Origin of the sequence: Thermohalobaculum sediminis (assembly GCF_023487995.1) — a bacterium.
In the GTDB taxonomy this organism is placed as follows: domain Bacteria; phylum Pseudomonadota; class Alphaproteobacteria; order Rhodobacterales; family Rhodobacteraceae; genus Thermohalobaculum; species Thermohalobaculum sediminis.
Map to the genome: position 1 here is coordinate 339,161 of NZ_JAMFKN010000003.1, position 109,145 is coordinate 448,305.

Sequence of the window (109,145 nt, forward strand, 5' to 3'; positions counted from 1 at the left end):
TCGGCGGCGTGATCCCCGGCCTGCTGGCGGGCTTCATGCTGATGGTGGGCATCTATGTCGTCGCCCGCATCCGGAACCTGCCCGCGCAGCCCTGGGCTGGCTTGGGCGAGGTCCTCGACTCGGCGCGCGACGCGGGCTGGGGGCTGTTCCTGATCGTCATCATCCTGGGCGGCATCTATGGCGGAATCTTCACGCCGACCGAAGCGGCGGCGGTCGCGGCGGTCTATGCCTTCCTGATCGCGAACTTCGTCTATCGCGACATGGGGCCGCTGACGGACGGCGCGGGCGGGCGCCCCACCTCGCTCATGCGTCGGCCCTACGCGCTGGTCACGGTCTGGTTCCACCGCGATACGCGGGCCACGCTGGTCGAGGCGGGCAAGCTGACGATCATGCTGATGTTCATCATCGCCAACGCGCTGATACTCAAGCACGTGCTTACCGACGAGCAGATCCCCCAGCAGATCGCCGAGGCGATGCTGTCGGCCGGCTTCGGGCCGATCATGTTCCTGGTGATGGTCAACGTCATCCTGCTGATCGGCGGGCAGTTCATGGAGCCCTCGGGACTGCTCGTGATCGTGGCGCCGCTGGTCTTCCCGATCGCCATGCAGCTGGGAATCGACCCGATCCATCTGGGCATCATCATGGTCGTGAACATGGAGATCGGCATGATCACACCGCCGGTCGGCCTGAACCTGTTCGTCACCTCGGGCGTCGCCGGCATGCCGGTGTTCGACGTGGTCAAGGCAGCGCTGCCCTGGGTCAGCATCCTGTTCGTGTTCCTGATCATCGTGACCTATGTGCCGGCGATCTCGACATTCCTTCCGACCCTGCTGATGGGGCCCGAGATCCTGATCCGCTGACCCTTCGCACGGGTCGATCGACGCGGCGCGGCAGGACATCTGCCGCGCCGTCTTTCGTGACATTTGCATCATCGGCAGGCTCTGGCACCGCCACGGGGCTGCGCTAATCTCGGCTGTCGAACCTTGGCGCAGCGGCCTGCGGCCCGCGCCGCACTGCACGGGAGCCAAAATGCGCCGTCTGAGCTTCGCCGTCGCCATCGCCGCCGCGCTCTGCGCCCGGCCCTCGTCGCCCGCAGCCGGAGCCGGGGCCCCCTCCTGCGGCGAGCCCGAGGGCATGTGCATGGTCGAAGGCGGCTTCTATCGCCTCGCCCTGCCCCCGGACGCTGCCGGCCCGGTGCCGGCGGTGGCCTACCTGCACGGCTGGGGCGGCAATTCGCTCGCGGTGATGCAGGGCGCGAACGGGCTGCGCGAGGCGCTGGCCCTGCGCGGCTATGCGCTGATCGTGCCCGAGGGGGTGCCGAAACCCGGCCGCGAGCAGCGCGACTGGGCGGTGCGCGACATGATGCGCAACCACCCTCGCGACGACATGGCCTATCTCGCGGCCGTGCTCGAAGATGCGGCGGAGCGCGGGGTCGACCGCGGGCGCATCCTGCTCGCGGGGTTCTCGCGCGGGGGCTCGATGGTCTGGGACGCGGCCTGCCAGGCGCCGGGCCTCGCGCGCGCCTATGCGCCGGTCGCCGGCGCCTTCTGGGAGCCCTTGCCGGCCGACTGCGGCGGACCCGTCGACCTCTTCCACACCCACGGCTGGACCGACCGGGTCGTGCCGCTGGAGGGGCGGGCGGTCGCGCAGGGACGGCTGATCCAGGGCGACGCCTTCGCAAGCCTCGCCATCATGCGCGAGGTGACGGGCTGCAGCGCGCGCATGCCCGACACCGCACCGATGGAAGCGGATGGCGACATCTGGTGGCGGCACTGGACCAGTTGCCCCGGCGGCCGGCTCGACCTGATGCTGCATCCCGGCGGGCACGCCCTGCCGCAGGGCTGGGTCGCGCGTGCGATCGAATGGTTCGAGACGTTAGAACGCGAATAGGCCCCGTCAGAGCCAGCGCCGCACCCGCGCGAGATAGGCGCGATAGGGCGCGCCGAGATGGGTGTCGAGCATAGCCTCCTCGGGCCGGATGAAGCGGCGCTCGAGTACCCGCGCGAAGGGCCACAGCAAGACGAGGCCCAGGGGCTGCCCGGTCGTCAGCACCCAACCGGCGAGAATCAGGAGATCCGCGACGTAGATGGGGTTCCGGCTGAGCCGGTAGGGCCCGCTGTCGACCAGCGCCGATGGCGTCTCGCGCGGCACGATGGTGGTGCGGGCACGGCGGAACTCGATCGCCGCCCAGGCCGCAAGTGCCACGCCTGCCGCGATCACAAGCCGCCCCGGCCAGAGCAGAACACCCAGAGGCGCCCAGACCGCGCCCAGCGCCCAGCCGGCCGCCATGAACCCGGCCAGCCATACCGGCGGCCAGTCGAGCCAGCGCGGCACCCTCATCCTCCGGTCCCGATGGGCACGTTGTCGATGAGCCGCGCGCGCCCCAGCCTCGCCGCCGCAAAGATGCGCGCAGGCCGGCCGGGATCGAACCGGTCGATCGGCCGGAGCGTCGCGGCATCCCGCGCCTCGATGTAATCGACAGAGGCGAAGCCTGCGTCGAGGACCGCCGCCCGCGCAGCCAGCGTCGCGTCCGCCGGATCTGCCCCTGCCGCGATACTCGCGGCCGCGGTCGCGATGGCGCGATGGAGCGCCGGCGCCACCGCCCGCTCGTCCGGCGTCAGGTAGCGGTTGCGCGAGGACATGGCGAGCCCGTCCGGCTCGCGCAGGATCGGCGCGCCGAGAATGCGGGTCGGGATGTCGAGATCGGCGGCCAGACGGCGGATCACCGCAAGCTGCTGCCAGTCCTTCTCGCCGAAGATCGCCACATCGGCCTGCGCCTGGTTGAGCAACTTGGTGACGACCTGCGCCACGCCGTCGAAATGCCCGGGCCTGACGGCGCCGCACAGCACGTCCGTGAGCCCATCGACGATCACCCGCGTCACGAAGCCCGGCGGATACATCTCCGCCACGGGCGGCGCGAACAGGAGATCGCAGCCCGCCCCCTCTAGCATCGCCGCATCGCCCGCCTCGTCGCGCGGATAGGCGGCGAGATCCTCGTTCGCCCCGAACTGGGTGGGATTGACGAAGATCGTCGCGACCACCCGCCGGGCATTGGCCTGACCGAGCCGCACGAGGCTGAGATGCCCCTCGTGTAGCGCGCCCATGGTGGGGGTCAGCGCCACCCGCTCGCCCTGCCTGCGCCAGGAGGCGACACGGGCGCGTAGCTCTGCCACGGTGCGGACTGTTTCCATGTGCGGCCTTCCCCAGCGCTCAAGCCTGCAATCGCTAACCGCATTTCACGCCGAACGGAAGAACCCGGGCGATGCGATCAGGCGGCCCGGTCGTCGTCCAGTCGGAAGTCGCGATCGACGCCCGGCACATGCTTCTGACCCCAGGCGCAGAGCGCGCCGACCGTGGGGATCAGGTCGCGCCCCGCGGGCGTCAGCGAATACTCGACCCGCGGCGGCACCTCGGGGAACACCTCGCGATGCACGATCCCGTCGGCTTCCAGCTCACGAAGCTGATTGGTCAGCATCCGCTGGGTGCATCCGGGCAGGCTGCGCTGCAATTCGTTGAAGCGCCAGGTTCGCTCGATCAGGCGGAACACGATCAGGCCCTTCCACTTGCCGCCGATGCGGTCGAGCGCCGCCTCGACCGGGCAGAGGATGGCGCGGCTGTGGCGCGGCTTGCGCATCGCGGCCTCCATACAGTCTTTTTTGATACTACCCGCGAAAATAATGCGTACTTGCTGATTTGCAATCAACATTCAAATTCTCCGTCACCTCACCACCCCGATGCGGAGACCCCGGATGCTGACCCGACCCCTGATGCCGCCCGCCCTGATCGCGGGCCTCGCCTTTCCCGCCGTCGCGGGCGAGGCGCCGATCCTCGGCCACGAGATCCACGGCGCGGGGCCCGCGCGGGTCATCGTGCTGCACGACTGGATGGGCGATCAGTCGACCTACGACGCGATGAAGCCCTGGCTCGACGGCGACGCCTTCACCTATGCCTTTGCCGATGTGCGCGGCTACGGACTGTCGAAGGGCCTCGAGGGCAGGTTCGACAGCGCCGAGATCGCGGCCGATGTGAGCCGCCTCGGCGATCATCTGGGCTGGCCGCAATACCATCTCGTGGGCCACTCGATGACCGGCATGGCGGGGTTCCGCGCGATCCTCGACGACTGGACTGGACCGCGCCGCATCCTCGGCTATACCGCGATCACGCCGGTGACGCCTGACGGCTATCCGGCGAGCGCGGACGAGCGCGGCTTCCTCTCCGCCGCGATGCGCGATGATGGGGTGGCCGCCGCCGCCTTCGGCGCCCTGACGGGAGGCAAGCTTACGGCGCGCTGGACCGAGGCCAAGACCCGCCACAACCGCACCGGCGCCCGTCCCGCGGCGATGGCGGACTATTACGAGATGTGGCTGAACGAGGATTTCTCGGCCGCCTTCGCCGCCGCCGCAATCGGCATCCCGGTGCTGGTGATCGGCGGGCGCAACGACCTGCCGGGGTTCCAGGAGGCGCACTTCGCCGCCACCCTCGGGCAATGGCTGCCGCAGGCGCGCTTTGTCTATCTCGAGAACGCCGGGCATTACCCGATGCAGGAGGTCCCGATCCTGACCGCGACGCTGATCGAGGGCAACCTGAGCGGCGCGAACTGAAGTCGCCGCGATCCCGGGCCAGTCCTGCAGGACTGGCCCTGCACCGCGCCGTGTGGTGTTACAGCCAGCCCTGCGCCTCGCGCCGGACGATGCCCTCGATCATGTCGATATGGGCCTCGTCGTCGTTGAGGCAGGGGATGTAGTCGAACCGCTCGCCGCCCGCTTCCTCGAAGCTCTCGCGGATTTCCTCGTTGATCTCCTCGAGGGTCTCGACGCAGTCCGACGAGAAGCCCGGCGCCATGATGGCGATGTGCCTGTGTCCCTCGCGCGCGAGCTTGGCGACATATTCGACGGTGTAGGGGGTCAGCCACTCCTCAGGACCGAAGCGGGACTGGAAGGTGGTGTGGACCTCGCCTTTCTGCCAGCCGAGCCGCTCGGCCATCAGGCGAGAGGTCTTCTGGCAGAAGCAGTGATAGGGATCGCCCTTCATGAAATAGCTGCGCGGCAGACCATGGTAGGACGCCACCAGCGCGCTCGGCCGCGTGTCGAGCCCGGCATAGGCGCGCTCGACCGAGCGGGCCAGTGCCTCGATGTAGAGCGGGTCGTCGTGATAGCTTGGCACCGTGCGGAAGGCAGGCTGCCAGCGCAGCTTCATCAGGGTGCGGAAGGCGTGGTCGTTCGCCGTACCGGTCGTCGCGGCCGAGTAATGCGGGTAGAGCGGGAAGAACAGGATCCGCTCGCAGCCCTGCGCGGCCATGCGCTTGATGACGCTGTCGGTCGAGGGGTTGCCGTAACGCATGCAGAAATCCACCACCACGGAATCGCCGAAGGCGTCCTCCATCCGGCGGCGCAGCTTGTCGGTCTGGCTGCGGGTGATGGTCAGCAGCGGGCTTTCATCGAGCTCGCGGTTCCAGATGCCGCGATAGGCCTCGCCCGACGAGAAGGGGCGCTTCGTCAGCACGATCGCCTGCAGGATCGGCTGCCATATGAAGGGCGACCACTCGATCACCCGGCGATCCGACAGGAACTCGTTGAGATAGCGACGCATCGACCAGTAGTCGGTGCCGTCGGGCGTGCCGAGGTTGGCCAGCAGGAGGCCGACCCGCGCGGGGGGCACGGGCGGATGGTCGAGGGCCGCATGCGCCAGCCGGCCCGTTCCCGCCATCACCTGCGTCGCCGTCGTCCTGTCGAGCATTGCCCTCTCCGTCCGCCATCGCGGCCGGGCCGCGCGCCATCCCGCTGCAAGGTAAGCCATGGGTCGCGCGGATCAAACCCGCGCGCTGCGGCGAATTCGCCTGCGCCGCTCAGCCGGGCCCCGCCTTCTCGCCCGCCTTGCGCTCGGTGGTGCCAAGGGCATCCGCCAGCCGCGCGGTGGCCGAGCCCGGGCGCTTCGCCACCGGCTGCCCCGGCCCCGGGGCCCAGCCGGTCAGAAAGACGACCTCGAACGTCGCCCGCACGCGGCCCTGCCCCGCGGGGAAATGTTCGGCGTAAAGCGCGCAGGCCCGGGCCAGCACGTCGCGCCGCAGCGGCCGGCGCCCGGCCAGGATCCCGCTCTCGCCCATCGCCCGCAGCTCGCGCATCAGGTGCAGCGGCGTCTCGTAGGTCACTGTGAGCCGCTCGGCATCGGCCACCGGCATCGCGAAGCCTGCCCGCTGCAACAACGCGCCGAGGTCGCGGATCTCGCCCATCGGCGCCACGCGCGCGGCCAGCGTTCCGGTCAGTTCCGCCTCGGCCTGCGCCAGCGCGGCCCGCAGTTCAGCCAGCGTCTGTCCGCCGAACAGTGCCGCGATCATCAGGCCATCGGGCCGCAGCGCATGGCGCAACTGCACGAGGTGGCCCACCGGGTCGTTCAGCGCGTGCATCAGGAGCGCCGACACCGCGAGATCGTGCGCCGCGGGCTCGAAGGGCAGGACGCCCTGCCCCCAGGGAATGAGATCCGCCCCCCCCTGGGCCGGGTCGCCCGGCACCGGATCGGTGGCGACCATGCGCTCCACCCCCGCCCGCGCGAGCGCCCGCGGCACCAGCCCCGCGCCGGTGCCCGCAACTGCCGCGCGCCCGAACGGGCGGCGCACATCGGCAATGCGCTCGCCGATCAGGTCCGCGACCTCGCGCATCAGGAAATCGGCGCCATCCGCGTAGCCGAGCCGCATGGCGCGCATGCGGCGGGTCACAAGGCCTGCCTCGTCGAAGATGTCGGGACGCTCTTGATTATTGGCCATCACGCGACGCCATATAGGCGGAACGGGCAAGCGGGGCGAGGGGTTTTCGGGACATGCTGGCTTCGGCACTCGGCCGGATCGCGGGCGCGGTGGGCGGCGCGCTGTTCCCGCCGCTCTGCCCCGCCTGCCGCGCCGAGACGGCCGAGGCGCACACGCTCTGCCCCGCCTGCTGGCGCGACACGCAGTTCGTCGCGGGTGCGGTCTGCGACTGCTGCGGCCGCCCGGCGCCGGGCCTGCCCACGACCGAGCCCGGCTTCCGCTGCGACGAGTGCCTGCGACATCCTCCCGGCTGGGATCGCGCGCGCGGCGTGCTGGTCTATGGCGGAACGGGGCGGCGGTTGGTGCTGGGGCTCAAGCATGGCGACCGGCTCGACATGGTGCCGATGCTGGGGCGCTGGGCCGCGCGGGCGGGCGCCGAGCTGATCGCGAGTGCCGATCTCGCCGTGCCCGTACCGCTCCACTGGACGCGGCGGCTTGGGCGGCGGTTCAACCAGTCGGCCGAGATCGCCCGCGCGGCCCTTGCCGCGGCGGGGCGGCCCGAGATCCATGCCCCCGACCTGCTGAGGCGTGCGCGCCGCACCGCGAGCCAGGACGGCCGCGACCGCGACGGGCGGGCCGGGAACGTGGCTGGCGCCATCACCATGGCGCCAGACATGGCGGGGCGGGTCGCGGGGCGGCGGGTTTTGCTGGTCGATGACGTGATGACCACGGGGGCCACGCTCTCGGCCGCGGCCGCGGTGCTGCGCGGCGCCGGCGCGAGCGGCGTTGACGCGATCGTGATCGCACTGGTGCCCGCGCCGCGCGATGACTATCTGCGCGCCGGACTGCGCAGCGAACACACCCCGAGGGAGAGCGAGGCATGAAGCCTGTCGAGATCTACACCACCCCGATCTGCCCCTACTGCTCGATGGCCAAGCGCCTGCTGCAGAAGAAGGGCGTCCCGTTCACCGAGATCAACGTGATGGGCAGCAACGAAAAGCGCGCCGAGATGGTGAAGCGCGCGAACGGCCGCAACACCGTCCCGCAGATCTTCATCGGCGACCGGCATGTCGGCGGCTGCGACGACCTTTATGCGCTGGACGAGCGGGGCGGGCTCGACCCGATCCTGACCCCCTGAGCGCGATGGAACTCCGCGCCGCCCTCGTGCAGCTCAACGCCTCGGACGACCCCACCGCCAATCTGGGCGTGACCGAGCGTCTGGTGCGCGAGGCCGCCGAGGGCGGCGCGCAGATGGTCCTGACGCCCGAGGTCACCAACATCGTGTCGGCAAGCCGCGCGCGTCAGCGGGCGATGCTGAGGGCCGAGGGCGAGGACCCCACGCTCGCCGGCCTTCGCGAGGTGGCGCGCGCGAGCGGCATCTGGCTGGTGATCGGCTCGCTCGCGCTGAGGTGCGAGGCGGACGAGCGCTTCGTCAACCGCAGTTTCGTGATCCGCCCGGACGGCTCGATCGCCGCGCGCTACGACAAGATCCACATGTTCGACGTCGACCTCGAGGGAGCCGAGAGCTACCGCGAGAGCGCGGGCTACCGGCCGGGCGAGCAGGCGGTGACGGTGGACACGCCTTGGGGCAGGATCGGGCTCGGCATCTGCTACGACATGCGCTTCCCCGCGCTCTACCGGGCGCTGGCCGAGGCGGGGGCGGTGATCCTGACCGCGCCATCCGCTTTCACCGTCCCGACCGGGCGCGCGCACTGGGAGATCCTGCTGCGCGCCCGCGCCATCGAGACCGGCTGCTTCATGCTGGCCCCTGCGCAGTGGGGGACCCATGACGCAAGCGAGGGGCGCGTGCGCGAAACCTGGGGGCATTCCATCGCCATCGACCCCTGGGGCCGGGTGCTGGCCGATGCGGGCGAGGGGGTGGGGGTCACGCAGGTGACGCTCGACCTTGCCGAGGTCGCGCGGGTGCGGGCGAGTATACCGTCGCTGGCCAATGCGCGGGTGTTCCGGCTGCCGCGACCCGATACCGGCACACCGTGATCTGAACCTCCCGCCGAGAGCTGCGCTTTCCCGGCTCCCAAGCCGGGACCCGATCCGCACAGTGTCGGGAGGGCTGCAGACGGGCCTCCGCCGATGCATGCAAAGCTCAGTCCGGGATCACGGCGCCCGGGTTGAGGATTCCGTTCGGATCGAGCGCCGCCTTGATCGCGCGCATCGCCGCGAGCTTGGCGGGGTCGCCGAATTTCGCGAGGTCGGCGCGCTTCAGCCGGCCGATGCCGTGCTCGGCCGAGATCGAGCCGCCGAGCCGGTGGGCGGTCTCGTGGATCGCGGTCTTGACGGCGGGGCGGACGGGGTCGTGGTCGGCGCGGCTGCGGCCCGGCGCGGGGAACACGTTGAAGTGCAGGTTGCCGTCGCCGACATGGCCGAAGCAGTTGACGGTCAGCGCGGGGTCGATGGCGGCCACCGCGCGGCCGGCTTCCTCGATGAACGCAGGGATCGAGCTGAGCGGCACCGAGATGTCATGCGACGATACCGCGCCCACCTTGCGGTTGGCCTCGGGGATGGTCTCGCGCAGCCACCACATCGCGTCGCGCTGCTGGCCGGACGAGGCGAGGATGCCGTCCTCCGCCAGCCCCTCCTCGAACAGCCCCGCCAGCACCGTCTCGGCGCGCTCGGCCAGCCCCGCGTCGGCGGGCCCGGTGATTTCGACCAGCACGCGCCAGTCGGGCTTGCCCGCCAGCGGGTCGTGCCAGTCTGGATGGAAGCGCTGGATGAAGGCCGGCCCCTGCCCGCCGATCAGCTCGAAGGCGGTGACGCCATCGCCGAGCCGGTCGCGCAGGGCATGCAGAAGGGCCACGGCGGCGGCGGGAGACGGAACGGCCAGCATTCCGGTCACCACCTCGCCGGGCGCAGGAAACAGTTTCAGGACGGCCGCGGTGATGATGCCGAGCGTGCCCTCCGAGCCGATCAGCAGGTGGCGCAGGTCGTAGCCGGTGTTGTCCTTCCTCAGCGCCTTCAGCCCGTGATGCACGCTGCCGTCCGCCATCACCGCCTCGACCCCGAGGCAGAGGTCGCGCGCGTTGCCATAGCGCAGCACCTGCACGCCCCCCGCATTGGTGGCAAGGTTCCCGCCGACGCGGCACGCCCCCTCCGAGGCCATCGAAAGGGGGTAGAGCCGCCCCGCGGCCGCGGCCGCGGCCTGCACCTCCGAGAGGGTCACGCCCGCCTCGGCAATCAGGGCGCCGTCCTCGGGCAGCACGGCGCGGATGCGGGTCATCCGCTCGAGCGACAGGATCACCGGGGTCGCGCCCTTGTCGATGATCTGGCCCGCCACGAGGCCGGTGCCGCCCGAGACCGGCACGATGCCGATGCGCCGGGCGTTGCACGCGGCGACAAGCCCTGCGACCTCCCCGGTGGTGCGCGGGCGCAGGACGCAGGCGGCGCGGCCCCGCCAGCGGTCGCGCGGCTCGTGCAGGTAGCGCTCGAAGCCGTCGTCGCCGGGCATCAGCGCACCGCCCGGCCCGAGGGGACCGGCAAGTGCCGGTATGTCGTCGGGGCCGGGCTCGATCAGGGGGCGGGCGGTCATGTCCATGCGCCAACAGCTAGCGGATCGGCGCCGCGTCTTCCAGCCCCATCGGGGCGCGCGGGGGGCGGGTCCGCGGCCTGCAAGGACGGCGCTCTCGTCGGGCGCCCAGGCCGCGGATTGGTGCGCGGCGCGTGATCCCCTCAGGGCCGGGGCGCCGCCGCGCGGCGCAGGCGGTCGTTAATCGCGCGGCCGAGGCCCCGCTCGGGGATCGCGGCCACGGCGACCGTTCCCTGTCCGCCCATCGCCGCGTCGATGGCGCGCAGATGGGCGAAGAGGTTCGCCGCGGCCTCGACCATGTCGCCCGAGGGGGAGAGGTTGAGGCATGGCCCGCAGCAGCCCTCGGGATCGGGGCCGAAGCCGAGCCAGCCCTCTCCCGCTGCGGGCGCCGTGGCGCCGAGACGCAGGCGCACGCCCGGCGCGTAGTGGCTGGCAAGCTGGCCCGGCGCGGTGATGGCGACCCCTGCCCGGCCCAGCGGGCGGCCAAGGCAGTCCTCGATCGCCTCGGCCGGCAGGCCGCCGGGGCGCAGCAGGACCGGGACGCCGCCTTCGATGCCGACGATGCTCGATTCGAGCCCGACCGCGCAGGGGCCGGCGTCGAGCACCGCGGCGATGCGCCCGCCAAGCCCCTCCAGCACGTGATCCGCTGTCGTAGGGCTGACCTTGCCCGAGGGGTTGGCCGAAGGCCCCGCCAGCGACCCGCCAAAGACCGCGAGCAGCCGCTGCGCCACCGGATGGGCGGGCACGCGGATTGCGACGGTCGCGAGCCCCGCGGTCACGAGGTCGCTGAGCCCCGCGCCGGGCCGCAGCGGGGCCACCAGCGTGAGCGGGCCGGGCCAGAAGGTGGCGGCAAGACGTTCGAGATCGCCCGCGATTTCCGCGATGTCCTGCGCTGCGGAAAGGTCCGGCAGGTGGACGATCAGCGGGTTGAAGCGCGGCCGGCCCTTGGCCTCGAAGACCCGCGCGACCGCTTGGCCGTTGCGCGCATCGGCGCCGAGGCCGTAGACCGTCTCGGTCGGGAAGGCGACGAGTTCGCCCGCCGCCAGCAGCGCCGCCGCGCGGGCGATGCCGTCTGGGTCGGCTGAAAGGCGCTCGGTCTCGGGCATCGTGACGCGGGGTCCGGGCTTGACGGGGCGGCGGGGGCGAAGTGTCTTGGCTGACGGCTGCCCCCCGCCTTACCCCGTGGTCGTGGCGGCACGCAAGGAGCGGCCCGACGGGCAGGAGAGCCAGAATGACCTATACCGCGCCGGTGGACGAGATGATCTTCTGCGCCGAGCAGGTGGTGGGCCAGTCGCGCCTGGCCGCGACGGATCGCTTTGCCGAGGCCACCGCAGAGATGCGCGCGGCGATCCTCGCCGAGGCGGCGAAGCTGTGCGAGGGGGTGCTGGCACCGCTGAACCGGGCGGGCGACCTGCACCCGGCGAGGCTGGAAAACGGTGTGGTGCGCTGCACGCCGGGCTTTGCGGACGCCTATCGCCAGATCGCCGAGGGCGGATGGGTCGGCATGGCGGCCTCGCCCGAGTTCGGCGGCATGGGGCTGCCGCAGTCGCTTGCGGTGATGGTCAACGAAATGATGGCCTCCGCCTGCCTGTCGCTGTCGCTGAACCCGCTGATGACGCAGGGCCAGATCGAGGCGCTGGAGCACCACGCGGCCGACTGGATCAGGGCGCTCTACATCCCCCGGCTGGTGTCGGGCGAGTGGACCGGGACGATGAACCTGACCGAGCCGCAGGCGGGCTCGGACGTGGGCGCACTGGCGACGAAGGCCGCACCCAGGGGCGACGGCTCCTATGCGATCACCGGGCAAAAGATCTACATCTCGTGGGGCGATCACGACGTGGCGGAAAACATCTGCCACCTGGTGCTGGCGCGGCTGCCGGGGGCGCCGGCAGGGACCAAGGGGATCTCGCTTTTCCTGGTGCCCAAGCTCATCCCCGACGGGGCCGGCAATCCGGGGGTGGCGAACGCGGTCAGGCCGATCGGGCTCGAGCACAAGATGGGGCTGCACGGCTCGCCCACCTGCGTGATGGCCTTCGAGGGCGCGACCGGCTGGCTGATCGGGCCCGAGGGCGGCGGGATGGCGGCTATGTTCACGATGATGAACAACGCCCGCCTCGGCGTCGGCGTCGAGGGGCTGGCGGTGGCCGAGGCCGCATCGCAGAAGGCCGCCGCATGGGCGCTGGAGCGCCGGCAGGGCCGCACGCCGGATGGCAGCGCCACCATCGCGGGCCATGCCGACGTGCGGCGGATGCTCATGCGCATGCGGGCCCAGACCGCGATGGCGCGCGGCGTTGCCTATGACTGCGCATTCTCGCTCGACATGGCGCGGGCGGCCGAGGATGGGGCCGAGCGCGACCGGCACGCAGCGCGCGGGGCGTTCCTCACGCCGATCGCCAAGGCCTTCGGGACCGACACGGGGATCGAGGTCGCAAGCCTCGGCGTGCAGGTGCATGGCGGCATGGGCTATATCGAGGAGACCGGCGCCGCCCAGTTCAGCCGCGACGTGCGCGTGACGGCGATCTACGAGGGCACGAACGGCATCCAGGCGATGGACCTCGTGGGTCGCAAGCTCGCGATGGACGGCGGCGAGGCGGCGCGGAGCCTATTGGCTGAGGTGGCGACGACGGTCGATTCGGCACGCGACGGCGGGCTGGGTGAGGTGGCCGCGGCGCTGGGCGAGGCGCAGGCGGCAGCCGGGCGCGCGACCGACTGGATGCTGGCGCAGACCGACATGACCGAGCGGCATGCGGGCGCGGCGGATTACCTGCGGATGTGGGCGCTCATGCTGGGCGGGCATTACCTCGCGCGCGGGGCGCTCGCATCGGGCGAAACGGAGCGGGCGGCGCTCGCGCGCTTCGCGGCGGGGCGGATGCTGCCCGAGGCCGTGGCGCTTTCGGCAGCGGCGATGGCGGGGGCGGCGGACCTCTACGCCATCCCGGCCGGGCGGCTCGGCGGGTGAGCGCGGTCCCGGCCACGGCGCGCGAGACGGCCATCCGGCACCCCTGGCCCGAGCCCCCCGGTCCCGGCGCGGCGGTCGAGGTGGCCGAGGGCATCCTGTGGGCGCGGCTGCCGCTGCCGATGGCACTCGACCACATGAACCTCTACGCGCTGGACGAGGGGGATGGCTGGACGCTGATCGACACCGGGCTCGACTGGGCCCGCGGACGCGAGGCGCTGGCGGCGCTCAGGGCGGGGCCGCTGGGCGGGCGGCCCATCCGGCGCGTGGTGCTGACGCATCACCATCCGGACCATATCGGCCTCGCCGGCCCGCTCGCGGACGAGGGCGCCGAGGTCGTGGCCACCCGGGTGGCGTGGCTGACGGGCCGGATGCTGACCCTGGACCGGCAGGAGCGCCCGACGCCCCAGCAGGTCGAGTTCCGCAGGCGTGCGGGTGTCACCGGCGCGGCGCTGACGGCCTACATGGCCGAGCGGCCGTTCAACTTCGCCGACTGCGTCTCGCCGCTGCCTCTCGGCTTCCGCGCGATCGGCGAGGGCAGCGCGCTGCGCGCCGGCGGGCGCGACTGGCAGGTGCGGCTGGGCGAGGGGCACGCGCCCGCGCATGCGACGCTGTGGTCCCGGGACGGGCTGCTGCTGGCGGGCGACCAGGTCCTGCCGGGGATCTCGCCCAATATCGGAGTCTACCCGACCGAGCCCGAGGCCGACCCGCTGGCCGGCTGGCTCGAGACCTGCCGGCGCTTCCTGCCACTGGCCGAGGCAGCCGACCCGCTGGTGCTGCCCGGCCATGGACTCCCCTTCCGGGGCGCGCCATTCAGGCTTGGGCAACTGATCGAGAACCACGAGGGGGCGCTGAGGCGCATCCTCGGCGCGCTCCGTGAAGGGCCGCTGACCGCGGTCGAGCTGTTCCCCGCCCTCTACAAGCGCGAGATCGGGGCGCGCGAGTTCGGCCTCGCGCTGGTCGAGGCGGTCGCCCATCTGAACCACCTCCACCATGCCGGGGACGTCGTGCGCGAGCGCGATTCCCTTGGCGCATGGCGCTATCGCGCGGCATGAGCGGGCTGCGGCATTTGTGACGCGCTCGCGGCAATTGCGCTCGCGTCGGCGGTGGGTATAGTGCGGCGGCAGTACAGCCATCAGCGAGGAATGCGACCCATGGCCAGCCACGAGCACGGGACGATGGACATCAGCGCCCATGAAAGGACCTTCGCGGGTTTCCTGAAGGTCTGCGTCGGCGTGGCGACGGTGAGCGCGGCCATCCTGATCTTCCTCGCCTTCGTCGGCACCTGAGGCGTCGCGCTGCCCGCTTTCGCCATGCGCCCGCAGGGCGCGAAGGCGGCGGCCTTGGCGCGCGCCTGACCGAGACGGGCCGGATGCGGCGCCCCCCGTCGCGCGGGGTGGATCGGGGCCGGATGCGGCGCCCGCTGTCACGCCGCGATGGGCTCGCAGCGGTTCAGACCGGCAGATCCAGCGGTGTGACCCCGTCGGGGCCGAGCAGGGCCGCCTTACCGCCTTCCAGCACGAGACAGCTCAACGGCCCTCCGAACACGGCGCCGGTGTCGATGCCGATCCGGTTGGGCCGGACCACCACCTCGCCGGAGGGCGTGTGGCCGTGGACGACCACGGCGCCGTGGTCGTCCGGCGACGACAGGAAGGGCTCGCGAATCCACAGGAGGTCGCGCGGCGCCTGCGCGTCGAGCCCAACGCCCGGGCGCACCCCGGCGTGGGCGAAGAAGTAGTCGCCAAGGCGCAGGCTATGGCCCAGCCCGTCGAGGAAGGCGCGATGGGCGGCGGGCATCGCCGCCACCAGACGTTCGTGCAGGGCGCGGCGCCGGCTGGGGCCGACGAGCACCGCCTCGCCCGCCTCGGCGCCATAATCGCGCAGCGTCGTCTCGCCTCCGTTGAACAGCCACGCATCGAACGAGCCGCAATCGGGATCGTCGAGGAAGTCGAGCAGATACTGGTCGTGATTGCCGCGCAGGCAGACCACGCGGTCGTCGGCATCGAGAGCGGCGAGCGCCTCGACGGCGCCGCGGCTGTCCGGCCCACGATCGACATAGTCGCCGACATGGACGATCCGCCAGTCCGCCACGGGATGGGCCGCGAGGTGCGCACGCACCCGGTCATGCAGGGCCAGCATCTCGCCGACGCAGCCATGCACGTCACCGATGGCGTAGATGCGCATCCCCTTGGGCGCGCGGGCTTGAGGCAGCATCACCATGCCTTTCCTTTCCGGGGGTCCCCGGGACGCGAAACCCCCGCCGGTTTCCCGGACGGGGGCTCAATGACTAGGCTGTGTTCCGGTCCGTTGACCAGCGAGCCCGTCGCGCCTCAGACGAGACCTTCGCGCTGAGCCTTCTTCCGCGCGAGCTTGCGCGCGCGGCGGATGGCTTCGGCTTTCTCGCGAGCGCGCTTCTCCGACGGCTTTTCGTAATGCTGCCGGAGCTTCATCTCGCGGAAAACGCCTTCACGCTGCATCTTCTTCTTCAGAGCACGGAGCGCCTGATCGACGTTGTTATCGCGAACCAGTACCTGCACCTAGGTCACCACCTTTCCAGTTCGATTTGCGTCGAGGTGGCCTATATACTCATCGATGGGGGGCCTGTCCACAGCCAGCGCACGCGGCACGAGGGAGTAAGTCATGGAAATCGCGCCGAAATCGGAAGGCGACCACATTGCCGCGGCACGCGCGGCGCTGATTTCGGCCGCGCTGCCGCATGTCGCCTTCGACGGATGGTCGCGCCGGACGCTGGACGCCGCCATCGCCGATTCGGGGGTGGACCGCGGTCTCGCCGCGCTCGCATTCCCGCGCGGGGGCGTCGACATGGCGCTGGGCTTCCACCGCATGATGGACGTGCGGCTGGCCGACGAGCTGTCGCGCGTCGAGCTCTCGCGCATGAAGGTGCGCGAGCGTGTGACGTTCGCGGTGCGGCGGCGCATAGAACTGGTCGAGGGCCAGCGAGACGCCGTGCGCCGGGGCGCCACGCTGCTGGCCCTGCCGATCCATGCGCGCGACAGCGCCGCGGCGATCTGGGGAACGGCGGACCTGATCTGGAAGCTCTGCGGCGACACGTCGACCGACTACAACTGGTATTCCAAGCGCGCGATCCTCGCCTCGGTCTACTCGGCCACCGTGCTCTACTGGCTGGGCGACGAGAGCGCGGGGTCGCAGAACACCTGGGGCTTCCTCGACCGGCGGATCGACAACGTCATGAGCTTCGAGAAGCTCAAGGCGCAGGCGCAGGCGAACCCGCTGGCGCGCGCGGCCTTCTGGCTGCCGGGGCAGGTGCTGGGCCGCATCCGTGCCCCACGCGGGGCCGGCGGTAGCGGCGGCGCATGAGGCAGGCGCGCGGCGCTCAGCGCCGCGGACCGATGCGGGTCACGTGGCCCATCTTGCGGCCGGGACGGGTCTCGGCCTTGCCGTAGATGTGCAGGCCCCCGCCCTCAGCGGCGAGGCGCGGCCAGTCGTCGATCTCGTCGCCGATGAGGTTGGTCATCACCGCGTCGGAATGGCGGCTGCCATCGCCCAGCGGCCAGCCCGCCACGGCGCGGATGTGCTGCTCGAACTGGTCGACGACGCAGGCCTCGATCGTCCAGTGCCCGGAATTGTGCACCCGCGGCGCGATCTCGTTCACCATCACCGGCTTGCCTGGGACGTGGAACATCTCGACCCCCATCACGCCCACATAATCAAGCGCGTTCAGGATCTTGCCGGCCACCAGGACGGCATCCTGCAGAACCCCCCTCGGCAGGCCCGAGGGCACCGTCGTCTGGTGCAGGATGCCGTCGCGGTGGACGTTGCGGCCGGGCTCGTAGCAGACGACCTCGCCCGTCGTCCCGCGCGCGGCGATCACCGAAAGCTCGGCCGAGAAGGGCACGAAGCCCTCCATGATCGCGGGCTGGGCGCCGATGCGGTGCCACGCCGCCTCGGCATCGGCCGGGCCCGAGAGCCGAGCCTGCCCCTTGCCGTCATAGCCGAGCCGGCGGGTCTTGAGGATCGCCGGCGCGCCCGTGCGCGCGAGCGCGCCGAGCAGGTCCGCCGCGCGATCGACCTCGGCCCAGGGCGCGGTGGCGATGCCGAGGTTGTGCAGGAAGCGCTTCTCGTCGACCCGGTCCTGCGCGATCTCGAGTGCCCGCGGGTTGGGCCGCATCACGGTCGAGACGGCGAGGGTCTCGGCGGTCTGGGCCGGGACGTTCTCGAACTCGCAGGTCACCACGTCGCAGTCCGACGCGAACGCCCTCAGCGCCGCCACGTCGTCATAGCCCGCGCGCGTCACCGCGGCGGCAACGGCGCCCGCGGGCGGCAGCGGGCCCGGCTCGTAGATGTGCACGCGAAAGCCGAGGCGCGCCGCGGCGATCGCCAGCATCCGGCCGAGCTGGCCGCCGCCGAGAATGCCGATGGTCGCGCCCGGCCCGAGCGGCCCAGGGACGCGCGGCCTGATGGGCCGGCGCGGCTCGCCGGCGGCGGAGGTGGTGTCAGTCACGGTCGGGCTCCTCGGCCACGGCGGCGGTCTGGGCATCGCGCCATGCGTCGAGCCGCGCGGCCAGCGCCGCATCGGCAATCGCGAGCTGGGCGCAGGCGAACAGCGCGGCATTGGCCGCACCCGCTGCGCCGATGGCGAAGGTCGCGACCGGAATGCCCTTCGGCATCTGCACGATCGACAACAGGCTGTCGAGCCCCGAGAGCGCCTTCGACTGCACGGGGACACCCAGCACCGGCACGCGCGTCTTGGCGGCGAGCATGCCAGGCAGATGCGCGGCCCCCCCCGCCCCGGCGATGATCGCCGCAAGCCCGCGCGGCGCCGCCGCCTCGGCATAGGCGAACAGCCGGTCGGGCGTGCGGTGGGCCGACACGATCCTGACCTCGTGCGGCACCCCGAGCGCAGCCAGCACCTCGGACGCCGCCTGCATGGTGGGCCAGTCGGACTGGCTGCCCATCACGATGCCGACCCGTGGCGCGGCGGATGACGACGGGGCGGGACTCTCGCTCACGGGGACGATTCCTCTTCTTCTCGGGGAGCGGGACGGCGCCGCGCCCTGCAAGCCGGATGCGCGCCTGTCTTAGCTCAGGCGATGATGTCGGGATAGAGCGCATCCTCGATGCGGGTGATCTGGTCCTTGAGGCTCAGCTTGCGCTTCTTGAGGCGTCGCAGCGCGAGCTGGTCCGGCCTCGGCGTCCCGGACAGCGCCGTGATGGCATCGTCGAGTGCGCGATGCTCCTGCCGCAGCTCGTCGAGCCGGGCGCGGAGGGTGAGTTCCTGGTCCACGAGATCCATGCGGTCTCTGAGCCCGTCGGCCTGATGAGGAGCCTCCTTATACACAATGCCCGCGCCGCTCGGAAAGCCTTTCGCGCGGGCGCGGCGGGTGCCGCCCTTGCCCCTGTGCCGGCGGGCGTCTAAGTCAGTCGGCAGGATGCGCCACGAGGCATGCCGGACCAAGCGAGGCCAGAGTGCTGACCAAGATCCTTCTGACCGCGGCCGTAATCGTCGGCGCCATCGTCGTGGTGCCCTGGATCCTGCGCGCGCGCAAGGCGCGCCCCGGACCGACGCCGCCCGCCCGCGTCGAGGACCTGATCCGCTGCCCGCGCTGCGGCGTCTATCGCGGGCTGCACGATCCCTGCGAGTGTGGCCTGCGCTCAACAACACGGCAGTGACTGACGCGGCCCCTTTCGCGGGGGCCGGGCCGTGCTATATCGCGGGCACCGGGCGACGGCCCCGATGCGTGGCGGGACGAGGGAACTTTACGCGGCATGGACTTCCTGTTCATCATCGCCGGCCTGGTGCTTCTTCTGGCCGCCGGCGACGCCCTGGTGCGGGGAGCCGTGGCGGTGAGCCTCAGGCTCGGCGTGCCCGCGGTCATCGTGGGGGCCACGATCGTCGCCTTCGGAACCTCGGCGCCGGAGCTGCTCATCTCGGTGCAGGCGGCGCTCGAGGGCTCGCCGGGGATCGCGCTCGGCAACGTCGTCGGATCGAACATCGCCAATGTCTGGCTGGTTCTGGGGCTGCCCGCGCTGATCTCGCCCATCGCGGGCTGCGGGAAGGACGCGCACCGGAACCTGTGGTTCATGATGCTCTCCACCGCGATCTTCACGGCCCTGATCCTGCCCGGCACCATCTGGTGGTGGGGCGGACTGATCCTGATCGGCGTCACGGCGCTGATGGTGGCGGATTCGGTCCGGCACTCCATGACCCTGCGTGCCGCCAATGGCGAGGCGGCGGAGGAGCTGGCCGAGCTCGAAGACGTCGATCCCCACATGGCGCCCTGGAAGATCGGCGGGCTGATCGTCGCCTCGCTGATCGGCCTGCCGGTCGGCGCGCAGCTCCTGATCGACGGGGCGCGCGGGGTGGCGATGGCGTTCGGCGTCTCGGAGACGGTGATCGGCCTGACGATCGTGGCCGTAGGCACCTCGCTGCCCGAGCTTGCCACGACGCTGATGGCCGCGGTGCGCGCGCAGGCCGACGTCGCGATCGGCAATGTCGTCGGCTCGAACATCTTCAACGTCACCTTCATCATCGGCGCCGCCGCGCTGGTCGGCCCGATGGAGGTGCCTGGCGAGATCCTCATGCGCGACAACTGGGTGATGATCGCGGCCGCGCTGACGCTCGCGCCCTTCGTGCTGATGTGCCGCCGGATCTGCCGCTGGACCGGCATGGTCTACCTGCTGCTCTATGTCGGTTTCGCGACGGCCGTGGTGCTGGGCTGAGGGGGAGGACGCCATGACCGAGCGGCGCCGTGCGCTGGTGACCGGGGGCGCGCATCGCCTCGGCCGCGCCATGGCGCTGGACCTGGCCGCGCGCGGCTGGGACGTGGCAATCCACTATTCGAGCTCGGAGGCGGGCGCGCGCGCCGTCGTGGCCGAAGCGCAGGCGATGGGCGCCAATGCCGCGGCCGTCCGCGCCGACCTCCTGCGCGAGGAGGAGACCGCGACCATCGTTGCCGGCGCGGCCGAGGCGCTGGGCGGCCCGCTGGGCCTGCTGATCAACAACGCCTCGATCTTCGAGAACGACCTCGTCGAGACGATGACGCGCGAGAGCTGGGACCGCTCGGTCGAGACCAACCTGCGCGCCGCCGTCAAGCTGACGCAGGACTTCGCCCTGCAGGCGCCCCGCGTGGTGGTCGATGACGCGGGCGAGCCGGTGGCGCGGGCCTGCATCGTCAACATGATCGACCAGCGGGTCTGGAAACCGACGCCGTTCTTCCTCAGCTACTCGGTGGCGAAGGCCGGACTGATGGCCTTCACGCGGACCTCGGCACAGGCGCTGGCGCCCCATGTCCGCGTCAACGGCATCGGACCGGGGCCGACGCTGAGGGGCGTGCGGCAGTCCGACGAGCATTTCGCCCGCCAGCGCGCGGCCTGCATCCTGGGCCGGGGCGCGGATGCCGCCGACATCGTGCAGGCGCTGCGCTTCATCCTCGAGTGCAAGGCCCTGACCGGCCAGATGCTGGCGATCGACGGCGGGCAGCACCTGGCATGGCAGACGCCCGACATCCTGATGGCAGACGAATGATTCGTACCCGCAACGTTGCGCGGGAGCCATTTGTCCACCACATTCCGGAGACCGTCGCCATCGCGTTAAAATTCTTTAACAATCCCATATGGATGCCGCAGGAATTTATTTTCTTGAACAAAATCAACGCATTGAACTTCTGCTCAAATTTTGGGCAAGGTGATGAAGGCCCCTCAGACTCCACGGAAAAACGCCCCTCGCCACAACTTACCGACAGAGATATCCACAGATTCCGGGGACTCATTCGCGCTTGAAACCGGGTTCCGTTCCAGCTAGCCGCCGACCGAATCTCATGACGCCAAGACCGACGACATCCGGCAACCCGGTACAGCCCGTCATCGAGACGGGGCCCGAGGTGATCCGCCGGCATCTCGCGACGCTCGACGATCGTCCGGGCGTCTACCGGATGCTGTCGGCGCGGGCCGAGGTGCTCTATGTCGGCAAGGCTCGGGCGCTGCGCCGGCGGGTCGCGTCCTATGCCAAGATGGGTGGCCACACCAACCGCATCGCGCGGATGATCTCGGAAACCGCGTCGATGGAGTTCATCACCACGGCGACCGAGACCGAGGCGCTGCTGCTCGAGGCCAACCTCATCAAGCAGCTCAAGCCGCGCTACAACGTGCTGCTGCGCGACGACAAGAGCTTCCCCTACATCCTGATCGAGGATGGCGAGTTCCCGCTGCTGACCAAGCACCGCGGCGCGCAGCGCGCCAGGGGTCGGTATTTCGGGCCCTTCGCCTCGGCCGGCGCGGTCAACCGGGCGCTCAACCAGATGGAGCGGGCCTTCCTGCTGAGGACCTGCTCGGACACCATGTTCCGCTCGCGCACGCGGCCCTGCCTGCTGTTCCAGATCAAGCGCTGCTCGGGCCCCTGCACGGGCGAGATCTCGCGCGAGGACTATGCCGCGCTGGTCGAGGACGCGACCGCCTTCCTGCGAGGCCGCACGACGCGCGTGCAGGCGGATCTGGCCGAGCGGATGCGCGCCGCCGCCGCCGGCATGGATTTCGAGCGCGCGGCGCTGTTCCGCGACCGGATCCGGGCGATGTCGCATGTGCAGGGGCACCAGGGCATCAACCCGCGGCTGACGGCCGAGGCCGACGTCTTTGCCCTGCACCGCGACGGCGGGCAGGCCTGCGTGCAGGTGTTCTTCTTCCGCAACCACCAGAACTGGGGCAACCACGCCTTCTTCCCCAAGGTCGCGCCCGAGACCGAGGACGCCGAGGTGATGGAGAGCTTCGTCAGCCAGTTCTACAGCCTCTCGCGCGTGCCGCCGCGCATGGTGCTCCTGAGCCATCCGGTCGAGAACGGCGACATGCTGTCCGGCGCGCTGCGCACCCTTGCCGGACACCGCGTCGCCGTCGCAGTCCCGCGCCGGGGCGAGAAGCGCGAGCTGGTGGACCATGCGCTGACCAATGCCCGCGAGGCGCTGGGCCGCCGGCTGGCCGAGACGATGAGCCACGGCCGCAACCTCGAGGGGCTGGCCGAGGCCTTCGCCCTGCCCGAGCCGCCGCGCAGGATCGAGGTCTACGACAACAGCCACCTGATGGGCACGAACGCGGTCGGCGCCATGATCGTCGCGGGGCCCGACGGCTTCGAGCGCGCGCAATACCGCAAGTTCACGATTCGAGGCACCGAGCTGACCCCCGGCGACGACTTCGGCATGATGCGCGAGGTGCTGACGCGCCGCTTCGGCAAGCTGATGCGCGACGACCCCGGCCGCGAGACCCTAGCCTGGCCCGACCTCGTGCTGATCGACGGCGGGCAGGGCCAGGTCTCGGCCGCGGCTTCGGTGCTCGACGGGCTGGGGGTGACGGGCGTCGCCCTGTTCGGCGTCGCCAAGGGCGTCGATCGCGACGCCGGCAAGGAGGTCTTCCACAGCCCCGGCCGGCGCCCCTTCGCCCTGCCACATCGCAGCCCCACCCTCTATTTCCTGCAACGCCTGCGCGACGAGGCGCACCGCTTCGCGATCGGCGCCCACCGTGCGAAGCGCGCGCTGGCGACGACGCAGACGCCGCTCGACGAGGTGCCGGGCGTCGGGCCCGCGCGGAAGCGCGCGCTGCTTGCGCATTTCGGCTCGGCCAAGGCGGTGACGCGGGCGGGGCTTGCCGATCTCAAGGCGGTCGAGGGCATCTCGGACGCCATGGCCGAGACGATCTACGCCTTCTTCCATGGCGAGCGCTGACCCCGGCCCCTTGCCAACCGGCGTAGCGCCCGATACCTCGGGCGTCATGCGCTGGACCGTGCCCAATGTCCTGACCGTCTCCCGCGTCCTGGCGGCGCCGGGCGTGCTGTTCGCGTTCCTGCTGCTCGATTCTCCCTATGCGGACTGGATCGCGCTGATCCTGTTCACCGGCGCCGCGATCACCGATTATTTCGACGGCTGGCTGGCGCGCCTGTGGCGGCAGGAGAGCGCCTTCGGGCGCATGCTCGACCCGATCGCCGACAAGCTGATGGTGGCCATCGGGCTGCTGGTGCTGGCCACCTTCTCGGTCGGCGCGACGCCGCTCTACCTGATCCCGGCCAGTGTTATCCTGACGCGCGAGATCCTGATCTCGGGCCTGCGGGAGTTCCTGGGCGAGGTCAAGCTGCATGTCACCCGGATCGCCAAGTGGAAGACCACGGCACAGCTGGTGGCGATCGGCGTCCTCCTGTCGGCGGTGCCGCTCGCGCATCTGACGGGGGCCGAGCCGCGGCCGGTGCGGCCCGGCGCGCTGGCGCAACCGATCGGCGCCGCGGTCGCCTGGGGCGGGCCCGAGGCGCTGCCGGTCTGGAACTGGGTGGTGGCGTCCGGGCTTGCGCTGTTGTGGATCGCCGCGATCCTTACCGTGGTGTCGGGCTGGGATTACTTCCGCAAGGCCTTGCCCTATATTCACGGGCGGGAGAGGTGACGATGCAGGTTCTCTACTTCGCCTGGATGCGTGAGCGCGTGGGCGCCGCCGCCGAGGAGGTCGATCCCGAGGGCGCGGCCACCGCGCGCGAACTGGTCGAGCGCCTGAGGGCCCGCGAGGAGCGGTATGCGCTGGCTTTTGCCGACCTCGCCGCGGTGCGGGTGGCGGTGGATCAGGAGATGACCGACCTCGACGCCCCCATCTCGGGGGCACGCGAGATCGCCTTCTTCCCGCCGGTGACGGGGGGCTGAGGATGGCCGATGGCGCCGGTGCCCGCCCGCAGGTCTCGGTGCAGCGCGAGGATTTCGACATCGCCGCCGAGATCGAGGCCCTGACCGCCGGCAACCGCGACATCGGCGCGGTGGTGAGCTTCACCGGGCTCGTGCGCGAGATGACGGGAGAGGGCGCGATCGCCGCGATGGAGCTGGAGCACTGGCCGGGCGGCACCGAGAACGCGCTCGGCAAGATCGTGGCCGAGGCGGAGGCGCGCTGGCCGCTGGATGGCGTGCGGGTGATCCACCGCTACGGCCCGATGGCGCCGGGCGAGCGGATCGTGCTGGTGCTGGCCGCGAGCCGCCACCGCGCCGCGGCCTTCGAGGCGGCAGCCTTCCTGATGGACTATCTCAAGACGCGCGCGCCCTTCTGGAAGAAGGAGCATGGACCGGGCGGCGGTCGCTGGGTCGATGCGCGCGAGTGCGACGACGCGGCGGCCGAACGCTGGCGGGACGGGCGCCGCGGCTGACCGGCGACAGCCGTGCCGGCGACCGCTGCGGACTAGGTTCCATCCCCATCACCATCCTCCGCCGCACCCGCAGACTTGCGCTTGCGCCCGCCCGACCCGGCGGGCGTCCGTGCCTTGGCCGGGGCCTTCCGCCTCGGGCGCTTGGCCGCTGGGGCGGCCGCCGGCGCCGGCTGGTTGCGCGGCTCTTCGGCCTCTCCAGCGGGCGGCGCTTCCAGAGCCGGCGCCGCAGCGGCTACCGGGTGGGGCTCGATCCCGCTGGTCGTGGCCGGCTCCGCCAACACCTGCGCGGCGCGGTCGGTGGGGCGCACAGCCTCGAGTTCGAGGATGCGCGCGCGCGCATGGCGCAGGCCCTCCATCGAGGCGTCGCGATCGGCGGTGACCTCGCGCAAGGCACGCTCGAGTTCGGCCTCGTGCCGGGCAGCGGCGGCGGTGAGGCGGGCCTCCTGCTCGGCCAATGCCCGCTGATGCTCAGCCGTGCGGGCGTCGAGCGCGGCCTCGGCCTCGAGGCGCGCCTCGATCGCGGCATCGCGCGCCTCCTCGGCCTCGTGCAGGTGGCGCGCCATCACCGCGATGCGCCCCGCATGCGAGGTCGGCACCGGCGACAACCTGCGCCACAGCGCGTTCAGGAGCCACCCGAGCAGGATGGCCGCCGCGAGCGTGACGCCGATGGCGATCTCGAGCTCGGCGCGGTCGAACATGGGCTACTCCCTCAGCTGGAAGGCGATGCGGCGGTTGCGCGCCCGACCCTCGGGCGTGTCGTTCGACGCAACGGGCTGGTGCTCGCCATAGCCCCGGGCCTCGAGGCGGCCCAGCGCGATCCCCTGGGCAACGAGGGCATCCAGCACCGCCTCGGCCCGGTTCTGGCTCAGGCGCTCGTTCAGCTCCTCGCGGCCCTGGTTGTCAGTGTGGCCGCCGATCTCGACCGCCGTGTCGGGGCAGCGGCGCAGGATGGCGGCGAGCTCCGAGATGGCCTCGCGGCTGCGATCGTCCATCCGGGCGCTGCCGGGGTCGAACAGGATGCCACGCGCGGTGGCGACCTGGTCGAGCTCGGCCACGCACCGTTCGGGGCCGAGCGGCAGCGCCGCGACGAGGGCCGGCATGTCCACGACGAAGCGTGTCTCGAGCCGCACCTCGCCCGGCAGCTTCGCCGCGACGCGATCATGCAGGCGCCGCGCCTCCCGGGCGCTCGGCACGCGCGCGCTCACGCTGAGGCCGCGCGCGGTCAGCTCGGCGCTGCCCGGCGCTTCGGCGAGCAGGTCGACCGCGGCGAGCGCGGCCTCCTGCCAGCCGGGCGGCGGAAGCACGCCGGCGAGCTCGAGGTCGGACGCGACCCTCTCGCGCCCCAGCCGGGCCGCGGCGACCGCCGAAAGGGCAGCCCCCGCCGCCGCATCCTCGACACGGCCTGCGAGCGCGAGGCGGTCGCCCAGCCGGACGATCTGCATCCAGTAGCTCTCCTTCTCGCGGGCGGCGCGCTCGGCCTCGCGCCCGGCCGCGACGGCGCCCGCGAGGTCGAACCCGGGGGGAATGTCATTCGACAGTCTCGCAAGCGCCGCCTCGAAGGTCTCGACCCGCGTGGGCGGCGCGGCGTCCAGCGTGAGCGAGCCATAGGTCACCTCGAGCCGGCCGGCCGGCAGCGCCGCCAGCGCCTTCAGCCCCGCGCGGATCGCGCCCTCCCAGTCGCCATGCGGCCCGCCAAGGCCGACGGAGCAGCGCAGGGGTCCCCCTTCGATCGCCATCTCGCGCCGGATGCGGTCGATCCCGACGCCCTCGGCCTCGGTCCGTGCGGCGCAAGCGACGAGCGCGAGCGCGCCGTCGCGGGTCTTTTCGGCGATGAACGAGAACGGTGCGATGATCCGGCCGGGAACTCGGATCGCGGTGACGAGCGTGACATTCGGGCCCGCGAGGCGGATCAGCTCGGCCTCCATTTCGTCACGCGCCTGCGGGTCTGCCGCGACGCCCTCGACCAGAAGGCTGCCCGGGGTGATCCGCACGAATGCGCGCGGCATCATGTGCACGGCCGCGAGCGCCACCGCGACCTCGCCGGCCCAGTCCTGGGACGGCCGTGCGGCGTCGAGCCCAGTCAGGTCATGGACCACGAGACCCGGCTCGGCGGCCTCGATGGCCCCGAGAAGCGAGGCCCGCATCGCCTCGTCATGCAGCCGGCCGATCAGGGTCAGGCCGTTGTCGTCGCGGTGGAATTCCACCTCGACCGGCTCGCGCCGCTCGGGCGGCGCAAGGCGCGCGGTGGTGCGGTCGATGACCCGTCCGGGGCGAGCGAGCGAGCGGCTGGCCTCGACCGCCAGTGTCTGAGCATCGACATCGGGCGCGTCGCCCGCCAGCTCGATCACCAGCCCGTCCGCCCGCACCCGCGCCCAGTCGAAGCCGAGGACGCCGAGCCCGTTCTCGACGCGCATCTTCAGCATGCCCTCGAGCGCGACGGCGCCGCGCCGGCCAAGGTCCGCGAGACCGAGGCCGATGAGCGGGAGGATCGCGATGAAGACCAGAAGGCGGCGCATGCCTGTCATGCCTCAGCATCCAAAGCGCGTCCTCAGGCCGCGCGGTGCGCGCGCCCGCATCGCGGCGGATCGGCCTGCGCCGCCATCCGGCCGCTGTGGCGCGCAGGTGTCGCATGGACGGGCCGATGGCGCAAGCCGGGCGCAGGCCACTGGCGCGGGGCACGCCCAGATGCGAGAAGGGGGGCGCCCCGCCCTCCGGAGGGGCTCTGCGCCATTGCCCGAGCCGGAACTCCTCGCCATGCATCAGTCGACGTCCGCCACCGGCGCCCGCCCGGACACGCCCCGCCCCGATGCCTTCGCGCGCGTGATCGCGCATCGCGGCGCGAGCGGCTCGGCGCCCGAGAACACCCTCGCGGCCTTCCGCCTCGCGGCAGAGTTGGGCGCGCGGGCGATCGAGTTCGACGTCTCGCTGCTGGGTGACGGCACGGCGGTGGTCTGTCATGACGGCACGCTCGATCGCTGCACCAACCGGGCGGGGCCGCTCGCGGCCATCGGCCTGCGGGATCTGCCCGGCATCGACGCGGGCAGCTGGTTCGGAGCGGGTTTCGCGCGCGAGGCGTTGCCGACGCTGGAGGCCGTGCTGGACCTGATCGAGGCGCTGGGCCTGCAGGCGAATCTCGAGATGAAGGCGCATGACGCGGCGCCCGGGCCGCTGGCCGCAGCCGTGGCGGCGGCACTGGCGCGTCGCGACTGGGCGGCGCGGCGGATCACGGTGTCAAGCTTCGACCATGGCGAGCTTGCGGCCCTGCGCCGACTGGCACCGCGATGCCCGCTGGCCGTGCTCTACGAGGCGCCGGCGCCCGACTGGCGCGAATTCCTCGCGGCTCTCGACGCCGAGGCGATCCATCTCGACCACACGGCGCTCGATGCGGCGGTGCTGGATGCCGCCCGGCGGGACGGCCGCGCGGTGCGGGTCTACACGGTCAACGACCCGGCTGCGGTGCTGGGCTTGCGCGACGCGGGGCTCGATGGGCTGTTCACCGATCACCCGTCGCGGTTCCTGTCCGATCCGGGCTGGGCCGCATGGGACCGGCGCGGCGGTTGAGCCCGCCGCGACGCCGCGCGGGACCGGCCTCAGGCGATCCGGCTGGAGAGGTCGAGACCCAAGAACAGGACGATGGTGAGCCCGAGCGCGACGCCCGCCGGCAGGTAGACCTTCTGGTCGAGCGACTTCCATCCGGTCTCGCGCCGGCGCACCACCATGCGGGTGACCTGGTGGAATGCCAGCAGCGCGAACACCGAGACGGCGAAGATGAACAGCACGAGGCTGACGGAACTGCCCGGCACGAAGGGCGTGATCGCGGCGATCAGCTTGAGATCGCCCGCCCCGATGCCCCCGCCGGCAAGGCTGAACAGGACGAACCCGGCCAGGAGCGCGATCACCGCATGGCCGATGCGCCACAGATAGACGTCGAACGGCAGGCCCCACAGCCCGGTCACGAGGAACACCGCGAAGGCCGCGAGCACCGCCCAGTTCGGGATCTTCATCGTGCGCAGGTCGGTGAAGATTACGAAGGCCATCAGTGGAAGCATCGTGGCGAAGGCGAGGATCAGCGCAGGCGTATCCATCATCGGGCGGTCCGTCCTCAGTTCACGATGGCGGAATCGAGCTGCGCCAGCCGGTCGGCCGCCGCCTGGTAGTGCATCGGGTGCGATTGCAGCGCCGCGGCATAGAGCCCGCGCGCGATGCGCAACTCGCCCTTTTCCTGCGCGATGATGCCCATGTTGTACTGGATCATCGCGCGCTCGCTGTCGGTCATCGGCACGATGGGCAGGCGGAAGTCGCCCTGGAGCGCGCGCGAGATGGCGAGGTTGTTCTTGGCGCTGAAGAGGCGCGAATCATAGCTCACGGCGCGCTCGAAGGTCCGGGACGCCTGGTCCAGTTCGCCCCGCGCCATGCGGCTGACGCCCCAGTTGTTCAGCACGTCCGCCGGCGCGGTGCTCAGCGCCTCGGCGCGCGCATAGGCGCGGTCCGCCGCCTCCCAGTCCTTGGCGTGATCGGCGATCATCGCGTCGAGCAGGTGGCGCCGCGGCGTGTCGAGCGATTGCGGCAGCGAGGACGCAAGCGCTGTCGCGTCCTCCCAGCGGTCGAGCCGGACCGCGACATAGGCGTAGTCGAGCCGGTCGACGAGTTCCTCCTGCCGGAGCGCGAGGAGCTCCTGGTAGACCCGCGCGGCCTCGGGGTAGCGCCTGGCCCGGGAATAGGACTGCGCCAGGCCGCGGCGGAAATCGGCGCGCTCGGGCTCGCGGGCCACGGCGTTCTCGAAGTAGCTGACCGCCTCGTTCGGGTCGCCCGCCTGCAGCATGAGCTGGGTGAGATTCGCCTCGTCGATGATGTCGCCCTTGAGCGGATCCTGCTTGTTCGACACGGTTGGCGTGTCGCATCCGGCCAGACCGGCCGTCAGGATCAAGATCAGCGCGGCTGTCCCGCGTCCTGCCCGCATTGCCTCTCCTCCATCAGCCCGGTGTTCCGGTGCCTGTTATGCCCGCGGCGTCGTCCAGTTCGAGCAGGCGGTATTCGCTTGCCCCCACCCGCTGGAGCCTGTGGCTGATCGCGGGGTCCGGCTGATCCTGCTCGCTGGCGAGCGCGATCGCCGTCTCGGCCTTCGCCAGGTTCAGGGCAGCCACCTCGCTCGCCCCGCTCGACAGGAGGAACGCGGTCTGGAACGACTGCCTCGCGGCATGATACTCGCCAAGATCATAGAGCACCACGCCCAGATTGTTGTGCACGGTGATGTCTTCAGGCGCGAGATCGCGGGCTTGCTCGAGATGCGCCCGTGCACGCGCGAGCTGTCCCTGCTGTGCGGCCGCGATGCCGAGGCCGGTCAGCGTCTGGGCTTTCATCCCTTCGAGGGCGATCGAGCGGTTGAAGGCGCGCTCGGCCTGCGAGGGCTCGCGCGTCGCGAGGAGTTGCACGCCAAGGAGGTACCAGCTCTGGCCCTGTTCCCGCGTGAGGGTCGTGGGCGACTCGAGTTCCGCCAGCGGACCCTTCGTCTCGCAGCCGCCGAGCAGGGCAATGGATGCGGCGAAAGCAGCGGATCGCGCCGTCGCGCGCAGGATCATGGGCCGGCGCCGGACATCTGCGCGAAGGACCGGAGGATCATGATGAACGACGGGCCGACAAGGATCAGCACCAGCGGCGGCACAGTGAAGACCATGGTGCCGAGCGTCAGCTTGGTCGGCAGGACGTTCGCCTTTTCCTCGGCGCGCATCAGGCGCTTGTCGCGCATCTCCGAAGCATAGACGCGCAAGGCATCCGCGACCGAGGTGCCGAAGGCGATCGACTGGATCATGACCGTCACGAACGACTTGACGTCGTTCACGGCCGTGCGCTCGCCGAAATCGCGCAGCACGGCGACCCGGTCCTTGCCGACACGGAACTCCTGCGTGACGATCTGCATCTCGCTGGCAAGGGGGCCCGCGCTGTTCTGCATCTCCTTGCCGACGCGGGCCATCGCCTGGTCGAGCGACTGCCCTCCCTCGATGCAGACGAGGATCATGTCCATCGCATCGGGGAAGGCGCGCTCGATCTCCTGGCGGCGATGCTCGATCTTGCGCTTGATCCAGAAGGTCGGGAACAGGAAGCCGGCGAGGCCCAGGAGGCTGCTGAAGATCAGGGCGACGCCCATCTTCGGCTCTTCGGGGATCAGGAAGGTGATCACGACGCCGAACAGCAGCAGGCCGAGCCCGAGGCCGATCCGCAGGAGAACATAGACGCGGACGGCCGACGCGCCCTCGTACCCCGCACGCTTGAGCTTGGTGCGGAGCTCGTCCATCTCCTTCTTCTCGGTGGGCTCGAGGTAGCTCTTCAGCCCGCCCAGGGTTCCGTCGTCGCGGTCGCTGCGCAGCTTGACCAGCTCGCCCTTGAGCCGATCGTCCTTGAAGTTGAAGCGCTCGAGCGGGTCCTTCTTCTTGCGAAGGACGAGCGGAATCGCGACCAGCAGCAGCAGGATCGACATCGCGGCGAGCGCGTAGAACGGCCCCGCTGGCCCGTAGTTCTCCACGAGCGCCGCAACCACGCGGTCGAAGAAGCCTCTGAGGAACTCGAGCAGCCCAGCCATGTCTCAGACCTTGATGTTGACCATGAGGCGCATGAAAATGATGTTCAGGAACAAAAGGATGAACGTGAGGATAGCGCCCGGCATGAACAGCGGGTGATCTGACACGTTGTCATAGTAGTCAGGCTTCACCACCTGCACCATCAGCAGCGCGAAGATCGGGAAGAAGGACAGGAACCATCCCGACCAGCGGGCCTCGGCGGTGATTGCCCGGACCTTGCGGAACAGCTTGAAGCGCGCCCGGATCACCCGGCTCAGGCCGTCCAGCACTTCCGCGAGGTTGCCGCCCGAGGTGGACTGGATGTTCACGGCGATGGCGAAGAAGCGCAGATCCGGCACCGGCACCCGCGCGGCGAGCCGGTCGAGCGCGTCGTTGATGTTCATGCCGTAGGTCGCCTCGTCCGCGATGAGCCCGAACTCGGAGCCCAGCGGGTCGGGCATCTCGCGCGCCACGATGGCAATCGCCGCGGTGATCGGGTGGCCGACGCGCAGCGAGCGGACCATCAGGTCGATCGCGTCGGGGAACTGCTCCTCTAGCAGCGAGATCCGGGCCTTGGCCTTGTTGCGCAGCCAGATGAAGAGCGCGCCATAGCTGATGATGATGGCGACCAGGATCCGGATCGGCAGCGAGGCGGACGTGAAGCCCGTGAGCATCGCGAAGGCGACGATCATCAGGAAGATCAGCGTCCCGACGATCCAGAGCGGCGTGATCGCGATGTTCGCAAAGCGCGCCTGTTCCATCATCGAGCCGATGATGGGGATGCGCATGTCGTATTTCTTGCCGTCGCGTTCCGCGCGCAGGATCGAGAGGACCTCCTCGGTGTCCTTTCCTTCCTGGAGCAGCGCGAGGCGGCGGTTGATCTTCTTCTCGCGGCGCAGCGTCTTGCCGAAGACGATGAGATAGACGCCCTCCACCATGAGGAGGACGCCCACGAAGATCAGCGCGTAGACGATCGGCTGGAAGAGCATTCTTCTGCGGCTCCCGCTGCTGCGTCAGATATCGGGGCGGAACAGGCTTGCAGGCAACTCGTAGCCCCACTGCTTGAACCGCTCGGAGAACTTGCTGCGAATGCCGGTCGCCATGTAGCGGCCGCGGATCGCGCCGCCCTGGTCCGTGCCGAGACGCTCGAACTTGAAGATCTCCTGCATGGTGATGATGTCGCCCTCCATGCCGACGATCTCCGAGATCGAGGCCATGCGGCGCTTGCCGTCCGACATGCGGCTGACCTGCACGATGAGCTGGATTGCGCTGGCGATATTGGTGCGCACCGCCTTCAGCGGCAGCTCGATACCCGACATGCCGATCATGTTCTCGATGCGGCCCATGGCGTCGCGCGGGCTGTTCGCGTGGATGGTGGTCATCGAGCCGTCGTGGCCGGTGTTCATGGCCTGAAGCATGTCGATCACCTCCTCGCCGCGGACCTCGCCGACGATGATGCGGTCCGGACGCATACGCAGGGCGTTGCGCACGAGGTCGCGGATGGTGACGGCGCCGTGCCCCTCGATGTTCGGCGGGCGCGATTCCATGCGGCCGACATGGTCCTGCTGGAGCTGAAGCTCGGCCGTGTCCTCGATGGTGACGATGCGCTCGTCATTGGCGATGAAGCTCGACAGCGCGTTGAGCGTGGTCGTCTTGCCCGAGCCCGTGCCGCCCGAGATCAGCACGTTGAGGCGTGTGCGCACGCAGGCGTGCAGGAACAGCGCCATCTCCTCGGAGAAGGCGCTGTTCTCGATCAGCTTGTCGACCGTGTAGGGAATCTTCGAGAACTTGCGGATCGAGAGCAGCGGGCCGTCGACCGCGCAGGGCGGCACCAGCGCGTTGACGCGGCTGCCATCTGCTAGACGTGCGTCCACCCAAGGGTTCGATTCGTCCACCCGCCGGCCGACCGCCGAGACGATCTTGGTGATGACGCGCATCAGGTGCGCATTGTCCTTGAACTGGACGGCAACGCGCTCGAGCTTGCCGCTGCGCTCTACATAGCACTGCTCGTAGGTGTTGATCAGGATGTCGGTGATCGTCGGGTCCGCGAGCAGCGGCTCGAGCGGGCCGAGGCCCATCACCTCGTCCATCAGCTCGCGCGTGAGCTGCTCGAACTCCGGCCGGCTGAGGACCAGGTCGCTGTCGACGAGCGCCTCGCGTACGATCTCGCCGACCTCGTAGCGCAACTCGCTCTCGCTGACCTTGTCGAGCGCCGAGAGGTTGAGGGTGTCTAGCAGCTTGCGATGCAGCTCGTCCTTGAAGTTCAGCAGACGACGGCGGCGCTTCTGGTCCGCGTCGTTCGTCGGCAGCTTGGCGCGCGCCGCGTCGACGCCGATCTGGCGCAGACGCTCTGACGTCTCGGTCGGACGCGGCACCGAGCCGTTCGTCTCGGCGCGGGGTGGGGTTTCCCGAACGGCGTCGGCGCTCAAACCGCCGCCCGCGACGGTGGTGTCCTTCTGATCGGTCCTCGAACGACGAAACATTCACACGCTCCCGTGCTGTGCGGCCGCACTCATGTCGCTTCGGCCGTTGCCTCGGTGTTTACAAGGGTGATCGCGCGCTGTGCGACCTTGGCGATCTCACGGCGCAGCGGGTTGTTCCTCGCGACCTCCGCGAGGGGTGCCCCCTGATCGCAGCAGCTTACCACCTGCTTGCCGCCATCGGGAAGAAGATGCGCGAACTCGATCCCGAGGCTTTCGGCCACCCGCTTTACGCGGGTCTTGCCGGAAAGATCGGTGAGCCCCGGCGCCCGGTTCAGAACGAATTGCAGCTTGCCAAGTGGCAGGTCCTCGGCCTTGAGCGAGCGCACGAAGCGAAACATATTCTGCGCCGAGCGCATGTCCGTCTCCATCAGCGCATAGAAGACGTCGGCAGCCGTATAGACCGACTCGGACCATCCCATCAGGGCCTGGGGCATGTCGATCACGACATAGTCGAAGGCATCCCGGGCCAGGGTGAGGATGTTCTGCACGTCCGACGGCGACACGATGTCGAGCGGCAGCGCATCGCGCGGCGCCGTGAGGACATGCAGGCGGTCGCGATAGGACGAGAGCGCCTGCAGAAGGGCCGTCTGGTCGAGGCTCCCGGCCTCTGACACCAGCTCGTAGACCGCTTCGCGGCGCGGCACGTCGAGGAAGGTGGCGATCGAGCCGTACTGGAAATTGAAGTCGAAGAGCGCGACCCGGCGCCCCTCCGAGCGCACGATGCTCGCAATCTCCCAGGCGAGGTTCACGGCGAAGGTGCTCGCGCCGACGCCGCCCGCCACGCCGTAGACGCCGATGATCTTGCCGCTGCGATGCGATTTCGTCTTCGCCGGGCCCAGAATCCCCCCGCCCTGCGTCCGCGCGACACGCAGGCGGTTGATCGCCTCCTGCAACGCGCCGGGAGGGTCGGGATAGGGCGCGAACTCGACGGCGCCCGCGCGCATCACGTTGTGCATCGTCCGCGGCGAGACGTCGCCGATGACCAGGAGGACCAGAAGCTCCGCGTTGTTCGCCTTGCGAATCAGTTCCGCGCAGGCCTCCACCTCGGTTGTCTCGTCGGAACCGAGCGTCAGGATGACGAAGGTCTGCTCCTTCTTGATCTCCTCGAAGACCTCGTCGGCCTCGGCATTCGTGACTTCGACCCAACGTTCGGCGCCGATCTCTCCGTCAAGATCCTCGGCGAGAGCATCCATTGCGGCAAAATTGTCCGAGAACACCATCGCCTCGGGCGTCATCTCCGACTCTTTGCGCATGAAGGAAAGCGCCATCACTCTTCACCCTGCTTTTACGCGACGGAACCCGGGCTCCGCGGGACTGCGCTTGCCCGCATTCGCTGCCCCGGTCCTGCCCCGTCCTGCTGCCGCCTCACCCACTTGACCGACCGCTGCCCGGCTGGATGGCCCGTACGATACCTCCGACAGCCAAGCTTCCGCTGCCCTGGTACGCCGTACATGGGTCCTCGGGAATGCCGTCTCCTCGGAACTGTTGCCCGAAATCCGGACCACATGGGGCCCACGTCCCCGCACGCTGAACATCATGCTCACCACTCCGGACGCCCCGCCCGTCCGCACGCGCAAACAACAGATCTCATTGCTCAACGATACTTAAACATAAAGGCGTTGTCGTGGCGACAACGCGGTCTGCGGCATCGAAACAAGGCGATGTGCGCGCGCGTCGTGGCGCGCGCACATCAGGCCCGACGATCAGTTGCTTTCGACGTCGGTGCTTTCGGTCTCCGTCGTGACGTTTCCGCCGGCTTGGTAGCGGTCGTAGACGCGCTGTGCGTATTCTCCGTCGAGTCCCGTGCCGACGAAGCTGAAGTCAAAGCCCACGACCTCGGTGACCGAGCGGCGGTTGCGGCGCTCGCGCTCCGCGGTCTCGATAACGGGCTCCCGCTCGCCGCGCGACTCGACAACATCGATCCGCTTGCGGGCGACGCCCTTCGAGACGAGGTAGTTCGCCGCCGCCTGGGCGCGCCGCTTTCCAAGCCGGTTGTTGTAGCCCTCGCCGCCAACGAGATCGGTGTGACCGATCACGGCGATGCGGACCGACCGGTTCGCCTTCAGCCAGGCGACCTGCTGGTCGAGGGCGCTGCGCGCGGTCTGATCGAGGCCGGACTGATCGAACTCGAAGGTCACCGTGTCGGGTGCCGCGGCCTTGAAGGCCGCGTTGAGCGCCCGAAGCCGCTCGACCGGGTCGCCATAGGCGATCTGGACGCGCTCGTTATGCGCGGCCGCGAGGCCATAGACACCCTGGTTGGGCGAGTCGCCGGCGATCTGGTTGGCACAGCCGGCCACGCCGAACGCGGCGACGACGAGAAGGGATGTCGAGATTCTCTGCATCGTCCTCACTCCACCACGTAGCCGAATGCGCCATCGAGACCCTGCGAGACACCCCCGCCGGCAAACTCGTTCGAGGGCCGCCCCATCAGGAACAGGTCGAACTCGTTCGGCAGGGCAACGCGGTCCATCGGCATCTGCAGCTGCTCGATGCTGTCCACCGGGACCACGAGGTTCGCCGTGACGATGATCACGAGCTCGCTCTCGCCCCGCTGGAAGTCGGTCGAGCGGAACATAGTGCCCAGGACCGGCACGTCACCGAGCCAGGGGATCTGGTTGATGTTGTCGGCGAAGTCCTCTTGGAAAAGGCCCGCGATCGCGAAGCTCTGTCCGTCACGCAACTCGACCATCGTCGTTGCCCGCCGGACGGTGAACCCGGGGACAGTGACGGGCTCGCCCCCGATATTGCCAACGAACGCGGAGTTCGTCGGATCGACGGCCGACACCTCGGCCGACACCGAGATGTTGATCAGGTCGTCATCGAGCACAGTCGGGATGAAGTTGAGCCCCACGCCGACCGGCTTGAACTCGACGCTCGAGTCGCCGTCGTCGTCGATGACCGGAATCGCGACCTCGCCGCCGGCAAGGAAGCTTGCCTGCGCGCCCGAGAGCGCGACGAGGTTGGGCTCGGCCAGCAGCCGCGCGAAGCCCTTGTCCTCGAGCGCCGTGATCGTGATGTCGAGCAGGAAGCTGTCGGCAATCGCGAAGATCGCGCCGAAGGTTCCGAAGCCCGTTGCCGCCAGCGCAGCAGGCCCGACGACGCCGGTGCCGAGGCCCTCCTGCGGCGAAACGACGGCATTGCCCCGCGGATTGACGAGTGCACCCGTCCGTCCGGTCGAGCCGCGCGCCCCGACATTGATGCCAAGCTCCTTCGAAGCCGCGCGGCTCATCTCGGCGATCCGCACCTTCAGCGAGACCTGCTGGGTGCCGCCCACCGACATCATGTTGGTGACCTCGGCGCCCGTGTAGGCCCGCGCCAGGCTCATTGCCCGGTCGATCTTGGCCTTGCCCGAGACCACGCCAGAAAGCACGATCCCGCTCGCCGCCGAGCGCACCTCGATCGGCTCGCGCGGCATGACGGCGCGCAGCCGCTCCTTCAGCTCGGCCAGATCCGGCATGACGCTGATCGTGACATTCGCGATCAGCGCGCCGTTCTCGCCCAGAAGCGTGAGCGTCGTGACGCCACGCGAGCGTCCGAGCACGTAGATCGCCCGGTCGGAAAGCGGCGAGACGTCCGCGATCTCGGGCTGTGCGACCGAGACCTCGACGAATGGCTGAGACGTCTCGACGACCACGGCGCGATTGACCAGCACCGAGACATTGTCCGATGCCAGCCCCCGCGCGATGCGCAGCACCGACGGCCCCTCGGCCGAGGCGACCCCCGGCAAGCCCATTGCAAAGACGCAAAGGCAGACCGCGAGGCCCGCCGGAAGATATCTGTTAAGTCGACCCCACATAGCGTTCATCGCCCCCAACGTGCGCTGTGACACCATATTCGTGTGCGAAGATTAAACACGCGAATGGCGCCTTGCTCAACCATTTATGTCGTGAAGCTACAGTCACCCGAAAAGATCGTGGCAGAAGTGCAAGCAATCACTCGATACGCGTTGTCTCGACCGCGATACCCTTGCGCACGCGGATGTCGGTCCCCGTATCCACCGGCGCCGGCGCCTGTTCCCGGCCGATCAGGTCGTCGAGGCTGACGGGCTGCGACGATCCGGGCTCCTCGGCCACCCCCTCCTCGTTGAAGCCGCGGAGGGTCAGGGAAAGGCGCCCGACCTGCTGCGCGAGCGCAAGGATCTGCGCCTGGCGCGAGTCAACCTCGACGGTCGCAGTGCGCCCCAGGCGTGGCGACGCGCTTTCCTTGCTCGACCGCTGGTCGACCGCGATCACGAGGATGTCCTGGAGGATCACGCGCGACGCAAGCTGCTCGCCGCGGCTTTCGGTCAGGATGATGTCGACCCGATCGCCGGGCGCAAGGAAGCCCGCGACGCCGGACACCGCGTCGATGGGCAGTGAGTAGGCGCGCTTGCCCTCGCCGAGGCGCATCGCCATCCCCATCTCCTGGCCGAAACCTGTGACCTTGGCCTGCAGAACGGGTTCGCCCGGCTCCATGGCGCGCAGGACATAGCGCTTCTCGCGCCCCGCGGCGTCGACCAGCGACTCGACCTTGTCGAACGTGCCCGCGGGAACGGACGCCTTCGGCCAGTCGACCACCTTCAGTGCGCCGGCCTCGAGTTCGGCCCCATAGGCGAGCGCCGACTTCGCGACCACGACCTTTACCATCGCCGGCCCTTGGGGCGCACGGTTGCGGGCCTCGATCTGGGCGAAGTACTGCTTGGAATAGAAGAGGGCCCCGCCCGCGAGAGCGACGCCGAGCACGAGGACGAGGATTCCTATCAGGCGCATCGGCTCAGCTCTCACTCCTCATGCCACTGCCCTCGAGACATGCCCTCGCCGAAGCATCCGGTCCCAGAGCGTCCACCGTCTCAGCCTGCCCCGGGGCGCGGCTCCGCGCAAGCATGGCCGGAATCTTTCGGCGGAAGAACCGGCTGGCCGTGACACTTACGCCGCGGAACCCTTGGACGGCGCCACCGGCAACCGGTGTCTCGCGCCTTCGATGCGGTATGTCGCACCGGATCAGAACGAATGCCGTGGTCTGAAGCAGGCGCCCGATCCCCGGGGCGCCCCGCAGGGATCTCACTCGCTCTGAGCGATCGCCTGGGACAGAAGGTTGTCCGTCGCAGTCGTAATCGACGAACCGATGGCCACCGCCACCCCTTCGACAGGATCCGAAAGCACGGCGATGACGCCAAGTGCGAGTATGATCACCCCCGCCGCGAGGGCCACCCATTCGATCGTGATGGCGCCACTCTCGTCCTGGAGAAATTCGCTGAAACGCATGGCACTCTCCGCTCTCAGAGAACCCGACGCGAGAGAGTTGTCGGCTCTCCCGAAATGCGTTCCCCACCTCGGCGGGGAACGCGGTATCCAATCCGTCCGCGCCCGCGGCGCGACCGCGGCGCCTCGCCCGTTATCAGCCGCCGGTCGACTGGCTGAGCGCCTGGCTCAGAAGGTTGTCGGTCGAGGTCTCGATCGTCGAGGCGATGTTCCCTGCCACGGTCACCAGGGCATCGTCGAGCACCGCGATGACGCCAAGCGCCAGGATGATCACGCCAGCAGCAAGCGCAACCCACTCGATGGTGATCGCGCCGTCTTCGTCCTTCAGGAACTTCACGAACTTCGTCATGTCTCTCTCCTACGGTTTACAATCCGGCCGGCAGTCGGGCCCTCGCCACACCCACCAGCCACCGGACGCCCTCGCGATACTCGCACCATCACCCCACCGGCAGCGCCCTTGGAAATACGAATACCACCACGGCCGGAGACTCTCAAAGAACTTTTAAAGAAATCCTTTGAAGATCTTGGTTCCCTTGCTTATCTTGATTGCAAGGGGATGAAATAATGGCAACGGCGCCACAATTCACGGCTGGGGGATGCCAATTGCGGCGGAAATGTGGCAAAGCAGTTCTCTCGATGATTCTCGCAATTGGCGGGATCATCCTGCCGCACGGAATCAGTTGGGATGGTTCTGCCGCTGCCGGCACGCTGCCGAACAGTGTCCGCGTGGGCGACCGATCGAAGATGGCCATCATCGGACTGCCGAAACCGGGCGAGCGCCGCATCGTGCTGCGCCCCCCGCCCGCCGCCGCGCCGCGCGAGCGCGGGGAGCCGTCGCGCGCCACCCGTCCTTCCGATCTCGCCTGGTTCTGGGGGCGGCACAGCACAGCCGCGGCGGCGGCGGGGCCGGAGCGTTGGTCGGACGCGCTCGGTAGCCTGCGCGAGCGGCGCGACGGCGGCGGCGGGATCGTCTCGTCGCGCGTGCTGCGCGATGTGGTGACCCGCCATGGCGCGGCGATCTCGGCGGCGGCCGAGCGGTCGGGCATCTCGGGCGCGCTGATCGCCGCGGTGATCGCCGTCGAATCCGCGGGCCGCGACCGCGCGGTCAGCCACAAGGGCGCCCAGGGCCTGATGCAGCTGATCCCCGCAACCGCGCGCCGCTTCGGCGTCACCGACAGTTTCGACCCCGCCCAGAACATCGGTGGCGGGGCGGCCTATCTGCGCTGGCTGCTGGACCGCTTCGGCGACGACATCCTGCTCGCGCTGGCGGGCTACAACGCGGGTGAGGGCGCCGTCGACAAGCACGGCGGCGTGCCGCCCTACAGCGAGACGCGCGATTACGTGGTGAAGGTGCTCGATGCCCTCGCCGCGGCCGAGGGGATGTGCCCGCTCGAGCTATCGGGCCCGCGCCAACCCTGCGCCTTCGTGCTGGCACAGCAGTAGGACACGAACGGGCGCCCCTTGGGGCGCCCGCCTGCATCCGGCCTCGCGGCGGTGTCAGCCGACGAGCGTGGCCTCGGTCAGCTTGCGCACCTCGTCCATCGTCACGCCCTCGGCCAGCTCGACCGTCTTAAGCCCGCCATCGACCACGTCGAAGACGCCCAGGTTGGTGATGATCCGGTCGACCACGCCCTTGCCCGTCAGCGGCAGGGTGCATTCCTTGAGGAGCTTGGACTCGCCCTTCTTGTTCGCGTGATCCATGACGACGATCACGCGCTTGACGCCCGCGACGAGGTCCATCGCGCCGCCCATGCCCTTCACGAGCTTGCCGGGGATCATCCAGTTGGCGAGGTCGCCCTTCTCGGACACCTCCATCGCGCCCAGGATCGCCATGGCGATCTTGCCGCCCCGAATCATGCCGAAGCTCTGCGCGCTGTCGAAATAGGCGGTGCGGGCAAGCTCGGTCACCGTCTGCTTGCCGGCGTTGATGAGGTCGGCGTCGACCTCGTTCTCGGTCGGGAACGGGCCGATGCCCAGCATCCCGTTCTCCGACTGCAGCGTCACGTCCACCCCCTCGGGGATGTAGTTGGCCACCAGCGTCGGGATGCCGATGCCGAGATTGACATACATCCCGTCCTCGAGCTCGCGCGCCGCGCGGGCGGCCATCTGGTTGCGATCCCAGGGCATGTCAGACCTCCTCGCCAGTCGCCGACGACCCGGTTGCCGTGGGCCGCGTGGTGCGTTGTTCGATGCGCTTCTCGTGATCGCCCCGGATCAGGCGGTGCACGTAGATGCCGGGCAGGTGAATGCAGTCGGGGTCGAGGCTGCCGCGGGGCACGATCTCCTCGACCTCGGCGACGCAGACGCGCCCGCAGGTCGCCGCCGGCGGGTTGAAGTTGCGCGCCGTCTTGCGGAACACGAGGTTGCCGGTGTCGTCGGCTTTCCACGCCTTGACGATCGACAAGTCCGCCACGATCGCGCGTTCGAGGATATAGGTCTCCCCGTCGAACTCCTTGTGTTCCTTGCCCTCGGCCACCGCGGTGCCGACGCCCGTGCGGGTGTAGAAGCCCGGGATGCCGGCGCCGCCCGCGCGCATCCGCTCGGCCAGCGTGCCCTGCGGGTTGAACTCGATCTCCAGCTCGCCCGACAGATACTGCTGCATGAAGAGGTCGTTCTCGCCGACATAGGACGAGATCATCTTCCTCACCTGCTTGCCCTGCAGCAGCAGGCCCAGTCCGAAATCGTCCACGCCCGCGTTGTTCGACGCGATGGTGAGGTTCTTCACCCCCGATGCCTTGATCGCCGCGATCAGGTTCTCGGGGATGCCGCAGAGCCCGAAACCGCCCGCGGCGATCAGCATTCCGTCGCGCAGGAGGCCGTCAAGCGCCTCGGCCGCGCTCCCGTACACCTTCTTCATCCGATTGTCCCTCCAGACCTTGCCTGCGCGAGTGCCGCGCTCCCAGGCTCTTGCCGCGGCGCACCATAGAAAGTCGCGCTCCGGCCAGCAAGCGCGATGTCATGGCGCCGCCGCGACGCGCGCCAGCAGGTCGGCGATCCGCGCATTCACCGCGTCCGGGGCCTCGAGCGTCGCGATATGGCCGATGCCCGGCAGCTCGGTCAGCACTGCCGCGGCGCAGGCCTCGGCGATCGGCGGGTGCAAACGGGGCGGACAGATGCGGTCGGCCCCGCCCACGATCACCTCGACGGGCGCACCAAAGCCTGCGATCGGGCCAAGCATGTCGCGGCGCCGGTCGAGCGCCCGGGCCTGCGCGCGCACCACCTCGGGCGGCGTCTCGAGCGCCATCGCCCGGACAAGCGGGCCGAGCCGCGCCGCCACTTCGGCGTCATGGGCGAAGAAGCCGGGGACGAAGCGGTCGACATAGGCGGCGATGCCCTTGCGGCGCGCCTCAGCCAGCAGGCTTGCGCGCCAGTCCCGCTCCTTCGGCCGGGCGGGGGTCGGGTCGGTGTCCATCAGCACGGCGCCCGCGACCCGCTCCGGCGCGCGCGCCATCGCCTCCATCGCCACCATCCCGCCCATCGAGAGCCCGACGACGATGAAGCGCGCGGGCGCCGCGTCCAGCAGGCGGACGGCCATCGCGCCGATGTCGTCGTCCCGCGTGGTATCGGCGATCACGGTGGGGTGCTCGGACCCGAACCGCGCAAGCTGCGGCGCATAGAGCCACGCCCCGCAGAGATGGCCGGGCACCCAGACGATCGGGATGCCGCGGGGCTGCACCTCGCCGGGGCCGGGGGCGGTCACACCCGCCGCCCCCACAGGTCGTAGTCGTCAGCCTGCTCGACCTCGACCATGGCGATGTCGCCGGGAGCCAGCCCCTCGAAGCCCGCGTCGATATAGAGATTGCCGTCGATCTCGGGCGCGTCGGCCTGGGTCCGGCAGGTTGCCCCGTCCGAGTCCACCTCGTCGACGATGACCTGAAGCCGGCGGCCGATCTTGCCGGACAGCCGCTCGGCCGAGATGCGCTGGGCCACCTCCATGAACCGGTGCCAGCGCTCCTCCTTCACCTCGTCCGGCACGTGGTCGGGCAGGTCGTTCGCGGCGGCGCCGGCGACGTTCTCGTACTTGAAGCAGCCGACGCGATCGAGCTGCGCCGCCTCCAGCCAGTCGAGCAGGTGGCGGAAGTCGTCCTCGGTCTCGCCCGGGAAGCCGACGATGAAGGTCGAGCGCAGGGTGAGGTCGGGGCAGATCCCGCGCCAGCGCGCGATGCGCTCGAGGACCTTCGACTCGTTCGCCGGGCGTCGCATGGCGCGCAGGACCGAAGGCGCCGCGTGCTGGAACGGGATGTCGAGATAGGGCGTCACCAGCCCCTCGGCCATCAGCGGAATCAGTTCGTCGACATGGGGGTAAGGGTAGATGTAGTGGAGCCGGACCCAGGCGCCGAGGCTGCCCAGCCCCCGCGCGAGATCGGTGATGTGGGCCCGCCACTCGGCCCCCCGCCAGGGCGTCGCGGCGTGCCGGAGATCGACGCCATAGGCCGAGGTGTCCTGGCTGATGACCAGAAGCTCGCGCACGCCGGCCTCGACCAGCTTTTCCGCCTCGCGCAGCACCGCCGCCGCCGGGCGTGACACCAGCCGCCCGCGCATGCTGGGGATGATGCAGAAGCGACAGGCGTGGTTGCAGCCTTCGGAAATCTTCAGGTAGGCGTAATGGCGCGGCGTGAGCCGCACGCCCTGCGGCGGGATCAGGTCGACGAACGGGTCGGGCGCGGGCGGCACCGCGACATGCACGGCGTCGAGCACCTGCTCGTACTGGTGCGGGCCGGTGACGGCCAGCACCGACGGGTGCGCGCCACGGATATACGCCTCCTCCGCTCCGAGGCAGCCGGTGACGATCACGCGCCCGTTCTCGCTCAGCGCCTCGCCGATCGCCTCGAGGCTCTCGGCCTTGGCGCTGTCGAGGAAGCCGCAGGTGTTGACGATGACCGCGTCGGCGCCGGCGTAGTCGGGCGAGATCGCGTAGCCCTCGGCCCTCAGCCGCGTCAGGATGCGCTCGGAATCTACCAGCGCCTTGGGACAGCCCAGGCTCACCATGCCGATGCGCGGCTGGCCGGGCCGGGCAGGCGCATCGAGCGGCCAGACGCGCGGCGCGAGGTCGGGGCGGAGGTCGGGCGGGTTCTGGGTCATCCGCGCGCATCTAGCGCAAGCCGCATCCCGCGCCAAGCGACGATCGACGCGGCGCGCGCGGCAATGCCGCGCGTCCGGCGGGGCCGGGGCTCGATGCCCCGGCCCCGCCGTCCTTGCTCAGAGGTTCATCTGATACGCCGCCGCCACGTAGCGGAAGCCGTCGCCCATCGGCTCGACGAAGCCGACCGAGGGGGCCGGCATGTGGTAGCCGATGAAGGGAATCCGGTCGGAAGCGATCATGCCGAACACGCTCCGGCGCGCCGCGGCCGCCTTGTCCTTGTCCATATCGAAGCGGACATGCCAGTCGGGCCGCTGCAGCGACATGACATAGTGGTTGGCGACGTCGCCGGTGACCATCAGGCGCTTGCCCTCGCTCTCGAGGTGATAGCTCAGGTGGCCGGGCGTGTGGCCGAAGCTCTCGACCGCCTCGATGCCCGAGACGACGGCGTCGCCGCCCTTGATGAAGCGCGCCTTCTCCGCGTGCGGGACGACGTTGTTCTGAATGAGCTCGACCCGCGGCTTCATCTGCTCGTTGGCAAGATGCGACGGGTCGGTCCAGAAGTCGTACTCCGCCTGGCCGAAGACGTAGGACGCGTTCGGGAAGGCGGGCTTGCCCTCCTCCATCAGGCCGCCGATGTGGTCCGGGTGGAAATGCGTGATCGCGACGATGTCGACCGCCTCGGGCGCCACGCCGATCTCGGCGAGCACGGCCAGCAGGCGCCCGGCATTGGGCCGGCGCGCGGCGCCGTTGCCCGCGTCGATCAGGATCAGCTGCGAGCCGGTGTTCACCAGCGTGACGGTGAAGCCGATCTCCATCCGGTCCGACGGCAGGAAGTTCGCGGCGGCGAGTTCGGCCACGTCGGCGGCCTCGAGGTTCTGGCCGAAGATCGGGTGCGGCCCGTCGAGCTGGATCGCGCCATCATGGACTGCGGTGACCTCGAAGGCGCCGAGCCTGAAGCGGTAGAGCCCGGGGCGGTGCAGGCCCTGCATCGGCAGTGCGGCATGTGCCCCGGTCGCCGGCAGCGCGGCCGCGACCCCGAGGCCGGCGGCGCCGATCAGCAGGGCGCGGCGGTTGAAGACAGGCTGATACGTCATCCCTCTCCCTTTCTGCAGTTTCACGAGTCGATCCGGCGGACACGCCCGCTGGGCACGGGTGCGGGAACACCGCCGCAGCATGTCGAGAGTTGCGGCAAACATCCGCCGGGGAAAGCCCCGTTCAGCGCAAATTGAACGCCTGACAGGTCCGGATCGTCCCGCGGAACGGAAAACCGCCGCGCGGGGGATGCCCGCGCGGCGGTGGATTGCTGCAGCGAACGATCGGGCTCAGAGCACGAGGCGCACGCGCTGGATGTCATAGGGGATCGTCGTGTCGGCTGCCGGGCAGCTCGGGTCGAAGACTGCGCCCGCCGTGAAGCTGATGCCCTCCTTGGTGCGGATGTCGAGCGCCCCGGTCGTGCTGGGCCCCGCCGTGAAGTTCACGTTCTTCATGGCATAAATCCTCAGAGTCGAGAAATCGCCCTGCGCTGTGAAGTTCACGCCACCCAGCGAGAAGATGTTGAGGCCGCTCTCCCAGGTCGTGACGTCGTCTACGCAGCCCCCGTTGACGAAGGGCTGGCCGTTCAGCTTGACCGACACGTTGTCGGTCGATGCCGAGGCCGAGTTCCCCGGATCGACGATGCTGCCGCCCTTCGGGTTCGTGGACGCGATCGTCACCGCCTCGAAGTTGATGTTCGAGCCGACGAGCTCGCACGCTTCGCCCTCCGCGTTTGCCCCCGGCGAGGAACGGCCGGTGTAGATCGTCACGTTCTTCAGCCCGGTCACGGCCGGAAGTCCATTGTCGGTGGCATACTGCGCAGCAGCCGCAACCATCTGCCCCAGATCGACCGAAACGTTCGACGTGTTGCAGGCAATGTGGAAGTATTTCGCTCCCTTTGCCAGCGCCTGGCCCATCTGCTCCTCGGCGCTGTCCTTGCCGCCGCCGCCCTTCGCCTTGGTTAGGCTGAACTTCTGAGCGGCCGGGATCATATTATCGGCGAGTACCGCAATAACGTCGTCGCGGGTGTCGTAGACCATGTAGTCAATCAGGCCGATCAGCGCGGACTGCTCCGTTTCCGGAATCTCCAGCTGCCCGCGCTGCGAGCAGTTGGTGCATTCCATCACGCTCCAGCCATAGACGTCCGGATCGTCCTCGTCGCCCCAGCCGAAGACCACGCCATCGGCCGCGAGGTTGTTCATGTTCCCGTCGATGCCGTTCTTGCCGTAGACGCAGAGATCACCGCCGAACTCGTTGCCCGAGGTGAACTGCACGTCGTTGAGCGCGATCATCCAGTTGGACTTGCCGCTGCACATGCCGCCGCCCTGGGCGGCGATAGCCTCGACCGTGATGTTCCAGCTGTTGAAGTCGATGATCCGCAGCAGGCTGGTCGGCAGGGGAACCTTGGTGAGTTCCCCCTCGACGGTGGCGCGCTGCGCGATGACGCGCACGGCGTTCTTGTCGGGCATGGCGGTGTATGCCTGGCCCTTCCCGGGATTGTTCGGGTCGGGGATATAGGTGACGAGCGTCACGTCGTCGGGCAGCACGACCGTCCCGTTCCTTGCGACCGGCAGGTTGGTTTGCGCGTAGGAGATCGCCTCCGCGTCCACCTCGGCCTCGGTTCCGCCCCCGGCAAGCTTGATCGCCCCCGCATGGGCCGCCGCATCGGCCGTCGCCTGCAGCATCGCGCGCGTGCGGTAGGCGTTCGACACGTCCACCGCGAGGCCGGCGAAGCCGATGAACAGGATCGACCACATCAGCAGCCAGATCGTGACGGCTCCGTCCTGGTCGCGAAGGAAACTCCGGGTACTCAACATGACGGCCTCCTGCAGTTAGAAGGGCTCTTTGTGAAGACGAACATAAGTCGCCACGGTGGGATCATCGCTCAAGAAGGTCCCGAAGAAATTGAAGATGCTCATCGCCCGGACATCGGCGGTGACCAGCAGCCCCGGATCAAACGACCCCCCGTCGATCAGCTGTGCGGTGAAGGCGCCGCCGAGCCGCTGCTGAACGTCCGCGTTCAAGCTTGCAGTCACAGCGGTATAGGTCTCGGTGCCGATGATGCCGTACCGGCCGATCGAGATGTCGCGCGCGAGGTCGCGCGTCATGTCCCACATGGCGGTGTAGCGCCAGTAGAAGGTCGACGCGTCGATGATCACGAACAGCATCAGCATGAAGAACGGAATCCAGACGACCAGCTCGACGGTCGCCGTGCCGCGCTCCTCGGCGACGAAGCGCGCGGCGAGGCGCCGCAGTGTCACGACCGCGCTCATGGCTCGACCCGAAACACGACCTCGGCCGCGATATCGCCGCCGATCAGGTTCGAGAAGATCGAGAAGGTGGTCAGGAAGTCGGGGTTGCGCTCGACCCGGACGATGATCCCCTGGCCGTCGAGCGTGGGCGCGGTCTGAACGGTCGCTTCCGTGATGCCGAGACGATCCGTCAGGAACGCCTGCACCGCGGCATTGTCCGTCCCGTCCAGCGAGCCCGATGCGATCGTGCGCGCGACATCGCGCGCGATGTTCCACATCTCGCCATGCCGCCAGTAGAGCAGCGAGGCATCCACGGTCAGGAAGACGAGGAGCAGGAAGAACGGCATCCACAGAACGATCTCCATGGTCGCGCTTCCGCGCTCGTCGCGGACGAAACGCGAGATCGCCAATCCCCCCATGTCTCGGAAATGATCCAACTCACCCCTCATGCGCGACCGATCGACAACGCTCCGGGCATTTAATGCACACAGACGAACTGGACAATATGTGGTCCGTTCGTCCCGTATCCCGGCCGGGCCAGCGCCGCTCCAAAACGCTTCCCGTTGTTAATATCTCAGAATTTCGCCCTCGCGGCGAGTCATTTTGGCGCTCGGCCCCGCCACCGGATGCAGTTCGTATTATTCTGGCACAGGCGTCCCGCGGTCAGCCACGCGGCTTCCTGCCCGTGGCCGGCCCGGGACGCGAGGCCTGCCCGGCCAGCAAGGCGCTCACGCCATGGCGCGTCTTGTCCCAGTAGTAGGGTGCGACCAGAACCTCGGCCACCGCCTTCCAAGCCGCGATCGAGCCGAGCGTCCAGTAGAACGGCAGCACGGGCACCCACCAGAGCAGCGCCGGCGTTCCGCGCCGCATCATCGCCAGCGCCGCGCATCCGAGCATCACGGCCTGCCCGAACCCGAGCGAGACGCCGAGCGGCACGAGCAGCCAGTCTGGCACGAGCCCGGCCCAGATCCCCTGCCCGCTCGCCGCCCATATCCCGACCGAGACCCAGAACAGCGGCATGGCAAGATAGGTCACCGCCCCGCCCATCAGCAGGAGGTTGAGCCCGAAGAAGCCGGCGGCGCCGAGGTCGCGCCACAGCACCAGCGGCCGGCGCATGTGGCTGAGCCATGTGAGGATATAGCCCTTGAGCCAGCGCGAGCGCTGCCGCACCCAGGGAAGCGCGCGGCAGTTCGCTTCCTCCTGCGTCGTCGAGTCGAGCACCTCGCAGCGCAGACCGCGCCGCGCCAGCCGCATCCCGAGGTCCGCGTCTTCGGTCACGTTGTGCGCGTCCCACCCGCCCAGCCGCTCGAGCGCGTCGCGCCGGAAATAGACCGAGGTCCCGCCCAGCGGGATCGGCAGGCCAAGCCGCTGGAAGCCGCGCAGCAGCACGTCGAACCAGATCGAGTACTCGACCTGGAAGCAGCGTGTGATCCAGTTCTCCGCCGCGTTGAAGAACGAGAGCTGGCACTGCACGCAGGCCACCTCGGCCTGCGCGGCGGCGAGATGGCGGGCGACGCGCCGGAACTGCGCGGGCTCGGGCCGGTCCTCGGCATCGAGGATGCCGACGATCCCGCCATGGCAGAAGTCCAGCGCATAATTGAGCGCCCGCGGCTTGGTCCGCGGCGCGCCGCCCGGCACGACCAGCACGCTGGCCCAGCCGGGCAGGCTGGCGCCCGAAAGCGCATCCTGCGTCGCGCGGTCGTCCGCCTCCACGATGAACTTCACGCCCAGCAGCTCGCGCGGGTAGTCGGTCGCGTCGATCGCCGCGAGGATCTCGGGCACCATCCGCCCCTCGCGGTAGAGCGGCACGAGGAGGTCGATCCGCGGCCAGCGAATCAGCTCGACATTCGGCGCGCGGTCGAGGCGCTCGCCCCTGCGCTCGCCCGCCAGCATCGCGGCAAGGCGCAGCAGCGTGGTGAGGGCGTTGAGCACAAGCAGCGCCGCCGCGGCAAGCCCCGCGAGAGCGCCGCCCAGCAGCCACGCGGCGGAGGCCGCCGCCGCGAGCCCGGCGCCGGTGGCCGCACGCGCGAGGCCGAGGCTGCGTACGCTCTCGCCCGCCGCGGTCCGCCGCGCCGCACGCTCGGCAAGCGCCGGCGCGCAGAGCCGCTGCACCGCCACGTCGAACTGCGCCGCCGTCGTGACGACGAGATCGGCGGGCTCGAACTTCCCGTCCGCGAGGGCGCGCACCGGGTCGTCGGTCACGTGCAGGATACGACCGGCAAGCCGCCGCCAGGGAAGACGGCGGGCGGCGAGCCAGCCGCCCAGCTCCTCCGCCGCCGCGAGGAGGTCGGGGTCGGGCGGCTCGGCGGCGAGATCGACCGGCGCGAGGCCCCATTGCTCGGCGAGCGCGGCAGCCACGTCGCCCGCCCCCGACCAGCCGTGCGCGCAGACGAGCTCGCCCAGCCGGCAGCCGCGCTCGGGCATCAGCGCGAGCGCCGCCGCCAGCTCGCGGTCGCCGAGCGCGCCGCGCGCGACGAGGATCTGTCCGATGGCAGGCCCCGGCCGTCGGGAAGCGACAGGCGCGCCCTGCCCGCCCATGAAGGTCGCGACGGTCACCCCGCCACCTGCTGACGGCTCGACCGGCCGAACCGGCGACACAACGACACCCGGACGCCCTCCGACACAACACCGGAGGACAGCGTTACGGAATCTCAGGTTAACGCGGCCTTAACCATGGCGCGGCGGCCGCGCCGGCGCCGTCACGCCATCGCGGCGACGAAGCGGTCGAACAGGTAATAACTGTCCTGCGGCCCCGGGCTCGCCTCGGGGTGGTACTGCACCGAGAAGACCGGCCGCCCCTCCATCCGGATGCCGCAGTTCGAGCCATCGAAGAGCGAGACGTGGGTCTCGACCACGCCCGCCGGCAGGCTCGCGGCGTCGACGGCAAATCCGTGGTTCATCGAGGTGATCTCGACCTTGCCGGTCTCGAGGTCCTTGACGGGATGGTTGGCGCCATGATGGCCGTGGTTCATCTTCACGGTGCGCCCGCCCAGCGCGAGTGCCAGCATCTGGTGGCCCAGGCAGATCCCGAACACGGGTTTGCCCGCCTCGATCACGCCCCGGATCATCGACACGGCATAGGCCCCGGTCGCCGCCGGATCGCCCGGGCCGTTCGACAGGAACACGCCGTCGGGATCATGCGCCAGCACGTCCGCGGCCGTCGCCGTCGCGGGCAGCACCATCACGTCGCAGCCGGCCGAGGCGAGACAGCGCAGGATGTTGCGCTTGGCGCCGTAATCGACCGCGACGACTTTGCGGCGCGCGCCCTCGACGCGGGCGTGCCCCTCGCCCCAGGCCCAGCGTCCCTCGTCCCAGCGATAGGGCTGCGGGCAGGTCACCTCGATCGCCAGATCGCTGCCGTCGATGCCGGGAAAGGCCCGCGCCGCGGCGACAAGCGCGTCCGTGTCGAAGCGCCCAGCGGGATCGTGCGCGATCGCGACATGCGGCATCCCCCGGTCGCGGATCAGCCGGGTGAGCCGGCGCGTATCGAAGCCGGACACGCCGATCCGCCCGCGCCGCGCCAGCCAGCCCGACAGGTGATCGGCGGCGCGCCAGTTCGAGGGATCGGTCACGTCCCACTTGACCACCATGCCGCGCGCCACCGGATCGGCGGTCTCGTCGTCCTCGGCGTTCGTGCCGACATTCCCGACATGCGGGAAGGTGAAGGTGACGATCTGCGCGGCATACGAGGGATCGGTCATGATCTCCTGGTAGCCGGTCATCGCGGTGTTGAAACAGAGTTCGCCCACCGCGACCCCCTCGGCGCCGAAGCCGCGGCCGAAGATGAGCGTTCCATCGGCCAGCGCGATGCAGGCGGTCGCACCCGGCGGCGTGGCGGTTTCGGCGGCGGCGGTCATGGCACTCTCCCAGGATGCGAGTCGCACCGGGATGGGGTCGCACCCGGGGCGGCAGGAACCTAGTCCCGCCGCAGGGACAGGTCAAGAATTCTCAAGAGATTGAAATACATATGGTTTCCGGAATCGCGCTGGCTGCGTTGGCCATTGCCCGGTTCGTGACGCTCGTGTAACGTCGCAACTTCGCGCGCCTTGAAGGCGTGCGACTGCAAGGCGTTCAGGGTCGTTCAGGGTAGCGAGCGATGATCAGAGACCGGATTGCATCCGCACTCGGCGACGCGGAGGAGGCCGGAGACGACGTCCGATGTTGCATGATGCGGCTCATGCTTGCCGCCATCCGTGACCGTGACAGGTCGCTGGGCGGCGACGAGGGGCGGCGGCTGGACGAGCCCGAGACGATCGCGCTGCTCGCCCGCATGATCGCCCAGCGCGAGACGTCGATCGCCGACTACGAGGAAGCCGGCCGGATGGAGGAGGCCGAGCGCGAGCGCGACGAGATCGCCATCATCCGGCAGTTCCTGCCCCGCCCGCTGACGGGAGAGGAATACGACGCCGCCATCCGCAACGCGATCGCCGAGACCCAGGCCACGTCGATCCGCGACATGGGCAAGGTGATGGGGCTGCTGCGCAACCGCTATCCCGGCCGCATCGATTTCTGCGACGCCAACGCGCGGGTGAAGGCCGCGCTCGGCTGAGCCTTGCGGCGGCCCGCCCGCTTGCCCCTCACCCGCCGATCCGCTAGGGAACCCCCGCGCGCGTGCCGGACGTGCGGACGAGGGACCGGTCGATGGCCAAGGACAAGGTGAAGAAGGCGCCCCGCCCCAAGGCGGAAACGCCGCGTGGCTTTCGCGACTATTTCGGCCAGGAGGTGGTCGAGCGCCGCCGGATGCTCGACGCGATCTGCGAGGTCTATCACGCTTACGGCTTCGACCCGCTCGAGTCCTCGGCCGTCGAGACGGTCGAGGCGCTGGGCAAGTATCTGCCAGACGTGGACCGCCCGAACGAGGGCGTCTTTGCCTGGCAGGACGACGACGAGACCTGGCTCGCGCTGCGCTACGACCTGACGGCGCCGCTGGCGCGCGTCTTTGCCCAGCACCGGATGGACCTGCCGCAGCCCTATCGGCGCTACGCCGTGGGGCCCGTCTGGCGCAACGAGAAGCCGGGGCCCGGGCGGTTCCGGCAGTTCTACCAGTGCGACGCAGACACCGTGGGCAGCCAGACGGTCGCCGCGGACGCCGAGATCTGCATGATGCTGGCCGACGCGTTCGAGGCGATCGGCATCCGGCCCGAGGATGTCGTCATCCGCATCAACAACCGCAAGGTTCTGAACGGCGTGATGCAGGCGATCGGGGTGCTCGACCCCGCCGATCCGCAAGTCCGGGCGCATGAGCGCGGCATCGTGATGCGCGCCATCGACAAGCTCGACCGGCTGGGCGAGGACGGGGTGCGCGCACTGCTGGGCAAGGGGCGGCTCGACGAGTCGGGCGACTTCACGAGGGGCGCGGGGCTCTCGGACGAGCAGGCCGCGATCGTGATGGGCTTCGTCTCGGCCCGGCGCGAGACGGGGGCCGCGACCTGCGCGCGGCTGCGCGAGTTGGTCGGCGGCTCGGCCATCGGCGCCGAGGGGGTGGACGAGCTCGAGGAGATCGCGGCGCTGATGGACGCGCAGGGCTATTCGCGCCGCGCGATCCTCGACCCCTCGGTGGTGCGCGGGCTCGGCTATTACACCGGCCCCGTGTTCGAGGCGGAGCTGACCTTCGAGATCGTCGACGAGGACGGCCATCGCCGGCAGTTCGGTTCGGTCGCCGGCGGCGGACGCTATGACGATCTCGTCAAGCGCTTCACCGGGCAGGCGGTGCCGGCGACCGGCATCTCGGTCGGCGTCGACCGGCTGCTCGCGGCGCTGCGCGCCATCGGCCGGGCGGGCGCGGCCGAGGCGTCGGGGCCCGTGGTGATCCTCGCGATGGATCGCGAGAGGATGGCCGACTACCAGACGATGTGCGCCGAACTGCGCCGCGCCGGCATCCGCGCGGAGGTGTTCCTCGGCGGCGGCAACATGGCGCGGCAGCTCAAGTATGCCGACCGTCGCCAGTCGCCCATCGCGATCATCGAGGGTGGCGACGAGCGGGCGCAGGGCGTCGTGCAGCTCAAGGATCTCGACCTCGGGGCGCGGCTCTCGGCCGAGATCGAGACGCGCGAGGAATGGCGCGAGCAGCCGGCGCAGCAGACTGTCGCCCGATCCGACCTGGTGGCGGAGCTGCGCGCGATGCTGGCGCGGGCGGATGCCCGCGGGCCCGGCGCGGCCCGTGGCGGAGACGGCGCGGCGTGACGCCCCCGACGCGGCTCGGACCCGACCTCGCGGCGCTCGAGCGGGCGCTTGGCGGGCTCGCCCGCCTGTTCACCGGCGCGGGCTACGAGGCCGTGTCGCCGCCGCATCTCTTTCCCGCCGACCTGATGCTCGACCTCTATGGCGAGGATATCCGCGCCCGCGCCTTCCTTTTCCCGGGTGGTGGTGGCGACGAGGTGTGCCTCAGGCCGGACTTCACCGTCCCGGTCGTGCTGGCTCATGGCGAGCGGGGCTGGGGCAGACCGGCACGCTACGCCTACCAGGGCCCGGTGTTCCGGCGGCAGGCCGCCGGCTCGAGCCGCCCGGTCGAGTATCTGCAGGCCGGCGTCGAGAACCTCGGCGCCGCCGACCCTGCCGCGGCCGAGGCCGAGGTGCTCGATCTCACGCTGCGCGGGCTCGGCTTGCTCGGGGTCGGCGCGCACCGCGTGACCACGGGGGATCTCGGCATCGTCTTCGGCCTCCTCGACGCGCTCGAGATGCCTGCGGGACGCCGCGCCCGGCTGCGCCGGCACCTGTGGCGGCCGGCGCGCTTCCACGCGCTGGTGGCCGGGGCGGTGGCGGGCGCACCTGCCCCCACGCCGCGGCGCGCCGCGCTGATCGCGGCCGTTGCAGCACCAGACCCGCTCGCCCGGATCGAGCGCCTCGCCGCAGCGGAAGGCGAGATCATCGGCCTGCGTGAGATCGAGGACATCGCCGAGCGCGCGGCCGCCCTGGCCGAGGCCGCGGCCGAGCCGCCGATGCCAGCGGCGCAGGCCGATCTCATCGAGGCCGCCCTGGCCGTCACCGGCCCCGCCGAGCAGGCGCTGGCGCGGCTCAGGGACCTCACCGCCGCAGCCGGGGTCGACCTCGGCCCGCAACTAGACGCCTTCGCGCGCCGGCTCGACGCGATGGCGGCGCGCGGGCTCGACGGCGCGACGCTGGCCTTCGATGCCGATTTCGGGCGCAATCTCGAATACTACGACGGCTTCGTCTTCGAGATCACCGGCCCCGACCCCGCCCTGCCGCTGGCGGGTGGCGGGCGCTATGACAGCATGACCGCGCGGCTCGGCGCAGGCCGCGCGATCCCTGCCATCGGCGCGATGATCCGCCCCGAGGCCGCGCTCGCCGCGGCGGGGGGCGCGTGATGGGCGCGCTGACGCTGGGCCTGCCGTCGAAGGGGCGGCTGATGGAGGCCACGGTCGAGTGGTTCGCCGCCCGAGGCGTCAGCATTCGCCGCAGCGGCGCGGGACGCGAATACGCAGCCCTCGCCGAAGGGGTCGAGGGGCTCGACGTCGTGATGCTCTCGGCCGGCGAGATCCCGCGCGAGCTGGACCGCGGTCGCATCCACCTCGGCGTGACCGGCGAGGACCTGATCCGCGAGAAGATCGCCGGCTGGGAGGCCCGCGTGCGGATCGTCGCCGCGATGGGCTTCGGCCATGCCGACCTCGTCGTCGCCGTCCCAGCCTGGTGGATCGACGTCGAGACGATGGCCGATCTCGACGAGGCCTGCGCCCAGTTCCGCGCCCGCCATGGCGCGGCGCTCAGGATCGGCACCAAGTATCACACCCTGACGCGCGAGTTCTTCCGCCGCAGGGGCGTCGCCGACTACCGCATCGTCGACAGCCAGGGCGCGACCGAAGCGGGGCCGAAGAACCAGAGCTTCGAGGCGCTGGTGGACATCACCTCGTCGGGCGAGACGCTCAGCGCGAACCACCTGCGCGTGCTCTCGGACGGGCTGATCCTGCAGAGCCAGGCCAACCTTTGCCTGAGCCTCGCGGCCGACTGGAGCGCCAAGGCGGCGGCGGTGCGCGACCGGCTTGCCCGGACGCTGGGCCTAGCACTCGGCTGAGCGCGCGGAGCCATGGCTCGGAGACCGGGGCAGCGGGCCGCGACCGGCCCCTGTCCCGAAGCTTCCCCTTCAGCGCCGTCCCGGGCTTGACCCGGGACCTCGCGGGGAGTGGCACGGGGTTCAACGAGGCTCGTGTCCATTCCGGCGCCGGCCGGTGCTCAGAGCGTCACGCTCTCCATCACCTCGGGCGCGTGCACCGTGAGAGGCGCGACCTTGGCGCGGAACTCGTCGGCCGATTGCGCCAGCAGCGGGAAGGTGCGGTAGTGGCTGACGATCACGCCCTTGAAATCGAAGAACTTCCTGCACGCATAGGCCGCGCGGGTGGCGTCCATGGTGAAATGCCCACCGATCGGCACGATGGCATGGGTGGGCGCATGCAGGTCCTGGAACACGCCCATGTCGGCCATGACGTCGGTGTCGCCCATCACGTAGAGGGTGACCGCGCCGCTTTCGACCATGAAGCCCGACTCGGTCCCCGTGTAGACCGGCGCCCCGTCGGGCCCGGTGGCCGAGGCGGAATGGACGGCATTGACCATCGTGACCCTGACCCCGCCCAGGTCGACCGTGCCGCCCTTGTTCATGCCGATGCCCTCGACATCGCCCGCCGCGGTGATCCAGCTCACCCAGTCGTAGATGCCGACGAGGGTCGCGCCCGTCTTGCGCGCGATCTCGGGCGCGTCGGCGGCGTGGTCGCCATGGCCGTGGGTGACCAGGATATGCGTGGCGCCGGCCACCGCCTCATTGAGACGGCTCTCGTCGAAGGCGGGGTTGCCGCGCAGCCAGGGATCGAGCAGCAGCACCTTTCCCGCGGTCTCGATGCGGAAGCTCGCGTGACCAAGCCAGGTGACTTTCATCGTGGGCCCTTCCGTGTTGTTCCGGTCCGGCGCCAGAATGGCGAATTCCGCCCGATCCGCAAGGCGCATGGCGCTGGTCCCGCGCGGCCTTGCGGCGGCCCGGCACGCCCGCTAAACCACGCAACGTCACGACCCCAAGCCCGGAGGCCGCATCCATGACCATCGACGCCGCGACAGCGCGCAAGGTGGCGCATCTCGCCCGCATCTCGGTCGCCGAGGACGAGCTCGAACAGCTCGCGCGCGAGCTGAGCGGCATCCTCGGCTGGGTCGAGCAGTTGCAGCAGGTCGACGTCGACGGCGTCGAGCCGATGACCTCGGTGACCCCCATGAAGCTGAGGGCCCGCGAGGATGTCGTCACCGATGGCGGCATCCGCGACAAGGTGCTGGCCAATGCGCCGGACGCGCGCGAGGGCTTCTTCGCGGTCCCCAAGGTGGTGGAGTGACGTCGATGACCCTGCCCGTCCCGACGATCTCGGACGCCCGCGACGCCCTGCGCAGGGGCGATTTCAGCGCGCGGGAGCTGACTGACGCCTGCCTTGCCGAGATCGAAGCGGCAGCCCCCCTGAACGCCTTCACCACCGTCGCGGCCGAGCGTGCGCGCGAAATGGCCGACGCCGCCGACCGTGCCCGCGCGGCCGGACAGAACGGCGACCTCCTAGGCATACCGCTGGGGGTGAAGGACCTCTTTTGCACCGAAGGGGTGCGCAGCCAGGCGGCCTCGCGCATCCTCGAGGGCTTCGTGCCGCCCTACGAGAGCACGGTGACCGCGAAGCTGTGGGACGCCGGCGCGGTGATGCTGGGCAAGCTCAACATGGACGAGTTCGCCATGGGCTCGTCGACCGAAAGCTCGGTCTACGGCCCGTGCATCTCGCCCTGGCGGCGCTCGGGCGACGCGACCCCGATCGTGCCGGGCGGCTCGTCGGGCGGATCGGCGGCGGCGGTTGCGGCAGGGCTCTGCCTCGGCGCCACGGCCACCGACACGGGCGGCTCGATCCGCCAGCCCGCGGCCTTCTGCGGCGTGACGGGAATCAAGCCGACCTATGGCCGCTGCTCGCGCTGGGGGATCGTGGCCTATGCCTCGTCGCTCGACCAGGCGGGGCCGGTGGCGCGCTCGGTGCGCGACGTCGCGATCCTGCTCAGGCACATGGCCGGGCACGACCCCAAGGATTCGACCTCGGCCCAGATCGACGTGCCCGACTTCGAGGCGGCGCTGACCGGCGATCTGCGCGGCAAGCGGATCGGCCTGCCGGCGGAATATGCCGAGGGGCTTGGCGAGGAGACCGCCGCGCTGTGGCACAAGGGCGCCAAGATGCTGCGCGACGCGGGCGCCGAGGTCGTCGAGATCCGGCTGCCGCACACGAAATACGCGCTGCCCGCCTACTACATCATCGCGCCGGCCGAGGCGTCCTCGAACCTCGCGCGCTATGACGGCGTGCGCTATGGCCACCGGGCGAGGCTCGACCAGGGCGACGGCATCGTCGAGATGTACGAGAAAAGCCGCGCGGAAGGCTTCGGACCCGAGGTGCGCCGCCGCGTCATGGTCGGGACCTACGTGCTTTCGGCGGGCTACTACGACGCGTACTACCTGCGGGCGCAGAAGGTGCGGACGCTGATCCGGCGTGACTTCGAGGCGGCCTTCGGGATGGTGGACGCGATCCTCACGCCGGTCTCGCCCGGGCCCGCCTTCGGGCTTGGCGAGGTCACCGGCGACCCGGTGCAGATGTATCTGCAGGACGTGTTCTCGGTCACGCTGAACCTCGCCGGGCTGCCCGGCGTCGCCGTGCCGGCGGGGCTCTCGGCCAACGGGCTGCCGCTGGGGCTCCAGCTCATCGGCAAGCCCTGGGGCGAGGCGGAGCTGCTGAACGCGGCCCATGCGCTCGAGGCGCGTGCCGGGTTCGACGCTCGCCCCCGGCGGTGGTGGTGAGGCGGCGCCCGCCGCCTCAGCTCATGTTCTTCAGCATCAGGTACATCGCGCCGCCGAAGAAGTAGAGCAGCGCGAACTTTCGCGCGCCCAGCATCACCATCAGCAGGGCCGGCACGGTGATGATGAACATGTTCGCGTGGCCCGGATCGAAGAGCGTCGCGATCCATCCCGACCCGTCAATTCGCTGCGTCTGCATGTTCCCTGAGCTCCCCGAAGCGTCCTGCCCGACCGCCACCGCGGGCAATCTCGCCATCTTTCACCGTCGAAGGCAACTCTTGCGCGAAGAATTCGGGCGGTCGCCGGATTGACACGGATCATGGCGCGCCGGCCGCGCGCCTGCAATCCTTACGCTTGGGAGGCCGGGACTGGGGAGAGCGGAGGAACAAATGATCTCGATCGAGGACTGCATCGGTCTCACGGGCCTCACGCGCGAGGAGATCGACGCCATCGCCGAGCACGAGCACATCCCCGAGGCGGCGGCGGCCGCGCTGGCCGGATATCTCATGTCGACGACCGAGGGGCCGGCTGCGGTGCGCACGATGATCCGCGACGACATCCGCGCGGCCCTCGCCGCGGGCAAGCGCGAACATGCGGCCGAACTTCTCGCCGCGCTCCGCCATTTCCTGGCGGAGCACCCGACCGAGCCCTGACGCCGCCGAGTTGCGCCGGGCGCGCCTGGTCAAAGGACCGAGATGGACCCCGCGGACATGCGACCGTCACGGCCGGACTGAAGCTCGAAGGACACCTTCTGGTTCTCCTTGAGCGCCTCGATCCCTGCGGCGCGCACGGCCGAGATATGGACGAAGATGTCCTTCCCGCCGTCGTCCGGCGCGATGAAGCCGTAGCCCTTCTCGGTGTTGAACCATTTCACGGTTCCAGTGGCCATGACTGCAAGTCCTTCGCGTTGCGGGGCTTCCCGGCCCCCAGGTCGTCGCATGTGAGGCATCGCCTCGGTTCAGATGTCGCCGAGGCATCTACCCCACGAGGACACCCCGTGAAGGGACGAAGTCTTCAGGCCAACATGCGCCCCTGATGGACGCAACGGGACATTACACCGGATCGGGCCTTGGCACAACGAAGCTGGGGTGGCGCGCGCGCCTGCCGGCGGGCGACGGCTTGCATCCAGCGCATGGCTGCCTTGCATCAAAGGGCTTTCATTCACCGAAGTTTCACACTATTTCCCCTTAATCCCGCGCGTTGCCCCGGCTGCGCGCCGCATCCCATGATCGAGACGAGGAGGCGCGAGATGTTTCGCGACACCGATGGCATTGCCTTCGACAACGAGCAGGGCGACCGCGCCCGCCGGCTCTTCGCGGCCGTCGTGATGGCCGTGATGGAGGACGCCGTGAAGGAAGAGAGGAAGACCGGCCGGGGCGCCAGCGACCTCGCCAGCTGGGCACGCTCGCGCGACGGGCGCACGGTGCTGAGCTGCGCCGGCATCGACCCCAACGAGCGCACCGTCCAGGGCATGCTCAGCTATGTCCGCTCGGGCGGGCGGCAGGGCCTGGGCGACGAGAGCGGCATGGCCGCCGCGGCCTGACACGCGGCGCCCCCGCGGCTGAGCCACCATCGCCGCCGCGCCGCAGGCCGCGGGGGTTTTCCTTGCCGCGGCAGGCTTGCTCCCGGCCACCGGGCGCGGCACAGTCGGCCCGACCACACGGCCCCGCGCGGAGGATGCGATGCCCAGACCCCTGACCCTGCTGGCAGCGCTCGCCGCGCTTTTCGCCCTTGCCGGGTGCGAGATCGACCGCGAGCTGCCCTGGGGCGGCAGCTTCACGATGAGCCCGACCGAGGCCTTCCCCGGCGGCGGCAGCCTCGGCGCCTCGAACGCCGAGGCCTGCGTGGGGATCGACGAGCGCGGGCGGCGGCACCTGCTGCCGCGCTCGCGCTGCGCGGGCGACTCGGACGGGGTGGTGCGGGACTGAAGCCGCCCGGCATGGACGCGCGACAGGGCCGCCGTGCCGTGGCAGGATGGCCGCCGCCCGCCGCGAGAGGACCCGCCCGATGCTCGAGCAACACCGCCTGCCGATCGACCGCATCCACGTCCCCGTCAAGCGGGTCCGCACGCTCGACCCCGCCAAGGTCGCGGCGCTGGCCGAGGACATGCTCGAGCACGGCCAGAAGGTCCCGATCCGCTGCCGGGTCGACGGCAAGGGGCCCGAGATGCGCTATGTGCTGATCGAGGGCTACCATCGGCTCGAGGCCGCTAAGGCGCTGGGGGAGAAGACCATCGTCTCCTACCTCGCGCAGGCGCGGGTGTTCTGATGCGCGGGCCGCACGCCCTGCGGCTGGCCGCAGGGATCGCGCTGGCGCTGCTCGCCGGCTGCGAGACGCGCTATCCCGGCGAGCCGCCCCTGCGCGAGGTGCGCACGGAACGCGACCGGCTGTTCATCCGCTGCACCGTCAACGACCCGGCCTTCGTGACACCGCCCTGCCGCCAGTTCGCGGGCAAGGACCGCTGAGCCGCGCCGCGAGGCGTCAGGCGCGCTGGCGGGCGGCGGCAATCTGCACCATCACCTCGCCCTCGGACACCATGGGCGGATCGACGCGCAGGTGCCCGGCATTGGCCTTGATCCAGTCGCGCGCGACATCGACGGATGCGTCGGTCCCCTCCTTGCTCTCGCACAGCGTGACCGAGACGCCGCCCACGCGCGTGCGGATCATCTCGTAGGACACGAGCCCCGGAACCTTGCGGATCAGCGCCTCGATCTCGGCCCGGCGGCTGTCGAGCAGATCGAACAGCGCGACCGCGCCATGGCCATTGTAAGTGCGGACGACGGCGTGCATGGGACCCTCCCCCGGCTGCGGTTGGGGGCGTCCCCGGGATCGGGCAGGCGCGCGGGGGCGCCCGGTGGTGGTGGGGGGAGTATAACGTGATTCCCGTCTGGCCCGATATGTCCGCCACGCCGACCCTGCGCCGGCGGGTCGCGCCGATCCCTTGACAGGCGTTCGGCACCGACGCGAAGAATTGCGGACCCGAGAGCGGAGGCGGCCGATGAACGTGAACGTGCGCCTGCGAAACCTTCCCGGCACCGAGGCCGCCGTCGGCTGGGCGGGCGGACACACGATCGTCGCCGACCGGCCCGAAGGACGCGCGGGGGGCCTGGGCCTCGGCTTCAACGGCGCGCAACTGCTCGCGCTCTCGCTCGGTGGCTGTTTCTGCAACGACCTGCGCTATGTCGCCGACGAGCTGGGCGTGAAGCTTGGCGACATCTCGGTGGATGTCTCCCTCGAACTGTCGGGCGAGCCGCTGGTCGCCACCTCGGCCCGCATGTCGGTCGCGCTCTCGACGCTGGACGGGTCCGATCCCGCGATCGTGGTGGACAAGGCCAGATCGAGTTGCATGGTCAGCAACTCGCTGACACGTGGCGTGCCGGTGACCATCACGCATTCGGCCTAGCCGGCAGCGCCGCCCCGGCGCACCTCAGCCGAGCGCGAGGATCACCTCGCCCTCGGCAATCGTGGGGCCGGCGAGGTTGAGATCGGCGGCGTTGCGCGAGATCCACTGGTGCGCGAGCTGCATGCTCTGGTCCGTGCCGAATTGTCCTCGCATCAGGTGACCGAGGCGCCGCCCGTGGCGGTGCGGATCAGCGTGTAGGAGCGGAGATCGGCGACGCCGCGCATGACCTCCTCGACCTCGGCCTTGCGCGCCTCGAGCATGTCGAAGAGCGCGCGGGCGCCCTCGCCGGAATAGAGACGGATGACGGCGTGCATGGGACCCTCCCCCGGCTGCGGTTGGGGGCGTCCCCGGGATCGGGCAGGCGCGCGGGGGCGCCCGGTGGTGGTGGGGGGAGTATAACGGATTCCGGAGATCGCCGCTGCGGAGAGTTGGACGAGCGATCAGCGCTCTGCCAATTCGTAGTGGTGGATGAAGCGCTCGCGGACCAGCACGGCTTCCTCGGGCAAGATGTGGGGGTTGCGCCAGTCCTGGCCCGCGAAGGCCTTGAGCGCGTCGAGATCGCGCCAGACCATGACCATGCAGAACTCGTCCGGCGTCTCGGGCCGGGGCGTCCCTGCGGTGACCGAGACGATGCCGGGCTGCGACTTCACGAGCGGCATGGCGGTGTTGCGAAAGAAGTCCTCGAACTCGGCCCGCTTGCCGGGCTGGGTGATAACGCGAAAGACGCGGACGATCATGGGTCGGCCCTCCCTTATGAGGGAGGGGAGGCTAGCATGGGTGGCGGTGAAGCGGTGTGGGGGCATGGCGGGGTGAACCCCGCCCTACGGTTGCACGGGCAGCTGTGTAGGGTGGGAAAAACCCACAATTCGGCGGCGCGCGAGGCGGGACGGCGGGTTTGTTTCCACGATATCCTAGCGATCCTCCGAGGGCTTCGGCTACGCCCTCTAAACTAACACCCAGCAGCAGGCTCAATATCAACCCACCAATCACCGTCACTACGACTCCGACAAGGAGTTGATCTCGGTGTTTCGAAACCCATTTTACCCAGACACGTCGCTGAACAGCGCTCAGGCTCAACAGCGGTTCATTACTATTTTCTACTCCAGAGCTACCATAAGCTGCGTCCATTTCGGAATATATGCGCTTTAATCTCGACAGAAAGCTGGCGTCAGAAGGATTCCTGATGGAGAAAACCATCGCCCTCCTCTCAAATATATAAACCTCAATATAATTTGGATCTTCGAAATCTGCGTTTATTCTAATTTTTCATGAAACGATGTTCCAGTGGTCTAGTAGCTCTTGAATTCCATTAAACTCAATATCATCTGTATGAATTTTTAATTCGCCGCCGTGAAATTGCTCTGCAATTAAACCGATTACATCTTCACGCGGAATTTCGGACGGAGAAGACCAGCTTTTATTCTCCGAAATTCTGTTTTTCTGCGTAACCAATGGAAGCCTCACCCATCCATCTTCAACGCATTAATAAACGCCTCCTGCGGGATCTCGACCTTCCCGAACTGGCGCATCTTCTTCTTCCCCGCCTTCTGCTTCTCCAGCAGCTTGCGCTTGCGCGTCACGTCGCCGCCATAGCATTTCGCGGTGACATCCTTGCGTAAAGCCGAAATCGTCTCGCGCGCGATCACTCTTCCGCCAATCGCGGCCTGGATCGGCACCTTGAACATGTGCTGGGGGATCAGCTCCTTCAGCTTCTCGCACATGCTGCGCCCGCGCAGCTCGGCCTTCTCGCGGTGGACGATGGTGGAAAGCGCGTCCACCGGCTCGTCGTTCACCAGGATCTGCATCTTCACGAGGTTGCCGGGCTCGTAGCCGTCGAGCGCGTAGTCGAAGCTCGCATAGCCGCGCGTGACCGATTTCAGCCGGTCGTAGAAGTCGAACACCACCTCGTTCAGCGGCAGGCGATAGACCACCATGGCGCGCGAGCCCGCGTAGGTCAGGTCCATCTGCACTCCGCGGCGTTCCTGGCACAGCTTCAGCACGTCGCCGAGGAACTCGTCGGGCACGAGGATGGTGGCCTTGATCCACGGCTCCTCGATATGGTCCACGCGCACCAGGTCGGGCATGTCGGCGGGGTTGTGCATCTCGCGCATCGTCCCGTCGGTCATGTGCAGGTGGTAGACCACCGACGGCGCGGTGGTGATGAGGTCGATCTCGTATTCGCGCTCCAGCCGGTCGCGCACCACCTCGAGATGCAGGAGCCCGAGGAAGCCGCAGCGGAAGCCGAAGCCCAGCGCCGCCGAGGTCTCCATCTCGTAGGTGAACGAGGCGTCGTTGAGCGCGAGCTTCTCGATGGCGTCGCGCAGGTCCTCGAACTCGTTCGAGTCGACCGGGAACAGGCCGCAGAACACCACCGGCACCGCGGGCTTGAAGCCCGGCAGGGGCGTCGAGCAGCCGCCGCGCTCGGTCGTGATCGTGTCGCCCACGCGGGTGTCGCGCACCTGCTTGATCGAGGCGGTGAGGAAGCCCAGCTCGCCCGGGCCCAGCACGTCGGTCTCGAGCATCTTGGGCGTGAAGACGCCGACGCGGTCGGTCTGGTAGATCGCGCCCGTCTGCATCATGCGGATGCGGTCGCCCTTGCGCAGCACGCCGTCGATGACGCGCACCAGCACGATGACGCCCAGGTAGGCGTCATACCAGCTGTCGACCAGCATGGCCTTGAGCGGCGCCTTCGCGTCGCCCTTCGGCGCCGGCAGCCGGGTGACGATGGCCTCGAGAACGTCCGGGATGCCAAGGCCCGTCTTGGCCGAGATCAGCACGGCCTGCGAGGCGTCGATGCCGATCACGTCCTCGATCTGCTCGCGGATGCGCTCGGGCTCGGCGGCGGGCAGGTCGATCTTGTTGAGGACGGGGACGATCTCGTGGTCGGCGTCGATCGCCTGGTAGACGTTCGCCAGCGTCTGCGCCTCGACGCCTTGGGAGGCGTCCACCACCAGCAGCGAGCCCTCGACCGCGCGCATGGACCGGCTGACCTCGTAGCCGAAATCCACATGGCCGGGCGTGTCGATCAGGTTGAGGACGTATTCCTCGCCGTCGCGGGCCTTGTAGATCAGGCGCACGGTCTGCGCCTTGATGGTGATGCCGCGCTCGCGCTCGATGTCCATCGAGTCGAGGACCTGCTCCTTCATCTCGCGGTCGGTGAGGGCGCCGGTGGCCTGGATCAGACGGTCGGCAAGCGTCGACTTGCCGTGGTCGATATGGGCCACGATGGAGAAATTGCGGATGTGCGCGAGATCTTTCATGGCGTGGCGTTATGGGGTGCGGCCCCGGGGCCGTCAAGCGGCGCCGGCGAGCCGGGCGAGAAGGTCGCGCGCGGCCGCCTCGATCATGTCGAGGGCGTGCTCGTAATCGGCCGCCGTGCCGCCCCATGGGTCGGGGATGTCGCGCCCCTGCGGGTCGAACAGGCGGATCGCGGTCCGAGCCTCCGCGGGGCGGCGGGCCTCGAGCGCCGCGAGGTTCGAGGCGTCCATCGCGACGATCAGGTCGAAGTCGCGGAAGTCGGCCGGCTCGACCATGCGCGTGCGCTGCCCGCTGGTGTCGTAGCCCCGCGCGGATGCCGCGGCGAGGCCCATCGGGTGGGGGGGCTTGCCGACATGCCAGGCGCCGAGCCCCGCGCTGTCGATCTCGACCGCCAGCCCCGCCTCGCGCGCCAGCGCCTCGAGCACGCCCTGCGCCATGGGCGAGCGGCAGGTGTTGCCGAGGCAGACGCAGAGGATGCGGGTCATGGGCAGGCTCGGCGGCAGATGGATCGGGCGCTGGCCGAGAGTTACGCGACCGCACGCGGCGCGTAAAGCGGGCCGATTGGGCCGCGTGCCGCGAGGCCCCGGGACGAGCCCGGGACACGGCGGACGGGACCGGGCGCGGCGCGGGACGGCGCGTCGTGGCGCGCCGGGCGCCTCAGGCCATCACGGCCGGGTCGTCGAGGACGATGTGCATGCCGCCCATGCCCTGCCGCCCGCCAAGGTCGTAGTCCTGCAGGAAGATGTCGAAGGCCAGCGTGATGCGCTCGGACCCATCGGTGTAGAGCGAGGTCTCGTGCAGGATGGTGCTGGGAAAGAGCGTGAGCAGGCCCCTCTCGTTGCGGATGGGGATCGAGCGGTCCTCGCGCGGGGCGCCCTGGTAGAGGAAGGGCGGGTAGTAGATCGTGCTGGTATCGGTGCAGGCCACCGTGAAGTTGCCCGAGAGATAGGCGTAGGGCGACTGGTCGTGGCAATGGGGCGCGAACTTCTCGCCGCCGCGCACCACGTTCGCCCAGCCTTGTACGTAGCAGCGCGCCCGCGGCACCCCCATGGCAGCGAGATAGGCGCGGTAGCTGCGGCGGATGAAGCCGTGGAAGGCGCGCATCGCCGGCTCGGGCCAGGTGAAGATGTTGAAGCCGTGCCAGCGCGAGGTGAGCCCGTCGTCGATCCCGGCGATGGGCTTCGCGGGGATCTTCTGCTTCAGCTCGCCCTCGCGCGCGAGGACCGTGCTGCGGATCTCGGCGAGGAGGGCCGCGTCGTCGAGCTTCTCGAGGAACAGCGGGATCTCCCAGACCGGCGCGAAGGGGGATTTCGCGGGGGCCGACTTGAGGCGCTTGAGCGGCATTCCTGGCCTTTCTGTCCGGCTGCGGCGGGGGTGCCCTTCGCCCCTAGGTGCCGCCCGCCTCCTGCGGGCTCAAGTCACATCGCGCGGAAGTCACGAAGCTATGATCGCGAAGCACCCGGCCGAGGCGGCCCGGTTGCGCGGCGGGCGCGGCACGCGGCAGAATGCTGTCGCGGGGATGGCTGGGAGGGCCCGAGGCACGATGATGCGTGCAGCAGGAGATGCGGCGGGCCATGGCATGTGGCGGCGCGGTCGCTGCGGGCGCCGGGCATGACGCGGCGGGCGGCCATCGTGATCCTCACCGGGGCGGGGGTTTCGGCGGAATCCGGGCTCGGCACCTTCCGGGACGTCGGTGGCATCTGGTCGCGCTACGATCTCGCCGAGGTGGCCACGCCCGAGGGGTATGCCCGCAACCCGGACCTGGTGCTCGGCTTCTACAATGCCCGGCGCGAGAACGCGGCTGCGGCCGAGCCAAACCGCGCGCACCGCGCCATCGCCCGGCTGCAGCGCGACTGGCCGGGCGAGGTCACGCTGATCACGCAGAACATCGACGACCTGCATGAGCGCGCCGGCAGCCCGGACGTGGTTCACATGCATGGCGAGATCATGAAGGCGCTTTGCGCCGGCTGCGGCCACCGCTGGGGCTGGCGGGGCGCAATGAGCCGGGCGGACGCCTGTCCCGCCTGCGGCCGGGCGCAGGGCGTGCGGCCCGACGTCGTCTGGTTCGGCGAGGTGCCATACGAGATGGAGCTGATCGGCGAGCGTCTGGCGCGGGCGGACCTGTTCGTCGCCATCGGCACCTCGGGCGCGGTCTATCCCGCGGCCGGCTTTGTCGCGGAGGCGGCGCGGGCGGGCGCGGCGACGGTCGAGATAAACCTCGAGCGATCCGAGGTCGCGGGCATGTTCGGTCGCCACATCCTCGGCCCGGCGGGCGAGACGGTGCCGCGATGGGTCGGGGAAATGCTGGCGCAAGTGCCGTAGGGCGGGGGTCACCCCGCCATCCAGACATACACGCCGACGGGGCAAGCTCCGACACCGGGACACTTGCCACGGCGGGGTGAAACCCACCCTACGGCTCGCGATGGCCTCGACCACGACGTTGGGTCGCCCAAAGGCCCCCGAAAACACGAAGGGCGCGGCCCGGTGGGGCGCGCCCTTGGTCGTCCCTGCGATGCGGGCCGGATCAGGCTGCGGAGGCCGCCGTCTCGAGCGCCGCGGCCTCGATGTCGCGCTTGACCTTGAGGGCCTTCGGGCTCAGCTCCTCATCGCGGGCCTTGGCGAGGAAGGCGTCAAGCCCGCCGCGGTGGTCGACCGTGCGCAGCGCCGAAGCCGCGATGCGGAAGCGGAACGAACGGCCGAGCGACTCGCTCTCGAGCGTCACGGTGTTCAGGTTCGGCAGGAACCGGCGCTTGGTCTTGATGTTCGAATGGCTGACATTGTGCCCCGAGAGCACGGCCTTGCCGGTCAGTTCGCAGCGGCGCGACATGGGTCTATCCTCATCCGTCTGATGGGGCCGGGCGCGCCTTGAGGCGCGGGCCCCGCCCGCCGAAATCCGAGAGCGCGTCCTTACGCGCTCGGAGCGTCGCAGTCAAGCGCGGGCGCGCCGCTTGCCCCCGGTCAGGCGGCGCGGCGCGCGAGGGCATACATCATCGCGCCCCCAAGGCCGCGCCGCGCCGTCAGCCGCGCCCAGAGGCGGTTCGCGTGCCGCCTGAGCCGCGGCAGGCGGTAGGTGCCGCTGTCATCGCGCTCGAGCGCGGGGCCGTAGCGGTATTCGAACCGGCCGATACGCCCGCCGCTGAGGGCGATGGCAAGCCGCCGGGCCTGCAGCTCCCACGGCGTGTAGGAGCGCTCGCCCACCACCTCGAAGCCATCGAGCCCGGCGATCAGGCGCCTCAGGCTGGCCGGCGCGAAGCAGCTCACATGCTGGTGCGGGATCCATTTCGGAAAGCCCGCGCCAAGCGCGCGCGCGGCCGGCGACTCGAAATTGTCCGTCGCGAGCAGGAGATATCCGCCCGGCCGGACCATCGCCGCAAGCGCCGCGGCGAAGGCGGCGGGCTCGGGGACGTGCTCGATCACCTCGAAGGCGGTCACGATGTCGAAGCGCTCGCCGGGGCCGACCGCGTCGAGGCTCGGCGCAATCGCAAGCCCGAGCCGGTCGCGGGCATAGGTTGCCTCGGCGACCGACAGCTCGACGCCCGCGACCTCGAGCCCGAGCGTCCGCCGCGCCGCGTCGGGGAAGAAGCCGTAGCCCGTTCCGACATCGATCAGCCGCCCCCGCGCGGCGGTCCCGAGGAGGTCGCGGAACAGCCCGAGATTCACGCCCGCATTGACAATCTGGCCAAGCCGCATGCGCTCGTTGCCATAGCCCGCCCGGTAGAATGCCTCGAGCCGGTCGTCCGGCAGCACCTCGCGGACATAGCGAAAGCCGCAGTCGGCGCAGCGCAGATTGGTGAAGACATCGAGCCGGAGGGGGTCGCCGGTCCGGTCGGAACCGCAGAGCGGGCAGACCCCGCGCACGCCATGGTCGCGCAGTTCCGACACGATCATGGCCCCCCGCAGCATCGCCCCATCGCGGCGCGGACACTAGGCGGCGGATGGGGGGGCGTCAATCGCCGCCGATTCGGCCAAGCAGCAGCGAGAGAAGCTGGTCCGCGCCGTCCTCGGGCACCATCTCGCCCCGGGCGACCGCGCGCTCGACCTCGGGCAGGCGTGCCGCAACCGCCTCATCCGTATAGAGCCGCTCGATCAGGCTGCGCTCGAGCGCCGCGCGCAACCAACGGACCGCCTGCCGCGCGCGGCGCCGGTCGCGCCAGCCCTGCTCGCGCCGCCAGAGGTCGAGGGCGCGGATCTCGTCCCACACGCCGGTCAGTCCCGCGCCGGTCGCGGCCGAGGCGGCGAGCGCCTTGGGAAAGCCCGGGGCGTCGCCCTCGCGCGCCCGCATCAGCCTCAGCGCCCCGGCATAGTCTGCACGGGTGCGCTCGGCCACCTCGCGCAACGGGCCATCGGCCTTGTTCACGACGATGATGTCGGCGATCTCCATGATGCCGCGCTTGACGCCCTGCAACTCGTCGCCGCCCGCGGGGGCGAGAAGCAGGACGAAGAGGTCGGTCATCTCGGCCACCATGGTCTCGGACTGGCCGACGCCCACGGTCTCGACGATCACCGTGTCGAAGCCCGCGGCCTCGACGAGGCGGATCGCCTCGCGCGTGCGCCGCGCGACGCCGCCCAGCTCGCGCCCCGCGGGCGAGGGGCGGATGAAGGCGCCGGGGTGGCGCGAGAGGCGGTCCATCCGCGTCTTGTCGCCGAGGATCGAGCCGCCCGAACGGGCTGAACTGGGGTCGACCGCCAGCACCGCCACCTTGTGGCCGGCCTCGACCAGCATCATGCCGAACGCCTCGATGAAGGTCGACTTGCCCACCCCCGGCGTGCCCGACAGGCCCAGCCTGAGCCCGCCGCCGGCATGGGGCGCAACCGCCGCCATCAGCGCGCGGGCGGCCGCGCGGTCCTCGGCGCGGGTCGATTCCACCAGCGTTATGGCCTTGGCCAGCGCCCTGCGCTCGCCCGCGATCAGGCGGCCTGCGAGCGCGTCGGTGGAACCCTCTGGCATTCTTCGACACCTGCGATATTGTTGCGTCGCAAATGGGGTGGCGCCCGGCCCCTATAGCGGCCGGGACAGGTGCAGTCCATGAGGAGCGTCACGCGCCATGCTGTTTCGACCGACGATCGCGATCGCCGCGACCCTCGCGGCGCTGTTCTCTCCTCCGGTCCTGCGCGAGGCCGGCGACGCCGCCGTGGCGCGCGGGGTGCCGGGCAGCTTCGCAGGCATCTACGACTTCCACCTCGGCGGCGTCTGGGGGGGCGAGCTGATGCTCGAAGCGCGGCTCTCGGAGGGGCGCTATCGGGCCGAGGCGGCCGGGCGCACCGCGGGGGTGGTGAGCCTCGTCTGGAACGCGGGTTTCGCCGCGGCCACCGATGGCGGGCTGGCGGAAGCGGGTCTGATGCCCGAGCGCTACGAGGCCGACGCCTACACCGCGCGCCGCAGCCAGAAGGTGGCCGTGCGCTTTGCCGACGGCGTGCCGCGCGAGGTCTCGGCCGAGCCACCCTTCGAGCCGCGCCCCTGGGCGATCGAGCCGGCCGAGCAGGTCGGGACCGCGGACCCGCTCTCGGCGGTGCTGGCGGTGCTGGCCCTGCAGCGCGCGGACGCGCTGTGCGAGCGGACGGTCGAGGTGTTCGACGGGCGGCGTCGCTACTCGCTGACCCTGGGCGCGCCGGTGGCCGATCAGGGCATGATGCGTTGCACCACGATCTATCGCCGCATCGCGGGCTTCAAGCCCCGGCAGATGGAGCGGCCGGAATGGCCGCTGGAGCTGTGGTTCGCGCCCGACGCCGGGGGCCTGTGGCACCTCAGGCGGGCGATGGGTGAGATGACCTTCGGGATGGCGGCGCTGAACCTGCGCGAGCAGTGACGCGCGGCGGGCGGGCGGCTCGACGCCGCCGGACGGGCGGGCTATCACGCCGCACATGACCCGCGCGCCGCTTCCGATCGACGAGGCCCTGCCCCGCCTGACCCGCGCCCTGCGCGTGGGCGCTGCAGCCGTGCTGGCGGCGCCCCCCGGGGCTGGCAAGACGACGCGGGTCCCGCCGGCGCTGGCCGCCGAGCCCTGGGCCGCGGGCGCGCGCATCGTGATGCTCGAGCCGCGCCGGCTGGCGGCCCGTGCGGCGGCCGAGCGCATGGCTGCGGAGGCGGGCGAGCCGGTCGGCCGGACGGTCGGCTACCGCATCCGGGGCGAGACGCGGGTCTCGGCGGCCACGCGCATCGAAGTCGTCACCGAAGGGGTGCTCACGCGGATGCTGCAGGCCGACCCGGAGCTGCCGGGCATCGCCGCGGTGGTATTCGACGAGGTGCACGAGCGCTCGGTCCACACCGATCTCGGCCTCGCGCTGGCGCGCGAGGTGCAGGCGGCGCTCAGGCCCGACCTGCGGCTGGTGGCGATGTCGGCGACGCTCGAGACCGCGCGCTTCGCCGCGCTTCTGGGCGGCGCGCCGGTGATCGAGAGCCCGGGGCGGATGTTCCCGGTCGAGACGCGCTGGCTCGACCGGCCGCTCGCGCCCGGCCTGCGTTTCGAGGACGCGGCTGCCGATCTCGTGGTGCGCGCGATGGCCGACGGGGGCGAGGGCGACGCGCTGGTCTTCCTGCCCGGCGCGGGCGAGATCGCGCGAGTGGCCTCTCGGCTGGGGCCGCGGCTGCCGGGGGTCGCGATCCGAACGCTCTACGGCGCGATGGATTTCGCAGGGCAGCGCGCGGCGCTCGCCCCTGCCCCCGGCACGCGGCGGGTGGTGCTGGCCACCTCGATCGCCGAGACGTCGCTGACGGTCGAGGGCGTGCGCATCGTGGTCGATTGCGGCCGCGCGCGTCGGGCGCGGGTGAACCCCGCCACCGGGCTCTCGCGGCTCGTGACCGTCCCCGTGAGCCGGGCCGAGGCCGAGCAGCGCCGGGGCCGCGCCGGGCGGCTCGGCCCCGGCATCTGCTGGCGGATGTGGACGCGGGGCGAGGAGGGCGCCCTGCCCGCCTTCGCGCCGCCCGAGATCCTCGAGGCCGACCTCGCGCCGCTCGCGCTCGAGCTTGCCGCCTGGGGTGTCGCGGACCCGGCCGGCATGGCCTTCCCCGACCCGCCGCCCGCCCCCGCGCTCACCGAGGCGCGCGCGCTGCTGACGCGGCTTGGGGCGCTGGACCGGCACGGCGCGATCACCCCGCATGGCCGGGCGATGGCGGGCGTGGCCGCGCATCCGCGGCTGGCGCATATGTGGCTGGTGGCGCGCGGGCGGGGGCTGGGGCCGGAGGCCGCGATCATCGCCGCGATCCTTGCCGAGCGCGACCCGTTGGCGGCGGATGGCCCCGCTCCCGCCGATCTCGCGCTGAGGATCGAGGCGGCGGCCGATCCGCGCCGCTTCGCAGCCGCGCATCCCCTGCGCGTCAACCGCGGCGTGGTCGAGCGCATCCGGGCCGAAGCCGCGCGGCTTGATCCGGGCCGGGCCGATCCACGGCGCGCGGCGGACGAGGCAGGCGCGCTGGTCTCGCTGGCCTATCCCGATCGAGTGGGACGGCGCCGGGCGGGCGACGCGGCGCGGTATCTGTTGGCCAACGGGCGCGGCGCCGAACTTTCGGCGGGCGATCCGCTGGGCGCGGCGCGGCTGATCGTGGCGTCCGAGGTCGAAGACACCGGGCGCGATGCGCGCATCCGCCACGGCGCGGCGCTGGCCGAGGACGACCTGCGCGCGCTGCATGGCGACGCGATCTGCTGGCAGGCGCATATCGGCTGGTCGCGCCGCGCCCGCGCGGTCGAGGCGGTGCGCCGCGAGACCTTCGGCGCCATCGTTCTGCGCGAGGAGCCGCTGAAGGATGCCGCCCCCGACGTGCTGGGCCACGCGCTGGCCGGGGGCGTGCGCGACCTCGGCCTCGGCGTGCTGGACTGGACGGAGGCCGCGCAAAGCCTGCGCGACCGGGTGCGGTGGCTGAGGGATCAGGGCGGCGCGCTGGCCGCGCGGCTGCCGGACTGGTCCGAGGCGGGGTTGCTGGAGACGCTCGACGACTGGCTCGCACCTTATCTCGCCGGGATGCGGCGGATCGAGGACGCCGTCCGCGTCGATCTGGCCGCCGCGCTGCGGGCCGCGCTGGGCCACGATCTTGCGGCCGAACTGGACCGCGCCGCCCCCACCTTCTTCGATACACCGCTGGGCGGGCGCGCGCGGATCGACTATGGCCGCGAGGTGCCGACGGTCGCGATCCGGGTGCAGGAGCTGTTCGGCCTCACCCGGCACCCCTGCGTGGGCGAGCCCCCCGTGGCACTGTCGCTCGAACTGCTCTCGCCCGCGCACCGCCCGGTGCAGGTCACGCGCGACCTGCCGGGCTTCTGGGCGTCATCTTATGCCGAGGTGCGCAAGGAGATGCGCGCGCGCTATCCCAAACATCCTTGGCCCGAGGACCCGGCCGGGGCCGCGCCCACGCGCCGCGCCAAGCCGCGGACGGGGTGAGGCGCGCTGGGGCGTGGGGGTGCGACCGAGGGGGCGCGCGGCCCCAGGCCCGGGCTCGGGGGCCGGAGCAGCGGGGGCGTGGGACGGCGCTGGCGCAGGGGTGCGGCCAAGGGACGCGAGGCCCCGGCGCGGGAGCCGGGGACGCCGGGCGCAGTGGCGCCCCCCGGCGCCGTCTCAGCCCGTGATGCTGCGGAACTGCGACGAGGCGACGGCGAGCTTGGCGACGGAAAGCTCGCCGCCCTCGTTGAGCTCGCGCACCAGCCGCTCGGCCCGGGTCACCGCCTCGGCATGCACGCCGCACCAGCCGTCGATGCAGTCGGCGCCGGTCGATGTCGCATCCGCGTCCAGCGCCGCCGCCGCGATCAGCGACTGCTGCGAGCGCAGGTCGGCGACCAGCCGGCTCACCGCGATGCGCTCCCAGTGGTCGGTGGCGGCGAGCCCGCGGGCCGAGGCGCGCAGCCAGTCGAGGCCGAAGCGGGCGCCGGCGGCGAAATAGGTCTCGGCCACGTCGATCACGCCGCGCTTTCGGGTGCGGGCCACGTCGACGATGTCGAGCGCGCCGCCGAGGAACTCGAGCCCGCTGATGCGCGCGGCGAGGGGCTCCGGCACCCCGGCCTTCACGAACTCGGCCGCGCGGTCCTGCATGCGCTTGCGCGAGAAATCGCGCAGCAGCTCGCCGACATTGCCGGCGATCTGGAGGACGCCGGGCTTGTAGGCCTCGATCACCTCGGCCACTGTCCGGTCCGAAGCGCGCGCGAGGATCGCCTGGCTCTGCGAGGCGATCATGTCCGACAGCGCGAGGTGCATGGCGTTCTGCGCCTCGGCCGGGACCTTGTTGTCGAGCGCGTTGATCTCGTCGCGGATCTGCTCGATCTCGAAGATGTCGCGGCCGATGACGAAGGCCTTGACGATCAGCGCCGTGCTGGCGCCGGTTTCCTCGCCGATGCGGTTGGTGAGCGCGGGGCCCGCCTCGTTGACCACGGCATTGGCCAGAACCGTCGCGATGATCTCGCGCCGCAGCCGGTGGCCAAGGATCGCCTCGCGATGGGCCTTGCGCAGCGGCGTCGGCATGTATTCGACGAGGAAGCGGGTGCAGTAGTCCTCGTCCGGCAGGCCCGAGGCCACAAGCTGGTCGAAGATCACGATCTTGGCATAGGCGATCAGCACCGCGATCTCGGGCCGGGTGAGGCCGAGGCCGCGGGCGCGCAGGTCGGCGATCGCCTCGTCATTCGGCAGAAGCTCGATCTCGCGGTTGAGCTGGCCGCGCTGCTCAAGCGCGCGCATGAAGCGGGCATGGTCGTCGAGCAGCAGCCGCGCGCGCGCCTCGGCCATCGAGAGGGCGAGCGTCTGGTTGTAGTTGTCCTCGAGGACGAGGCTGCCCACCTCGTCGGTCATCTTCGCGAGCAGCACGTTGCGCTGCTTGGCGGTCATGTCGCCCGCCTCGACGACGGCGCCCAGCGCGATCTTGATGTTGACCTCGTGGTCCGAGCAGTCCACGCCGGCCGAGTTGTCCACCGCGTCGGTGTTGAGCTTGACGCCGCGTCGGGCCAGCTCGACCCGGCCTCGCTGGGTGACGCCGAGATTGGCGCCCTCGCCGACCACCCGGGCGCGCACGGCCCGCGCATCGACGCGGATCGGATCGTTGGTGCGGTCGCCCGCATCCGCCTGGCTCTCGTCCGAGGCCTTGACGTAGGTGCCGATGCCGCCGAACCACAGAAGATCGGCCGGGGCCGCGAGGATCGCCTTCATCAGCTGGAAGGGCGTGACCTTGTCGGCCTCGAGCCCGGTCAGGCGCCGGATCTCGGGCGTGAGCGCGATCGATTTGGCCGAGCGCGGAAAGACCCCGCCGCCCTTCGAGATGAGCTTGGCGTCGTAGTCCTTCCAGCTGCTGCGCGGGGTCTCGAACAGCCGCTTGCGCTCGGCGAAGCTCTTGGCCGTATCCGGATCGGGGTCGATGAAGATGTCGCGGTGATCGAAGGCCGCGACCAGGCGGATCTGGTCCGAGAGCAGCATGCCGTTGCCGAACACGTCGCCCGACATGTCGCCCACGCCGATCACGTCGAATGGCTGGGTCTGGGTGTCGTGGCCCAGCTCGCGGAAGTGGCGCTTCACGGCCTCCCACCCGCCCTTGGCGGTGATCCCCATGCCCTTGTGGTCATAGCCGTGCGAGCCACCCGAGGCGAAGGCATCGCCAAGCCAGAAGCCGTAGTCCCCCGCCACGCCGTTGGCGATGTCCGAGAAGGTGGCGGTGCCCTTGTCGGCGGCGACGACGAGATAGGGATCGTCGCCGTCGCGGCGCAGGACGCCCTCGGGCGGGACGACCTCGCCGCCGACGAGGTTGTCGGTCAGATCGAGCAGACCGCACAGGAAGGTCTTGTAGCAGCGGATCGCCTCGGCCTGGATCTCCTCGCGCGTGCCGCCCGAGGGCAGCTTGCGCGGCAGGAAGCCGCCCTTCGAACCCACGGGCACAATCACCGCGTTCTTGACCTGCTGGGCCTTCACCAGACCCAGCACCTCGGTGCGGTAGTCCTCCTTGCGGTCGGACCAGCGCAGCCCGCCGCGCGCGACAGGGCCGCCCCGCAGGTGCACGCCCTCGACCCAGGTGGCGTAGACGAAGATCTCGCGCCAGGGGCGCGGCAGCGGCAGCTCGTCGAGCCTCGCACAATCGAACTTGAACGAGACATAGGGCTTCGGCGCCCCGTCCGAACCCGGCTGGTAGAAGTTCGTCCGGAGCGTCGCTGCGATGGCGTTGCGGAAGCGGCGCAGGATCTGGTCGATGTCGAGGCTCGGCACCGCCTCGAGCGCCGTCTCGATCGCGGTGCTCGCGCGCTCGGCCTCGGCGGCGCGGGCCTCGGTGTCGAGGCCGCTTGCGGGGTCGAACTGCGCCGCGAAGAGCTGGACCAGCAGAAGCGCGATCTCGGGATACTGGGCGAGCGCATCCTCCATGTACTCGACCGAGTAGGGGATGCGCGCTTGCCGCAGGAAGCGGCTGTAGGCGCGCAGGAGCGCGGTCTCGCGCGCGCTGAGGCCCGCGAGCAGGACCAGCCGGTTCAGCCGGTCGTCGTCCACCACGCCGTGCCAGGCAGAATCGAAGGCGTCCTCGAGCTTGGTGCGCAGCCGCGAAAGGTCAATCTCGACCCCCGCGGCCGAGAGCATGTGGAAGTCGTGGATCCAGCTGTCGATCTCGCCCAGCTCGACCCGGTAGGGGTGCTCGTTGAGGATGCGGAAGCCCATGTTCTCGAGCACCGGCAGCGCGTCCGACAGCGGCACCGGGTCGCCGAGATGGTAGATCTTGAAGCGGACCGAACGCTCGTCGTCCTCGAGCTTGCGGTAGAAGCTGAGCGCGAGCGGGCTCGCCTCGGTCAGCGTGTCGAGCTTCTCGATGTCGCCGATCGCCGCGGCGACGGGCACGTCCTCGCGGTAGCTCGCGCTGAATCCCTTGCCATAGCGGGCGTGCAGGCGGTGGCCTGCGGCCTCGCCGAAATGGTCGATCAGCTCGTCGAGCAGCATGTCGCTCCACGAGCGGACCGCGTCGACGATCTCCGCCTCGAGCGCCGCCGCGTCGTAGCCCGGCACCCCGCCCGAGCGCATGGCGATGACGAAATGGACGCGCGCGAGCCCCTCCGAGCCGAACGAGGGCTCCCACGACGCCACGCGCCCGTCGAGCCCGGCGCTAAGGATGTTGCCCAGCCGCACCCGCAACTCGGTGTTGTAGCGCTCGCGCGCCACGTAGACGAGGCAGGAGACGAAGCGCCCGAAACGGTCGGGACGCAGGAACAGGCGCGTGCGCGGGCGGGTCGAGAGGTGGAGCACGCCCATCGTGCTCTCGAAGAGCTGCGCCTCGGTGGACTGGAACAGCTCGTCCCGGGGGTAGGTCTCGAGCACGTTGGTGAGCGCCTTGCCGTCATGGCTCGACGGCGCGAAGTTGGCGCGCTCGATCACCCGGGCGACCTTGGCGCGCAGCATCGGGATCTCGCGCGGGCTCCGGTTGTAGGCGGCCGAGGTGAACAGGCCGATGAACACGTGCTCGCCCGCCATCTTGCCCTTGGCGTCGAACTCCTTCACCGCCACCACGTCGAAATGCACCGCCCGGTGCACGGTCGAGCGTCGATTCGCCTTGATGATGAGAAGCGGCGAGGGATCGCGGGTGAAGTCGGAGAGCTGCGGCGACCAGTGGGCGAAGTTCCCCTCCGAGTCACGGATCACGGTGTAGTCGGGATCGCGCATCAGGCCGAGGCCGCCGGCCGTCTCCGGCGCGAGCGCCGACTTGCGCGGGACGACCTTGAAATGGCGGTAGCCGAGGAAGGTGAAGTGGTTGTTCGCCAGCCAGTCGAGGAACTCGCAGCATTCGCCGGTGGCAGCGGCCGCGTCCTTCGGACCGCGCTCGCGCAGTTCGGCCGAGACCTCGATCAGCTTGTCCAGCATCCCCCGCCAATCGGCGACGGCAGCGCGCACGTCGGCGAACATCGAATCGATCTCGCGGCCGAGATCGGCGAGCGTCTCGGGGTCGGCCACCTGGTCGATCTGGACCTGCATCACCGATTCGCTGGTGGCATCCTTCTCGCCCGATGCGGCGACCTCGACCAGCGCGCCCTTCGCGTCGCGCTTCACGCGGATCACTGGGTGGACCAGCGCATGTATCCCGAGGCCCTTCTCGGTGATCAGCACGGTCAGCGAATCGACGAGGAATGGCATGTCGTCGTTGATCGCCTCGATGATGGTGTGGCTCGATTCCCAGCCATGCTCGGCGATGCGGGGGTTGTAGATGCGCAGCCTGGTCGTGCCCGGCTCGCGCTTCTGGCAGAACTTCCACAGCGCGAGCGTCGCGCCATAGATCTCCTCGGCCGGCTGCTCCAGCAGCTCGTCCCGCGCGGCGGTGGCAAGGAAGGCCCCCAGCACGGCGGCGAAGGCGCGGCCCTCGGCGCCTTCGAGGCGCTCGGCTGCGATGGCGCGGACGTCTTCGAGCCGGTTGGCGATCCGGTCGTCGAGGCTGGTAGACATGGCGTGACTTCCCCCAGAAACCGTTCCCGTCGCGTCCCGAAACCGGACCCGCGCGGTTCTTCTCATTGTCGGCGCCGGGTTGGGGAGACGAGGGCGGGGCGCGCCCGCCGCATGCCCCGACGCGGTGCCGGTGCCGCCCCGCTCCGCGACGCATCACGGCATGGGCGCACCCCCGACCCTACAGTTCCGCGGGGCGGAATGACAGTGCCTCGGCCATCACGGCGCCGACAGGCGGGCCGGGCCGCCGCGGGCGGTGGTATCAGGCAGCGAGCGTCCCGGCGAAGGCCACGAGGCGCGCGAGCGCGTCGCGCAGCACGGCCTCGGGCCGCGTAAGCGCGACGCGCAGGTGGCCCGCGGCGGCGGTGCCGAAGCTCTCGCCCGGCATCACCGCGATGTACTCCGCCTCGAGGAGGCGGTGGGCGAAGTCGAGCCCCGATAGGCCCGTGGGACGGATGTCGAGCATCACGTACATGCCGCCCGCGGGCGCGTTCGCGCGCACGGCGCGGGCATTGCCCAGCGATTCGAGCACCGCGTCGCGCCGGCGGCGGTAGCGCGCGGCGATTGCCGCCTCGATCTCGGCGCCCTCGGTCATGGCGAACTCGGCGGCATCCTGGATGTAGCCCGGCACGCCGTAGGTGGTGGTGGTGGCAAGCTCGCCGATCCGCGCGATGGCCGCCTCGGGCCCCAGCACCCAGCCGATGCGCGAGCCGGTCATGGCGTGGCTCTTGGACAGCGAGTTGACCACCAGCGTCCGGTCCGCCATGCCCAGCAGGTCGCGCGGGCTTGCATGCCGCCCCTCGTGGACCTGCACGTCATAGACCTCGTCCGAGATCAGCCACAGGTCGCGGCGGACGCAGAGATCGGCAATCGCGGCAAGGCGCTCGGGCGCGTAGACCGCCCCGGTGGGGTTGTTCGGCGTGTTGATCAGGATCGCGCGCGTGTCGGGCGCCAGCGCCGCCTCGATGCGGGCGGCATCGGGCTGGAAGCCGTCCTCGGCCGATGTCGGCACGACGATGGCCCGCCCGCCGGCGGCGCGGACGGTCTGCACATAGGTGGCGTAATAGGGGTCGAGCACGATGCAGGATTGGCCCGGGTCGAGCACCGCCGTGAGCGACGCGAACAGCCCGGCCTGCCCGCCGGGGACAACCAGCACCTGCGCGGTCGCGGCGGCGAGGGTGGTGCGCGCGCTCACGCGCCCGGCGATAGCGCGGCGCAGCGCGGCCGAGCCTGGCACCGGCGGATAGCCGAGATTGCCGCGCTCCTGGCTCGCGCGCATCGCCGCGAGGATGGCGGGGTCGGTCTTGATGTCGTGGTCGCCCACGGTGAGCATGACCACCGGCGCCCCCGCTTCGGCCAGCGCGCGGGCGCGGTAGTAGACCGACCAGCCGTCGTCGCCGCCCGCGCCCACGATCCCCGATATCCGCTCCGACAGCCGTGCCATCCGATCCTCCGCAAGTGAGCGGGCCGCCCCCGGCTGGGGGCGGCCCCGTTTCGTCGCAACTGGGGCAGTCGAGCCACGCGGCGCCCCCCGCGTCGCGCCATGGCGCGACACCGGGCGTCGCGCGGGATGCGTCAGCCGCCGACGCCGAGCGGCACGAAGCGCGGCATGTCCGACCCGGTCTGGACCAGGAACAGCGCCGACTTGCGCCCGGCGGACTTGGCATCGTTGATGCGGGCGGTGACGTCGGCCGGAGTGGCGACCGGGACCTGCTGCACCTCGATGATGACGTCGCCGGGCGCGATGCCCTTCTTCGCCGCCTCCGAATCGCGCGCGACCTCGGCCACCAGGACGCCCTCGATGCCCTCGGGCAGGCCGAACTGCTGGCGCGCGACGTCGGTGAGGGGCGCAAGGCTCAGCCCGATCTCGGCAAGCTCGGTCGCCGTGGCGGGTTCGTCCGGCGCGGTCTCGCCGGGCGCGGCTGCTGCGGCCTGTTCCTCGAGCAGGCCAAGCTCGACCTTCAGCGTTTGCGTCTTGCCGTCCCGGAAGATCACCACGCGCACCGACTTGCCGACCGGCGTGTCGGCCACCATCCGCGGCAGCGAGCGCATCTCGGTGACGTCGCGGCCGTCGAAGTTGAGGATCACGTCGCCGGCCTTGATGCCGGCCGCCGCGGCCGGCCCGTCCGGCGCCACGTCGCTGACCAGCGCGCCCTTCGCCGCGTCGAGGCCGAGCGCCTCGGCGATCTCGTCCGAGACGGTCTGAATATGCACGCCCAGCCAGCCGCGCCGGGTCTGGCCATGTTCGCGCAGCTGCGTCACCACGGTCGCCGCGATGTTCGACGGCACCGAGAAGCCGATGCCGACCGAGCCGCCGGTGGGCGAGATGATCGCGGTGTTCACGCCGATGACCCGGCCCTGCATGTTGAACAGCGGCCCGCCGGAGTTGCCACGGTTGATCGCGGCATCGGTCTGGATGAAGTCGTCATAGGGCCCGGCATTGATGTCGCGGTTGCGCGCCGACACGATGCCCGCCGAAACCGAGCCGCCAAGGCCGAAGGGGTTGCCGATCGCCAGCACCCAGTCGCCCACGCGGATCGCGTCCGAATCGCCGAACTCGACGAAGGGCAGCGGCGCCGACGGCTCGACCTTCAGGAGCGCGATGTCGGTCTTGGGGTCTGTGCCCATCAGCGTCGCCGGCAGGGACTTGCCGTCCGAGAAGTTCACGGTGATCTCGTCGGCGTCCTCGATCACGTGGTTGTTGGTGACCACGAAGCCCTCGGGCGACACCACGAAGCCCGAGCCGAGCGACTGCACCTCGCGCGGGCCCGGGGGCAAGCCGCGCTCGAAGAAATCGCGGAACAGGTCCTGGAACTCCTCGGGCACCGTGCCGGGCGGCAGGCCCGGGATCTGCCGGTCGGGCTGATCCATGGTCTGCGAGGTCGAGATGTTCACGACCGCGGGGCTGAGCTTCGCGGCCAGATCCGCAAAGGTCTCGGGCGCGCGGGACTGGGCCGCCGCGGGCGAGGCCATCGCCACGGCGAGAGCGAGCATCACGGCGACGGTCGCGCCGCCTCTGAAGACCGCCCGGATGCCTTGAACCATCATGTCTCTGCCTCTCCCGTTGTTGCGCCGGTCGCGGATGGGCCCGGCGGAGCCTTGATCAACAAACCCGGACATCCGCCCGGACATCACCCGCGGATCGCAAGATAGGCCGCTGCGCCGCAGACCACCATCACGATCCCGAGCACCCGGCGCTGCGCGTCGGTGGTTACGCGCATCGCCGCGAGCATCTCGGGCAGCGAGCCCGCGAAGATCGCGACCGCGAGCCCCTCGATCACGAGCACGAGGGCGAGGGCGGCCAGCAAGTCCACGTCGCACCTCCCTGCGAATCCCGGCCGCCGTGGCGGCCTCAGGGTGTCGGACGGCCCTGAGGCGCCTTGAGGTAGTCGAAGAACTCGCTCTCCGGGGTGATCACCATCGTCGAGTTCTCGCCGCCGAGTGATTTCTCGTAGGCCGCCATCGAGCGGTAGAAGGTGAAGAACTCCTGATCCCGGCCGAAGGCGTCGGCGAAGATGCGGTTGCGCTCGGCGTCGGCCCGGCCGCGGATGATATCCGCCTCGCGATTCGCCTCGGAGGTCAGCTCGACGGCCTGGCGGTCGGCCTCGGCGCGGATGCGCTGGGCCGCCTCCTTGCCACGGGCACGCTCGTCGGCGGCCTCGCGCTGGCGCTCGGCGTTCATCCGGTCATAGGTCGCGCGCAGGTTCTCGACCGGCAGGTCGGCACGGCGGATGCGCACGTCGATGATCTCGACGCCCAGCTCGCGCGCGTCCGAACGCGCGTCCTCGGCGATTCGCTGCATCAGCGTCGTGCGCTCGGCCGAGATGATCTGGTCCGAACTCACGGTGCCCAGCACCTCGCGCAGCGAGGCGTTGAGGATGCGCTCGAGCCGCGAGATCGCCGCAAGCTCGGTCTGCACCGCCTGCCGGAAGCGGACGACATCGGTGATGCGCCAGCGTGCGAAGGCATCCACGACGAGGCGGCGCTCGTCGGCGGGCGTGACCTCGAGGGGCGAGGTGTCGAGCGGCAGGATGCGGGCCTCGTAGAAGGCGACCTCCTGGATCAGCGGCACCTTGAAGCCGATGCCGGGTTCGGTCTTGACCGCCTTGACCTCGCCGAACTGGAGCACGATGGCCTGCTGGCGCTCGTCCACGATGTAGATGGCCGAAAGCCCCGCGAAGACCGTGACCGCAAGCAGGGCGATGATGACCGGAATGAGCCGCATCAGTTGGTCCCTCCCCTGCGAAGTTCGTTGAGCGGCAGATAGGGCACCACGCCCTGTCCGCCCTGGCCACCGCCGACGCCTTCATCGATGATGAACTTGTCGACGCCGCCCAGCACGCGCTCGAGCGTCTCGATGTAGAGGCGCTTGCGCGTGACCTCCGGGGCGTTCGCGTATTCCTCGTAGATCGAGATGAAGCGCGCGGCCTCACCCTTGGCCTCGTTGACCACGCGCGCGGCGTAGCCCTCGGCCTGCTGCACGACCTGCGCCGCCTCGCCGCGGGCGGCGGCGAGCGTCTGGTTGGCATAGGCCTCGGCCCGGCGCTCCTCGGTCTGGCGGTCCTGCGAGGCGGCCTGCACGTCGCGGAAGGCTTCGATCACCTCGCCCGGCGGGTCGGCGCGGTCGAAGTTCACGCGCACGATGTTCACGCCCGACTGATAGCTGTCGAGCGTGAACTGGATCAGGTCCTGCAACTCGGCCGAGATCGCCGCGCGCTCGCGGCTGAGGATCGGCTTGAGGTCCGATCGGCCGATGATCTCGCGCATCGCCGATTCCGACACCGCCCGGATGGTCTGGGCCGGATCGGCAATGTTGAACAGGAACTGGTCGGGCCGCGCGATGTTCCAGACCACCGAAAAGTCGATGTCCACCACGTTCTCGTCGCCGGTCAGCATCAGGCCCTGATCGTCGCGCCGTCCCTGACCGGCGATGCCGATGTCGATGGTGTTCTCGCGCGCGACCGGCAGGACCTCGTAGGTCACGACGGGCCAGGGCGCGAAGTTGAGGCCCTCGGTCCCTATCTGGCTGAACTCGCCGAGGAACAGCTCGACCGACTGCTCGCCAGTGTCGACGCGGTAGAAGGACTGGAAGGCCCAGCCGGCAACGAGCACGACGGGAACGATGAAGGGCAGCGCCTTCTGCACGGCGGGGCTGGGACCGCGTCCGCCGCCGAAGCCGCCACCGCGGCCCGTGCGCCCGCCGCGCCCGCCCAGCACCACCTTGAGCTGGTCGCGGCCCTTGCGCAGCAGGTCGTCGAGGTCGGGGCCCTGCCCGCCTCCTCCCCCGCCACCACCGCCGCCACCGCCGCTGCCCCACGGGTTGCGGCCGCCGTTGTTCTTGCCACCCCCGCCACCCCAGGGGCCGCCACCGCCACCCGAATTGCTGTTGAAAGGCATGCTCTCCAGGATCCTCCGGTTGGGAATTTGCCGCGAGGGCAAGCTGTCACGCGCGGTTCTAGCAGCAGAGACGGCCCCCGCGCCATACCCCAAGACTTGGTGCCTCGGCGGGCGCGTTCAAGGCCGCCTCTGCGCCGGGACCCGGACCAGGCGCGGGGCTGTCGGCTCAGGCCGCGCCAGCCGGCTCGGGCAGCGGGGTCCGCATGGTCACGAGCTCCTCCGACGCGGTCGGGTGAACCGCGACGGTGCGGTCGAAATCCTCCTTGGTCGCGCCCATCTTCACCGCGATCGCGGCCATCTGGATCATCTCGCCCGCAGCGTGGCCGGCGATGTGCACGCCCAGCACCCGGCGGGTGTCCTTCGCCACGATCAGCTTCATCAGCATCCGCTCGTCGCGGCCCGAGAGCGTGTGCAGCATCGGCCGGAAGGTCGAGCGGTAGATCTCGACCTGCCCCTCGGCGCGGGCCTGGGCCTCGGTGAGGCCGATGGTGCCGATCTCGGGCTGGGTGAAGATGGCAGTCGCCACCAGCACATGGTCGGCGCGGGTGGGCTGCGCACCGAACACGGTGTCGGCGAAGGCGTGCCCCTCGCGGATTGCCACGGGCGTCAGCTGCAGCCGGTCGGTGACATCGCCCACCGCGAAGATCGAGGGCACCGCGGTCTGCGACCATTCGTCCACCGGGATCTCGCCGCGCCTGCCGAGGCTCACGCCAGCGCGCTCGAGCCCCAGCCCTTCGGTGTTCGGCACCCGGCCGGTGGCGGCAAGGACGAGGCCCGCCTCGCGCGTCTCGCCATTGGTCAGCGCGACCGTGAGGCGCTCGCCATCGCGCTCGATCCCGGCGACATCCGTCTCGGTGAGGATCTCGATCCCCTTCTTGCGCATCTCGTCGGTCACATGGGCGCCGAGATCGGCGTCGAAGCTGCGGAGAAGCCGCTTGCCCCGATAGACCAGCGTCACCGTCGCGCCCAGCCCGTTCAGGATGCCCGCGAACTCGCAGGCGATGTAACCCCCGCCCATCACCACCGCGCGCTCGGGCAGGCGCGGCAGGTCGAACATCTCGTTCGAAGTGACGGCGTGGTGGCTGCCGGGGAAGTCGGGAACGAAGGGGCGCCCGCCCGTGGCGATCAGGATGTGCTTCGCCCGGATGCGGTGGCCATGGGTCGAAAGCTCGACGGTGTGGGGGTCGATCAGCGTGGCGCGCGAGCGGAAGATCTCGACCCCCGCGAGGTCGAGGTTGCGGGCGTAGATCTCCTCGAGCCGGGCGATCTCGAGGTCCTTGCTGGCGATCAGCCGCGCCCAATCGAAGCGCGGCTCGGGCACATGCCAGCCGAAGCCCTCGGCGTCCTCGAAGGACTCCGAGAAGCTCGACGCGTAGACCAGCAGCTTCTTGGGCACGCAGCCGCGGATCACGCAGGTGCCGCCGAAGCGGTATTCCTCGGCGATGCCGACCCGGGCGCCATGGTTCGCCGCGATCCGCGCCGCGCGCACGCCGCCCGAGCCGCCCCCGATCACGAAGAGGTCGAAGTCGAAGTCGCTCATGGGCTGCCCCCTTGCCGTTCCCTGCCGTGCGCGGCCCCTCAGATAGGATCGGGCCGTTGCGATTGCACGCGCCCCGCCCGCGCTCGCGAAAGCGTGATGCGCCTCAGGCCCCGATCACCTGCGCCGTGCCGTCCTCGCGCCCGATCACGATGACCGAGGCGAGGCCGCAGAACAGCCCCGTCTCGACCACGCCGGGGATGAGGTTGAGATCGGCATTGAGCCGCTCGGGGTTGGGGATCGCGCCGAGATGGAGGTCGAGGATGTGGTGCCCCTCGTCGGTCACCAGCGCCCCGTCGGGCCCGCCGCGCAGCGCCACCCGCCGCCCGCCGAGGCCGTGGTCCTCGAGCACCCGCGCCACCAGCCGCGCCGTGGTCTCGTAGCCGAAGCGGACCACCTCGACCGGCAGGGGGAAGGCGCCAAGCCTGTCCACCTGCTTCGAGGGGTCGGTGATGACCACCATCCGGTCCGAGGCGGCGGCGACGATCTTTTCCTGCAGGAGCGCGCCACCGCCGCCCTTGATCAGCCGGCGCGCGCCGTCGAACTCGTCCGCGCCGTCGATCGTGAGATCCAGCCAGCCGGCCGCGTCAAGCGTGGACAGTGGGATGCCCAGCGCCGAGGCCTGCGCCGCCGTGCGCGTCGAGGTCGGCACGCCGATGATCCTGAGCCCCTCGGCCTTCATCCGCTCGGCAAGCAGGCGCACCATCCAGTCGGCGGTCGAGCCGGTGCCAAGGCCCAGCGTCATGCCGGTTTCGACGAAGTTGAGCGCGCGGGCGGCGGCGGCGCGTTTGGCGCGGTCGGCGGGGGACAGGTCGTGGGTCATCGCGGTGGGGGCTCCGTCGTCTGGCCGCGCGCGCGGCGCCGGGGGGTCGCGCGGCACTATACCCGCCGCGCGAGGTCGCGCCAGAGCCATTCCCGGTCGAGATTGAACGGCCCCGGCGCAGGGGCCACTCTTACAAGGACCACGGTGAACGCGGGATTGAGAGAGCATGTTCCTCAGCGTCTTCGACATCTTCAAGATCGGCATAGGGCCGTCGTCGTCGCACACCATGGGGCCCATGGTGGCGGCCGCGCGGTTCCTCGATACGCTGGCCGGGGGCGAGAAGATCCCTGGCGCCGGGCGGCTCGCGCGGCTGGGCTGCCGGCTGCATGGCTCGCTCGCCTTCACGGGGCGCGGGCACGCGACCGACCGGGCGGTGATCCTGGGGCTCGCGGGCTTCCGGCCCGACACGCTCGACCCGGCCAAGGCCGAAGCCGCCGAGGCCGCGATCCGCACGAGCGGCCGGGTGAGCCCGCCGGGTCTGGGGGAACTGGCCTTCGACCCGGCGACCGACCTCGTGTTCGACTACGGCCCCGCCCTGCCGCTGCACGCGAACGGCATGGTGCTGTCGGCCTGGGACGAGGCGGGGAACCTCTACCAGAGCGAAACCTATTACTCGATCGGCGGCGGCTTCGTGCGCACGGCGCGCGAGATGCAGGCCGACGACAGCGCGCCCGGCACGCATGGCCACGCGGTGCCCTACCCCTTCGACTGCGCCGCCGCGATGCTGGCGATGGCGCGCGACAGCGGCCTTTCCATCGCCCGGATGAAACGCGCGAACGAGGAAGCGCGGCTGTCGCGCCTCGACCTCGACCGCGGCATCGACCGGGTCTGGGAGGTGATGAACGCCTGCATCGACCGCGGGATGGCCAAGGGCGGCGTCCTGCCGGGCGGGCTAAACGTGCGCAGGCGCGCCAAGGGCATCCACGACCAGTTGATCGCCGAGCGCGGCCTGAACCGCCAGATGCCGCATGTCGCTAACGACTGGCTCAGCGTCTATGCCATGGCGGTGAACGAGGAGAATGCCGCCGGCGGGCAGGTGGTCACCTCGCCCACCAACGGTGCAGCGGGCGTGTTCCCGGCGGTCTGCCGCTACTACCTCGACCACATCGTGGGCGCCTCGCGCGAGGGGTTGCGCGAGATGTTCCTCACCGGTGCCGCGATCGGCGGGATCATCAAGCACAACGCCTCGATCTCTGGCGCCGAGTGCGGCTGCCAGGCCGAGGTCGGCTCGGCCTCGGCGATGGCGGCGGCGGGGCTCTGCGCGGCGATGGGCGGCAGCCCCGAGCAGGTCGAGAACGCCGCCGAGATCGCGCTCGAGCACCATCTGGGCATGACCTGCGACCCAGTGAAGGGGCTGGTGCAGGTGCCCTGCATCGAGCGCAACGGGCTGGGCGCGATCAAGGCGGTCTCGGCCGCCTCGCTCGCACTGAGAGGCGATGGCGGGCACGTCGTCTCGCTCGACGCCTGCATCAAGACCATGCGCGAGACCGGGCGCGACATGAGCGAGAAGTACAAGGAGACCTCGCTGGGCGGCCTCGCCGTCAACGTGCCCGATTGCTGAGCGCGCGAGGGTTTCAGGCCCGCGCGGAACCGTGAACTCGGGGGCGATTGACGGCGGGCGCTGGCGGCGGCATATGCGGGGCGCACCTGTGCCCCATGGAGCCGTGATGATCCCGTCCCGCCTCGCCCCCGTCCTGTTCGCCCTGATCCTGTCGGGGGTCATGTCGTTCTGGTGACGGGCGTGGCCACGCTGCGCACGCAGGGGCTGGTGCCGGACTTCCACGCCATCTGGCTCGGGACATGGGTCGCGGCATGGGCGGTGGCCTTCCCTACCGCCTTCCTCTTCGCCCCGGTGGCGCGACGGCTGGTGGCGCGGATCGTCCGCGCGGACTGAACTGGACCGCGGCCTCAGCCCGCGGGGCGTCCCGCCACGGCATGCACCAGCGCCGCGAGGAAGGGCCTCTCGACCATTACCAGCGCGCCGGGGCAGTCGAAGCGCATCTCGACCATCGAATGCGCCGCCTCGTTCGAGGTGCCGACCCGCTCGCCCGGCGCGAGCCGGAGCCCGTCGAGCGGCCAGACCAACCCGCGAGAGTGCCCCCCCGTCACGGGCAGGAGCGGGTAGACCGACACCCGCGCGCCGGGACGCAGGCGCAGCCGAATGACCTGCCCGGCGGGCGCCAGCGCCATGACGTCCTCCTCGCCCAGCAGGACGACGGGCTTGGCCGGATAGCGCAGCATGGCGTGGAACACCGCCAGCATGTGATCGACGCGGCCCGCGGTGAAGCCCACGCCAAGGTAGAACGGCGCCTCGGTGGCATAGAGGCATTTCTCGAAATCGGTGGTGTCCTGCTCGGCCAGATGCACGACCGCGATGCTGCCGTCGTCGTAGGCGGCGGGGTCGGGCAGAGAATCCATGTCGCCGATCACCGCGCGCGGGCGCTTGCGCAGCCCGGCCAGACGATGCGCGCCACGGTCCGCGGCGACCAGGTCGGCCGCGATCGCCTGCGCCTCGGCCAGCATCTCGGCCGAGAACGGGCCATTGCCGACCAGTGTGACAGGGCCGGGAAAGCGCAGGGGAAGCTCTCTCATGCCTCAGAGGCTTGGCTGCCCCCGCACGGCGCGTCAATCCCGCGCGTGCATCAAGGGGGGCGTGGCGGCCGGGGCTCGCGCTTGACCCTACCGGGCAAATACGCGACCCTCGCTCGCGCAACTTGCGGGGGATGGGCAGAATGCGCGGGAATTCGAGACGGCTCGATGTCTGCCTCGGGGATTTCGCGGTCTCGATCCAGGGTTATGACGACCCGGTGGGCGTGCTCGAGGATGTCCTGAACGTGGCCCGTCGCGTCGCGGCCGAGAGCCCCGACCTGCTGAACAGCGAGGCCGTGTTCGACGAGGCCACGATCGCCAAGGTGATCGAGCGCGTGGCCCGGCGCGCCGGCGTCGACGTCGAGAGCCTGGGCGCCGTGCCGGGCCTCGTGCTGGTGCATCGCGGCGAGGAAACCGATGGCGGCCTTTCGGCGATCCGCGAGGGTGCTGCCGGCGACGCCGACGAGCCCGCGGCGTCCGAGCCGGCCGAGGACCGCTTCGCGGCGCTGCGCCGGCGATTCGAGGCCGCCGACGGGGACGAGCACGCGGCCCGCGGTGGGGGCGAACCCCAAGCTGGGGACGCCGCCGGCATGACTGCGACGATGACGCTGGGCGATGACGAGATCGAGGGCGAGCGCGACCAGGACGACCGGCACGAGAGCGCCGAAGCGCACGAGGGCGCCCTGCAAGGAAGCGACGCGGGCGAGGACGGGGACGACGGGACCGACCGGGTGGTGAACATCTTCGGCGCCCCTCCCACGCCCGAGACGGCGGGGGACGAAAAGCCCGCCCGCCGCCCGCTCTTCACCACCCGCGCCGCGACGCCCGCCGCCGCCGAGGCGGCACCGAGCGCGCCGCCCCGCCGCCCGGCCGAGGGGGTCGGGCTCGGCGACCGTTTCGAGAGCCTGCTGGCCAAGGTGCATGGAAAGACCGCGGATCCCTCGGGCCGGCCGGCGCCGGCCGCGTCGGCCGCGCCGTCCGTCTCGCCGGTCGCGGTCGCCGGCATGACGCCCGCGCAGGTCGCCGCCGCAGCGGGCGCCGAGGACGCGCAGGACGCGATGCTGAGCGCCGCGGCCTACCTGACCATCGTGCGCCGCCAGCCGAAATTCACCCGGCGCGAGCTGATGGCCGTGTTCGACGAGATCCCCGGCGAGTTTCCCCGCACGCTCGAGGTTCAGATCAAGGGGATCGGCAAGCTCACCCGCGCGGGCTCGCTGCGGCGCGTGGACGACGACCATTTCGGCCTGAGCCGCGATCTCACCGAGCAGTTCGAGCCCCTGCTGCGGGGTTGAGCCGTCACGCCCCGCCGCCGCCGTGCCCCGGCCCGCCGGCATCCGATCCACCATCCGGATCGGGCCTCCCGAGGCCAAGGAAGACGCGGCGGAACGGGATCGCCCAGAGCACGCCGAGCCCGACATAGATCGCGAATTCGAGGGCGAGCGGAGGGCGCTCGAACATCCCCACGACGCTCAGCGCCACGACGACATAGGCGGGCAGCCCAAGCACGAGGATGGCGATCGCAAGCCGTTTTCGGGTTCGATAGGTCATGCCCCGCGACTTAGCCCGCCGCGCGGCCGCTGCCAAGGCCGGCGCGTCGCGATGCGCGTCAATCCACCTGCTGGGCGGTCAGGAACATCGCCTTTTCCAGCGCCGCGAAGAACTGCTGATAGGGGCCCGGCTCCTCGACCGGCGTGACGTTGTACTGTGCGTTCGCGCGGACGATCATCTGCGTCTCGCCCCGCGGGCGGACTGTAACGGTCATGCGGAGCTGATAGCCGTCGAGCTTGGTGCCGCTGACCGTGCCCAGCACGTCGTCCGCCTTGTCCACGACGAAGCCCAGATCCTGCAGCGTCGCGATGACCGAGCGCATGGTCTGGATCTTGTCGGTCGTCTCGAAGGCGCGGCTCTGCATCGAGCGCAGGGCCACCTGGCTCTCGGCCGAGGCGAGGATCTGGTCCTCGGAATTCGTCTGGCAGCCGGCAAGGACGGCCAGCGCGGCCATGCTTGCGGCGAGGATGCCGGTTCTCATCATGCTCCCCCTCCCCTAAGATCACTTGCGCCTCGAGGAACACCGATTGCGAGAGCTTCTCGAAGAACCCCTGGTAGAGTTCCGGCTCGTTCAGTCCCTCGATCTTGCTGAGGTGCCCCTGAGTGTTCCACACCAGCCGCTGGAAGGTCGCCCGCACCGCCGTGCGGCCGCGCCCGTCGTCGAGCGGACGGGTCACCACCGAGACGCGGATCTTCTGGTTCTTGTCGGTCGGCACATAGACGCCGAACAGGATCGCCATCACCACCGCCCCGGCGATCTGCCCGGCCTCGGTCGCGTCACGGTCCTTGGTCGCGAGCAGAACGCCGAGGTCGGTTTCCGATTCCTCCAGCGTGAAGCCGAGATCCTGGAGCACCGAGACCGAGGCGTTGAGCAGCATCGGCTCGTCCTCGGTCTCGAAATAGCGGGTCTGGAGCTGACGCTTCTCGATCGACACCTGGCTGATCGCCAGCGCCTCGGGCGGAATCGTCGGCTCGCAACCGGCCAGCAGGAGGGGCGCGGCCGCGAGGGCCGCAAGGGCGGATCTGCGCATCCGGATCTCTCCCTCAGAATGCCGACTGGCGATAGGCGAAGTCGCGCACGCGGCCCTCGTTGTCGTACTTGATGACGACCGTCAGGGTGCGCTGCGAGGTCGACGACGCGCCCGCGCTCTGCTGCACGCCGAACAGGATCAGGCCTGCGCGGGCGCCGCTGGTCGAGACGACGCGCTCGGTCGAGATCTTGTCATAGACCCATACCTCGCGGCGCTGCTCGTCCGTGGTGACGAGATTGGGCGAGCCGAGCGCCTCGACCACCTCGGCCGAGGTCATGCCGACGCGGATCTCGCGCTGGACCTTGCCGGCAGTCAGGTTCTCGGTCGCCTGGGTCGAGCCGACCGCGGCCTGATGCTCGCCGGCCGACACGCATCCGCCGAGGGCGAGCGCCGCGACGAGCGGCAGGAGAGGGGAAATGCGATACGCTAATGTCGTTGCTCCCTGAGGCTGTATCTCCCGGTCGGAGTGGGCGCGCCGCGCGGGTCACGCGGCGCCGCCCGATCACACTACATCGGGGATTATGGAAGGATTAAGGCCGACGCGCTTCCCGCCTCAGTCGGCGAAGGGGTCGGTGACGAGGATCGTGTCGTCGCGCTCGGGGCTGGTGGAGAGCAGCGCCACCGGGCACTCGATCAGCTCCTCGACCCGCTTGACGTACTTGATCGCTTCGGCCGGCAAGTCGAGCCAGCGCCGCGCCCCGTGCGTCGACTGCTGCCAGCCAGGCAGGGTTTCGTAGACCGGCTCGCAACGGGCCTGCTGTTCGGAGGCCGTGGGCAGATGGTCGATGACCTCGCCGTCGAGCCGGTAGCCCGTGCAGATCTTCAGCTCGTCGAGCCCATCCAGCACGTCGAGCTTGGTCAGCGCGATGCCCGACACGCCGCTCGTGACGCAGGTCTGGCGCACCAGCGCGGCGTCGAACCAGCCGCAGCGCCGCTGGCGCCCGGTGACGGTGCCGAACTCGCGACCACGCTCACCCAGACGCTGGCCGATGCCGTCGGTGAGCTCGGTCGGAAAGGGGCCCGAGCCCACGCGGGTGGTGTAGGCCTTGACGATTCCAAGGACGAAATCGACCGCCGCCGGCCCGAGCCCCGTGCCGACCGAGGCCATGCCCGCCAGCGTGTTCGACGAGGTCACGAACGGGTAGGTGCCGAAATCGATATCGAGAAGCGCGCCCTGCGCCCCCTCGAACAGGATGCGCCGCCCCTCGCGCCGCTTGCCGGCCAGCACCTGCCAGACGGGCGCCGCGAAGGGCAGGAGGCGCGGAGCGACCTGCATCAGGCGCGCCTTCAGCTCCTCGCGGTCCACCGGCTCGGCGCCGAGGCCGCGTCGCAGCGGTTCATGATGCGCCATCAGCCGGTCGAGCCGGGTGTCGAGCGTGGGCTCGTCGGCGAGGTCGGCCACCCGGATCGCCCGCCGGCCCACCTTGTCCTCGTAGGCCGGGCCGATGCCGCGCCCGGTGGTGCCGATCTTCGCGGCGCCGGCCGCCTCCTCGCGGATCCGGTCAAGATCCTGATGGACCGGCAGGATCAGGGGCGCGTTCTCGGCGATCATGAGATTATCGGGCGTGACGCTGACGCCCTGCGCCGCGAGCCGGTCGATCTCGGCCAAAAGCGCCCAGGGGTCCAGCACGACGCCGTTGCCGATCACGCTGAGCTTACCCTCGCGCACGATCCCCGAGGGCAGCAGCGACAGCTTGTAGACCTTGCCGCCGATCACCAGCGTGTGGCCGGCATTGTGCCCGCCCTGGAAGCGGCAGATCACATCGGCCCGTTCGGAGAGCCAGTCGACGATCTTGCCCTTGCCCTCGTCGCCCCACTGGGCACCGACCACCGCCACATTTGCCATCTCGGGGCTCCCTTCGCGCGAAACCGCGCCCTTATAGAGAGGCGGGGGGCGGGGGGACAAGGGCCGATCGGCCCGCCTCGCGCGCGCCGCGTGGCGCAACGGCGCGGGCCGCACTGACGCGGTGTGGGCGCGACGGTGGCGTGGCGGCGCGCCGGATACCGCTCAGGCTGCGACGGGGGCGAAGAGGCCAAGGATCTCGTCGCGCTGCGCCAGCGCGTCGGCCCGGCCCAGCTCGATCAGCTCGGCGCAATAGCCTGCGTCGAAGTTGAGATAGCTGGGCAGCCGCCAGTCGCCGCCCCAGCCGCCGATCCCGCGCAGCAGCGTTCGCATCGTCCAGGGCAGCGCGCGGGCATGGCGCCCGGCGATCTCGCGCAGGTCGCGCGAGGGGCGCAGCACGACGACCTCGACGGGCCTGAGCTCGGTCGCAGCCATCTGCTCGGGGGTGAACACGCCCAGAGTGCGGTTGATCCGCGTCAGCCGTTCGAGATCGGTGTCGAGATGGTCGTTGAACACGATGTCGAGCATGTGGCCCGCGATCTCGGCCAGGCTCGGATAGGGCGAGGGCGTCATGCCGGTCACCGGCGGCACCTCGGGGTCGCGCGCCGCGATCACCAGGAGCCGCCGCGCCCCCAGCCGGATCGCCGGGCTGAGCGGCGCCGTCAGCCTGAGCGCGCCATCGCCGTAGAATTGGCCCTCGATCTCCTGCGCCGGGAACAGGAAGGGTAGCGCGGCCGAGGCCATGACATGCTCGGGCCCGATCCGGCGCCTCAGCCCGCAGCGGCGCATCCGGAACCACTCGCCCTGCTGCGGCTGCCCGGCGAAGAAGGTGACGGCCTGGCCGCTCTCGTCCGAATAGACCGAAGCCGTGACGGCGAGGGCCCGCAGGTGGCCGCGCGCGATCGACGCATCGATGCCCGCGAAGTCGATCTCGCGCGCCAGCATCTGCGCGAGGGGCGCGTTGTCGAAGAACGAGCGCGGGTTCTCGACCAGCCATCCGCCGCTCGCCGCCGTCAGCGCCCAGACGAGCGCGCGCCGCCCCGTGGCCGGCACGTCGGTGCGGATCACGTCCGAGATGCGAAGGCGCGACCATGCCGCGACGAGACTGGCGGCAGCGCCGACGAAGTCGCCCGCCCGGCAGGCGAGCCCCGCCGCGTTGATCGCCCCCGCCGACTGGCCCGCGACCACGGCGAAGGGCGATGGGCCCGGCGGCAGCATCGCCGAGATGGCGCTGAGCGCGCCCGCCTGGTAGGCCGCCCGGGCGCCGCCGCCCGGCAGCACCAGCCCGACCGGCGCGCCCGGCTCAGGGCGCATGGTGGATGGGCGCCCCGGGGTTGAAGGCGCGAAACGCGAAGGCGAAGGGGACGTGGTAGACCACGTCCTCGCGCCCGCCGCCGGGCTCGACACGCTCGACGGTGACGGTCCCGACATCGCGGCCGTCGGCGATGCGCGGGGCGTCCAGCGCCGAGGCCTGTCCGGGCTTCCATGTCAGCACGAGATCATCCACCTCCAACCTGCCGGCGGCGCGCAGCAGATCGAGGCTCCACGCCTCCTGCCTGCCCTCGACCGCCACGACCCGCATCAGGGGCGAGCCGGGGCCATCATAATCGCCGCCGAACAGGAACGGAACGGGAAGGCTGTCATAGCCGACATAGGGGTTGCGGCCGTAGTCGCGCATCCGGCCCGGCGGGACGAGCACCTTGCCGGCGGGGTGGCGCGCGCGGAACTCGGCAAAGCTTTCGAGGCGCGACGGGATGGTCTCGAGCGCGTCGCCCATGCGTGCGCCGAGGATGGCGCGGCCCTCGAACTGCTGCCACCAGCTCTCGGTTGCGCGGTCATACATCACGAGGTCCGAGTTGCGCAGCTTGCCGGTGGTGCCGAAGGTGGTGGGCTCGCCCGCCACGACGCGGCGAAAGACGATGCCGGAGTTGCAGAGCGGGCAGTAGGTGACGGCGACCGGCTGCCCCGCCACGGTGTCGTTGACGATCTCGTGCCACATCAGCACGGACAGCGGGTAGGCACGGGCGTCGCCTGCGATCTCGATGCTCATCACCGGCTCGTTCGGCGTGGGAGCGCCGGTCGTCTCGCTCGCCGCCTCGAAGCGCGGCGCGTCGATCGCGGGGATTCCGTCCTTCGGCGGGCCGCCCGAGAGGATCTCGCCGAAATCGACCGCGCTCTGCGAGAAATCGGTGCGCGGCCATTCGCGCAGCCAGCCCGCGGGCGGCTCGGCGACTGCGGCTGCGGCTACAGCCCACAGCAGCACGACCACGATGAAACCTGAAACCGTGATCGGTCGCATCGCGTTCTCCCTCTCGGCTCGGCGGGCGGGCGCGGCGGGGGGGCGCGGGGTCGTGCGCCCCCTTCGGGCCGCGGTCAGCCCGCGGGGAACAGGTCGCCCGTCAGGATGAAGCGCCGGTCGGTCTGGTTCACCGCCTTGATGTGCAGCGTGCCCGCGCCCTTCAGCCCGGCGAAGCGCCCGGTGCCGCCCGCGACCTCCCAGAAGCCGTTGTCGAGCAGCATCGGTTTGCCGTCCGTGCCCGGGACGAACACGGCGCGGACCTGCCACTTGATGTAGGCGATTGCCCCGTCCGGCGCCGTCACCACCAGATAGCCGCGCGGATCGCCCCCGACGCCGGGGACGATGTCATGCGCGCCGAACTCGACGACGGATGCGCCGTCGAACAGCCCCTGCCCGGCGGCCGATCCCTCGCGCCGCACCATCAGCAGGAAATGCTTCGAGCCGTCCTCGAAGTCGAGGCGCATCTGCTCCTTGGGCGACATCACCGCCTCGACCGCGAGCGGCTCGGCGAGGGCAGGCCCCGCGAGGCCGATCGCGACGAGGAGGGCGGCAACCGCGCGGCAGGACATGGCCGGGATCATTCGGCAGCTTCCAGCCGGTAGCCCGCGAACATCCCGTCCACCTCGGTGTGCAGCAGGTGGTTCGAATAGTTGCTGAGCGTCTTGACGGCGATGGCGAGCACGATCTCGAGGATGTGCCGGTCCGTGTAGCCGGCGGCGAGAAATGCCTCGGCGTCGGCACGGTCGGGCAGGCCGCGGCTCTCGACCATCCGCTCGGTGAAGGCCGCGAGCGCCGCAAGCTTCGGGTCCGGGATGGGCGTGCCCGAGCGGATCGCCTCGAGCGTGTCGGCAGGGACCTTCGACTTCATCGCCGCGATCATCGAATGCGCGGCCATGCAGTAGGAGCAGCCGTTGAAGCGGCTGATCACTAGGAACACCACCTCCTGCTCCGGCACCGTGAAGCCCGAGGACGCACGGAAGCGCGCATAGCCGTCTAGATAGGTCTCGAGCAGGCCGGGCGAGTTCACCATGCCGGCATACATGTTCGGGATGAAACCGACCTGCGCCTTGGCCTTCTCGAGCACCGGCCGCTGATCGGCATCCGCGCCGTCGAGGGTGTGGTGGGGCAGGTTGAGCCTGTAGTCTGCGGTCATGGGTCGCCCTCCTGAAAACTGGCGGCGCCGACCCGCCCTGCAGCATGGGGGGCATCGGGCAGATCGGCGCCATGGGGCCCGGCCCGCCAGCGGGGCCGGGGATTCTCCGGTATCGGGGTCAGCGCGAGATGCGCGCCTCCTCGACCGGGTAGCCGAGGCCGCCCTGGTGGCCGAAATTACCCATGTGGCAGTCGCTGCAGGCGCTGACGACCTCGACCGCCATCGGGGCGCCGTTCGGGGCGACCATCATGTAGTACCATTCGTCGGCCTGGGGCGAGACGCCCGCCTCGACCTTCTGCATTAGGAACAGCGGGCCCTTCTCGACCTTGCCGGCGGCGTTCACGCCGAAGGATTCCTTGGCGATGACGGTGCCCGCCGGGATCGACGGATCCTCGGCATACTTCAGGTATTCGTCGGCGCCCGCCGCGTTGACCCAGGTCACCAGGAAGCGCTCGCCATGGAAGCCGGGCGCGGCGGGAAAGCCGCTCGCGAGGGTCCAGCCACGATAGTCGTTGACGAACTCGGCCGGGATCCAGCGCTTGTCGCCCGTGGCATAGCCCTTGTGCAGGTCGGCCGCGATGCACTCGTAGACGGCCTTGGCCTCATCGCCCGTCAGGTCGGACCCCGGCTTGCCGGGATCGCACGCCGCATGCGCTGCGGGCGCCGACACCGTCACCGCGCCGAGCGCGAAAAGGACGGCGGCGAGACGCTCTGCCTTGATCATGGTACCAGCTTCCCCTTCTGTTGTTCCCAAGCCCGCTTTCCCGGGATTGCGCGCAGAAGGTTTCACGCGCCTCGATCGCGTGCAAATCATGCTCTCTCAACAATTCTTGAACTTCGCGACGGCGCCACGGAGGGCCGCCGCACCACGGGCGGGCCGCCCGGTGGCCGCGGACGCCGGGATCAGGCCGCGGACGCCGTGGCCGCGGCCGCGTGGCAGGCGACCCGCCCGGCGCCGCAGCGCGCGGTCTCGGCGGGCCGGTCGGTGCGGCAGACCGGCATGGCGACCGGGCAGCGCGGGTTGAAGGCGCAGCCCGGCGGGGGCGCGAGCGGGCTCGGCGGCTCGCCGCCCGGCGCCGCGCGGCGGCGGCGCGGCGCGTGCAGGTCGGGAATCGTCTCGAGCAGGAGCCGCGTGTACGGGTGCTGCGGCGCGTCGAACAGGGCCTCGGTCTCGGCCTCCTCGACGATCCGGCCCAGATACATCACCGCGATCCGGTCGGACATGTGCCGCACGACGCTGAGATCGTGGCTGATGAACAGGTAGGTCAGCACCAGTTCGTCCTGCAGCCGCCGCATCAGGTTCAGGATCTGCGCCTGCACGCTGACGTCGAGCGCCGAGGTGGGCTCGTCGCAGACCAGGAATTCGGGCTCGGAGGCGAGCGCCCGGGCGATCGAGATGCGCTGGCGCTGCCCGCCCGAGAACTCGTGCGGAAACTTGGCCATGTCGTCGGGCGAGAGCCCCACCGTCCGCAGCAGGTCCGCCACGCGGTCGGTCACGTCGGCCTCGGTCTCGCGCAGGCGCAGCTCGCGGATCGGCTCGGCCACGATGTCGCCCACCCGCCAGCGCGGGTTAAGGCTGGCATAGGGGTCCTGGAAGATCATCTGGGCGGCGAGCGGCGCGCCGTCGCGCCCCGGCGCGAAGGCGACCGTGCCCGAGGTCGGCCGGTAGAGCCCGGTGACGAGCCGCGCCACTGTGGACTTGCCGCAGCCCGACTCGCCCACCAGCGCGAGACAGCCGCCGCGCGGGACCGCGAAGGTCACGTCGTCGACGGCGCGGAGATATCGCCTTGGCTTGCGCTCGACCACGCGGTTGAGCCACGAGGCCGAGACGTCGAACACCATGCCGAGGCCCTCGACCTCCAGCGCGTTGCGGGGATCCTTCATTCGACGCCTCCCTGTTCCAGCCAGCAGGCTGCGAGCCCCGCGCCCGAGGCGGCGAGCGCCGGGCGCTCGCGCCGGCAGCGCGGGCCCGCTTGCGGGCAGCGGGGGTTGAACGAGCAGCCCGACGGGATCGCGTTGAGCCGGGGCATCGAGCCGTCGATCTGGGTGAGCTTCGGCACGCGGCGGCGCAGCGCCGGGATCGAGCCCATGAGGCCCCTGGTGTAGGGGTGGCGCGGCGCGCGCAGCACCTCGGCCACCGGGCCCACCTCGACCACGCGGCCCGCATACATCACCGCCACGCGGTCGGCGGTCTCGGCGATCACGCCCATGTCGTGGGTGACCAGCATCACGCCCGTGCCGTGCTCGTCGCAGAGCCGCCGCAAGAGCGCGGTGATCTGCGCCTGGATCGAGACGTCGAGCGCAGTGGTGGGCTCGTCGGCGATGATGAGGCGCGGCTCGGCGGCCAGCGCCAGCGCGATGACCACGCGCTGGCGCATGCCGCCCGAGAACTGGTGGGGGTGATGATCGACCCGCTCCTCGGGCGCCGGGATGCCGACCTCGCGCAAGAGCGCGATGGCCCGCTCGCGCGCCGCACGGCGATCGAGTCCTAGATGGATGCGGATCGTCTCGACCAGTTGCGCGCCCGCCGTGAACAGCGGGTTGAGCGAGGTGAGCGGATCCTGGAAGATCGCGCCGACCTCGCGGCCGCGGACCCTTTCCATCTCGCGGTCGGGCAGGTCGTCGACGCGCCGCCCGCCGATGCGGATCTCGCCCGCGGCGATGCGGCCGGGCGGCTCGAGCAGGCCGAGGACGGCGAGGCCGGTCATCGACTTGCCCGCGCCCGACTCGCCGACCACGCCCAGCACCTCGCCCGGCGCGATGGAAAGCGAGACATCCTCGACCGCGGTCAGCGTGCCGCGACGGCTGGGAAACTCGACGGTGAGGCCGCGCACCTCGAGAGCGGGTGGCGCCTCGCCAGCTTCGGGTCTGCGGTCCCGGAAGCCCCTGGTCTCGTGCATCATGCGTGCCCTCCTTCCATCGGGGGGTAGCTGGGCGGGAAGATCTCGGCCAGCGGCGGGTGCCCGTGGGTCCGCTGCGGGTATTTCGCGAGAAGGCCGTCGAACTGCGTCTGCGCCCGGGCGCGCGCCGAGGCGAGGTCGATGCCCGCCACCTGCCCGTCGCGCATCGAAAGGCGCCCGTCCACCACGGTCGCGCGCGTCACGCGCCCCGTGGCGCCGAGGATCAGCGTCTGGATCGGGTCGATCCGGGGCGTCATGTGCACGTCGTCCATGGCGAACACCGCGATGTCGGCGCTCGCCCCCGGCGCGAGGCGGCCGAGGTCGGGGCGGCGCAGCGCATCCGCCCCGGCGATGGTGGCCGCGTCATAGAGATCGGCGGCCGAGCAGGCGGTGGCGTCGCCCTCGACCACGCGGCACAGCATCGCGCCCAAGGCCATGTTCAGCACCATGTCGGGCGGCGTCGTGTCGGTGCCCATGCCGACACGGATGCCCATGCGCTTGAGCCGCGCGAATGAGCGCAGCACGCCCCCGTGGCGGCCCGCGACCAACGGGCAATGAGCGACGGTGACGCCATGCGCGGCGTAAAGGGCGAGATCGTCATCAGTCGCCACCGTCGCATGGGGCGCGATCAGGCGGTCGCTCAACAGGCCGTGGCGGCCCAACCAGCCGGGCGCGGTCGCGCCGTGGAGACGCCGGACAGTCTCGACCTCCATCGCGCCTTGCGCCATGTGGAGCCGCACCGGACAGTCGAGGTCCCGCGACGCGGCCATCGTCTCGGCCAAAAGCCCCGCGGTGCAGGTCTCGACCCGGTCGGGGGCGAGCAGGGCACTGACGAGGCCGCCCTCGGCGCCATGGCTGCGGCGGGCGAAGGCCACGGCCTCGGAAAGCCCCGCAAAGCCGCGCGCCTCGTCGAACACCGGCTCGAGCCGCCCGTCGGGCTCGACCACCATGCCGCCAGCGCGGTAAGCGGGACCGAGCCAGACCCTCAGGCCAAGCGCACCCGCAGCCTCGGCGGCGGCGTCTAACTCGGCAACCGTCTCGCCCCATTCGCGGTAGAACAGGGATGCGATGGGCAGCGCCGAGGTGATGCCGTTGAGGAGCAGTTGCGCGAAGGCGAACCGCTTCTGGAAGGCGAGCTCGTCGTGGGAATACATCTCGTAGGGCCCGCGCTCGACATAGCTGCGCGGCCATACCCGTCCTTTGCGCCAGGCGGGTTGGTTGTCGAAGGCGAGCACTGTGGTGTCGAGGTCCGCGAGCGCATCGAGATCGACGAATCCGGGGCCGATCAGCGCCTCGCCCATGTCGTAGCGCGCCGCGACCTCTCCCGCGAAGGGGCTCCCGGCGTGGATCACCCGGTCGTCCTCGACCACCACCTCGCCATGCTCGACCAGCCGGCGCCCCGCGGGCGTATCGGCCACCACCCAGCGGGCGGCGAGCGCCCAGCGCCCCGGCGGGCGTGCCCCGAGGGGCAGGCGGGTGAAGGCCGCGTCCATCAGGGCGCCTCGACCAGCGCGCGGCCGTCGCGGGCGACGACGCGGCCGCCCTTGACGACCAGCGGGCGGGCCGCGTGGCGCGAGACGGCATCGGCCGGCGTCTCGCCCTCGACCAGCACCACGTCGCCGGCGCAGCCTGCCGCCAGCCCATGCCCCGCGATGTCCATCACCTCGGCCCCCCCGGTCGTGCAGACCGCGAGCGCGCGCTCTACCTCGTCGTCGCGGCGGAAGTTGTTGCGCATCCCCACGAACATCGCGCGTTCCAGCATGTCGCCGGTGCCATAGGGGCCCCAGGTGTCGCGGAAGCCGTCATTGCCGGCGCCGACCTTCACGCCCGCCGCGTCGAGCCGCTTGACCGCGGGCACGTCGCGCGAGGCGGGGGCAGTCGTCAGGATGCGGATATCCAGTTCCGCCAGCCGGTCGATCAACGCCTGCGTGCGCTGCCAGTCGGGCGCGCCCAGGCAGAAGGCGTGGCTGACCGCGACCCTGCCCTGCATCCCCAGCGCCGCCGTCCGCTCGAAGATCATCTCCATCGAGAAGGCGCCAAGCTCGCCCGGCTCGTGCAGGTGGATGTCGATGGGCTTGCCGTGCTTCTGGGCGAGCCCGAAGATCGCGTCGAGATGTCCCTTGGGGTCCTGATCGATACCGCAGGGGTCGAGCCCGCCGACCAGATCCGCCCCCATCGCCATCGCCTCGTCCATCAGCGAAAGCGTCCCGGGCCGGCGCATCAGGCCCGATTGCGGGAAGGCGACGATCTCGATGTCGATGAGGCCCGCGAGCTTCTCGCGCGTCGCCAGCACGCCTTCGACCGCGCGCACGCCCTGGTCGGTATCGACATCGACATGGCTGCGGATATGCGTGGTGCCGTGCGAGAGCGAGAGCACCGACTGCCGCATCGACTGCACATGCGGGTCGAGCCCCAGATCGCGCTTCACCCGGCGCTCGTTGTCGATCTTGTCGAGGAGCCGCGGCCCCACCTCGTTGCGATACCAGGGATGGCCCAGCAGCGACTTGTCGAGATGGGTGTGCGCGTCGATCAGGCCGGGGATCGCGATGCGCCCGCCCGCGTCCTCGACCGGGACGCCGGGGGCCACGAGGCCCGCGCCCATTTCGGCGATGCGTCCCGCGCGGATCAGGATGTCGGCGGCGGGGCCACCGTTCGGGCGGGCGTTCTTAATCATCAGGTCGGTCATGGGCCTCGTCTCAGCGGAGTTTGGGGTTCAGCGCATCGCGCAGCCAGTCGCCCAGCAGGTTCACCGCGACGACCAGCAGGCACAGGTGCAGCGCCGGGAACAGCACGATCCACCAGAGCCCGGAGAACAGATACTGGTTGCCGATGCGGATCAGCGTGCCCAGCGAGGGCTCGGTCGGCGGCATGCCGACGCCGAGGAACGACAGCGTCGCCTCGATCAGGATCGCGAGGCCGAAGTTCAGCGTCGCCGCCACCAGGATCGGCGTCATGGTGTTGGGCAGGATGTGGCGCAGCATGATCCGGCGCGCCGGCACGCGGATCAGCCGCGCCGCCTGCACGTATTCCTTGTTGCGCTCGACCATGGTCTGGGCGCGCACCGTGCGGGCATACTGCACCCAGGCGGTGAGCGAGATCGCCAGCACCAGAACCGCCGCCGCCCCCGCCTCGCGCAGGCCGGGCGGCAGCATCTCGCGCGCCACCGCGCTCACCAGGATGGCGATCAGGATGGTGGGGATCGACAAGAGGACGTCGCCGATCCGCATCAGGACATTGTCGACGATGCCGCCGAAATAGCCCGCGACCAGCCCCAGCGACAGGCCGACGGCGAGCGAGACGATGACCGAGGCGATGCCGATCACGATGGATATGCGCGAGCCGTAGAGCATGGCCGACAGCACGTCGCGCCCCTGCAGATCGGTGCCAAGCACATAGGGCCACTGGCCACCCTCGACCCAGACCGGCGGGAGTTCCGCGTTCCACAACTCGAGCGCCGCGAGGTCGTAGGGGTTCTGCGGCGCGATCAGCGGCGCGAGCAGCGCGGCCAGCATCATCAGCCCCAGCAGCACCGCCGCGCCCACCGCCGTGGGGTGCGAGGTGAAGCTCCACCACAGGTCGCTGTCGCGCAGCCGCGCGAGGCGCGAGGGGGTCGCGGGGCGGGCGGGGCAAACGGGCGTGTCGGTCACGCGACCCTCCTCAGCCGTTCGCGCCGCGCAGGCGCGGGTCGATCACCGCATAGGCGATGTCGACCATCGTGTTCAGCGCGACGAAGATGAAGGAGACGATGCACAGATAGGCCGCCATCACCGGGATATCGACGAAGGTGACGGCCTGGATGAACAGCAGGCCCATGCCCGGCCACTGGAACACCGTCTCGGTGATCAGGGCGAAGGCAATCAGGTTGCCGATCTGCATCGCGGTCATGGTCACCACCGGCATCAGGCAGTTCCTGAGCGCGTGGCGGAAATGCACGATCCGGGCGGGCACGCCGCGGGCGCGGGCGAACTTGATGAAGTCGGCGCGCAGCACCTCGAGCATCTCGGCGCGCACGAGGCGCATGACCAGCGTGATCTGGAACAGCGAGAGCGAGACCGCGGGCAGTAGGATCGCGGCGCGCCCCAACTCGGTCAGGAGCCCAGTGCTCCACCAGCCGATCTGCACCGTCTCGCCCCGTCCGAACGCAGGGAACAGGCCCAGCGTCACCGAGAACACCAGGATCAGCACGATGCCCACGACGAAGCTGGGCAGCGAGACGCCGATGATCGAGAGGAACTGCAACGCCTCGGAATACCAGGCCCCGCGCCGGATGGCGGTGACCACGCCGAGGGGGATGCCCACCGCGAGCGAGATGATGGTGGCCACGATCACCAGCTCGAAGGTCGCGGGGAAGCGCTCGGCGATCAGGCCGATCACTTCCTGCTGGTTGCGGTAGGAGATGCCGAAATCGCCCTGCGCGGCGTTCGTGACGAACCGGCCGAACTGCACGAGGAAGCCGTCCTCGAGCCCCAGTTTCGCGCGCAGATCGGCGCGCTCGGCCTGCGTCGCCTGCTCGTTCAGCATCATCTCGACGGGGTCGCCGACGAAGCGGAAGATCATGAAGGCGAAGAAGGCAACGGCCAGCATGACCAGCATGGCGTTGGCGATGCGCTTGATCAGGAAGGCGATCATCGGTGCCGGCTCCTCTCTCGCCGCAGGCTGCGCGGACGGATTGGCGGGCGGCCCGGACCGGGATGGCCCGAGCCGCGGGGCGTCACTTCTTCACGAACCAGAGCCGCGGCTTGTTGTCCGGGAACTGCGGGATCTCGTCCACCTCGGCCGAGGCCGCCCAGGACATCGGCTGCTGATGCAGCGGGATGGCGATCACCTCCTCGCCCACGATCCTCAGCGCCTCGGTCTGCATGGCGAGGCGCTTGTCGCGGTCGAGCTCGACGCTCGCCTTCTGCACCAGCGCGTCGATCTCGGGATACGACCAGTCGCCCCAGTTGAACACGCCCGCATTGCCATCGCGCGAGTGGATGATCTGGATCAGCGGGCTGTAGCTGTCGAGCATCGGCAGCGTGGCCCAACCCAGCGTCCAGACATCGGCCTTGGCGCCGGTGCGCTTGGGCGTCTGCACCGGGCGCGGCGCGATGTCGAGCTTGGGCTCGATCCCGATCCGCGCCCACATCGAGGCGATCGCCTGGCAGAGCTGCTCCTCGTTCACGTAGCCGTCGCTCATGCAGTTGAACACGAAGGCGAAGCCGTCAGGGTAGCCCGCCTCGGCCAGAAGCGCCTTCGCCCCATCGAGGTCGTAGGGGGTGAGCTTGTCGAGCTCCGCATCATACCCGGGGATCTCGGGCGCGATGATCATGCCGGCGGCGCGCGACTTGCCGCGCATCACCCGGTCGCGCAGCAGTTCGAGGTCGATCGCCTTCTGCATCGCCTGGCGCACGCGCAAGTCGTTGAGGGGGTTCTTGCCGCCCTCGGCCAGCTCGTCGCGCCGGTTCATCATCAGGAAGATCGTGCGCAGGTCGGTGCGCTCGAGCACCTTGACGTTCGGCGCGGCGGCAAGGCGCGGCAGGTCCTGCACCGGCGCGTCCTCGGTGAAGTCGATCTCGCCCGACAGGAGCGCAGCGACTCGCGTGGCGGCCGACGAGACGGGCGTGAACTCGATCCGGGTGAGGTTGTGCTGCGGCGTGTCCCACCAGCCGGGATTCACGACGAACACGGTCTTCGCGTCGGGCTGGCGGCTCTCGACCTTGAAGGGGCCGGTGCCATTCGCGTTGAAGGTGGCGAAGCCCTCGATGCCCTTGGCGATGTCGGTCGGCACCTCGGCGTTGTGCTGGGCGAGCCACTCGGCATCGAAGATGTGGATGTTGGTCAGGTCGTTCAGCAGCAGCGGATAGGCGCCGTTGAGCTCCACATCCACGGTGAAGTCATCGACCCTGGTAGCTGCCTTGTAGGCGGGCAGGTTGCCCTTGAGCGGCGAGTCGGCATGGCTCACGCGCTTGAGCGAGGCGATCACGTCGTCCGCCGTGAAGGGGTTCCCGTTGTGGAAGCTCACCCCCTCGCGCAGGCGGAACCGCCAGACCGTCGGCGAGAGGACTTCCCACGATGTCGCGAGCGCAGGCTCGATGGCGAGGTTGCGGTCGTAGCGGACCAGCCCCTCATAGACATGGTTCATCACGTTGATGGTGAAGCTGTCGCCGTAGGAATAGGGGTCGAGCGAGCCGATGTCGCGCGACGATCCCCAGCGGAAGGTCTCCGCCGCGGCGGCGGAGGCGAGCGCGGCCGACATGACGCCGGCGAGCAATGCGTATCTGAGTGCGGCCATGAAACCGATACCTTCCCTGTCAATTTCTGTATCCGATTTTGGGATGATCCCGTATCGGATGGGGACTCACGGATGGAAACAGACCGGTTTCACGGCGGTTTCATGATCCACCGAGCCGAATCGGCACCGTCATCGCCCGTCCCCGTATGTGATTCCTTAACGCAGAGTCGCGACGCGATCCAGAAAAATTGTATCCAATCTTGACAGAACGACGGATGCACATTAAACGAGCATCAAGTGCATGTTTCGGGAGCGGTTTTCGCCATGTCGACGCAACAGAACCGAGGCGACGCGATCTATGCGTCGCTGCGCCAGGCGATCATCGAGCAGGCACTGAAGCCTGGCGTGAAGCTGCCCGAGGACCAGATCGGCGAGGCCTTCGGGGTGAGCCGCACCAGCGTGCGTGGCGCCCTGATCCGCCTCTCGGCCGAGAGCCTCGTCGAGATGCGCCCGAACCGCGGCGCGGCGGTCGCGACGCCCACGCTCGAGGAGGCCTGCGACGTGTTCGACATGCGCCGGACGCTGGAACGCGAGGTGGTGCTCAGGCTGTGCCGGAACCTCTCGACACGCGCGATCGACGCGCTCGAGACGCATCTCGGCGAGCAGGAACGGGCGCTTATGGCGGGGGGGCCGCGCTCGATCCGGCTCACGGGCGAGTTCCACATCCTGCTCGCGGAACTCACCGGCTCGGCCACGCTGGCGCAGTTCGTCAACCAGATCGTGTCGCGCTGTTCGCTGATCCTCGCCCATTACGGCCGGCCGCATTCGGGCGAGTGCGGCTGCGAGGAACATGCCCGCCTCGTCGCCGCCCTGCGCGAGCGCGACGCCGAGGCGGCGACGCGAATCATGGAGCACCATCTGGGCGCCGTGCAGTCGCGCGCGCGCCTCGACGGCGGGGAGAACGACCCGGACGTCACCGAGATTCTCAGCCGCTACGTGCGGGCCGCGTCGTGACGCTCGCGCCCCGGAGATGCCCCTGCGCCCCTGCCTGCCGCCGACCGGACGGTGCCCCGGATCAGCGCCGCGCCCAGCGCCCGATGGCGACCCGGCGAAGCCCGGCGCCGCGCCGATCCATGAGCACGCCATGCGCCTCCTGATCGTCAATCCCAACGCCTCCGAGGCGATGACCCACCGGATCGCAGCGGTCGCGCGCGCGCAGGCAGGCCCCGGGATCGAGGTCATCGCACGCACCAACACGGCCGGCCCGCAGGCGATCGAGGGCGCGCGCGACGGCGCGATGGCGGTGCCGGGCCTGCTCGCCCTGCTCGAGGCCGAACCTTTCGATGCGGGGCTGGTCGCCTGCTTCGACGACACCGGCCTCGACGCCGCGCGCGAGCGTGCAATCGTGCCGATCCTCGGCCTCGGCGCCGCGAGCTTCCACCTCGCCGCGGCCGTCGCGCGGCGCTTCACGGTCGTCACGACGACCGCCGCGTCGGTCCCGGTCATCGAGGAGAACATCCTGCGCCTGGGCCTTGGCGGGCGCTGCGCGGGGGTCGCGGCCGCCGGGATCCGGGTGCTCGATCTCGAGACCGACCGCGCGGCGGCGGTGACGCGGATCGTGGCCGTGGCGCGCGAGACGGCGCGGCGCGGCGATGTCGTCGTGCTCGGCTGCGCCGGCATGGCGGGACTGGCGTCCGAGATCGCCGGAGCCTGCGGCATCCCGGCGATCGACCCCGTGATCGCGGGTGTCGCGCTGGCGGTTGGCGCGATGGCGGCGGCCGCCGTGCCCGGAGCCGAGCCGGCCGAGGCGCGCGCAGCGGCCCGGTCCTGAGATCCCGACAGGCCGGCGGGGATCGCCGCACCGGGTCACGCTGTTTCTGGCGGGGCGCGGTCTCAGGCCAGCTCGCCCATGGTCGCGGCGAGGCCCCCGCAGCAGGCCCGGGCAGCCGCCGCGAAGCCCGCGAGCGCGTCCCAGGGCGAATGGTGATCTTCGGCCCGGAGGCGGCGCAAGCCCGACGCGATGGCGCCGCGATCGGCCGCGAGCACGGCGTCGATGACAAGGTGGAGGTCCGCGCGCAACCGGCCACGGAGCGCCGCCGCGAGATGCGCGGCGCTGATCTCGTTCGTGCATTCGCCGGCCAGAGCGGCAACCGCCTCGGCGAGACGCGCATGATGACGGTGCGCGCCAAGGCTGCGCAGCCCAACCGCGACGCCCGCGAGAAAGTCGTCACCCGACGGCGTGAGCCCCGGCCCGAGCCCCAGAAGCGACCGGGCCGCATCCTCGGGGAATGCCTGCGCGCAGCCCACCCCATCGCCCAGCCAGGCCGCAAGCCGCACGACCGCCGGCGCGGCGGCGCGCGCGACGTCGTCCTCCGCCGCACCGTCGGGCGCAAGCAGGACGCCGAGCCCCCCCGCCGGCAGATCGGGCGGGAGTTCCTCGGCGAGCGCCGAAAGCCCCGCAGCGAGCGTCACCGCGTCGGTCCGCGGCGGGGGCCGAGGGGACCAGGTGCCGGCCGGCGTCAACGCCGCCTCCACGCCGGGCAGAAGGAGGAGATCGCCCGCGATGCTCGCCTCCGCCCCGACCTCGACAATTTCGCGCCAATCGCGCCCCGGCGCCGCCTGGCAGAGGATGTTGATCGGACCCTCGCCGATCCAGGTGTCGCCGATGCAAACCACCCCGCCGGGCAGGCGAAGACAGGCCGAGCGCCGGAAGGCGGCGATCACGACGCCATGCGCGCCGGGCCATAGCGCCGCCCGGGCATCCACGCCGATGCTGAGGGCTGCGGCCCGGACGCGATTGCCCGTCATGGGACCACATGCGTGCCGGTCTCGCCCCGCAACGCCGGGACGGCCTGCTCGAGATGCCCGATGATCGCGCGCCGGCCGCCGCCCTCGATGAAGCGGATGGCCGCGTCGATCTTGGGGCCCATGCTGCCGGGGGGGAACTGTCCCGCGGCATGGAGCCGCTTGAGCTCGTCGAGCCGGACCTCGGCGAGGTCGCGCTGATCCGGCTTGCCGAAGTTGATCGCGACGCGCGGGACGGCAGTCAGGATCATCATCTGCTCGATACCGAGCACGTTTGCCATCTTCGCCGAGGTCAGATCCTTGTCGATCACCGCCGGCAGGCCCGAGCGGACCCGCGTCGCGGCCTGACGCATCACCGGAATGCCGCCGCCGCCGCCCGCGATCACCACCGTGCCGCGCTTGACCAGCTCGTCGACCAGCGAGATGTCGCAGATGTGCCGGGGCCTCGGCGAGGGGACGACATGGCGCCAGCCGCGGCCGGAATCCTCGCGCATGAGCCAGCCGAGCTCGGCCTCGATCTTCTTCGCCTCGGGCTCGGAGAAGAAGGGGCCGACGAACTTGGTCGGATTGGCGAAGGCGGGGTCGTCGGGGTCGACCTCGACCTGCGTCAGCAGCGCCGCGACATGGCGCGGATTGCCCGCCGCGCGCAGCGCGTTCTCCATCGCCTGCATCAGCAGGTAGCCGATGCCGCCCTGGCTGTGCGCGACGCAGATGTCCATCGACATCGGCGGGATGCGGTCCATCGTCAGCATCTGGCGCATCATGATCTTGCCGACCACCGGCCCGTTTCCATGCGTCACGACCAGTTCGGGCACGCCCTGCAACAGCGGCAGCAGTGACTCGGCGGTGCGCCGCGCCACCTCCTTCTGCTCGCTCGATGTGCCGGCGATGTCCTCGGGATGAGTCGCGTTCCCGCCGATCGCAATCACGAGGCGGGCGGGCATAGCGTCATGGGCCATCGTCGCGGATCCCTCTCCCGGCCCCGTAGCCTCAGCGGGCCGTGGCCAGCGCGAGCGCGAGCCCGCAGGCATGGTGGTTCGAGGGCGCGACCGCGATGCCCGCTTGCGCCAGCGCCGCGGCCTGCCGTGCGCGGTCCTGCGGGTCGCCGGCCGTGCCGGTGACCGACGCGACGACCGGCGCGTGCCCGGGACCT

Annotated in this window: 116 protein-coding genes and 1 pseudogene (2 of these 117 running past the window's edge); 40 read left to right on the forward strand and 77 right to left on the reverse strand. The window is 70.4% G+C overall.

Annotation, left to right across the window (positions count from 1 at the left end; translation table 11 throughout):
• Positions 1-860, forward strand: the 3' portion of a protein-coding gene (locus M1105_RS08760) for a TRAP transporter large permease (protein WP_249579967.1). Its footprint begins 517 nt before the window's first position; the window shows 860 of its 1,377 coding nt (coding positions 518-1,377); its start codon lies off the left edge, out of view; its stop codon occupies positions 858-860.
• Positions 861-1,029: 169 nt separating this feature from the next.
• Positions 1,030-1,890: an alpha/beta hydrolase family esterase gene (locus M1105_RS08765; protein WP_249579968.1), complete on the forward strand. Its 861-nt coding sequence runs from the start codon at positions 1,030-1,032 to the stop codon at positions 1,888-1,890.
• Between the two features lie 6 nt (positions 1,891-1,896).
• On the opposite strand, the gene M1105_RS08770 is transcribed toward M1105_RS08765, so the two are convergent.
• The 3 genes from M1105_RS08770 to M1105_RS08780 all read right to left on the reverse strand — a co-directional run bounded on the left by M1105_RS08770 (position 1,897) and on the right by M1105_RS08780 (position 3,634).
• Positions 1,897-2,340: a methyltransferase family protein gene (locus M1105_RS08770; RefSeq protein WP_249579969.1), complete on the reverse strand. Its 444-nt coding sequence runs from the start codon at positions 2,338-2,340 to the stop codon at positions 1,897-1,899.
• Positions 2,337-3,191, reverse strand: coding sequence for a pantoate--beta-alanine ligase (panC, locus tag M1105_RS08775; protein ID WP_249579970.1), 855 nt, complete (start codon positions 3,189-3,191; stop codon positions 2,337-2,339). Before panC ends, M1105_RS08770 begins: the two co-directional genes overlap by 4 nt.
• 77 nt (positions 3,192-3,268) lie before the next feature.
• Positions 3,269-3,634: a winged helix-turn-helix transcriptional regulator gene (locus tag M1105_RS08780; RefSeq protein ID WP_249579971.1), complete on the reverse strand. Its 366-nt coding sequence runs from the start codon at positions 3,632-3,634 to the stop codon at positions 3,269-3,271.
• Between the two features lie 115 nt (positions 3,635-3,749).
• Here M1105_RS08780 and M1105_RS08785 point away from each other — a divergent pair, with 115 nt between their 5' ends.
• Positions 3,750-4,601, forward strand: a complete 852-nt coding sequence (locus M1105_RS08785; protein ID WP_249579972.1) for an alpha/beta fold hydrolase — start codon at positions 3,750-3,752, stop codon at positions 4,599-4,601.
• A 58-nt stretch (positions 4,602-4,659) separates the two neighbouring features.
• Here M1105_RS08785 and hemH read toward each other — a convergent pair whose 3' ends face one another.
• Positions 4,660-5,736 (reverse strand): ferrochelatase, encoded by a 1,077-nt coding sequence (gene hemH, locus M1105_RS08790; protein WP_249579973.1) that lies wholly within the window; start codon positions 5,734-5,736, stop codon positions 4,660-4,662.
• Between the two features lie 109 nt (positions 5,737-5,845).
• Positions 5,846-6,760, reverse strand: coding sequence for a class I SAM-dependent methyltransferase (locus M1105_RS08795; protein ID WP_249579974.1), 915 nt, complete (start codon positions 6,758-6,760; stop codon positions 5,846-5,848).
• Between the two features lie 53 nt (positions 6,761-6,813).
• Between M1105_RS08795 and M1105_RS08800 the strand changes: the two genes are divergently transcribed.
• The 3 genes from M1105_RS08800 to M1105_RS08810 are packed head-to-tail and all read left to right on the forward strand — an operon-like array spanning position 6,814 to position 8,737.
• Complete coding sequence (locus M1105_RS08800; RefSeq protein WP_249579975.1) at positions 6,814-7,623, forward strand: ComF family protein; 810 nt, start codon at positions 6,814-6,816, stop codon at positions 7,621-7,623.
• Complete coding sequence (grxC, locus tag M1105_RS08805) at positions 7,620-7,877, forward strand: glutaredoxin 3 (RefSeq protein ID WP_249579976.1); 258 nt, start codon at positions 7,620-7,622, stop codon at positions 7,875-7,877. The genes M1105_RS08800 and grxC overlap by 4 nt, the downstream gene beginning before the upstream one ends.
• Positions 7,878-7,882: 5 nt before the next feature.
• Entirely contained in the window at positions 7,883-8,737 is an 855-nt protein-coding gene (locus M1105_RS08810; protein WP_249579977.1) for a carbon-nitrogen hydrolase family protein, read from the forward strand.
• A gap of 106 nt (positions 8,738-8,843) precedes the next feature.
• Here the strand turns inward: M1105_RS08810 and M1105_RS08815 are convergent, their stop codons facing one another.
• Together M1105_RS08815 and M1105_RS08820 are read right to left on the reverse strand one after the other, a co-directional pair.
• The gene (locus M1105_RS08815) at positions 8,844-10,283 is read right to left on the reverse strand and encodes an FAD-binding oxidoreductase (RefSeq protein ID WP_249579978.1); all 1,440 of its coding nucleotides are present in this window, start codon (positions 10,281-10,283) and stop codon (positions 8,844-8,846) included.
• Positions 10,284-10,423: 140 nt separating this feature from the next.
• Entirely contained in the window at positions 10,424-11,386 is a 963-nt protein-coding gene (locus tag M1105_RS08820) for an L-threonylcarbamoyladenylate synthase (RefSeq protein ID WP_249579979.1), read from the reverse strand.
• 125 nt (positions 11,387-11,511) lie between these two features.
• Here M1105_RS08820 and M1105_RS08825 point away from each other — a divergent pair, with 125 nt between their 5' ends.
• From M1105_RS08825 to M1105_RS08835, 3 genes are all read left to right on the forward strand, one after another.
• Positions 11,512-13,239 carry an acyl-CoA dehydrogenase gene (locus tag M1105_RS08825; RefSeq protein ID WP_249579980.1) on the forward strand — a complete coding sequence of 576 codons (1,728 nt, stop codon included), beginning with the start codon at positions 11,512-11,514 and terminating at the stop codon, positions 13,237-13,239.
• On the forward strand, positions 13,236-14,291 hold the full coding sequence (locus tag M1105_RS08830; protein WP_249579981.1) for an MBL fold metallo-hydrolase: 1,056 nt from the start codon (positions 13,236-13,238) through the stop codon (positions 14,289-14,291). Before M1105_RS08825 ends, M1105_RS08830 begins: the two co-directional genes overlap by 4 nt.
• Positions 14,292-14,390: 99 nt before the next feature.
• On the forward strand, positions 14,391-14,525 hold the full coding sequence (locus M1105_RS08835; RefSeq protein WP_249579982.1) for an aa3-type cytochrome c oxidase subunit IV: 135 nt from the start codon (positions 14,391-14,393) through the stop codon (positions 14,523-14,525).
• A 163-nt stretch (positions 14,526-14,688) separates the two neighbouring features.
• On the opposite strand, the gene M1105_RS08840 is transcribed toward M1105_RS08835, so the two are convergent.
• Both M1105_RS08840 and rpsU read right to left on the reverse strand, forming a co-directional pair.
• The gene (locus tag M1105_RS08840) at positions 14,689-15,450 is read right to left on the reverse strand and encodes a metallophosphoesterase family protein (protein ID WP_249579983.1); all 762 of its coding nucleotides are present in this window, start codon (positions 15,448-15,450) and stop codon (positions 14,689-14,691) included.
• Positions 15,451-15,566: 116 nt separating this feature from the next.
• The gene (gene rpsU / locus M1105_RS08845; protein WP_249579984.1) at positions 15,567-15,773 is read right to left on the reverse strand and encodes a 30S ribosomal protein S21; all 207 of its coding nucleotides are present in this window, start codon (positions 15,771-15,773) and stop codon (positions 15,567-15,569) included.
• Positions 15,774-15,876: 103 nt separating this feature from the next.
• Between rpsU and M1105_RS08850 the strand changes: the two genes are divergently transcribed.
• Positions 15,877-16,575 carry a COQ9 family protein gene (locus M1105_RS08850; protein ID WP_249579985.1) on the forward strand — a complete coding sequence of 233 codons (699 nt, stop codon included), beginning with the start codon at positions 15,877-15,879 and terminating at the stop codon, positions 16,573-16,575.
• Positions 16,576-16,591: 16 nt separating this feature from the next.
• Here the strand turns inward: M1105_RS08850 and M1105_RS08855 are convergent, their stop codons facing one another.
• From M1105_RS08855 to M1105_RS08865, 3 genes are all read right to left on the reverse strand, one after another.
• Positions 16,592-17,677, reverse strand: coding sequence for a 5-(carboxyamino)imidazole ribonucleotide synthase (locus tag M1105_RS08855; protein ID WP_406600612.1), 1,086 nt, complete (start codon positions 17,675-17,677; stop codon positions 16,592-16,594).
• Between the two features lie 34 nt (positions 17,678-17,711).
• Positions 17,712-18,227 carry a 5-(carboxyamino)imidazole ribonucleotide mutase gene (purE, locus tag M1105_RS08860; protein ID WP_319936780.1) on the reverse strand — a complete coding sequence of 172 codons (516 nt, stop codon included), beginning with the start codon at positions 18,225-18,227 and terminating at the stop codon, positions 17,712-17,714.
• 74 nt (positions 18,228-18,301) lie between these two features.
• Complete coding sequence (locus tag M1105_RS08865) at positions 18,302-18,511, reverse strand: YdcH family protein (protein ID WP_249579987.1); 210 nt, start codon at positions 18,509-18,511, stop codon at positions 18,302-18,304.
• Positions 18,512-18,684: 173 nt separating this feature from the next.
• Here M1105_RS08865 and M1105_RS08870 point away from each other — a divergent pair, with 173 nt between their 5' ends.
• From M1105_RS08870 to M1105_RS08905, 8 genes are all read left to right on the forward strand, one after another.
• A complete protein-coding gene (locus M1105_RS08870; RefSeq protein ID WP_249579988.1) occupies positions 18,685-18,888 on the forward strand; it encodes a hypothetical protein in 204 nt (67 codons plus the stop codon).
• Positions 18,889-18,984: 96 nt separating this feature from the next.
• Entirely contained in the window at positions 18,985-19,938 is a 954-nt protein-coding gene (locus M1105_RS08875; RefSeq protein WP_249579989.1) for a calcium/sodium antiporter, read from the forward strand.
• 13 nt (positions 19,939-19,951) lie between these two features.
• Positions 19,952-20,743 (forward strand): SDR family oxidoreductase, encoded by a 792-nt coding sequence (locus M1105_RS08880; RefSeq protein WP_249579990.1) that lies wholly within the window; start codon positions 19,952-19,954, stop codon positions 20,741-20,743.
• A complete protein-coding gene (locus M1105_RS08885; protein WP_249579991.1) occupies positions 20,740-20,997 on the forward strand; it encodes a hypothetical protein in 258 nt (85 codons plus the stop codon). The genes M1105_RS08880 and M1105_RS08885 overlap by 4 nt, the downstream gene beginning before the upstream one ends.
• 38 nt (positions 20,998-21,035) lie before the next feature.
• Positions 21,036-22,925, forward strand: coding sequence for an excinuclease ABC subunit UvrC (uvrC, locus tag M1105_RS08890; protein ID WP_249579992.1), 1,890 nt, complete (start codon positions 21,036-21,038; stop codon positions 22,923-22,925).
• A gap of 46 nt (positions 22,926-22,971) precedes the next feature.
• Positions 22,972-23,631 carry a CDP-diacylglycerol--glycerol-3-phosphate 3-phosphatidyltransferase gene (gene pgsA / locus M1105_RS08895; protein ID WP_249579993.1) on the forward strand — a complete coding sequence of 220 codons (660 nt, stop codon included), beginning with the start codon at positions 22,972-22,974 and terminating at the stop codon, positions 23,629-23,631.
• Between the two features lie 2 nt (positions 23,632-23,633).
• The gene (gene moaD, locus M1105_RS08900; protein ID WP_249579994.1) at positions 23,634-23,882 is read left to right on the forward strand and encodes a molybdopterin converting factor subunit 1; all 249 of its coding nucleotides are present in this window, start codon (positions 23,634-23,636) and stop codon (positions 23,880-23,882) included.
• 2 nt (positions 23,883-23,884) lie between these two features.
• The gene (locus M1105_RS08905; RefSeq protein WP_249579995.1) at positions 23,885-24,373 is read left to right on the forward strand and encodes a molybdenum cofactor biosynthesis protein MoaE; all 489 of its coding nucleotides are present in this window, start codon (positions 23,885-23,887) and stop codon (positions 24,371-24,373) included.
• A 32-nt stretch (positions 24,374-24,405) separates the two neighbouring features.
• On the opposite strand, the gene M1105_RS08910 is transcribed toward M1105_RS08905, so the two are convergent.
• Together M1105_RS08910 and M1105_RS08915 are read right to left on the reverse strand one after the other, a co-directional pair.
• Positions 24,406-25,071 carry a hypothetical protein gene (locus M1105_RS08910; RefSeq protein ID WP_249579996.1) on the reverse strand — a complete coding sequence of 222 codons (666 nt, stop codon included), beginning with the start codon at positions 25,069-25,071 and terminating at the stop codon, positions 24,406-24,408.
• Between the two features lie 3 nt (positions 25,072-25,074).
• On the reverse strand, positions 25,075-26,898 hold the full coding sequence (locus tag M1105_RS08915) for an OmpA family protein (protein ID WP_249579997.1): 1,824 nt from the start codon (positions 26,896-26,898) through the stop codon (positions 25,075-25,077).
• 229 nt (positions 26,899-27,127) lie between these two features.
• Between M1105_RS08915 and M1105_RS08920 the strand changes: the two genes are divergently transcribed.
• The gene (locus M1105_RS08920; protein WP_249579998.1) at positions 27,128-27,934 is read left to right on the forward strand and encodes a glycerophosphodiester phosphodiesterase family protein; all 807 of its coding nucleotides are present in this window, start codon (positions 27,128-27,130) and stop codon (positions 27,932-27,934) included.
• A gap of 29 nt (positions 27,935-27,963) precedes the next feature.
• Here M1105_RS08920 and M1105_RS08925 read toward each other — a convergent pair whose 3' ends face one another.
• The 12 genes from M1105_RS08925 to M1105_RS08980 form a co-directional block, all read right to left on the reverse strand.
• A complete protein-coding gene (locus M1105_RS08925) occupies positions 27,964-28,461 on the reverse strand; it encodes a prepilin peptidase (RefSeq protein WP_249579999.1) in 498 nt (165 codons plus the stop codon).
• Positions 28,462-28,475: 14 nt separating this feature from the next.
• Positions 28,476-29,333: a tetratricopeptide repeat protein gene (locus M1105_RS08930; protein WP_249580000.1), complete on the reverse strand. Its 858-nt coding sequence runs from the start codon at positions 29,331-29,333 to the stop codon at positions 28,476-28,478.
• A gap of 13 nt (positions 29,334-29,346) precedes the next feature.
• A complete protein-coding gene (locus tag M1105_RS08935; RefSeq protein WP_249580001.1) occupies positions 29,347-29,952 on the reverse strand; it encodes a tetratricopeptide repeat protein in 606 nt (201 codons plus the stop codon).
• Positions 29,949-30,950, reverse strand: coding sequence for a type II secretion system F family protein (locus M1105_RS08940; RefSeq protein WP_249580002.1), 1,002 nt, complete (start codon positions 30,948-30,950; stop codon positions 29,949-29,951). Before M1105_RS08940 ends, M1105_RS08935 begins: the two co-directional genes overlap by 4 nt.
• 3 nt (positions 30,951-30,953) lie before the next feature.
• The gene (locus M1105_RS08945; protein WP_249580003.1) at positions 30,954-31,916 is read right to left on the reverse strand and encodes a type II secretion system F family protein; all 963 of its coding nucleotides are present in this window, start codon (positions 31,914-31,916) and stop codon (positions 30,954-30,956) included.
• Positions 31,917-31,940: 24 nt separating this feature from the next.
• Positions 31,941-33,410, reverse strand: coding sequence for a CpaF family protein (locus tag M1105_RS08950; RefSeq protein WP_249580004.1), 1,470 nt, complete (start codon positions 33,408-33,410; stop codon positions 31,941-31,943).
• A 29-nt stretch (positions 33,411-33,439) separates the two neighbouring features.
• On the reverse strand, positions 33,440-34,678 hold the full coding sequence (locus M1105_RS08955) for an AAA family ATPase (protein WP_249580005.1): 1,239 nt from the start codon (positions 34,676-34,678) through the stop codon (positions 33,440-33,442).
• A gap of 435 nt (positions 34,679-35,113) precedes the next feature.
• Positions 35,114-35,752 (reverse strand): OmpA family protein, encoded by a 639-nt coding sequence (locus M1105_RS08960; protein WP_249580006.1) that lies wholly within the window; start codon positions 35,750-35,752, stop codon positions 35,114-35,116.
• A 5-nt stretch (positions 35,753-35,757) separates the two neighbouring features.
• A complete protein-coding gene (locus tag M1105_RS08965) occupies positions 35,758-37,206 on the reverse strand; it encodes a type II and III secretion system protein family protein (RefSeq protein WP_249580007.1) in 1,449 nt (482 codons plus the stop codon).
• 136 nt (positions 37,207-37,342) lie between these two features.
• Positions 37,343-38,158, reverse strand: coding sequence for a Flp pilus assembly protein CpaB (cpaB, locus tag M1105_RS08970; protein ID WP_249580008.1), 816 nt, complete (start codon positions 38,156-38,158; stop codon positions 37,343-37,345).
• A gap of 291 nt (positions 38,159-38,449) precedes the next feature.
• Positions 38,450-38,653 carry a Flp family type IVb pilin gene (locus M1105_RS08975; protein ID WP_249580009.1) on the reverse strand — a complete coding sequence of 68 codons (204 nt, stop codon included), beginning with the start codon at positions 38,651-38,653 and terminating at the stop codon, positions 38,450-38,452.
• Positions 38,654-38,786: 133 nt separating this feature from the next.
• Complete coding sequence (locus M1105_RS08980) at positions 38,787-38,999, reverse strand: Flp family type IVb pilin (RefSeq protein WP_249580010.1); 213 nt, start codon at positions 38,997-38,999, stop codon at positions 38,787-38,789.
• A 395-nt stretch (positions 39,000-39,394) separates the two neighbouring features.
• On the opposite strand from M1105_RS08980, the gene M1105_RS08985 reads away from it, so the two are divergent.
• Positions 39,395-40,093, forward strand: coding sequence for a lytic transglycosylase domain-containing protein (locus tag M1105_RS08985; protein WP_249580011.1), 699 nt, complete (start codon positions 39,395-39,397; stop codon positions 40,091-40,093).
• A 54-nt stretch (positions 40,094-40,147) separates the two neighbouring features.
• Here the strand turns inward: M1105_RS08985 and M1105_RS08990 are convergent, their stop codons facing one another.
• From M1105_RS08990 to carA, 10 genes are all read right to left on the reverse strand, one after another.
• Positions 40,148-40,777 carry a CoA transferase subunit B gene (locus tag M1105_RS08990; RefSeq protein ID WP_249580012.1) on the reverse strand — a complete coding sequence of 210 codons (630 nt, stop codon included), beginning with the start codon at positions 40,775-40,777 and terminating at the stop codon, positions 40,148-40,150.
• A 1-nt stretch (position 40,778) separates the two neighbouring features.
• Positions 40,779-41,507 (reverse strand): CoA transferase subunit A, encoded by a 729-nt coding sequence (locus M1105_RS08995; RefSeq protein ID WP_249580013.1) that lies wholly within the window; start codon positions 41,505-41,507, stop codon positions 40,779-40,781.
• 99 nt (positions 41,508-41,606) lie between these two features.
• Complete coding sequence (locus M1105_RS09000) at positions 41,607-42,350, reverse strand: alpha/beta fold hydrolase (RefSeq protein WP_249580014.1); 744 nt, start codon at positions 42,348-42,350, stop codon at positions 41,607-41,609.
• Positions 42,347-43,732, reverse strand: coding sequence for a 30S ribosomal protein S12 methylthiotransferase RimO (gene rimO, locus M1105_RS09005; RefSeq protein WP_249580015.1), 1,386 nt, complete (start codon positions 43,730-43,732; stop codon positions 42,347-42,349). The genes M1105_RS09000 and rimO overlap by 4 nt, the downstream gene beginning before the upstream one ends.
• Positions 43,733-43,849: 117 nt before the next feature.
• Entirely contained in the window at positions 43,850-44,827 is a 978-nt protein-coding gene (locus M1105_RS09010; protein WP_249580016.1) for an MBL fold metallo-hydrolase, read from the reverse strand.
• 228 nt (positions 44,828-45,055) lie between these two features.
• Positions 45,056-46,582, reverse strand: a complete 1,527-nt coding sequence (locus tag M1105_RS09015) for a pilus assembly protein TadG-related protein (protein WP_249580017.1) — start codon at positions 46,580-46,582, stop codon at positions 45,056-45,058.
• Between the two features lie 15 nt (positions 46,583-46,597).
• Positions 46,598-47,038: a TadE/TadG family type IV pilus assembly protein gene (locus tag M1105_RS09020; protein ID WP_249580018.1), complete on the reverse strand. Its 441-nt coding sequence runs from the start codon at positions 47,036-47,038 to the stop codon at positions 46,598-46,600.
• Positions 47,035-47,382, reverse strand: coding sequence for a TadE/TadG family type IV pilus assembly protein (locus M1105_RS09025; RefSeq protein WP_249580019.1), 348 nt, complete (start codon positions 47,380-47,382; stop codon positions 47,035-47,037). Before M1105_RS09025 ends, M1105_RS09020 begins: the two co-directional genes overlap by 4 nt.
• A 298-nt stretch (positions 47,383-47,680) precedes the next feature.
• Positions 47,681-49,573, reverse strand: a complete 1,893-nt coding sequence (locus M1105_RS09030; RefSeq protein ID WP_249580020.1) for a glycosyltransferase family 2 protein — start codon at positions 49,571-49,573, stop codon at positions 47,681-47,683.
• 143 nt (positions 49,574-49,716) lie between these two features.
• Entirely contained in the window at positions 49,717-50,874 is a 1,158-nt protein-coding gene (gene carA, locus M1105_RS09035) for a glutamine-hydrolyzing carbamoyl-phosphate synthase small subunit (RefSeq protein ID WP_249580021.1), read from the reverse strand.
• A 239-nt stretch (positions 50,875-51,113) separates the two neighbouring features.
• Between carA and M1105_RS09040 the strand changes: the two genes are divergently transcribed.
• The 4 genes from M1105_RS09040 to hisG all read left to right on the forward strand — a co-directional run bounded on the left by M1105_RS09040 (position 51,114) and on the right by hisG (position 55,046).
• Positions 51,114-51,566, forward strand: coding sequence for a GatB/YqeY domain-containing protein (locus M1105_RS09040; protein ID WP_264759560.1), 453 nt, complete (start codon positions 51,114-51,116; stop codon positions 51,564-51,566).
• A gap of 92 nt (positions 51,567-51,658) precedes the next feature.
• Positions 51,659-53,200, forward strand: coding sequence for a histidine--tRNA ligase (hisS, locus tag M1105_RS09045; RefSeq protein WP_249580023.1), 1,542 nt, complete (start codon positions 51,659-51,661; stop codon positions 53,198-53,200).
• On the forward strand, positions 53,197-54,342 hold the full coding sequence (locus M1105_RS20830) for an ATP phosphoribosyltransferase regulatory subunit (protein WP_249580024.1): 1,146 nt from the start codon (positions 53,197-53,199) through the stop codon (positions 54,340-54,342). Before hisS ends, M1105_RS20830 begins: the two co-directional genes overlap by 4 nt.
• Complete coding sequence (gene hisG / locus M1105_RS09055) at positions 54,342-55,046, forward strand: ATP phosphoribosyltransferase (protein WP_249580025.1); 705 nt, start codon at positions 54,342-54,344, stop codon at positions 55,044-55,046. The genes M1105_RS20830 and hisG overlap by 1 nt, the downstream gene beginning before the upstream one ends.
• Before the next feature lie 158 nt (positions 55,047-55,204).
• On the opposite strand, the gene M1105_RS09060 is transcribed toward hisG, so the two are convergent.
• On the reverse strand, positions 55,205-55,900 hold the full coding sequence (locus M1105_RS09060) for a metal-dependent hydrolase (protein ID WP_249580026.1): 696 nt from the start codon (positions 55,898-55,900) through the stop codon (positions 55,205-55,207).
• Between the two features lie 155 nt (positions 55,901-56,055).
• Here M1105_RS09060 and gatC point away from each other — a divergent pair, with 155 nt between their 5' ends.
• The gene (gatC, locus tag M1105_RS09065; protein ID WP_249580027.1) at positions 56,056-56,343 is read left to right on the forward strand and encodes an Asp-tRNA(Asn)/Glu-tRNA(Gln) amidotransferase subunit GatC; all 288 of its coding nucleotides are present in this window, start codon (positions 56,056-56,058) and stop codon (positions 56,341-56,343) included.
• A 5-nt stretch (positions 56,344-56,348) separates the two neighbouring features.
• Positions 56,349-57,824 carry an Asp-tRNA(Asn)/Glu-tRNA(Gln) amidotransferase subunit GatA gene (gene gatA, locus M1105_RS09070; RefSeq protein WP_249580028.1) on the forward strand — a complete coding sequence of 492 codons (1,476 nt, stop codon included), beginning with the start codon at positions 56,349-56,351 and terminating at the stop codon, positions 57,822-57,824.
• A gap of 16 nt (positions 57,825-57,840) precedes the next feature.
• Here the strand turns inward: gatA and M1105_RS09075 are convergent, their stop codons facing one another.
• On the reverse strand, positions 57,841-58,020 hold the full coding sequence (locus M1105_RS09075; protein WP_249580029.1) for a hypothetical protein: 180 nt from the start codon (positions 58,018-58,020) through the stop codon (positions 57,841-57,843).
• Between the two features lie 190 nt (positions 58,021-58,210).
• Between M1105_RS09075 and M1105_RS09080 the strand changes: the two genes are divergently transcribed.
• Entirely contained in the window at positions 58,211-58,474 is a 264-nt protein-coding gene (locus M1105_RS09080; RefSeq protein ID WP_249580030.1) for a hypothetical protein, read from the forward strand.
• A gap of 29 nt (positions 58,475-58,503) precedes the next feature.
• Here the strand turns inward: M1105_RS09080 and M1105_RS09085 are convergent, their stop codons facing one another.
• The gene (locus M1105_RS09085) at positions 58,504-58,710 is read right to left on the reverse strand and encodes a cold-shock protein (RefSeq protein WP_249580031.1); all 207 of its coding nucleotides are present in this window, start codon (positions 58,708-58,710) and stop codon (positions 58,504-58,506) included.
• A 360-nt stretch (positions 58,711-59,070) separates the two neighbouring features.
• Between M1105_RS09085 and M1105_RS09090 the strand changes: the two genes are divergently transcribed.
• From M1105_RS09090 to M1105_RS09105, 4 genes are all read left to right on the forward strand, one after another.
• Entirely contained in the window at positions 59,071-59,364 is a 294-nt protein-coding gene (locus M1105_RS09090; RefSeq protein WP_249580032.1) for a DUF6280 family protein, read from the forward strand.
• Positions 59,365-59,503: 139 nt separating this feature from the next.
• Positions 59,504-59,749, forward strand: a complete 246-nt coding sequence (locus M1105_RS09095) for a hypothetical protein (protein ID WP_249580033.1) — start codon at positions 59,504-59,506, stop codon at positions 59,747-59,749.
• 79 nt (positions 59,750-59,828) lie between these two features.
• On the forward strand, positions 59,829-60,089 hold the full coding sequence (locus M1105_RS09100) for a ParB N-terminal domain-containing protein (RefSeq protein WP_249580034.1): 261 nt from the start codon (positions 59,829-59,831) through the stop codon (positions 60,087-60,089).
• On the forward strand, positions 60,089-60,286 hold the full coding sequence (locus M1105_RS09105; protein WP_249580035.1) for a hypothetical protein: 198 nt from the start codon (positions 60,089-60,091) through the stop codon (positions 60,284-60,286). The genes M1105_RS09100 and M1105_RS09105 overlap by 1 nt, the downstream gene beginning before the upstream one ends.
• Before the next feature lie 16 nt (positions 60,287-60,302).
• Here M1105_RS09105 and M1105_RS09110 read toward each other — a convergent pair whose 3' ends face one another.
• Positions 60,303-60,611 (reverse strand): hypothetical protein, encoded by a 309-nt coding sequence (locus M1105_RS09110; protein ID WP_249580036.1) that lies wholly within the window; start codon positions 60,609-60,611, stop codon positions 60,303-60,305.
• Positions 60,612-60,819: 208 nt separating this feature from the next.
• Here M1105_RS09110 and M1105_RS09115 point away from each other — a divergent pair, with 208 nt between their 5' ends.
• A complete protein-coding gene (locus tag M1105_RS09115; RefSeq protein WP_249580037.1) occupies positions 60,820-61,224 on the forward strand; it encodes an OsmC family protein in 405 nt (134 codons plus the stop codon).
• 152 nt (positions 61,225-61,376) lie between these two features.
• On the opposite strand, the gene M1105_RS09120 is transcribed toward M1105_RS09115, so the two are convergent.
• The 6 genes from M1105_RS09120 to M1105_RS09145 all read right to left on the reverse strand — a co-directional run bounded on the left by M1105_RS09120 (position 61,377) and on the right by M1105_RS09145 (position 65,826).
• Entirely contained in the window at positions 61,377-61,538 is a 162-nt protein-coding gene (locus M1105_RS09120) for a hypothetical protein (protein ID WP_249580038.1), read from the reverse strand.
• Between the two features lie 126 nt (positions 61,539-61,664).
• Positions 61,665-61,961 carry an antibiotic biosynthesis monooxygenase family protein gene (locus M1105_RS09125; protein WP_249580039.1) on the reverse strand — a complete coding sequence of 99 codons (297 nt, stop codon included), beginning with the start codon at positions 61,959-61,961 and terminating at the stop codon, positions 61,665-61,667.
• A gap of 529 nt (positions 61,962-62,490) precedes the next feature.
• Positions 62,491-62,676, reverse strand: coding sequence for a hypothetical protein (locus M1105_RS09130; RefSeq protein WP_249580040.1), 186 nt, complete (start codon positions 62,674-62,676; stop codon positions 62,491-62,493).
• Positions 62,677-62,684: 8 nt separating this feature from the next.
• On the reverse strand, positions 62,685-64,484 hold the full coding sequence (gene lepA, locus M1105_RS09135) for a translation elongation factor 4 (protein ID WP_249580041.1): 1,800 nt from the start codon (positions 64,482-64,484) through the stop codon (positions 62,685-62,687).
• A 33-nt stretch (positions 64,485-64,517) separates the two neighbouring features.
• On the reverse strand, positions 64,518-64,967 hold the full coding sequence (locus M1105_RS09140; protein WP_249580042.1) for a low molecular weight protein-tyrosine-phosphatase: 450 nt from the start codon (positions 64,965-64,967) through the stop codon (positions 64,518-64,520).
• A 172-nt stretch (positions 64,968-65,139) separates the two neighbouring features.
• A complete protein-coding gene (locus tag M1105_RS09145; protein ID WP_249580043.1) occupies positions 65,140-65,826 on the reverse strand; it encodes a putative 2OG-Fe(II) oxygenase in 687 nt (228 codons plus the stop codon).
• Positions 65,827-66,093: 267 nt separating this feature from the next.
• Between M1105_RS09145 and M1105_RS09150 the strand changes: the two genes are divergently transcribed.
• Positions 66,094-66,804, forward strand: a complete 711-nt coding sequence (locus M1105_RS09150) for an NAD-dependent deacylase (protein ID WP_249580044.1) — start codon at positions 66,094-66,096, stop codon at positions 66,802-66,804.
• Between the two features lie 202 nt (positions 66,805-67,006).
• On the opposite strand, the gene rpmB is transcribed toward M1105_RS09150, so the two are convergent.
• From rpmB to meaB, 3 genes are all read right to left on the reverse strand, one after another.
• Entirely contained in the window at positions 67,007-67,309 is a 303-nt protein-coding gene (gene rpmB / locus M1105_RS09155) for a 50S ribosomal protein L28 (protein WP_249580045.1), read from the reverse strand.
• A 131-nt stretch (positions 67,310-67,440) separates the two neighbouring features.
• The gene (locus tag M1105_RS09160) at positions 67,441-68,385 is read right to left on the reverse strand and encodes a class I SAM-dependent methyltransferase (RefSeq protein WP_249580046.1); all 945 of its coding nucleotides are present in this window, start codon (positions 68,383-68,385) and stop codon (positions 67,441-67,443) included.
• Between the two features lie 43 nt (positions 68,386-68,428).
• Complete coding sequence (meaB, locus tag M1105_RS09165) at positions 68,429-69,430, reverse strand: methylmalonyl Co-A mutase-associated GTPase MeaB (RefSeq protein ID WP_249580047.1); 1,002 nt, start codon at positions 69,428-69,430, stop codon at positions 68,429-68,431.
• 97 nt (positions 69,431-69,527) lie between these two features.
• On the opposite strand from meaB, the gene M1105_RS09170 reads away from it, so the two are divergent.
• Both M1105_RS09170 and hrpB read left to right on the forward strand, forming a co-directional pair.
• Positions 69,528-70,289: a DUF3108 domain-containing protein gene (locus tag M1105_RS09170; protein ID WP_249580048.1), complete on the forward strand. Its 762-nt coding sequence runs from the start codon at positions 69,528-69,530 to the stop codon at positions 70,287-70,289.
• 55 nt (positions 70,290-70,344) lie between these two features.
• Positions 70,345-72,855: an ATP-dependent helicase HrpB gene (hrpB, locus tag M1105_RS09175; RefSeq protein ID WP_249580049.1), complete on the forward strand. Its 2,511-nt coding sequence runs from the start codon at positions 70,345-70,347 to the stop codon at positions 72,853-72,855.
• Positions 72,856-73,029: 174 nt separating this feature from the next.
• Here the strand turns inward: hrpB and M1105_RS09180 are convergent, their stop codons facing one another.
• From M1105_RS09180 to rpiA, 8 genes and pseudogenes are all read right to left on the reverse strand, one after another.
• Positions 73,030-77,856 carry an NAD-glutamate dehydrogenase gene (locus M1105_RS09180; RefSeq protein ID WP_249580050.1) on the reverse strand — a complete coding sequence of 1,609 codons (4,827 nt, stop codon included), beginning with the start codon at positions 77,854-77,856 and terminating at the stop codon, positions 73,030-73,032.
• 259 nt (positions 77,857-78,115) lie between these two features.
• Complete coding sequence (locus tag M1105_RS09185; protein WP_249580051.1) at positions 78,116-79,297, reverse strand: pyridoxal phosphate-dependent aminotransferase; 1,182 nt, start codon at positions 79,295-79,297, stop codon at positions 78,116-78,118.
• A gap of 131 nt (positions 79,298-79,428) precedes the next feature.
• Positions 79,429-80,901, reverse strand: a complete 1,473-nt coding sequence (locus M1105_RS09190) for a DegQ family serine endoprotease (RefSeq protein ID WP_319936781.1) — start codon at positions 80,899-80,901, stop codon at positions 79,429-79,431.
• Positions 80,902-80,984: 83 nt separating this feature from the next.
• The gene (locus M1105_RS09195; protein ID WP_249580052.1) at positions 80,985-81,167 is read right to left on the reverse strand and encodes a DUF2065 family protein; all 183 of its coding nucleotides are present in this window, start codon (positions 81,165-81,167) and stop codon (positions 80,985-80,987) included.
• Positions 81,168-81,205: 38 nt separating this feature from the next.
• Entirely contained in the window at positions 81,206-82,078 is an 873-nt protein-coding gene (hflC, locus tag M1105_RS09200; protein ID WP_249580053.1) for a protease modulator HflC, read from the reverse strand.
• On the reverse strand, positions 82,078-83,250 hold the full coding sequence (hflK, locus tag M1105_RS09205; RefSeq protein WP_249580054.1) for an FtsH protease activity modulator HflK: 1,173 nt from the start codon (positions 83,248-83,250) through the stop codon (positions 82,078-82,080). The genes hflC and hflK overlap by 1 nt, the downstream gene beginning before the upstream one ends.
• 166 nt (positions 83,251-83,416) lie before the next feature.
• Positions 83,417-84,790, reverse strand: a complete 1,374-nt coding sequence (gene gor / locus M1105_RS09210) for a glutathione-disulfide reductase (RefSeq protein WP_249580055.1) — start codon at positions 84,788-84,790, stop codon at positions 83,417-83,419.
• A 127-nt stretch (positions 84,791-84,917) separates the two neighbouring features.
• Positions 84,918-85,610, reverse strand: a pseudogene (rpiA, locus tag M1105_RS09215) (ribose-5-phosphate isomerase RpiA); the annotation flags it as partial.
• A 166-nt stretch (positions 85,611-85,776) separates the two neighbouring features.
• Here rpiA and M1105_RS09220 point away from each other — a divergent pair.
• The gene (locus M1105_RS09220) at positions 85,777-87,171 is read left to right on the forward strand and encodes an L-serine ammonia-lyase (protein ID WP_249580057.1); all 1,395 of its coding nucleotides are present in this window, start codon (positions 85,777-85,779) and stop codon (positions 87,169-87,171) included.
• A 180-nt stretch (positions 87,172-87,351) separates the two neighbouring features.
• A complete protein-coding gene (locus M1105_RS09225) occupies positions 87,352-87,504 on the forward strand; it encodes a DUF2798 domain-containing protein (protein WP_319936782.1) in 153 nt (50 codons plus the stop codon).
• 14 nt (positions 87,505-87,518) lie between these two features.
• Here M1105_RS09225 and M1105_RS09230 read toward each other — a convergent pair whose 3' ends face one another.
• Positions 87,519-88,202, reverse strand: a complete 684-nt coding sequence (locus tag M1105_RS09230; RefSeq protein ID WP_249580058.1) for a thiamine diphosphokinase — start codon at positions 88,200-88,202, stop codon at positions 87,519-87,521.
• A 140-nt stretch (positions 88,203-88,342) separates the two neighbouring features.
• Here M1105_RS09230 and M1105_RS09235 point away from each other — a divergent pair, with 140 nt between their 5' ends.
• Positions 88,343-89,491 (forward strand): hypothetical protein, encoded by a 1,149-nt coding sequence (locus M1105_RS09235; protein ID WP_249580059.1) that lies wholly within the window; start codon positions 88,343-88,345, stop codon positions 89,489-89,491.
• A 4-nt stretch (positions 89,492-89,495) separates the two neighbouring features.
• On the opposite strand, the gene M1105_RS09240 is transcribed toward M1105_RS09235, so the two are convergent.
• The 16 genes from M1105_RS09240 to M1105_RS09315 all read right to left on the reverse strand — a co-directional run bounded on the left by M1105_RS09240 (position 89,496) and on the right by M1105_RS09315 (position 105,247).
• Positions 89,496-89,747 carry a DUF2842 domain-containing protein gene (locus M1105_RS09240; RefSeq protein ID WP_249580060.1) on the reverse strand — a complete coding sequence of 84 codons (252 nt, stop codon included), beginning with the start codon at positions 89,745-89,747 and terminating at the stop codon, positions 89,496-89,498.
• Between the two features lie 58 nt (positions 89,748-89,805).
• Entirely contained in the window at positions 89,806-90,231 is a 426-nt protein-coding gene (locus M1105_RS09245; RefSeq protein WP_249580061.1) for a hypothetical protein, read from the reverse strand.
• Between the two features lie 560 nt (positions 90,232-90,791).
• The gene (locus M1105_RS09250) at positions 90,792-91,148 is read right to left on the reverse strand and encodes an outer membrane protein assembly factor BamE (protein ID WP_249580062.1); all 357 of its coding nucleotides are present in this window, start codon (positions 91,146-91,148) and stop codon (positions 90,792-90,794) included.
• A gap of 183 nt (positions 91,149-91,331) precedes the next feature.
• Positions 91,332-92,624 (reverse strand): adenylosuccinate synthase, encoded by a 1,293-nt coding sequence (locus tag M1105_RS09255; protein WP_249580063.1) that lies wholly within the window; start codon positions 92,622-92,624, stop codon positions 91,332-91,334.
• Positions 92,625-92,786: 162 nt separating this feature from the next.
• A complete protein-coding gene (locus M1105_RS09260) occupies positions 92,787-93,935 on the reverse strand; it encodes a patatin-like phospholipase family protein (RefSeq protein ID WP_249580064.1) in 1,149 nt (382 codons plus the stop codon).
• Entirely contained in the window at positions 93,925-94,920 is a 996-nt protein-coding gene (locus M1105_RS09265; protein WP_249580065.1) for a DUF3179 domain-containing protein, read from the reverse strand. The genes M1105_RS09260 and M1105_RS09265 overlap by 11 nt, the downstream gene beginning before the upstream one ends.
• A 74-nt stretch (positions 94,921-94,994) precedes the next feature.
• A complete protein-coding gene (locus M1105_RS09270; RefSeq protein WP_249580066.1) occupies positions 94,995-95,501 on the reverse strand; it encodes a hypothetical protein in 507 nt (168 codons plus the stop codon).
• The gene (locus M1105_RS09275; protein WP_249580067.1) at positions 95,498-96,073 is read right to left on the reverse strand and encodes a carboxymuconolactone decarboxylase family protein; all 576 of its coding nucleotides are present in this window, start codon (positions 96,071-96,073) and stop codon (positions 95,498-95,500) included. The genes M1105_RS09270 and M1105_RS09275 overlap by 4 nt, the downstream gene beginning before the upstream one ends.
• Positions 96,074-96,191: 118 nt before the next feature.
• The gene (locus tag M1105_RS09280; RefSeq protein WP_249580068.1) at positions 96,192-96,797 is read right to left on the reverse strand and encodes a recombinase; all 606 of its coding nucleotides are present in this window, start codon (positions 96,795-96,797) and stop codon (positions 96,192-96,194) included.
• 179 nt (positions 96,798-96,976) lie between these two features.
• Positions 96,977-97,957, reverse strand: coding sequence for an ABC transporter ATP-binding protein (locus tag M1105_RS09285; RefSeq protein ID WP_249580069.1), 981 nt, complete (start codon positions 97,955-97,957; stop codon positions 96,977-96,979).
• Positions 97,954-98,973, reverse strand: coding sequence for an ABC transporter ATP-binding protein (locus tag M1105_RS09290; protein WP_249580167.1), 1,020 nt, complete (start codon positions 98,971-98,973; stop codon positions 97,954-97,956). Before M1105_RS09290 ends, M1105_RS09285 begins: the two co-directional genes overlap by 4 nt.
• Entirely contained in the window at positions 98,973-100,466 is a 1,494-nt protein-coding gene (locus tag M1105_RS09295; RefSeq protein ID WP_249580070.1) for an amidohydrolase family protein, read from the reverse strand. Before M1105_RS09295 ends, M1105_RS09290 begins: the two co-directional genes overlap by 1 nt.
• Entirely contained in the window at positions 100,466-101,659 is a 1,194-nt protein-coding gene (locus M1105_RS09300) for an amidohydrolase family protein (protein WP_249580071.1), read from the reverse strand. The genes M1105_RS09295 and M1105_RS09300 overlap by 1 nt, the downstream gene beginning before the upstream one ends.
• Before the next feature lie 10 nt (positions 101,660-101,669).
• A complete protein-coding gene (locus M1105_RS09305; protein ID WP_249580072.1) occupies positions 101,670-102,620 on the reverse strand; it encodes an ABC transporter permease in 951 nt (316 codons plus the stop codon).
• Positions 102,621-102,630: 10 nt separating this feature from the next.
• Complete coding sequence (locus tag M1105_RS09310) at positions 102,631-103,602, reverse strand: ABC transporter permease (protein WP_249580073.1); 972 nt, start codon at positions 103,600-103,602, stop codon at positions 102,631-102,633.
• A gap of 82 nt (positions 103,603-103,684) precedes the next feature.
• Complete coding sequence (locus M1105_RS09315) at positions 103,685-105,247, reverse strand: ABC transporter substrate-binding protein (RefSeq protein ID WP_249580074.1); 1,563 nt, start codon at positions 105,245-105,247, stop codon at positions 103,685-103,687.
• A gap of 264 nt (positions 105,248-105,511) precedes the next feature.
• Here M1105_RS09315 and M1105_RS09320 point away from each other — a divergent pair, with 264 nt between their 5' ends.
• Together M1105_RS09320 and M1105_RS09325 are read left to right on the forward strand one after the other, a co-directional pair.
• Positions 105,512-106,201 carry a GntR family transcriptional regulator gene (locus tag M1105_RS09320; protein ID WP_249580075.1) on the forward strand — a complete coding sequence of 230 codons (690 nt, stop codon included), beginning with the start codon at positions 105,512-105,514 and terminating at the stop codon, positions 106,199-106,201.
• Positions 106,202-106,331: 130 nt separating this feature from the next.
• The gene (locus tag M1105_RS09325) at positions 106,332-107,018 is read left to right on the forward strand and encodes an aspartate/glutamate racemase family protein (protein WP_249580076.1); all 687 of its coding nucleotides are present in this window, start codon (positions 106,332-106,334) and stop codon (positions 107,016-107,018) included.
• A 62-nt stretch (positions 107,019-107,080) separates the two neighbouring features.
• Here the strand turns inward: M1105_RS09325 and M1105_RS09330 are convergent, their stop codons facing one another.
• The 3 genes in view from M1105_RS09330 to fdrA are tightly spaced (at most 31 nt apart) and all read right to left on the reverse strand, a layout consistent with a single transcriptional unit that may run on beyond the window.
• Positions 107,081-107,995 carry an oxamate carbamoyltransferase subunit AllH family protein gene (locus M1105_RS09330; RefSeq protein WP_249580077.1) on the reverse strand — a complete coding sequence of 305 codons (915 nt, stop codon included), beginning with the start codon at positions 107,993-107,995 and terminating at the stop codon, positions 107,081-107,083.
• Positions 107,992-108,951: a carbamate kinase gene (gene arcC / locus M1105_RS09335; RefSeq protein WP_249580078.1), complete on the reverse strand. Its 960-nt coding sequence runs from the start codon at positions 108,949-108,951 to the stop codon at positions 107,992-107,994. The genes M1105_RS09330 and arcC overlap by 4 nt, the downstream gene beginning before the upstream one ends.
• A 31-nt stretch (positions 108,952-108,982) precedes the next feature.
• A protein-coding gene (fdrA, locus tag M1105_RS09340; protein ID WP_249580079.1) for an acyl-CoA synthetase FdrA crosses the window boundary here: on the reverse strand, positions 108,983-109,145 show its 3' end. 1,337 nt of this gene lie beyond the right edge of the window; the window shows 163 of its 1,500 coding nt (coding positions 1,338-1,500); the start codon falls outside the window, past its right edge — the gene reads right to left on this strand; the stop codon is at positions 108,983-108,985.

Excerpts from the sequence above, each read along its gene's own strand:
- M1105_RS08815 (WP_249579978.1), bottom strand. The coding sequence starts at position 10,283 with ATGACCGCCCGCCCCCTGATCGAGCCCGGCCCCGACGACATACCGGCA.
- hflC (WP_249580053.1), bottom strand. The coding sequence starts at position 82,078 with ATGCGGCTCATTCCGGTCATCATCGCCCTGCTTGCGGTCACGGTCTTC.
- M1105_RS09100 (WP_249580034.1), top strand. The coding sequence starts at position 59,829 with ATGCTCGAGCAACACCGCCTGCCGATCGACCGCATCCACGTCCCCGTC.
- M1105_RS08800 (WP_249579975.1), top strand. The coding sequence starts at position 6,814 with ATGCTGGCTTCGGCACTCGGCCGGATCGCGGGCGCGGTGGGCGGCGCG.
- M1105_RS09315 (WP_249580074.1), bottom strand. The coding sequence starts at position 105,247 with ATGGCCGCACTCAGATACGCATTGCTCGCCGGCGTCATGTCGGCCGCG.
- M1105_RS09145 (WP_249580043.1), bottom strand. The coding sequence starts at position 65,826 with ATGCCGCTCAAGCGCCTCAAGTCGGCCCCCGCGAAATCCCCCTTCGCG.
- M1105_RS08905 (WP_249579995.1), top strand. The coding sequence starts at position 23,885 with ATGGCCGATGGCGCCGGTGCCCGCCCGCAGGTCTCGGTGCAGCGCGAG.
- M1105_RS08945 (WP_249580003.1), bottom strand. The coding sequence starts at position 31,916 with ATGCTCTTCCAGCCGATCGTCTACGCGCTGATCTTCGTGGGCGTCCTC.
- lepA (WP_249580041.1), bottom strand. The coding sequence starts at position 64,484 with ATGAAAGATCTCGCGCACATCCGCAATTTCTCCATCGTGGCCCATATC.
- M1105_RS09255 (WP_249580063.1), bottom strand. The coding sequence starts at position 92,624 with ATGGCAAATGTGGCGGTGGTCGGTGCCCAGTGGGGCGACGAGGGCAAG.
- hflK (WP_249580054.1), bottom strand. The coding sequence starts at position 83,250 with ATGCCTTTCAACAGCAATTCGGGTGGCGGTGGCGGCCCCTGGGGTGGC.
- meaB (WP_249580047.1), bottom strand. The coding sequence starts at position 69,430 with ATGCCAGAGGGTTCCACCGACGCGCTCGCAGGCCGCCTGATCGCGGGC.
- M1105_RS08880 (WP_249579990.1), top strand. The coding sequence starts at position 19,952 with ATGACCGAGCGGCGCCGTGCGCTGGTGACCGGGGGCGCGCATCGCCTC.
- M1105_RS09110 (WP_249580036.1), bottom strand. The coding sequence starts at position 60,611 with ATGCACGCCGTCGTCCGCACTTACAATGGCCATGGCGCGGTCGCGCTG.
- M1105_RS09220 (WP_249580057.1), top strand. The coding sequence starts at position 85,777 with ATGTTCCTCAGCGTCTTCGACATCTTCAAGATCGGCATAGGGCCGTCG.
- rpmB (WP_249580045.1), bottom strand. The coding sequence starts at position 67,309 with ATGTCGCGCCGCTGCGAACTGACCGGCAAGGCCGTGCTCTCGGGGCAC.
- M1105_RS08980 (WP_249580010.1), bottom strand. The coding sequence starts at position 38,999 with ATGACGAAGTTCGTGAAGTTCCTGAAGGACGAAGACGGCGCGATCACC.
- M1105_RS08875 (WP_249579989.1), top strand. The coding sequence starts at position 18,985 with ATGGACTTCCTGTTCATCATCGCCGGCCTGGTGCTTCTTCTGGCCGCC.
- M1105_RS08940 (WP_249580002.1), bottom strand. The coding sequence starts at position 30,950 with ATGGCTGGGCTGCTCGAGTTCCTCAGAGGCTTCTTCGACCGCGTGGTT.
- M1105_RS09125 (WP_249580039.1), bottom strand. The coding sequence starts at position 61,961 with ATGATCGTCCGCGTCTTTCGCGTTATCACCCAGCCCGGCAAGCGGGCC.
- M1105_RS08840 (WP_249579983.1), bottom strand. The coding sequence starts at position 15,450 with ATGCTGCCTCAAGCCCGCGCGCCCAAGGGGATGCGCATCTACGCCATC.
- M1105_RS09285 (WP_249580069.1), bottom strand. The coding sequence starts at position 97,957 with ATGAAGGATCCCCGCAACGCGCTGGAGGTCGAGGGCCTCGGCATGGTG.
- M1105_RS08990 (WP_249580012.1), bottom strand. The coding sequence starts at position 40,777 with ATGCCCTGGGATCGCAACCAGATGGCCGCCCGCGCGGCGCGCGAGCTC.
- M1105_RS09245 (WP_249580061.1), bottom strand. The coding sequence starts at position 90,231 with ATGATGAGAACCGGCATCCTCGCCGCAAGCATGGCCGCGCTGGCCGTC.
- M1105_RS09095 (WP_249580033.1), top strand. The coding sequence starts at position 59,504 with ATGCCCAGACCCCTGACCCTGCTGGCAGCGCTCGCCGCGCTTTTCGCC.
- M1105_RS09260 (WP_249580064.1), bottom strand. The coding sequence starts at position 93,935 with ATGCGCCCTGAGCCGGGCGCGCCGGTCGGGCTGGTGCTGCCGGGCGGC.
- M1105_RS09295 (WP_249580070.1), bottom strand. The coding sequence starts at position 100,466 with ATGGACGCGGCCTTCACCCGCCTGCCCCTCGGGGCACGCCCGCCGGGG.
- hrpB (WP_249580049.1), top strand. The coding sequence starts at position 70,345 with ATGACCCGCGCGCCGCTTCCGATCGACGAGGCCCTGCCCCGCCTGACC.
- M1105_RS09115 (WP_249580037.1), top strand. The coding sequence starts at position 60,820 with ATGAACGTGAACGTGCGCCTGCGAAACCTTCCCGGCACCGAGGCCGCC.
- M1105_RS09080 (WP_249580030.1), top strand. The coding sequence starts at position 58,211 with ATGATCTCGATCGAGGACTGCATCGGTCTCACGGGCCTCACGCGCGAG.
- M1105_RS08965 (WP_249580007.1), bottom strand. The coding sequence starts at position 37,206 with ATGTGGGGTCGACTTAACAGATATCTTCCGGCGGGCCTCGCGGTCTGC.
- M1105_RS09075 (WP_249580029.1), bottom strand. The coding sequence starts at position 58,020 with ATGCAGACGCAGCGAATTGACGGGTCGGGATGGATCGCGACGCTCTTC.
- M1105_RS09180 (WP_249580050.1), bottom strand. The coding sequence starts at position 77,856 with ATGTCTACCAGCCTCGACGACCGGATCGCCAACCGGCTCGAAGACGTC.
- M1105_RS09150 (WP_249580044.1), top strand. The coding sequence starts at position 66,094 with ATGACGCGGCGGGCGGCCATCGTGATCCTCACCGGGGCGGGGGTTTCG.
- grxC (WP_249579976.1), top strand. The coding sequence starts at position 7,620 with ATGAAGCCTGTCGAGATCTACACCACCCCGATCTGCCCCTACTGCTCG.
- M1105_RS08885 (WP_249579991.1), top strand. The coding sequence starts at position 20,740 with ATGATTCGTACCCGCAACGTTGCGCGGGAGCCATTTGTCCACCACATT.
- hisS (WP_249580023.1), top strand. The coding sequence starts at position 51,659 with ATGGCCAAGGACAAGGTGAAGAAGGCGCCCCGCCCCAAGGCGGAAACG.
- M1105_RS09025 (WP_249580019.1), bottom strand. The coding sequence starts at position 47,382 with ATGGAGATCGTTCTGTGGATGCCGTTCTTCCTGCTCCTCGTCTTCCTG.
- M1105_RS08825 (WP_249579980.1), top strand. The coding sequence starts at position 11,512 with ATGACCTATACCGCGCCGGTGGACGAGATGATCTTCTGCGCCGAGCAG.
- M1105_RS08795 (WP_249579974.1), bottom strand. The coding sequence starts at position 6,760 with ATGGCCAATAATCAAGAGCGTCCCGACATCTTCGACGAGGCAGGCCTT.
- M1105_RS09170 (WP_249580048.1), top strand. The coding sequence starts at position 69,528 with ATGCTGTTTCGACCGACGATCGCGATCGCCGCGACCCTCGCGGCGCTG.
- M1105_RS09280 (WP_249580068.1), bottom strand. The coding sequence starts at position 96,797 with ATGATCAAGGCAGAGCGTCTCGCCGCCGTCCTTTTCGCGCTCGGCGCG.
- M1105_RS09330 (WP_249580077.1), bottom strand. The coding sequence starts at position 107,995 with ATGACGGGCAATCGCGTCCGGGCCGCAGCCCTCAGCATCGGCGTGGAT.
- pgsA (WP_249579993.1), top strand. The coding sequence starts at position 22,972 with ATGCGCTGGACCGTGCCCAATGTCCTGACCGTCTCCCGCGTCCTGGCG.
- M1105_RS08850 (WP_249579985.1), top strand. The coding sequence starts at position 15,877 with ATGGAAATCGCGCCGAAATCGGAAGGCGACCACATTGCCGCGGCACGC.
- gor (WP_249580055.1), bottom strand. The coding sequence starts at position 84,790 with ATGAGCGACTTCGACTTCGACCTCTTCGTGATCGGGGGCGGCTCGGGC.
- M1105_RS09325 (WP_249580076.1), top strand. The coding sequence starts at position 106,332 with ATGCGCCTCCTGATCGTCAATCCCAACGCCTCCGAGGCGATGACCCAC.
- M1105_RS09040 (WP_264759560.1), top strand. The coding sequence starts at position 51,114 with ATGATCAGAGACCGGATTGCATCCGCACTCGGCGACGCGGAGGAGGCC.
- M1105_RS08950 (WP_249580004.1), bottom strand. The coding sequence starts at position 33,410 with ATGTTTCGTCGTTCGAGGACCGATCAGAAGGACACCACCGTCGCGGGC.
- uvrC (WP_249579992.1), top strand. The coding sequence starts at position 21,036 with ATGACGCCAAGACCGACGACATCCGGCAACCCGGTACAGCCCGTCATC.
- M1105_RS08935 (WP_249580001.1), bottom strand. The coding sequence starts at position 29,952 with ATGATCCTGCGCGCGACGGCGCGATCCGCTGCTTTCGCCGCATCCATT.
- gatC (WP_249580027.1), top strand. The coding sequence starts at position 56,056 with ATGACCATCGACGCCGCGACAGCGCGCAAGGTGGCGCATCTCGCCCGC.
- M1105_RS09310 (WP_249580073.1), bottom strand. The coding sequence starts at position 103,602 with ATGATCGCCTTCCTGATCAAGCGCATCGCCAACGCCATGCTGGTCATG.
- M1105_RS09320 (WP_249580075.1), top strand. The coding sequence starts at position 105,512 with ATGTCGACGCAACAGAACCGAGGCGACGCGATCTATGCGTCGCTGCGC.
- M1105_RS08985 (WP_249580011.1), top strand. The coding sequence starts at position 39,395 with ATGGCCATCATCGGACTGCCGAAACCGGGCGAGCGCCGCATCGTGCTG.
- carA (WP_249580021.1), bottom strand. The coding sequence starts at position 50,874 with ATGACCGCCGCCGCCGAAACCGCCACGCCGCCGGGTGCGACCGCCTGC.
- M1105_RS08975 (WP_249580009.1), bottom strand. The coding sequence starts at position 38,653 with ATGCGTTTCAGCGAATTTCTCCAGGACGAGAGTGGCGCCATCACGATC.
- M1105_RS08785 (WP_249579972.1), top strand. The coding sequence starts at position 3,750 with ATGCTGACCCGACCCCTGATGCCGCCCGCCCTGATCGCGGGCCTCGCC.
- M1105_RS09185 (WP_249580051.1), bottom strand. The coding sequence starts at position 79,297 with ATGGCACGGCTGTCGGAGCGGATATCGGGGATCGTGGGCGCGGGCGGC.
- arcC (WP_249580078.1), bottom strand. The coding sequence starts at position 108,951 with ATGGCCCATGACGCTATGCCCGCCCGCCTCGTGATTGCGATCGGCGGG.
- M1105_RS09085 (WP_249580031.1), bottom strand. The coding sequence starts at position 58,710 with ATGGCCACTGGAACCGTGAAATGGTTCAACACCGAGAAGGGCTACGGC.
- M1105_RS08810 (WP_249579977.1), top strand. The coding sequence starts at position 7,883 with ATGGAACTCCGCGCCGCCCTCGTGCAGCTCAACGCCTCGGACGACCCC.
- M1105_RS08765 (WP_249579968.1), top strand. The coding sequence starts at position 1,030 with ATGCGCCGTCTGAGCTTCGCCGTCGCCATCGCCGCCGCGCTCTGCGCC.
- M1105_RS08920 (WP_249579998.1), top strand. The coding sequence starts at position 27,128 with ATGCATCAGTCGACGTCCGCCACCGGCGCCCGCCCGGACACGCCCCGC.
- M1105_RS09240 (WP_249580060.1), bottom strand. The coding sequence starts at position 89,747 with ATGACCTATCGAACCCGAAAACGGCTTGCGATCGCCATCCTCGTGCTT.
- M1105_RS08770 (WP_249579969.1), bottom strand. The coding sequence starts at position 2,340 with ATGAGGGTGCCGCGCTGGCTCGACTGGCCGCCGGTATGGCTGGCCGGG.
- M1105_RS08995 (WP_249580013.1), bottom strand. The coding sequence starts at position 41,507 with ATGAAGAAGGTGTACGGGAGCGCGGCCGAGGCGCTTGACGGCCTCCTG.
- M1105_RS09160 (WP_249580046.1), bottom strand. The coding sequence starts at position 68,385 with ATGCTGCGGGGGGCCATGATCGTGTCGGAACTGCGCGACCATGGCGTG.
- M1105_RS09300 (WP_249580071.1), bottom strand. The coding sequence starts at position 101,659 with ATGACCGACCTGATGATTAAGAACGCCCGCCCGAACGGTGGCCCCGCC.
- M1105_RS09190 (WP_319936781.1), bottom strand. The coding sequence starts at position 80,901 with ATGATGGTTCAAGGCATCCGGGCGGTCTTCAGAGGCGGCGCGACCGTC.
- M1105_RS08820 (WP_249579979.1), bottom strand. The coding sequence starts at position 11,386 with ATGCCCGAGACCGAGCGCCTTTCAGCCGACCCAGACGGCATCGCCCGC.
- M1105_RS08925 (WP_249579999.1), bottom strand. The coding sequence starts at position 28,461 with ATGATGGATACGCCTGCGCTGATCCTCGCCTTCGCCACGATGCTTCCA.
- M1105_RS08930 (WP_249580000.1), bottom strand. The coding sequence starts at position 29,333 with ATGCGGGCAGGACGCGGGACAGCCGCGCTGATCTTGATCCTGACGGCC.
- hemH (WP_249579973.1), bottom strand. The coding sequence starts at position 5,736 with ATGCTCGACAGGACGACGGCGACGCAGGTGATGGCGGGAACGGGCCGG.
- M1105_RS09290 (WP_249580167.1), bottom strand. The coding sequence starts at position 98,973 with ATGCACGAGACCAGGGGCTTCCGGGACCGCAGACCCGAAGCTGGCGAG.
- M1105_RS09235 (WP_249580059.1), top strand. The coding sequence starts at position 88,343 with ATGCGCGGGAATTCGAGACGGCTCGATGTCTGCCTCGGGGATTTCGCG.
- M1105_RS09010 (WP_249580016.1), bottom strand. The coding sequence starts at position 44,827 with ATGACGTATCAGCCTGTCTTCAACCGCCGCGCCCTGCTGATCGGCGCC.
- M1105_RS09060 (WP_249580026.1), bottom strand. The coding sequence starts at position 55,900 with ATGAAAGTCACCTGGCTTGGTCACGCGAGCTTCCGCATCGAGACCGCG.
- gatA (WP_249580028.1), top strand. The coding sequence starts at position 56,349 with ATGACCCTGCCCGTCCCGACGATCTCGGACGCCCGCGACGCCCTGCGC.
- M1105_RS08960 (WP_249580006.1), bottom strand. The coding sequence starts at position 35,752 with ATGCAGAGAATCTCGACATCCCTTCTCGTCGTCGCCGCGTTCGGCGTG.
- panC (WP_249579970.1), bottom strand. The coding sequence starts at position 3,191 with ATGGAAACAGTCCGCACCGTGGCAGAGCTACGCGCCCGTGTCGCCTCC.
- hisG (WP_249580025.1), top strand. The coding sequence starts at position 54,342 with ATGGGCGCGCTGACGCTGGGCCTGCCGTCGAAGGGGCGGCTGATGGAG.
- M1105_RS09090 (WP_249580032.1), top strand. The coding sequence starts at position 59,071 with ATGTTTCGCGACACCGATGGCATTGCCTTCGACAACGAGCAGGGCGAC.
- moaD (WP_249579994.1), top strand. The coding sequence starts at position 23,634 with ATGCAGGTTCTCTACTTCGCCTGGATGCGTGAGCGCGTGGGCGCCGCC.
- M1105_RS09230 (WP_249580058.1), bottom strand. The coding sequence starts at position 88,202 with ATGAGAGAGCTTCCCCTGCGCTTTCCCGGCCCTGTCACACTGGTCGGC.
- M1105_RS08780 (WP_249579971.1), bottom strand. The coding sequence starts at position 3,634 with ATGCGCAAGCCGCGCCACAGCCGCGCCATCCTCTGCCCGGTCGAGGCG.
- M1105_RS08835 (WP_249579982.1), top strand. The coding sequence starts at position 14,391 with ATGGCCAGCCACGAGCACGGGACGATGGACATCAGCGCCCATGAAAGG.
- M1105_RS09120 (WP_249580038.1), bottom strand. The coding sequence starts at position 61,538 with ATGCACGCCGTCATCCGTCTCTATTCCGGCGAGGGCGCCCGCGCGCTC.
- M1105_RS08910 (WP_249579996.1), bottom strand. The coding sequence starts at position 25,071 with ATGTTCGACCGCGCCGAGCTCGAGATCGCCATCGGCGTCACGCTCGCG.
- M1105_RS09265 (WP_249580065.1), bottom strand. The coding sequence starts at position 94,920 with ATGCGACCGATCACGGTTTCAGGTTTCATCGTGGTCGTGCTGCTGTGG.
- M1105_RS08915 (WP_249579997.1), bottom strand. The coding sequence starts at position 26,898 with ATGACAGGCATGCGCCGCCTTCTGGTCTTCATCGCGATCCTCCCGCTC.
- M1105_RS09275 (WP_249580067.1), bottom strand. The coding sequence starts at position 96,073 with ATGACCGCAGACTACAGGCTCAACCTGCCCCACCACACCCTCGACGGC.
- M1105_RS09270 (WP_249580066.1), bottom strand. The coding sequence starts at position 95,501 with ATGATCCCGGCCATGTCCTGCCGCGCGGTTGCCGCCCTCCTCGTCGCG.
- M1105_RS09015 (WP_249580017.1), bottom strand. The coding sequence starts at position 46,582 with ATGTTGAGTACCCGGAGTTTCCTTCGCGACCAGGACGGAGCCGTCACG.
- cpaB (WP_249580008.1), bottom strand. The coding sequence starts at position 38,158 with ATGCGCCTGATAGGAATCCTCGTCCTCGTGCTCGGCGTCGCTCTCGCG.
- M1105_RS08865 (WP_249579987.1), bottom strand. The coding sequence starts at position 18,511 with ATGGATCTCGTGGACCAGGAACTCACCCTCCGCGCCCGGCTCGACGAG.
- rimO (WP_249580015.1), bottom strand. The coding sequence starts at position 43,732 with ATGACCCAGAACCCGCCCGACCTCCGCCCCGACCTCGCGCCGCGCGTC.
- M1105_RS09105 (WP_249580035.1), top strand. The coding sequence starts at position 60,089 with ATGCGCGGGCCGCACGCCCTGCGGCTGGCCGCAGGGATCGCGCTGGCG.
- M1105_RS09140 (WP_249580042.1), bottom strand. The coding sequence starts at position 64,967 with ATGACCCGCATCCTCTGCGTCTGCCTCGGCAACACCTGCCGCTCGCCC.
- M1105_RS08955 (WP_249580005.1), bottom strand. The coding sequence starts at position 34,678 with ATGGCGCTTTCCTTCATGCGCAAAGAGTCGGAGATGACGCCCGAGGCG.
- M1105_RS09020 (WP_249580018.1), bottom strand. The coding sequence starts at position 47,038 with ATGAGCGCGGTCGTGACACTGCGGCGCCTCGCCGCGCGCTTCGTCGCC.